Source organism: Pseudomonas sp. NPDC089569 (assembly GCF_050280625.1).
Classification (GTDB): Bacteria; Pseudomonadota; Gammaproteobacteria; order Pseudomonadales; family Pseudomonadaceae; genus Aquipseudomonas.
In genome coordinates this window covers 1-112,944 of sequence record NZ_JBNNVQ010000001.1, presented here as the reverse complement: position 1 = coordinate 112,944, position 112,944 = coordinate 1, and the positions used below count along the sequence as shown (strand labels likewise).

At 58.9% G+C, this 112,944-nt stretch carries 101 protein-coding genes and 5 pseudogenes (1 of these 106 only partly in view); 49 read left to right on the top strand and 57 right to left on the bottom strand.

All coding sequences use genetic code 11. The annotated features are described in order from the left end of the window. The 6 genes from ACQKP2_RS00530 to feaR form a co-directional block, all read left to right on the top strand. Window positions 1–1,100, top strand: partial view of an amidase gene (locus ACQKP2_RS00530; RefSeq protein ID WP_427573509.1) — the 3' portion only. Its footprint begins 49 nt before the window's first position; the window shows 1,100 of its 1,149 coding nt (coding positions 50–1,149); its start codon lies beyond the left edge, outside the window; the stop codon is at window positions 1,098–1,100. Window positions 1,101–1,123: 23 nt separating this feature from the next. After that, a complete protein-coding gene (locus tag ACQKP2_RS00525; protein WP_427573506.1) occupies window positions 1,124–2,407 on the top strand; it encodes an aromatic ring-hydroxylating oxygenase subunit alpha in 1,284 nt (427 codons plus the stop codon). Next, window positions 2,404–2,904 carry an aromatic-ring-hydroxylating dioxygenase subunit beta gene (locus ACQKP2_RS00520; RefSeq protein ID WP_427573504.1) on the top strand — a complete coding sequence of 167 codons (501 nt, stop codon included), beginning with the start codon at window positions 2,404–2,406 and terminating at the stop codon, window positions 2,902–2,904. The genes ACQKP2_RS00525 and ACQKP2_RS00520 overlap by 4 nt, the downstream gene beginning before the upstream one ends. 10 nt (window positions 2,905–2,914) lie before the next feature. Continuing rightward, entirely contained in the window at window positions 2,915–3,655 is a 741-nt protein-coding gene (locus tag ACQKP2_RS00515) for an SDR family NAD(P)-dependent oxidoreductase (protein ID WP_427573502.1), read from the top strand. A 187-nt stretch (window positions 3,656–3,842) separates the two neighbouring features. Beyond that, window positions 3,843–4,793, top strand: a complete 951-nt coding sequence (locus tag ACQKP2_RS00510; protein WP_427573499.1) for a PDR/VanB family oxidoreductase — start codon at window positions 3,843–3,845, stop codon at window positions 4,791–4,793. A 157-nt stretch (window positions 4,794–4,950) separates the two neighbouring features. Next, entirely contained in the window at window positions 4,951–5,871 is a 921-nt protein-coding gene (gene feaR, locus ACQKP2_RS00505; protein ID WP_427573496.1) for a transcriptional regulator FeaR, read from the top strand. A 123-nt stretch (window positions 5,872–5,994) separates the two neighbouring features. Here the strand turns inward: feaR and ACQKP2_RS00500 are convergent, their stop codons facing one another. Then, the gene (locus tag ACQKP2_RS00500; RefSeq protein WP_427573494.1) at window positions 5,995–6,624 is read right to left on the bottom strand and encodes a response regulator transcription factor; all 630 of its coding nucleotides are present in this window, start codon (window positions 6,622–6,624) and stop codon (window positions 5,995–5,997) included. Between the two features lie 261 nt (window positions 6,625–6,885). On the opposite strand from ACQKP2_RS00500, the gene hpaC reads away from it, so the two are divergent. Further along, window positions 6,886–7,398, top strand: coding sequence for a 4-hydroxyphenylacetate 3-monooxygenase, reductase component (hpaC, locus tag ACQKP2_RS00495; protein ID WP_427573491.1), 513 nt, complete (start codon window positions 6,886–6,888; stop codon window positions 7,396–7,398). A gap of 310 nt (window positions 7,399–7,708) precedes the next feature. On the opposite strand, the gene ACQKP2_RS00490 is transcribed toward hpaC, so the two are convergent. From ACQKP2_RS00490 to ACQKP2_RS00465, 6 genes and pseudogenes are all read right to left on the bottom strand, one after another. Beyond that, on the bottom strand, window positions 7,709–8,722 hold the full coding sequence (locus ACQKP2_RS00490; RefSeq protein WP_427573488.1) for a phosphotransferase enzyme family protein: 1,014 nt from the start codon (window positions 8,720–8,722) through the stop codon (window positions 7,709–7,711). Window positions 8,723–8,732: 10 nt separating this feature from the next. Beyond that, on the bottom strand, window positions 8,733–10,013 hold the full coding sequence (locus ACQKP2_RS00485) for an aspartate aminotransferase family protein (protein WP_427573485.1): 1,281 nt from the start codon (window positions 10,011–10,013) through the stop codon (window positions 8,733–8,735). Then, complete coding sequence (locus ACQKP2_RS00480; protein ID WP_427573483.1) at window positions 10,006–11,328, bottom strand: amino acid permease; 1,323 nt, start codon at window positions 11,326–11,328, stop codon at window positions 10,006–10,008. The genes ACQKP2_RS00485 and ACQKP2_RS00480 overlap by 8 nt, the downstream gene beginning before the upstream one ends. Window positions 11,329–11,696: 368 nt before the next feature. Then, window positions 11,697–12,296, bottom strand: a pseudogene (locus ACQKP2_RS00475) (methyl-accepting chemotaxis protein); the annotation flags it as partial. Between the two features lie 255 nt (window positions 12,297–12,551). Beyond that, window positions 12,552–13,604: pseudogene (locus ACQKP2_RS00470) on the bottom strand (HAMP domain-containing protein); the annotation flags it as partial. 367 nt (window positions 13,605–13,971) lie between these two features. Then, window positions 13,972–15,294 (bottom strand): hypothetical protein, encoded by a 1,323-nt coding sequence (locus ACQKP2_RS00465; protein WP_427573481.1) that lies wholly within the window; start codon window positions 15,292–15,294, stop codon window positions 13,972–13,974. 476 nt (window positions 15,295–15,770) lie between these two features. Between ACQKP2_RS00465 and ACQKP2_RS00460 the strand changes: the two genes are divergently transcribed. Then, a complete protein-coding gene (locus tag ACQKP2_RS00460) occupies window positions 15,771–16,160 on the top strand; it encodes a c-type cytochrome (RefSeq protein WP_427573478.1) in 390 nt (129 codons plus the stop codon). Between the two features lie 45 nt (window positions 16,161–16,205). Continuing rightward, window positions 16,206–17,696: an aldehyde dehydrogenase family protein gene (locus tag ACQKP2_RS00455; RefSeq protein WP_427573474.1), complete on the top strand. Its 1,491-nt coding sequence runs from the start codon at window positions 16,206–16,208 to the stop codon at window positions 17,694–17,696. 30 nt (window positions 17,697–17,726) lie between these two features. Here the strand turns inward: ACQKP2_RS00455 and ACQKP2_RS00450 are convergent, their stop codons facing one another. Beyond that, window positions 17,727–20,123, bottom strand: coding sequence for a DUF3772 domain-containing protein (locus tag ACQKP2_RS00450; RefSeq protein ID WP_427573472.1), 2,397 nt, complete (start codon window positions 20,121–20,123; stop codon window positions 17,727–17,729). 112 nt (window positions 20,124–20,235) lie between these two features. Further along, on the bottom strand, window positions 20,236–21,135 hold the full coding sequence (locus tag ACQKP2_RS00445) for a LysR substrate-binding domain-containing protein (protein ID WP_427573469.1): 900 nt from the start codon (window positions 21,133–21,135) through the stop codon (window positions 20,236–20,238). Window positions 21,136–21,277: 142 nt separating this feature from the next. On the opposite strand from ACQKP2_RS00445, the gene ACQKP2_RS00440 reads away from it, so the two are divergent. Next, window positions 21,278–22,579, top strand: coding sequence for an NAD(P)/FAD-dependent oxidoreductase (locus tag ACQKP2_RS00440; RefSeq protein ID WP_427573466.1), 1,302 nt, complete (start codon window positions 21,278–21,280; stop codon window positions 22,577–22,579). A 46-nt stretch (window positions 22,580–22,625) separates the two neighbouring features. Continuing rightward, window positions 22,626–23,714: a polyamine ABC transporter substrate-binding protein gene (locus ACQKP2_RS00435; RefSeq protein WP_427573464.1), complete on the top strand. Its 1,089-nt coding sequence runs from the start codon at window positions 22,626–22,628 to the stop codon at window positions 23,712–23,714. A gap of 539 nt (window positions 23,715–24,253) precedes the next feature. Here ACQKP2_RS00435 and grxC read toward each other — a convergent pair. Both grxC and ACQKP2_RS00425 read right to left on the bottom strand, forming a co-directional pair. Further along, on the bottom strand, window positions 24,254–24,505 hold the full coding sequence (gene grxC / locus ACQKP2_RS00430) for a glutaredoxin 3 (protein ID WP_427573462.1): 252 nt from the start codon (window positions 24,503–24,505) through the stop codon (window positions 24,254–24,256). A 27-nt stretch (window positions 24,506–24,532) separates the two neighbouring features. Beyond that, window positions 24,533–25,051, bottom strand: a complete 519-nt coding sequence (locus tag ACQKP2_RS00425; protein WP_427573459.1) for a carboxymuconolactone decarboxylase family protein — start codon at window positions 25,049–25,051, stop codon at window positions 24,533–24,535. Window positions 25,052–25,185: 134 nt separating this feature from the next. Between ACQKP2_RS00425 and ACQKP2_RS00420 the strand changes: the two genes are divergently transcribed. Continuing rightward, complete coding sequence (locus tag ACQKP2_RS00420; RefSeq protein ID WP_427573456.1) at window positions 25,186–26,004, top strand: cupin domain-containing protein; 819 nt, start codon at window positions 25,186–25,188, stop codon at window positions 26,002–26,004. Then, complete coding sequence (locus tag ACQKP2_RS00415; RefSeq protein ID WP_427573453.1) at window positions 26,001–26,399, top strand: DUF488 domain-containing protein; 399 nt, start codon at window positions 26,001–26,003, stop codon at window positions 26,397–26,399. Before ACQKP2_RS00420 ends, ACQKP2_RS00415 begins: the two co-directional genes overlap by 4 nt. Before the next feature lie 124 nt (window positions 26,400–26,523). Here ACQKP2_RS00415 and ACQKP2_RS00410 read toward each other — a convergent pair whose 3' ends face one another. The 7 genes from ACQKP2_RS00410 to napE form a co-directional block, all read right to left on the bottom strand. Next, on the bottom strand, window positions 26,524–27,270 hold the full coding sequence (locus tag ACQKP2_RS00410; protein ID WP_427573451.1) for a hypothetical protein: 747 nt from the start codon (window positions 27,268–27,270) through the stop codon (window positions 26,524–26,526). A gap of 334 nt (window positions 27,271–27,604) precedes the next feature. Further along, window positions 27,605–28,177, bottom strand: a complete 573-nt coding sequence (locus ACQKP2_RS00405; protein ID WP_427573449.1) for a dihydrofolate reductase family protein — start codon at window positions 28,175–28,177, stop codon at window positions 27,605–27,607. Window positions 28,178–28,275: 98 nt separating this feature from the next. Then, window positions 28,276–28,872, bottom strand: coding sequence for a cytochrome c3 family protein (locus tag ACQKP2_RS00400; RefSeq protein WP_427573446.1), 597 nt, complete (start codon window positions 28,870–28,872; stop codon window positions 28,276–28,278). Between the two features lie 9 nt (window positions 28,873–28,881). Then, a complete protein-coding gene (locus ACQKP2_RS00395; protein ID WP_427573443.1) occupies window positions 28,882–29,370 on the bottom strand; it encodes a nitrate reductase cytochrome c-type subunit in 489 nt (162 codons plus the stop codon). A gap of 11 nt (window positions 29,371–29,381) precedes the next feature. After that, window positions 29,382–31,886: a nitrate reductase catalytic subunit NapA gene (gene napA, locus ACQKP2_RS00390; RefSeq protein WP_427573441.1), complete on the bottom strand. Its 2,505-nt coding sequence runs from the start codon at window positions 31,884–31,886 to the stop codon at window positions 29,382–29,384. Then, window positions 31,883–32,143 carry a chaperone NapD gene (locus ACQKP2_RS00385; RefSeq protein WP_427573439.1) on the bottom strand — a complete coding sequence of 87 codons (261 nt, stop codon included), beginning with the start codon at window positions 32,141–32,143 and terminating at the stop codon, window positions 31,883–31,885. Before ACQKP2_RS00385 ends, napA begins: the two co-directional genes overlap by 4 nt. A 37-nt stretch (window positions 32,144–32,180) precedes the next feature. Next, a complete protein-coding gene (gene napE, locus ACQKP2_RS00380) occupies window positions 32,181–32,348 on the bottom strand; it encodes a periplasmic nitrate reductase, NapE protein (protein WP_427573436.1) in 168 nt (55 codons plus the stop codon). 258 nt (window positions 32,349–32,606) lie between these two features. Between napE and ACQKP2_RS00375 the strand changes: the two genes are divergently transcribed. Then, window positions 32,607–34,076, top strand: coding sequence for a DUF1254 domain-containing protein (locus ACQKP2_RS00375; RefSeq protein ID WP_427573433.1), 1,470 nt, complete (start codon window positions 32,607–32,609; stop codon window positions 34,074–34,076). A 165-nt stretch (window positions 34,077–34,241) separates the two neighbouring features. Here ACQKP2_RS00375 and ACQKP2_RS00370 read toward each other — a convergent pair whose 3' ends face one another. The 5 genes from ACQKP2_RS00370 to ACQKP2_RS00350 all read right to left on the bottom strand — a co-directional run bounded on the left by ACQKP2_RS00370 (window position 34,242) and on the right by ACQKP2_RS00350 (window position 39,466). Then, on the bottom strand, window positions 34,242–35,030 hold the full coding sequence (locus ACQKP2_RS00370) for an SDR family oxidoreductase (RefSeq protein WP_427573430.1): 789 nt from the start codon (window positions 35,028–35,030) through the stop codon (window positions 34,242–34,244). Window positions 35,031–35,076: 46 nt separating this feature from the next. Beyond that, complete coding sequence (locus ACQKP2_RS00365) at window positions 35,077–36,624, bottom strand: amino acid ABC transporter permease/ATP-binding protein (RefSeq protein WP_427573428.1); 1,548 nt, start codon at window positions 36,622–36,624, stop codon at window positions 35,077–35,079. Between the two features lie 64 nt (window positions 36,625–36,688). Beyond that, a complete protein-coding gene (locus ACQKP2_RS00360) occupies window positions 36,689–37,483 on the bottom strand; it encodes an ABC transporter substrate-binding protein (RefSeq protein WP_427573426.1) in 795 nt (264 codons plus the stop codon). A gap of 46 nt (window positions 37,484–37,529) precedes the next feature. Then, window positions 37,530–38,600 carry an isopenicillin N synthase family dioxygenase gene (locus ACQKP2_RS00355; protein WP_427573424.1) on the bottom strand — a complete coding sequence of 357 codons (1,071 nt, stop codon included), beginning with the start codon at window positions 38,598–38,600 and terminating at the stop codon, window positions 37,530–37,532. 14 nt (window positions 38,601–38,614) lie between these two features. Further along, window positions 38,615–39,466, bottom strand: coding sequence for a sugar phosphate isomerase/epimerase family protein (locus ACQKP2_RS00350; RefSeq protein ID WP_427573421.1), 852 nt, complete (start codon window positions 39,464–39,466; stop codon window positions 38,615–38,617). Window positions 39,467–39,899: 433 nt separating this feature from the next. On the opposite strand from ACQKP2_RS00350, the gene alr reads away from it, so the two are divergent. Beyond that, complete coding sequence (alr, locus tag ACQKP2_RS00345) at window positions 39,900–41,129, top strand: alanine racemase (RefSeq protein WP_427573419.1); 1,230 nt, start codon at window positions 39,900–39,902, stop codon at window positions 41,127–41,129. A 107-nt stretch (window positions 41,130–41,236) separates the two neighbouring features. Here alr and ACQKP2_RS00340 read toward each other — a convergent pair whose 3' ends face one another. Both ACQKP2_RS00340 and ACQKP2_RS00335 read right to left on the bottom strand, forming a co-directional pair. Further along, a complete protein-coding gene (locus ACQKP2_RS00340; RefSeq protein WP_427573416.1) occupies window positions 41,237–43,948 on the bottom strand; it encodes an AAA domain-containing protein in 2,712 nt (903 codons plus the stop codon). Between the two features lie 286 nt (window positions 43,949–44,234). Next, on the bottom strand, window positions 44,235–45,446 hold the full coding sequence (locus ACQKP2_RS00335) for a transporter substrate-binding domain-containing protein (protein ID WP_427573414.1): 1,212 nt from the start codon (window positions 45,444–45,446) through the stop codon (window positions 44,235–44,237). Between the two features lie 398 nt (window positions 45,447–45,844). On the opposite strand from ACQKP2_RS00335, the gene ACQKP2_RS00330 reads away from it, so the two are divergent. Beyond that, window positions 45,845–46,198, top strand: a complete 354-nt coding sequence (locus tag ACQKP2_RS00330; RefSeq protein ID WP_427573411.1) for a DUF6124 family protein — start codon at window positions 45,845–45,847, stop codon at window positions 46,196–46,198. Between the two features lie 102 nt (window positions 46,199–46,300). Continuing rightward, the gene (locus ACQKP2_RS00325; RefSeq protein WP_427573408.1) at window positions 46,301–46,882 is read left to right on the top strand and encodes a hypothetical protein; all 582 of its coding nucleotides are present in this window, start codon (window positions 46,301–46,303) and stop codon (window positions 46,880–46,882) included. Window positions 46,883–46,928: 46 nt separating this feature from the next. Here ACQKP2_RS00325 and ACQKP2_RS00320 read toward each other — a convergent pair. Both ACQKP2_RS00320 and ACQKP2_RS00315 read right to left on the bottom strand, forming a co-directional pair. After that, window positions 46,929–47,075: pseudogene (locus ACQKP2_RS00320) on the bottom strand (SDR family oxidoreductase); the annotation flags it as partial. Between the two features lie 15 nt (window positions 47,076–47,090). Then, window positions 47,091–48,074 (bottom strand): aldo/keto reductase, encoded by a 984-nt coding sequence (locus tag ACQKP2_RS00315; RefSeq protein WP_427573406.1) that lies wholly within the window; start codon window positions 48,072–48,074, stop codon window positions 47,091–47,093. Between the two features lie 97 nt (window positions 48,075–48,171). Here ACQKP2_RS00315 and ACQKP2_RS00310 point away from each other — a divergent pair, with 97 nt between their 5' ends. Continuing rightward, window positions 48,172–49,092 carry a LysR family transcriptional regulator gene (locus tag ACQKP2_RS00310; RefSeq protein WP_427573404.1) on the top strand — a complete coding sequence of 307 codons (921 nt, stop codon included), beginning with the start codon at window positions 48,172–48,174 and terminating at the stop codon, window positions 49,090–49,092. 28 nt (window positions 49,093–49,120) lie between these two features. On the opposite strand, the gene ACQKP2_RS00305 is transcribed toward ACQKP2_RS00310, so the two are convergent. Together ACQKP2_RS00305 and ACQKP2_RS00300 are read right to left on the bottom strand one after the other, a co-directional pair. Next, entirely contained in the window at window positions 49,121–50,104 is a 984-nt protein-coding gene (locus ACQKP2_RS00305) for a bifunctional helix-turn-helix transcriptional regulator/GNAT family N-acetyltransferase (RefSeq protein WP_427573402.1), read from the bottom strand. A 147-nt stretch (window positions 50,105–50,251) separates the two neighbouring features. Further along, window positions 50,252–50,590 (bottom strand): winged helix-turn-helix transcriptional regulator, encoded by a 339-nt coding sequence (locus tag ACQKP2_RS00300; protein ID WP_427573400.1) that lies wholly within the window; start codon window positions 50,588–50,590, stop codon window positions 50,252–50,254. Window positions 50,591–50,678: 88 nt separating this feature from the next. Here ACQKP2_RS00300 and gstA point away from each other — a divergent pair, with 88 nt between their 5' ends. Beyond that, on the top strand, window positions 50,679–51,368 hold the full coding sequence (gene gstA / locus ACQKP2_RS00295; RefSeq protein WP_427573398.1) for a glutathione transferase GstA: 690 nt from the start codon (window positions 50,679–50,681) through the stop codon (window positions 51,366–51,368). Between the two features lie 8 nt (window positions 51,369–51,376). Here the strand turns inward: gstA and ACQKP2_RS00290 are convergent, their stop codons facing one another. The 3 genes from ACQKP2_RS00290 to ACQKP2_RS00280 form a co-directional block, all read right to left on the bottom strand. Then, window positions 51,377–51,823 (bottom strand): NUDIX hydrolase, encoded by a 447-nt coding sequence (locus ACQKP2_RS00290; RefSeq protein WP_427573395.1) that lies wholly within the window; start codon window positions 51,821–51,823, stop codon window positions 51,377–51,379. A gap of 60 nt (window positions 51,824–51,883) precedes the next feature. Then, a complete protein-coding gene (locus ACQKP2_RS00285; RefSeq protein ID WP_427573392.1) occupies window positions 51,884–52,918 on the bottom strand; it encodes a sensor domain-containing diguanylate cyclase in 1,035 nt (344 codons plus the stop codon). 123 nt (window positions 52,919–53,041) lie between these two features. Beyond that, window positions 53,042–53,377, bottom strand: a complete 336-nt coding sequence (locus tag ACQKP2_RS00280) for a hypothetical protein (protein WP_427573390.1) — start codon at window positions 53,375–53,377, stop codon at window positions 53,042–53,044. A 435-nt stretch (window positions 53,378–53,812) separates the two neighbouring features. Here ACQKP2_RS00280 and ACQKP2_RS00275 point away from each other — a divergent pair, with 435 nt between their 5' ends. Next, window positions 53,813–55,546: an NACHT domain-containing protein gene (locus ACQKP2_RS00275; RefSeq protein ID WP_427573388.1), complete on the top strand. Its 1,734-nt coding sequence runs from the start codon at window positions 53,813–53,815 to the stop codon at window positions 55,544–55,546. A gap of 521 nt (window positions 55,547–56,067) precedes the next feature. Here the strand turns inward: ACQKP2_RS00275 and ACQKP2_RS00270 are convergent. The 4 genes from ACQKP2_RS00270 to ACQKP2_RS00255 form a co-directional block, all read right to left on the bottom strand. Next, complete coding sequence (locus tag ACQKP2_RS00270; RefSeq protein ID WP_427573386.1) at window positions 56,068–56,823, bottom strand: hypothetical protein; 756 nt, start codon at window positions 56,821–56,823, stop codon at window positions 56,068–56,070. A 618-nt stretch (window positions 56,824–57,441) separates the two neighbouring features. Continuing rightward, window positions 57,442–58,077 (bottom strand): papain-like cysteine protease family protein, encoded by a 636-nt coding sequence (locus ACQKP2_RS00265; RefSeq protein ID WP_427573384.1) that lies wholly within the window; start codon window positions 58,075–58,077, stop codon window positions 57,442–57,444. 16 nt (window positions 58,078–58,093) lie between these two features. After that, window positions 58,094–58,786, bottom strand: a complete 693-nt coding sequence (locus ACQKP2_RS00260; RefSeq protein WP_427573381.1) for a DUF4019 domain-containing protein — start codon at window positions 58,784–58,786, stop codon at window positions 58,094–58,096. Between the two features lie 227 nt (window positions 58,787–59,013). Next, complete coding sequence (locus ACQKP2_RS00255) at window positions 59,014–59,409, bottom strand: hypothetical protein (RefSeq protein ID WP_427573380.1); 396 nt, start codon at window positions 59,407–59,409, stop codon at window positions 59,014–59,016. Between the two features lie 1,837 nt (window positions 59,410–61,246). Here ACQKP2_RS00255 and ACQKP2_RS00250 point away from each other — a divergent pair. The 3 genes from ACQKP2_RS00250 to ACQKP2_RS00240 all read left to right on the top strand — a co-directional run bounded on the left by ACQKP2_RS00250 (window position 61,247) and on the right by ACQKP2_RS00240 (window position 65,905). After that, on the top strand, window positions 61,247–61,954 hold the full coding sequence (locus tag ACQKP2_RS00250) for a neprosin family prolyl endopeptidase (RefSeq protein WP_427573377.1): 708 nt from the start codon (window positions 61,247–61,249) through the stop codon (window positions 61,952–61,954). A gap of 469 nt (window positions 61,955–62,423) precedes the next feature. Beyond that, complete coding sequence (locus ACQKP2_RS00245) at window positions 62,424–64,832, top strand: trypsin-like serine protease (RefSeq protein ID WP_427573374.1); 2,409 nt, start codon at window positions 62,424–62,426, stop codon at window positions 64,830–64,832. A gap of 353 nt (window positions 64,833–65,185) precedes the next feature. After that, complete coding sequence (locus ACQKP2_RS00240) at window positions 65,186–65,905, top strand: glycoside hydrolase family 25 protein (protein ID WP_427573372.1); 720 nt, start codon at window positions 65,186–65,188, stop codon at window positions 65,903–65,905. Window positions 65,906–66,037: 132 nt separating this feature from the next. Here the strand turns inward: ACQKP2_RS00240 and ACQKP2_RS00235 are convergent, their stop codons facing one another. Beyond that, window positions 66,038–66,445: a hypothetical protein gene (locus ACQKP2_RS00235; RefSeq protein WP_427573369.1), complete on the bottom strand. Its 408-nt coding sequence runs from the start codon at window positions 66,443–66,445 to the stop codon at window positions 66,038–66,040. Window positions 66,446–66,798: 353 nt separating this feature from the next. Between ACQKP2_RS00235 and ACQKP2_RS00230 the strand changes: the two genes are divergently transcribed. Then, entirely contained in the window at window positions 66,799–67,995 is a 1,197-nt protein-coding gene (locus ACQKP2_RS00230) for a patatin-like phospholipase family protein (protein WP_427573367.1), read from the top strand. A gap of 13 nt (window positions 67,996–68,008) precedes the next feature. Here the strand turns inward: ACQKP2_RS00230 and dapF are convergent, their stop codons facing one another. Together dapF and ACQKP2_RS00220 are read right to left on the bottom strand one after the other, a co-directional pair. After that, a complete protein-coding gene (gene dapF, locus ACQKP2_RS00225; protein WP_427573365.1) occupies window positions 68,009–68,827 on the bottom strand; it encodes a diaminopimelate epimerase in 819 nt (272 codons plus the stop codon). A 362-nt stretch (window positions 68,828–69,189) separates the two neighbouring features. Further along, a complete protein-coding gene (locus ACQKP2_RS00220) occupies window positions 69,190–70,125 on the bottom strand; it encodes a hypothetical protein (RefSeq protein WP_427573362.1) in 936 nt (311 codons plus the stop codon). A 536-nt stretch (window positions 70,126–70,661) separates the two neighbouring features. Here ACQKP2_RS00220 and ACQKP2_RS00215 point away from each other — a divergent pair. Beyond that, window positions 70,662–71,297 (top strand): hypothetical protein, encoded by a 636-nt coding sequence (locus ACQKP2_RS00215; RefSeq protein WP_427573359.1) that lies wholly within the window; start codon window positions 70,662–70,664, stop codon window positions 71,295–71,297. Between the two features lie 35 nt (window positions 71,298–71,332). On the opposite strand, the gene ACQKP2_RS00210 is transcribed toward ACQKP2_RS00215, so the two are convergent. Next, window positions 71,333–71,878 carry a hypothetical protein gene (locus ACQKP2_RS00210; RefSeq protein WP_427573357.1) on the bottom strand — a complete coding sequence of 182 codons (546 nt, stop codon included), beginning with the start codon at window positions 71,876–71,878 and terminating at the stop codon, window positions 71,333–71,335. Between the two features lie 206 nt (window positions 71,879–72,084). Then, entirely contained in the window at window positions 72,085–73,083 is a 999-nt protein-coding gene (locus ACQKP2_RS00205) for a zinc-dependent alcohol dehydrogenase family protein (protein ID WP_427573354.1), read from the bottom strand. 124 nt (window positions 73,084–73,207) lie between these two features. On the opposite strand from ACQKP2_RS00205, the gene ACQKP2_RS00200 reads away from it, so the two are divergent. The 4 genes from ACQKP2_RS00200 (at window position 73,208) to ACQKP2_RS00185 (ending at window position 77,241) form a co-directional block, all read left to right on the top strand. Next, the gene (locus ACQKP2_RS00200) at window positions 73,208–73,603 is read left to right on the top strand and encodes a winged helix-turn-helix transcriptional regulator (protein WP_427573351.1); all 396 of its coding nucleotides are present in this window, start codon (window positions 73,208–73,210) and stop codon (window positions 73,601–73,603) included. 300 nt (window positions 73,604–73,903) lie between these two features. Beyond that, the gene (locus ACQKP2_RS00195; protein ID WP_427573348.1) at window positions 73,904–75,529 is read left to right on the top strand and encodes a flavin-containing monooxygenase; all 1,626 of its coding nucleotides are present in this window, start codon (window positions 73,904–73,906) and stop codon (window positions 75,527–75,529) included. Between the two features lie 5 nt (window positions 75,530–75,534). Further along, window positions 75,535–76,461, top strand: a complete 927-nt coding sequence (locus ACQKP2_RS00190; protein WP_427573345.1) for an alpha/beta hydrolase — start codon at window positions 75,535–75,537, stop codon at window positions 76,459–76,461. Between the two features lie 33 nt (window positions 76,462–76,494). Continuing rightward, entirely contained in the window at window positions 76,495–77,241 is a 747-nt protein-coding gene (locus ACQKP2_RS00185; protein ID WP_427573343.1) for an SDR family NAD(P)-dependent oxidoreductase, read from the top strand. Between the two features lie 6 nt (window positions 77,242–77,247). Here ACQKP2_RS00185 and ACQKP2_RS00180 read toward each other — a convergent pair whose 3' ends face one another. The 3 genes from ACQKP2_RS00180 to ACQKP2_RS00170 form a co-directional block, all read right to left on the bottom strand. Then, entirely contained in the window at window positions 77,248–78,201 is a 954-nt protein-coding gene (locus ACQKP2_RS00180; protein ID WP_427573341.1) for a LysR family transcriptional regulator, read from the bottom strand. A 181-nt stretch (window positions 78,202–78,382) separates the two neighbouring features. Beyond that, complete coding sequence (locus ACQKP2_RS00175) at window positions 78,383–79,186, bottom strand: enoyl-CoA hydratase/isomerase family protein (RefSeq protein WP_427573339.1); 804 nt, start codon at window positions 79,184–79,186, stop codon at window positions 78,383–78,385. A gap of 31 nt (window positions 79,187–79,217) precedes the next feature. Further along, a complete protein-coding gene (locus ACQKP2_RS00170; RefSeq protein ID WP_427573336.1) occupies window positions 79,218–80,189 on the bottom strand; it encodes an NAD(P)H-dependent flavin oxidoreductase in 972 nt (323 codons plus the stop codon). A 352-nt stretch (window positions 80,190–80,541) separates the two neighbouring features. On the opposite strand from ACQKP2_RS00170, the gene ACQKP2_RS00165 reads away from it, so the two are divergent. Both ACQKP2_RS00165 and ACQKP2_RS00160 read left to right on the top strand, forming a co-directional pair. Continuing rightward, window positions 80,542–81,330 (top strand): hypothetical protein, encoded by a 789-nt coding sequence (locus ACQKP2_RS00165; RefSeq protein WP_427573333.1) that lies wholly within the window; start codon window positions 80,542–80,544, stop codon window positions 81,328–81,330. Between the two features lie 68 nt (window positions 81,331–81,398). Then, a complete protein-coding gene (locus ACQKP2_RS00160; RefSeq protein WP_427573331.1) occupies window positions 81,399–81,812 on the top strand; it encodes a VOC family protein in 414 nt (137 codons plus the stop codon). Between the two features lies 1 nt (window position 81,813). Here ACQKP2_RS00160 and ACQKP2_RS00155 read toward each other — a convergent pair whose 3' ends face one another. Then, complete coding sequence (locus ACQKP2_RS00155) at window positions 81,814–82,749, bottom strand: LysR family transcriptional regulator (RefSeq protein ID WP_427573328.1); 936 nt, start codon at window positions 82,747–82,749, stop codon at window positions 81,814–81,816. Window positions 82,750–83,022: 273 nt separating this feature from the next. Next, window positions 83,023–83,601 carry a DMT family transporter gene (locus ACQKP2_RS00150; protein WP_427573325.1) on the bottom strand — a complete coding sequence of 193 codons (579 nt, stop codon included), beginning with the start codon at window positions 83,599–83,601 and terminating at the stop codon, window positions 83,023–83,025. A 560-nt stretch (window positions 83,602–84,161) separates the two neighbouring features. On the opposite strand from ACQKP2_RS00150, the gene ACQKP2_RS00145 reads away from it, so the two are divergent. Both ACQKP2_RS00145 and ACQKP2_RS00140 read left to right on the top strand, forming a co-directional pair. Further along, on the top strand, window positions 84,162–84,515 hold the full coding sequence (locus ACQKP2_RS00145) for a DUF6124 family protein (RefSeq protein ID WP_427573323.1): 354 nt from the start codon (window positions 84,162–84,164) through the stop codon (window positions 84,513–84,515). A 132-nt stretch (window positions 84,516–84,647) separates the two neighbouring features. Beyond that, window positions 84,648–85,571, top strand: a complete 924-nt coding sequence (locus ACQKP2_RS00140; RefSeq protein ID WP_427573320.1) for an alkaline phosphatase family protein — start codon at window positions 84,648–84,650, stop codon at window positions 85,569–85,571. A 97-nt stretch (window positions 85,572–85,668) separates the two neighbouring features. On the opposite strand, the gene ACQKP2_RS00135 is transcribed toward ACQKP2_RS00140, so the two are convergent. After that, a complete protein-coding gene (locus ACQKP2_RS00135; RefSeq protein WP_427573318.1) occupies window positions 85,669–86,802 on the bottom strand; it encodes an alanine--glyoxylate aminotransferase family protein in 1,134 nt (377 codons plus the stop codon). A gap of 133 nt (window positions 86,803–86,935) precedes the next feature. Here ACQKP2_RS00135 and ACQKP2_RS00130 point away from each other — a divergent pair. Then, a pseudogene (locus tag ACQKP2_RS00130) lies at window positions 86,936–87,067 on the top strand (DUF6124 family protein); the annotation flags it as partial. Between the two features lie 37 nt (window positions 87,068–87,104). Here the strand turns inward: ACQKP2_RS00130 and ACQKP2_RS00125 are convergent. Further along, complete coding sequence (locus ACQKP2_RS00125) at window positions 87,105–88,061, bottom strand: GlxA family transcriptional regulator (protein ID WP_427573315.1); 957 nt, start codon at window positions 88,059–88,061, stop codon at window positions 87,105–87,107. A 115-nt stretch (window positions 88,062–88,176) separates the two neighbouring features. Between ACQKP2_RS00125 and ACQKP2_RS00120 the strand changes: the two genes are divergently transcribed. Together ACQKP2_RS00120 and ACQKP2_RS00115 are read left to right on the top strand one after the other, a co-directional pair. Next, on the top strand, window positions 88,177–89,178 hold the full coding sequence (locus ACQKP2_RS00120; RefSeq protein ID WP_427573313.1) for an SLAC1 anion channel family protein: 1,002 nt from the start codon (window positions 88,177–88,179) through the stop codon (window positions 89,176–89,178). 65 nt (window positions 89,179–89,243) lie between these two features. After that, window positions 89,244–89,570: a DMT family transporter gene (locus ACQKP2_RS00115; protein WP_427573310.1), complete on the top strand. Its 327-nt coding sequence runs from the start codon at window positions 89,244–89,246 to the stop codon at window positions 89,568–89,570. 198 nt (window positions 89,571–89,768) lie between these two features. Here ACQKP2_RS00115 and ACQKP2_RS00110 read toward each other — a convergent pair whose 3' ends face one another. Further along, entirely contained in the window at window positions 89,769–90,533 is a 765-nt protein-coding gene (locus ACQKP2_RS00110) for a tetratricopeptide repeat protein (protein WP_427573307.1), read from the bottom strand. 258 nt (window positions 90,534–90,791) lie between these two features. Between ACQKP2_RS00110 and ACQKP2_RS00105 the strand changes: the two genes are divergently transcribed. Next, window positions 90,792–91,187, top strand: a complete 396-nt coding sequence (locus ACQKP2_RS00105; RefSeq protein WP_427573304.1) for a hypothetical protein — start codon at window positions 90,792–90,794, stop codon at window positions 91,185–91,187. Window positions 91,188–91,428: 241 nt separating this feature from the next. Here the strand turns inward: ACQKP2_RS00105 and katG are convergent, their stop codons facing one another. Next, window positions 91,429–93,684, bottom strand: coding sequence for a catalase/peroxidase HPI (gene katG, locus ACQKP2_RS00100; protein WP_427573301.1), 2,256 nt, complete (start codon window positions 93,682–93,684; stop codon window positions 91,429–91,431). A gap of 544 nt (window positions 93,685–94,228) precedes the next feature. On the opposite strand from katG, the gene ACQKP2_RS00095 reads away from it, so the two are divergent. Continuing rightward, window positions 94,229–95,356 carry a diguanylate cyclase gene (locus ACQKP2_RS00095; protein ID WP_427573298.1) on the top strand — a complete coding sequence of 376 codons (1,128 nt, stop codon included), beginning with the start codon at window positions 94,229–94,231 and terminating at the stop codon, window positions 95,354–95,356. A 26-nt stretch (window positions 95,357–95,382) separates the two neighbouring features. Here the strand turns inward: ACQKP2_RS00095 and ACQKP2_RS00090 are convergent, their stop codons facing one another. Then, on the bottom strand, window positions 95,383–96,666 hold the full coding sequence (locus ACQKP2_RS00090) for a nucleotide disphospho-sugar-binding domain-containing protein (protein ID WP_427573295.1): 1,284 nt from the start codon (window positions 96,664–96,666) through the stop codon (window positions 95,383–95,385). Between the two features lie 98 nt (window positions 96,667–96,764). Then, the gene (locus tag ACQKP2_RS00085) at window positions 96,765–97,697 is read right to left on the bottom strand and encodes a GntR family transcriptional regulator (RefSeq protein WP_427573292.1); all 933 of its coding nucleotides are present in this window, start codon (window positions 97,695–97,697) and stop codon (window positions 96,765–96,767) included. 194 nt (window positions 97,698–97,891) lie between these two features. Here ACQKP2_RS00085 and ACQKP2_RS00080 point away from each other — a divergent pair, with 194 nt between their 5' ends. The 10 genes from ACQKP2_RS00080 (at window position 97,892) to ACQKP2_RS00035 (ending at window position 107,363) form a co-directional block, all read left to right on the top strand. After that, on the top strand, window positions 97,892–98,947 hold the full coding sequence (locus tag ACQKP2_RS00080; protein WP_427573289.1) for a polyamine ABC transporter substrate-binding protein: 1,056 nt from the start codon (window positions 97,892–97,894) through the stop codon (window positions 98,945–98,947). A gap of 80 nt (window positions 98,948–99,027) precedes the next feature. Further along, window positions 99,028–99,888 carry an ABC transporter permease gene (locus ACQKP2_RS00075; protein WP_427573286.1) on the top strand — a complete coding sequence of 287 codons (861 nt, stop codon included), beginning with the start codon at window positions 99,028–99,030 and terminating at the stop codon, window positions 99,886–99,888. Then, window positions 99,885–100,691, top strand: coding sequence for an ABC transporter permease (locus ACQKP2_RS00070; RefSeq protein ID WP_427573283.1), 807 nt, complete (start codon window positions 99,885–99,887; stop codon window positions 100,689–100,691). The genes ACQKP2_RS00075 and ACQKP2_RS00070 overlap by 4 nt, the downstream gene beginning before the upstream one ends. After that, window positions 100,684–101,763, top strand: a complete 1,080-nt coding sequence (locus ACQKP2_RS00065; RefSeq protein ID WP_427573280.1) for an ABC transporter ATP-binding protein — start codon at window positions 100,684–100,686, stop codon at window positions 101,761–101,763. The genes ACQKP2_RS00070 and ACQKP2_RS00065 overlap by 8 nt, the downstream gene beginning before the upstream one ends. Window positions 101,764–101,793: 30 nt before the next feature. Beyond that, window positions 101,794–103,077: a nucleotide disphospho-sugar-binding domain-containing protein gene (locus ACQKP2_RS00060; RefSeq protein WP_427573278.1), complete on the top strand. Its 1,284-nt coding sequence runs from the start codon at window positions 101,794–101,796 to the stop codon at window positions 103,075–103,077. Then, on the top strand, window positions 103,070–103,438 hold the full coding sequence (locus ACQKP2_RS00055; protein WP_427573275.1) for a cupin domain-containing protein: 369 nt from the start codon (window positions 103,070–103,072) through the stop codon (window positions 103,436–103,438). Before ACQKP2_RS00060 ends, ACQKP2_RS00055 begins: the two co-directional genes overlap by 8 nt. A 25-nt stretch (window positions 103,439–103,463) precedes the next feature. After that, entirely contained in the window at window positions 103,464–103,808 is a 345-nt protein-coding gene (locus tag ACQKP2_RS00050) for a cupin domain-containing protein (RefSeq protein WP_427573273.1), read from the top strand. A gap of 5 nt (window positions 103,809–103,813) precedes the next feature. Then, complete coding sequence (locus tag ACQKP2_RS00045; protein WP_427573271.1) at window positions 103,814–104,884, top strand: aminoglycoside phosphotransferase family protein; 1,071 nt, start codon at window positions 103,814–103,816, stop codon at window positions 104,882–104,884. Further along, a complete protein-coding gene (locus ACQKP2_RS00040; protein WP_427573268.1) occupies window positions 104,868–106,373 on the top strand; it encodes an aldehyde dehydrogenase family protein in 1,506 nt (501 codons plus the stop codon). The genes ACQKP2_RS00045 and ACQKP2_RS00040 overlap by 17 nt, the downstream gene beginning before the upstream one ends. A gap of 27 nt (window positions 106,374–106,400) precedes the next feature. Then, on the top strand, window positions 106,401–107,363 hold the full coding sequence (locus ACQKP2_RS00035; RefSeq protein ID WP_427573266.1) for an NTP transferase domain-containing protein: 963 nt from the start codon (window positions 106,401–106,403) through the stop codon (window positions 107,361–107,363). 2 nt (window positions 107,364–107,365) lie between these two features. Here the strand turns inward: ACQKP2_RS00035 and phnE are convergent, their stop codons facing one another. The 4 genes from phnE to ACQKP2_RS00015 are packed head-to-tail and all read right to left on the bottom strand — an operon-like array spanning window position 107,366 to window position 110,596. After that, complete coding sequence (phnE, locus tag ACQKP2_RS00030) at window positions 107,366–108,133, bottom strand: phosphonate ABC transporter, permease protein PhnE (RefSeq protein WP_427573263.1); 768 nt, start codon at window positions 108,131–108,133, stop codon at window positions 107,366–107,368. Next, window positions 108,130–108,957 (bottom strand): PhnE/PtxC family ABC transporter permease, encoded by an 828-nt coding sequence (locus tag ACQKP2_RS00025; RefSeq protein WP_427573260.1) that lies wholly within the window; start codon window positions 108,955–108,957, stop codon window positions 108,130–108,132. The genes phnE and ACQKP2_RS00025 overlap by 4 nt, the downstream gene beginning before the upstream one ends. Further along, a complete protein-coding gene (locus ACQKP2_RS00020) occupies window positions 108,951–109,748 on the bottom strand; it encodes a phosphonate ABC transporter ATP-binding protein (RefSeq protein ID WP_427573257.1) in 798 nt (265 codons plus the stop codon). Before ACQKP2_RS00020 ends, ACQKP2_RS00025 begins: the two co-directional genes overlap by 7 nt. After that, entirely contained in the window at window positions 109,745–110,596 is an 852-nt protein-coding gene (locus tag ACQKP2_RS00015; protein ID WP_427573255.1) for a putative selenate ABC transporter substrate-binding protein, read from the bottom strand. Before ACQKP2_RS00015 ends, ACQKP2_RS00020 begins: the two co-directional genes overlap by 4 nt. Window positions 110,597–111,048: 452 nt before the next feature. Between ACQKP2_RS00015 and ACQKP2_RS00010 the strand changes: the two genes are divergently transcribed. Continuing rightward, window positions 111,049–112,659: a mechanosensitive ion channel family protein gene (locus ACQKP2_RS00010; protein ID WP_427573253.1), complete on the top strand. Its 1,611-nt coding sequence runs from the start codon at window positions 111,049–111,051 to the stop codon at window positions 112,657–112,659. A gap of 116 nt (window positions 112,660–112,775) precedes the next feature. Here the strand turns inward: ACQKP2_RS00010 and ACQKP2_RS00005 are convergent. Beyond that, window positions 112,776–112,944, bottom strand: a pseudogene (locus ACQKP2_RS00005) (amino acid permease); the annotation flags it as partial.

Here is a 112,944-nt window from a genome sequence, read left to right as displayed (position 1 = left end):
TTGCCATCAAGGATTCCATCGACATCGCCGGCTATCCGACCCGTTCCGGCAGCCGCGCTTTCGCGGACGCCCCGGCGGCGGCGAAAAACGCCGAAGTCGTGGACGCAATTCTTGAAGCCGGCTGGCAGATCGTCGGCAAGACCAACCTGCACGAACTGGCCTTCGGTGTCACCGGCATCAATGACTGGACCGGCACGCCGGTCAATCCCCAGGCACCGGACCGCGTGCCCGGTGGCTCTTCCAGCGGCTCGGCATCCGCCGTCGCGGCGGGGCTGGCGGACATCGCCATCGGCACCGACACCGGTGGCTCGGTGCGCGTACCGGCGGCGTGCTGCGGGATTGCCGGGCTCAAGCCAACCTATGGTCGTGTCAGCCGGGTCGGCGCCCATCCGCTGGAGTCGAGCCTCGATTGCGTCGGGCCATTCGCCCGCACCATGGACGACCTGATCGCCGCCATGCAGGTGATTTGCCCGGGCTTTGCCGTGCAGGACCTGCCGGGTGATGGCGCCAGGGTCGGCTTTCTCGAAGTGGCGTGCGAACCGCATCTGCAAGCCAGCCTGGGGGCTGCCGCCGACCGTGCCGGATGGCATCGCAGCAGCCTGCACCTGAGCGAATTCGAAGCGGCGTTCGCTGCCGGTTTGACCGTGATCAATTTCGAGAACTGGGCCGCCTTCGGCCACCTCACCGGTAAAGGCCTGCTCGGCGTCGACGTGGAAACCCGTCTGTTGGCGGCCAGCCGTACGACACGTGAAGAACTCGCAGAGGCCGAAGCCGTGCGCACCCGTTTCACCCAACAGGTGGACGCCGCGCTGCAAGACTTTTCCGTATTGCTGCTGCCGACCTTGCCGAGCCTGCCGCCGACCCTGAGCGAGGCACGTGCCGGCAGCAAGGCCGTGGCGGGTATGACCCCACTGGTGCGGCCATTCAACTTGAGCGGCCACCCGGCACTGACCGTACCGGTGGAGCTTGACTGCGGCGGGCTGAAAGTCGGCCTGCAAATCGTCGGTGCAAAAGGTCAGGACGAGCTGGTCTGCGCCTTTGGTGCGCAGTTGCAGCAACGCATGGCCAGTGAGCGCCCGGCGTCGAAAACCAAATCATAAAAAGAAGCCATGAGGAGAACCGCATGAGCACTCATGAATACCGGCTGATCGCGACGTCGAAAAGCCCGCAGGACCTGGTCCAGCACGACCGCGTCGATGTCTCGCTGTACAACGACCCGGCACTGTTCGAAGCCGAGCTGGAAAAGATTTTCTACCGCACCTGGGTGTGGGTCGCCCACGAAAGCGAAGTGCGCAACAGCGGCGACTTCAAGACCGCCACCATCGGCCGTCGCCCGGTCATCGTCGTGCGCGACAAGAAGAACAACATCAACGTGCTGGAAAACCGTTGCCGGCACCGTGGCGCCACCGTGTGCGAGAAGCACAAGGGCAACGCCACCGGTTTCACCTGCCCGTACCACAGCTGGTCCTATGGCCTGGACGGCAAGCTGCGTGCACTGCCGTACCCGGATGGTTACGAAGGCATTCTGGAAAAGTCCGAGCTGCCGCTGACCAGCCTGCGGGTCGAGAGCTACGCCGGCATGATCTTCGCCAGCTACAACGACGAGATCGAACCGCTGGAAGACTTCCTCGGCGGTGCCAAGCACTGGATGGACCTGTTCATGAAGCAGGGCGCCGGTTACCCGATCAAGACCCAGGGCGAACACAAGTTCAGCTTCAAGGGCAACTGGAAGATCCAGCTGGAAAACACCACCGACGGCTATCACTTCCCGATCGTGCACAAGTCGTTCATGTCGTCGGTGGATGAAGAAACCTCGGAAATGCTCTCGTTCATGACCGACGAACAAGCCGTGACCCACTCGTTGGGCAACGGCCACAGCGTGATGGTGATGGTGCCGGAGCACGTCGACCTGGATCACGACGACGGCACCGAGCAGTTGCAGGAGCGCTTCGCCCACGTCACTGAAGAACTGTCGAAAACCATGCCGCCCGAGCAAGTGCGTCGCATCGTGCGCTCGCTGCACGGCGCTGGGTTCAACCTGAACCTGTTCCCCAACATCGCGATGTCGATGTCGTTCTTCCGCGTGCTGCGCCCGGTGTCGGTGACCGAAACGGAAATCCGCCACGTCGCCCTCGGCATGGACGGTGGCCCGGAAATCGCCAACCGCGAGCGCATGCGTATTCACGAACACTTCCAGGGCCCGTTCGGTTTCGGCAGCCCTGACGATGCCGAGGCCTGGGACCGCGTGCAGCGCGGCTCGTATGCCGGCGTCGATGCGCCAATCCTGGTCAACCGCGGCCTCAATCGCGAAATCACCGCTGAAAACGGCGACAAGGTCTCCCACGCCACCGACGAAGGCGGTATGCGCGGTGCCTACGACATGTGGAAAAGGATGATGAGCCAATGAGCAATCAAGACACCCTGAACGGTTTTGCCGGCCCCTTGGCCCAGGCCATCGAATTCATCTGGCGCGAAGCCGAACTGCTCGACCACAAGAACTACGCCGAGTGGGCGACCCTGTGGAGCGAAAGCGGCAAGTACATCGTGCCGATCGACCCGGACACCGAAGATTTCGAGGCGACCCTCAACTACGCCTACGACGATGCGCGCATGCGTGACCTGCGCATCGAACGCCTGACCGCCGGCTACTCGCCGTCGGCGGTGGACGCGGCGAAAACCATTCGCACCGTCTCGCGCTTTCGCCTGGTGGAAGCGGCCGGCGACATCGTTGAAGTCAACTCGGCGCAAATCCTGTACGCCTACAAGCGTGGCGTGCACACCCCGTTCGTGGCTGACCTGAACCACCGCATTCGTTTCACCGACGGCGTGCCGAGCCTGGAACGCAAGGTCGTGCGCCTGATCAACTCCACCGACAGCCTGAGCGCATTGGGCTTCCTTCTGTGAGGGCAACATCATGAGTCGAGTAGCCCTGGTAACGGGCGCCTCGCGCGGACTGGGCGAGTGCATCGCCCGCCGTCTGCACGCGGCGGGTTATCGCGTCGGCCTGGCCGACGTGCAGATCGAAGGTGTGCAGCGTCTGGCACAGGAACTCGACGGGAGTGGCGAGAGTGCCGTGGCCATCGAGCTGGATGTGCGCAGCAAGGCCGATTTTCAGCGTGCCCGCGACCTGCTCGGCGAGCGCTGGGGTGGCACCGATATTCTGGTGAACAACGCCGGTGTGTCGAAAGTCGCGGCGTTGATGGACATCACGCCTGAGGAATTCGACGAGTCGATGGCGATCAACCTGCGCGGCACCTTCGTGGCCTGCCAGGTATTCGGCGCGCACTTTGCCGAGCGGGGCTTCGGTCGCATCGTCAACATTGCCTCCCTGGCCGGGCAAAACGGCGGCACCGCCACCGGTGCGCACTACGCCGCGGCCAAGGGTGGTGTGGCGACGCTGACCAAAGTCTTCGCCCGTGAACTGGCGCCGCGCGGTGTGACGGTCAACAGCATTTCGCCAGGTCCGCTGGACTTGCCGGTGGTACGCGAAACCGTGGCCCCGGAGCGCCTGGAACAGATTCTGAAAATGATCCCGGCCGGCGAACTGGGTGATCCGGCGTTCATCGCCGACAGCGTCCTGCTGCTGATCGCTGACCACGCCACCTCGGTAACCGGTGCGTGCCTGGACATCAACGGCGGCTTGTTCATGCGTTAAGCGATTTCATGGCTGAACAAAACACTGTGGGAGCTGGCTTGCCAGCGAAGGCGTCCACATTGGCGATACATGACTCAAGACCGCCATCGCTGGCAAGCCAGCTCCCACAGTGTGTCATTCGCCAAGTTAAGAACAGGGTGCTCTCGGGTGCCGTGATAACGAAAAACAAGATGATTCAGGTGATGCAATGATGAAGGTGAAGATCGAAAGGATCGTCGACGAAGCGCTGGATATCCGTTCCTTTCGCCTCGTGCGCAGTGACGGCCAGCCGCTCGACGCCTATGAACCGGGGGCACACGTCGACCTCACGGGGCCGACCGGTGTGACCCGCCAGTATTCGCTGTGCAGCCCGCCCGAGGATCGCCGCGCCTATCTGGTGGCGGTCAAGAAAGAGCCGCAATCGCGCGGTGGCTCGCAAGCGCTGCATGAGCAGGTGCAAGAGGGTATGGAGCTGGAAATGGGGGCCCCGCGCAACCTGTTCCGCCTCGACCCGACGGCCACCGAACACCTGTTGTTCGCCGCCGGCATCGGTGTCACGCCGCTGCTGAGCATGGCCTATCGGTTGGTGGAAAGCGGCCAGCCGTATCGCCTGCATTACTTCGCCCGCTCGGCGCAGTACGCCGCGTTCGCCGACCTGCTGGCGACGGAGTTTGCCGGACAGGTGGAGTTCCATTACGGCGTCGAGCCAGGCGACCTGGACGCGGAGCTGAGCGAGTGCCTGGCGCGTGCCGGCAGCGATGCCCACGTCTACACCTGCGGCCCGGCTCCGTTCATGAACAAGGTGGTGGAAGTGGCCGCGCGCAGCCGTGCGGACGACGCCATCCACCTGGAGCACTTTGCGGCGGATCCTGCGGCCAACAGCGCCCCGGCCGGCAGCTTCGAAGTGGAGTTGGCCAGTTCCGGTGTGGTGCTGCAGGTGCCCGCCGACAGCAGCCTGGTGGATGTGTTGCAGGCCCATGGCTGCGACATCGACACCGAGTGTCGCGAAGGCATCTGCGGCACCTGCATCGTCGAAGTGCTGGACGGGGTGCCGGAGCACCGTGACAACTGCCTGTCCAACAAGGAAAAGGCTTCCAACAAGCAGATTTGCGCCTGTGTTTCCCGGGCACTTTCCGCTCGTCTGGTATTGGACATCTAAGCGCTTTCTTCACTGGAAAGCCGACGCCGGAGCCTGTTGAATGGGCGCCCGGCGGCCGTCGAGGGAGGAGACGGTCAACCTGCAACAGATATTTTTAGCGAACCGCTCGACGAAGCGGTCGAAAAATAACAACAAAAACACGTGAGGCTTTGCGGACATGACTACAGCATCGGCAGTGCGCAACGAGGCGTTCGAAAGTTGGCTGAGCCAGGTTAACCAGGCTTGCGGGCGTTTCGATGCCCGTGCACTGGATGCCGATTTCTATGGCGAGTTGGCGGAGTTTCGCAGCGGCGCGATCAAGCTCAGCGTGGTCGATATGGCGCACGTGCATCTGTATCGCTCCAGCAAGGACGTCAGCATCAGCAGCGACGGCCATTACTATGCGGTGTTCCAGATGCGCGGCAGCTCGCAGCTGGAGCAGGGCGACAGCCGTGCGCTGCTGGGCTGTGGCGACATCGCCCTGATCGATGCCAGCCGTCCGAGCGACATGACCTACAACGACGACTCCCGGCAACTGTCGCTGATCCTGCCGCGTCAGGTGGTCGAGCGTGGTTCACACTTCACGGCGGTCAATTGCGCCACGCGCATTGCAGCCAACAGCCCCTTGGCGGCGATGGCCAACAAGTTGGTCCTGGAGACCCGCCAGCAGGAAGGGCTGGACATGCAGGAAAGCGAAGCGGTGCTCGATGCGCTGGTCAGCCTGCTATTGCCGGGGGTCAGCGCCCGCGACAATGGCGGCGATGCCCACGAGCGGCAGTTTCGCAAGATCATTGCCTTCATCGACGAACACCTGAGCAACGAAGAACTGTGCCCCGAGCTGATCGCCCGTGAGGTGGGAGTATCGGTGCGCGGCCTGTACCGGATGTTCTCCAAGCGTGGCCTGGTGGTGGCGCAGTACATCAAGCACCGGCGGCTGGACTTCTGCGCGGAAAACCTGCGCCGCTCGGATGTCGAGCAGAAACTCTCGGCCTTGTGCTACGCCTGGGGTTTTTCCGATTCGAGCTACTTTTCATCGGCATTCAAATCGCGGTTTGGCGTGTCGCCGGGGGCTTACCGCAAGCGCTATAGCCACAATTGATGTTGATTGTGCCGGCCTCATCGCGAGCAGGCTCGCTCCCACAGTAAATCGGTGCGAACACAGGGTTTGTGTGCGCAGCGAATCATTGTGGGAGCGAGCCTGCTCGCGATGAGGCCCGAATGATCAATGCCTTGCCGGCTCCTCCACCGGCAAATGCAACACCTCGCGCACCAGCATGGCAATGCTGGTCACGCCCATCTTTTCCTTGATCTTGGTGCGGTGCACATCGACGGTTTTCACGCTGATGTTCAACTCCCGCGCAATCACCTTGCTGGCCTTGCCATCGATCACCAGCATCAGCACCTCGCGCTCGCGGCTGGTCAACAGCGCCAGCTTGCCTTGCAGGTTCTGGCGCTGCTGCTGGTCGGCCTGGGCGTGCACGGCGGTCTTGAGCGCGGCCTGGATGCGGTCGATCATCTGCTGCGGGTTGTAGGGCTTCTCGACGAAGTCCAGGGCGCCGTTCTTCATCGCCGTCACCGACATCGGAATGTCGCCATGGGCCGAGACGAAAATGGTCGGCAAGGTGCTGCCGCGCTGGTTGAGGATTTCCTGCAACTGGAAACCGCTGGTTTCCGGCATGCGCACATCCAGCACCAGGCAAGCCGGTTGCCTGGGGTCGTACTGGCTGAGGAATTCTTCGGCGCCGGCAAAGCACTGCGCCTGCACGCTGACCGACTCCAGCAGCCACGCCAGTGAAGTGCGCAGGTCCTTGTCGTCGTCAACGATGTAAACAATCGGTTTGCGGGTTTCCATCAGGGATTGCCACGAAATTTCTAATTATTGTTTTCGCTCGCGTGCACGCGCGGCGGACATCGGCTCATCTTTTTCGGAGCCAGTTAGCAGAATACCCACTGTGACCTGCCCTGACGATAAAGAAACCACCTAGTCGACTAGCGGAAAGCCACCCCCGTGATGGGGATCGTGTGAATGGTTGTGCGCAGCGCAGGACCTTACTCTAGTTCCATCACCTACGGGCTGCGCAAGAGCGGCCCTCCTGAAGGAAGGGGCATCGACATGGCCGACCTGAGCCAGCAGCAAATCGACTTTCGCAACGCCATGGCGCAGCTGCCAGCGGCGGTGAACATCATCACCACCAATGGCCCTGGCGGTCGTTGCGGCATCACCGCCAGCGCCGTGTGCTCGGTGACCGATTCGCCGCCCACGGTGCTGGTATGCGTGAACCGCAACAGCGCTACCCATGATGTGTTCCGCACCAACGGCCGTCTGTGCGTCAACGTGCTGTGCGGTGAGCAGGAAGAACTGGCCCGGCACTTCGCCGGCATGACCAAAGTGCCGATGGACGAACGTTTCGCCTGGGATCTGTGGGACGACGGCGCCGCCGAAGTGCCGGTGCTGCGCGACGCGCTGGTGCAGCTGGAAGGGCGGATCAGCGAGTGCAAGGAAGTGGGCTCGCACTCGGTGATGTTCGTGGAACTGGAAAAAGTCGGCGTACGCGAACCACGCGACAGCCTGGTGTACTTCAACCGCCTGTTCCATCGCCTGGAACATGCCGGGGCGCATTGCTGACTTGTGGGAGCGAGCCTGCTCGCGATGGCGGAGTGTCAGGCGACATTGAAGTTGGATGTGCCGGTCTCATCGCGAGCAGGCTCGCTCCCACAATGGATCTGTTGTGAACATAAAGTTTGTGTACGACCAGAATCCCACGTGCCGATCGTTCCCACGCTCTGCGTGGGAACGCCTCCTCGGACGCTCCGCGTTCGGCTTTGGATCGTGGGACGCAAAGCGTCCCGGGCTGCATTCCCACGCAGAGCGTGGGAACGATCCATCTGACGGCCTCTTCGCGGGCAAGCCTCGCTCCTACAGCGAAGGCGGTGTATCAGACCTGCAGATACTCCCGCGCCAGCAGACACGCCCGCTCGATCAGCATCGGTGCCATTTCAATTGCGGTCTGTGTGCCCTGGCGGGTGTGAATCCAGCCCAGGTAGGTGGTGCCGCGCAGCATCAGAAACAGCGCCAATGCCTGGCGATCCGCCGCAGTCAGCGGCTTGACCGCGTGATAACCCTCAAGCAGCGCCGCCTTGATCTGCTCGTAGCGCGGGTCGTCAATGCAGAAGTACAGGGCGGTAGCCAGTTCGAACATGTGCCAGCCGAAACCGGCGTCGTCGAAATCGATCAGGCGCAGGCGCGGGCCTTCGATCAGCAGGTTCTCCGGCACCAGGTCGGCGTGGATCATGCCGAAGTTGCCAAGGTGCCGGCCATATTGACGCAAGTCCCTGCGCGCGCTGCGCCGAGCCTGTTGCAGCAGTTCACGTTGTTCATCGCTGAGCTGTTCCAGCTCCCAGAAACGCCCCCAGAACGGGTTGGCACCGATCAAGCCGTCTTCATCCCAGGCATGCCGGACGAACTCGTCGGGTTGTTGCCACTGCGCCGAATGCAGGTGGATACGTGCGGCAATCGCCCCGGCTTCGCTAAACAGAAAGTCGATTTCGGTACCGGCCTGCACCCCGTCCTCGGAGGTGCCCGCCGTCGCGCCGGGTAACCAGGCAAGCATGTCGACATGCCGCTCGCCCAGTTCGTGATGGCTGACTTCGACCAGGTGGCGTTGGTCTTGCGTACGAATGATCTGCGGCACGGTGATGCCGGCAGCGGCCAGCGCCTCCATCCATTGCAGTTCGGAACGCAGCGCGGCTTCGCAGTGATAGCCGTTGCGATGAATGCGCAGGGCCACCCGCTGGCCATCCTGGCGCCAGGCGGAGAACACCGCGTTTTCACGGAATTTCACCAGTTCGATGTCGGCAAAATCGCCGTCCCAGTGTTGCAGGGCATGGCGCGCCAGATCGTGCAGACGGGCGATTTGCTGGTCGTGGTTCAGGGTATGGAGTTCAGTCATGGCAGGGGCCTCAAATCGCACTCAGGGCGTGGTCCAGGGTGTCGACGAACAGATCGGCGTGTTCGCGGTTGAATACCAGTGGCGGACGCAGTTTGAGAATGTTGTCGCCGGCGCCGATCTTGCTGATCAGCACACCGTTGTCGCGCATGTCGTTGACCACCTTGCGCGCCTCCAGCCCGGCGGGTTCCTTGCTGGCCTGGTCGCGCACCAGTTCCATGGCGAAGAACAGACCCTTGCCGCGCACATCGCCGATGATCGAGTGCTTGCTCGCCAGCACCTGCAGGCGCTGCTGCACGTAGGCACCGACGCTTTGCGCGTTGTCGAGCAATTGCCGCTGCTCGATTTCATCGAGCACCGCCATGCCCACCGCCGCCGCCACGGGCGAGCCGCCGAAGGTGTTGAAGTACATGGCGTTGCGGCCGAACGACTCCACCAGCGACTTGTGGGTGATCAGGCCGGCCAGGGGATAGCCGTTACCCATGGGTTTGCCGAGGGTGACGATGTCCGGCACCACGCCGTGGGCCGAATGCCCCCACAAATGATCGCCGGTGCGAGCGAAACCGGACTGCACTTCATCGGCGATGAACAATCCGCCGGCGGCGCGAATCAGCGCTGCCGCCTTGCCGACGAAGCTGGCCGGCACCCGTGGCAAGCCTTCATTGGCGAACAGCGTGTCGATCAACAGTGCCGCCGGGCGAATGCCCTGGGCCTGCATCGAGGCAATCGCGGCGGCAATGTTGGAGGCATACTGCTCGGCCAGTTGCGCCTCGGTGGTGCCGGCCGGTGCGTGGTACAGGCAGGGAATCGGCACGGCGCGGGCGTGGGCGGCGAAGGGTTCCGGCGAGGGCAGGGCGGTGGTGACTTCGGCCAGCGACGCGGAGTTGCCGTGGTAGTTGTAGTCACTGACGATGATGCCCGTGCCGCCGCTGGCGTAGCGCGCCAGGCGCAGTGCCAGTTCATTGGCTTCGGTGCCGGTGCAGGTGAACATGGCGGTGTCCAGCGGCTGGGCGAACGTCGCGGTCAGGCGCTCGGCGTAACGCACCACTTGCTCATCCAGGTAACGGGTGTGGATGTTCAGCGTGCTCGCCTGACGGTGCATGGCCTCGACCACGCGGGGGTTGCAGTGCCCGACACAGGGCACGTTGTTGTACACGTCCAGATAGCGACGGCCGTCGACATCGAACAGCCAGACGCCTTCACCGCGCACCAGGTGCAGGGGCTTGTCGTAGAACAACGGCGAGGCGCTGCCCAGTACGCGATGGCGGCGTTGCAGCAGGGTGGCTTCAGGCATGGTCGGGGGTCTCCAGTGACGTGGTCGGGGCTGGCAGGCGCGAGCGCAGCAGGTAGTTGAAAATGCACAGGGCGAAGGTTGCAGCGAGGGCCATCAGCATCTTCACATCCAGCTGGAAGCAGGCGGCGATCACCCCCAGGGTCAGGGCCAGGCCGAGCCAGGCGACGATTTTGCCGCCCGCCAGGCGGAAAGGACGCGGCAGATCCGGCTGACTGTGCTTGATGCGCAGGTAGGCGGCGAAGATGAACAGGTAGCAAACGTTGAGCAGCAGCACCACGGCGAGCATCACGGTGGCCGGGTCGACGGTCGACAACGGCAGGCCGATGGCACCGATCAGCAGCAGCGCCGGGTACGGCGTACCGCGTTTGCCGGTCGTGCCCAGCCACTGTGGGAACAGCCCATCGCGCGCCATGGCGAACAACTGCCGGGACGCGGCGTAGACCAATGAGAAGAAAGTGGCGATCAGGCCGAACACGCCGCCGCAGCCAATCACCTTGGCCAGCCAGGAGCCTTCACCAAAGGCGCTGCCGCTGGACATCGCCGCGTACAGCGGGTCGCCCGCCGAACCCACAAGCTCCACACCGCCGGCGCCGGGTGCACACACCAGCACCACCAATGCGGTGACCAGCAGCGTGCCGATGGCCGCGAGAATGCCGCGTGGCATGCTGCGGCCGGGGTTGTCGGCTTCTTCTGCCGCCGATCCGGTCTGCTCGACGGTGATGAACAACCAGATCGCGAACGGTACGCAGGCGAAGATGCCGCCGAGGCTGACCGGGGCTGCCACGTTGGCCGGCAATGTCAGCAGGTTGGCCAGGTCGACATGGGGCGCCATGGCCACGCCGAAGGTCAGCAGGGCAGCGACGGCGATCACGCCGGCGATGAACGTCAGGCCCATGGCCTCACCCACGCCGCGCAAGTGAATGCCGACGATCACGGCGAACAGCGCGATCTTCACCGGCCAGCCGCCGAAGCCGAACATCGACTCGGTATAGGCGCAGATAAAGGTCGCCGCCGCGCCGGTGCCGATAGTCAGGGCCAGCGCGCACGCCACACCGACCAGATAGCCCACGAACGGTCCGAAGGCACTTTGCGCATACACGAACACACCACCGGCACTGGGCAGCGCCGTGGACAGTTCTGCCACGCACAAGGCCAGGCCACCGCACAGCAGCGCCATCAGCAGCGTGGCGATCAGCATGTTCAGCCAACCGCCGGCCATCAAGCCGAAGTTCCAGCCGGAAAACTGCCCGGCCACCACCAACGCAATTCCGAGGCCGGCGATCTTTGGCCAGCCCAACGCACTTTTCTTAAGCACAGACGTCTCCCGCGACCCGAGGGTCGATTTATTGTTTTTAGTGAGAATTGGAGGGGTTCAGCGTTGCTTCGCGCCCACTGGATGGGGCTGGTCTCGATACTACGCGCGGGGTCCGAGGCGGCATGTTTGCGTGCATGCCATGTGGTTGATTGTGGGTGCCAGATTTGAACAGCGAGCAAGGGCAGCTGTAGGAGCGAGGCTTGCCCGCGAAAGCGTCAGGTCGGTCAGCAATGATGTTGAATGTACCGGCCCCATCGCGGGCAAGCCCGCTCCCACAGGTTTATCGTCGAACACAAAATCTGTGTGCTCAGGAGATCCCTGTGGGAGCGGGCTTGCCCGCGATGGCGGCCGGGCAGGCGACAGCAATCTTAAATCCTGAAACTCCCCACCAACTGATTCAACCGCGCCGCCTGCTGCTCCAGCTCGGTACAGGCGCGCAATGTCGATTGCAGGTTTTCCACGCCTTGCTGGTTGAGGGTGTTGATTTGGTTGATGTCGACGTTCAGGGCTTCGACCACGGCGGTCTGTTCTTCGGTGGCGGCGGCGACGGACTGGTTGACGTTGTCGATCTCGCCGATGCGTTGGGTGACGCTGCCCAGGCGCGTGCCGGCGAGGTTGGCGATGCTGACGCTCTGCTCGCTGTGCTGCTGGCTTTCGGTCATGGTCGTCACCGAGTCCCGCGCGCCCACTTGCAGCTCCTCGATCATCTGCTGGATTTCCAGCGCCGAGGCCTGGGTGCGCCCGGCGAGGCTGCGCACTTCGTCGGCCACCACGGCAAAACCGCGACCCGCTTCACCGGCCCGTGCCGCTTCGATGGCGGCGTTGAGCGCCAGCAGGTTGGTCTGCTGGGAGATGCCCTTGATCACTTCGAGGATCTGCCCGATGTTCACCGTCTTGTCGTTGAGCACTTCGATGTTGGCGCAGGACTCACTGATCTTGCCCGACAGTTCGTTCATCACCTCGATGGTGCGTTGCACCACCTGGCGGCCATCCTCGGCCTGTTGCCGGGCGTCGGAGGCCTGATGTGAAGCATCGCTGGCGTTGTGGGCGATTTCCTGGGCGGCGGCACCCAATTGGTTGATCGCCGCCGCCACACTGTTGGTGCGACTGGATTGATCGTCGAAATTGCTCATCGACGAATTGGAGGCCTCCAGCACGCGGCGGGCGCCTTCGTTGACACCCAGCGCCGCCGACGACACCTCGCGAATCGATTGATGAATGCGCTCGACAAACCGGTTGAAGGCGGTGGCCAACTGGCCGATTTCGTCCTTTGACTGCACCTGCAGGCGCCGGGTCAGGTCGCCTTCACCCAGGGAGATGTCCTCCATGACCCGGGTCAGCATTTGCAGTGGCCGGGTGATGCGTTGGGCGGTGTACCAGATCAGCAGCAGGCCGAGCAGGGCCGAGCCGCCACCGAGCAGCAATTCCAGAGCGGTGCTTTGCTCGCCATGGGCGTCCAGCTCCTGTTGCAACGTGGCGACCGGTGCCAGCAGCACGTCCTGTGGCACACCCACCAACACGCCCCAGGGCGCCGCGCCGGCAATCGGTGCCAGGGGTTCGAGGACCTTGATCTGTTGCGGGTCGACAAACACCTTCGGCTGGCCCTGATGCAAGGCGTCCATGACCTCGGTGTTGCTCATCGGCTGGCCCAGGCGGCTGACGTCCTGGCTGTCGGCGGAGATCACGCCACGGGGGCTGATGATGCTGATCTGGCCGTGGCCGTCGAACAGCTGTGAGGCACTGGTTTCACTGTTCTTTTGAAGCGCGGCGAGGTTGATGTCCAGGCCGACCACGGCAATGACCTTGCCGTTTTCCAGCAGCGGGAAGGCGACGCTGGTCACCAGCTTGCGACTGCCGGACGCTTCGTCGAAGTAGGGCTCCAGCACACAGGCCTGACGGGTGTCGCGGGCGCAGGTGTAGAAGGCGTTGTAGGGCGCGCCGCTAGGACCTGGCTCGGTGTTGGCCAACAGGCCTTCGTCACCGATCACCGCTTGCAGCTCGCCGGGTTTGCTCTGTACCCAGTACAGGGAGAAGCGTCCGGTTTCGTTGCTGCCCAGGTCCGCATTGCCGGCGAAATCCTTGTCGGCGCCGTCCAGCGCACCGGGTTCAAAAATGACGTAAAGCCCGAGCAGGTCGGGCTTGTCGATCAGGGCCTGATGAAGCTGGCTACTCAGCTCCTGGCGCAATTGTTGGCGGGGCAGTGTCCCCTGATGCTCAAGTTGCCTCAGGTAGAGCAGGGTGCGGGATAACCCCTGGCCGAACTCGTGGGTCTGCATGAAGGTGCGTTGCACCTGCATGGCTTGCACCTTGCCCAGGGCCTGCATGTGATCCCTGGCCGCATTGGCGAGCATGTCGCTGCTGGCCTGGGCCACTTGCTGGCTGCTTTGATGAGTCTGGTACAGCGACAAACCCATCAACAAACCGACCACCAGCAACAGGCAGAGGCCGGCGAGCAGGGCGATCTTGCTCTGGATCGTCAGACTGGTTCTTTTCATTGGAATACCTTTTCCCATGAACACTTGATCCCCTGTAGGAGCGAGCAAGCTCGCGATGGTCGACAGAGCAACGCGGGGTGTCAGGTTGCCAGCGTTATCGTTGACGACCATCGCGAGCGTGCTCGCTCCTACGGGGATCGGGGCGGGTTTAGAAAGTGGTGGCGAAAATCACCTGGCTATAGACGTTCTTGTCGTTGTTGCCCAGTTGAGTGCCGCCGTCTGCAGCGCTCTTGTCCGGCTGGAAGATGCCCACCAGCGGCATCACGGTCAGGTGATCGTTGACGTGCCATTCGGCGTACAGATCCGTTTCATGGCCATCGTTGTTGCCCAGGTTGCGGTCGATGGTGTCGAAGTTGAAGTACATCGCGCCTACCGTCAGGTTCTCCAATGGCGAGACCGTGAACTTGACCTGCTGGATACGCGAGTTGGTGTTGAACGGACCGGCATAGTTGCCGGCCACTTCACCCTGGAACCAGGTGCCGAAGCCGCGGCTGAAACCGTAGAACAGCGTGTCGTAGCCTTCCGAGAAACGGCTGTAGCGATAGCTGGCATAGGGCGTCCAGAGCGCGTCGGAAAAGGTCCAGCCGGCTTCCAGGTACCAGGCGTCCTCGTTGTCGGCGTGGGGCTTGTCCTGCTTGGCGTATTCACCGGACAGGAACAGGTCCTTGACCCCGGCATTGCCGGTGGCGCGCAGGCTGTAGGTCTTCATGCCATCGCGTTCAAGCTGGGCAGGGGAGGCGTATTGTTCGTCAATGTCGGTGGTCTTGATGTAAGTCAGCCCGACCGTGCCTTCGGCGGCCACGTGCTCCAGGGTGCCGACGTACATTTCGGTCTTGGCCTGTGCGCGGTTGTCGGACTTGAGCCACATCAGATCGCTGCGCCAGCCTTCCTTGCCACCCAGGCGCAACACGGCAGTTTCATCGAACGCCTTGCGCGCGGCCAGCCAGTAGGCACCGCCACGGTTGAACTCGCCGTCGGCCAGGCCTTTACCGATGTTCAGCGCATCGCCGTCAATCAGGAAACCGTCGCCGACCACAATGTTCTGGCGGCCGAAGGACAGGTCCACGCCATCCTCGCCCAAGGCCTGGAACAGCTTGCCCGAGCGCCAGCCGAGGTAGGCGTCTTCGAACTTGGTGGTGCGCTCCGTGCCGTCGCTGAAACCGGCGGCATCACCGTCGCCCCAGGTGCCGGAGCTGAGCAGGTTGGCTGCGCCGTAGGTGGTGCCGACACCGCCCAGGCCCTTGTCGAAGGCCAGGCCGTACTTGATGTAACCCTCGCGCCACGAGGACGAACCCTCATCGAGACGACCCGACAGGGCATAGTTTTCCTGGCTGTGGAAAATGCCGAAAACCGCTTCCAGCGTGGCATTCAGGTGACTGTCGTCATTGGCGTAGAGTTCATAGGCTCCGGCCTGCCCGGCACTGATCATCAGCGCGAGCGTGGAGAGTCGAAGCAAGGGGGACTTGAGCATGGCGTGACATCCGTTCTTGTTCTTGAGACGCAGGTTTGCGGTCTTTTTAGATACTAAGGAACGGTTGTGCTTTGGCCTTTTGCCTGTTTGCCAATTAGTTGGTTGTGCATGCCAGATTGCATGGCACCGTGACAGCACCCACGCCGACCAATGAAATGTGGCGAACCCTGTGGGAGCGAGCCTGCTCGCGATGGACGTGAACGAAAACGCTGGCATTCTGAATGCCCGCGTAATCGTTGATGCCCATCGCGAGCAGGCTCGCTCCCACAGGGTTTGCATCAACGTATGGAACAAAGCATGGCCCGACATCTCGTGATCTGGCAGAAGCACCAACACAACTGGCACGCAGGGCAATACCTGCGAATTGGCGACCACCGACAATCCTGATCAACCCTGCCGGAGCTCCGTGGCCCCGGCACTTATCAGTGTTGGCGTTCGTCTGCTGACGGGCGCGTGGATTTTCAAGGTCGTTTCTTATGTTTACCGCGCTGCGTTTACCTCTTGCTGGTTTGTTGTCCTTCACCCTGGCCCAGGCTGTTTCGGCCGCCGATTGCGTGCCGGATCAGGGCCATGGCGCGCAGGTGTTCGCCAATGAATGCGGGGTGTGCCACTCGGTGACCAAGGGCGCGACCGGCATGATGGGGCCGAACCTGGCGGGTGTGGTGGGGCGCAAGTCCGGTTCGCTGGAAGGTTTCAACTACTCCCAGGCCATGCGCACCAAGAACATCGACTGGCAGGCCGAGAACATCGAGCAACTGATCACCCAGCCCCAGGCCTATGTGCCCGGCACCTATATGCCGTACATGGGCCTGGCTTCGGCCGACGATCGTCACTCGGTCGCCTGCTACCTCAAGGAACAACACTAAGCGGCCGGTTCACGGCTGACCCCTCGTTTGAACGAAAGGTGATTTATGAGCAACGTTGAAATCCTGCCGCAGGTGTCTGCATTCATCGAGCGCCGTCACGGCTGCTTTATCGACGGCCAGTGGGTGCATGCCGAAGGCCAGAGCATTGCCGTGGTCAACCCGGCCACCGGGCAAACCCTGTGCGAAACCCTCGACGCGCCGCTGCACATCGTCGAGCAAGCCGTGCAGTCGTCGCACAAGGCCTTCAAATCCCGCGTCTGGTCGGGCCTGCGTCCGGCGGATCGCGAGCGCATCCTGCTCAACTTCACCCGTCTGGTGGCAGAACACGCCGAAGAGCTGGCGCAACTGGAAACCCTGAGCCAGGGCAAGTCGATCAACATGGCCCGCGCGCTGGATTTGAACGCGACCGTTGAGTTCATGCGCTACATGTCCGGTTGGGCGACCAAGATCGAAGGGCAGACCTTCGATGTGTCGATTCCGCTGCCACCGGGCGCCAAGTTCACCGCGTACACCAAGCGTGAGCCAGTGGGCGTGGTGGTCGGCATCGTGCCGTGGAACTTCCCGCTGCTGATCGCGACCTGGAAGCTGATGCCGGCGCTGGTGACCGGTTGCACGGTGATCATCAAGCCGGCGATGGAAACCCCGCTGACCGCCATGCGCCTGGCCGAACTGGCATTGGAAGCGGGCATTCCGGCCGGTGTGTTCAACGTGGTCACCGGTGGCGGCGCCTCGGTGGGCGGCGTGCTGACTTCGCATCCGCTGGTGAGCAAGGTGTCGTTCACCGGCTCCACCGCCGTGGGCAAGAGTGTCGGCGTGGCGTGCATGGAAAACATGACGCGCTTCTCCCTGGAGCTGGGCGGCAAGAACCCGATGATCGTGCTCGCCGATGCCGACATCGAAAAAGCCGTGCAGGGTGCCATTCTCGGTGGCTTGCTCAACAACGGCCAGGTGTGTGCCGCCGCGTCGCGCTTCTACGTGCATCGCTCGATCCACGACAAGTTCGTCGAAGCACTGGCGGCTGCCGTCTCGGCCATGCCGATTGGCGCGGGCATGGATGGCAACGCGGCAATCAACCCGCTGGTGTCGCGCAAGCAGCAACAAGCCGTGCTCAAGCACATCGAACTGGCCCGTCAGGAAGGCGCGCGAGTGGTGGCAGGTGGCGAACTGGTGCAAGGCGACGGTTTCTTCGTGCAGCCGACGATCCTTGCCGATATCGACCACGACATGACCGTGGCCCGTGAAGAGGTATTCGGCCCGGTACTGGGCGTGATGCCGTTTGACGATGAAGATGCCGTGATCGAACTGGCCAACGACAACCGCTATGGCCTGGCCGCCAGCCTGTGGACCAATGACCTGGGCAAGGCGATGAACCTGGTGCCACGCATCGAGGCCGGTACCGTGTGGGTCAACGCCCACGTGCTGCTCGATCCGGCAATGCCGTTCGGTGGCGTCAAGCAATCGGGCATGGGCCGCGAGTTCGGCCGCGCGGTGGTGGAGGCTTACACCGAGCTCAAGTCGGTGTGCATCGCGCATTGATGCAATGTCCGCTGACGACGTGCGCGGCTGTCACGTCGTCAGCGGTTTCGCCAGCTCTATCCCGGCGGCGCTCAGCCGCTTGAGAATTTCAAACAGCAGCTCGCTCTTGATCGAACTGACGGTCCGCGGGCTGCCGACGTAACCGGTGATGGTCAGGGTGATGCCTTCGGGTTTCAGCTGACTGAAACGCACGAACGGCGCCGGTTTTTCCAGAATCGACTCGTGCTCGACGTACACATCGTTGAGCAGGTTGCGCACCTGTTCCGGGTCGATGTCCAGCGGGAACATGAGTTCGAGAATTGCCACACCCTGGGCACTACCGCCGAGGGTCACGTTGCGCAGGTTCTGCGAAATCAGTTGCGAGTTGGGCACGATGACGACGGAACGGTCGGCCAGTTGTATTTCCGTGGCCCGCACGTTGATCCGGCGAATGTCGCCTTCGACTCCGCTGATGCTGATCAGGTCGCCGACTTTCACCGGGCGTTCGGTCAGCAGGATCAGGCCGGAGACGAAGTTCTTGACGATCTCCTGCAAGCCGAAACCGATCCCCACCGACAGGGCGCTGACGATCCACGCCAGGTTGGTCCACTTCACGCCCAGCGACGACAGCGTCATCAGAATCACCAGGGCGTAGCCGATGTTGGAGAACAAGGTGCTCAGGGAGGCACACATGCCGGGGTCCATTTGCGTCTTCGGCAGGAATTCGTTGTCCAGCCAGCGACTCAACGAACGCACCAGATAGACGCCGATGATCAGGGCAAGTACCGCATGCAACAGATTGCCCGGCACGATGTTCAGTTTGCGCAGGCCATCGCCACCGAGGATGGCCAGAATATTGGTGGCCAGTTGTGCGAGCGTCGAGCCGACGCCACCGACCACCAGCATGATGAGCGCAATCAGCAGCAGCGTGGCGCGCCCGGCACCGGACAGCACGGTCGACACCTGTTCCAGCCGAGGGTCGCCAATGCCCAACAACTGTTTGAGGGTTTTGCCGGTGGTGTGCCGGGGCGAAAACAGGTGTTCGCAGCCATCCTTGAACAGCTGGGTCAGTAGATAGAAACCGGAAAAGATGATGAAAAACCACACCAGCTCGTAGGTGATGAAGCGCGACAAGGACACGTAGCCGGTCAGCAAGGCCAGCAGCGACACCACCACCGCCACAATGGCAAACGCATAAATCATGCCTGGCAGTGTGCGGCCGGCGTCCGGCGCCGAACCGGCCGCGACCATGGCGCGGCGAGCCTTGCTGACGCGCAACAGCAGCGTGCAGATCAGCACCGTGATGACCAGCGCGACGAGCGCTCTGACACAGATCACCACCTGTGCGCCCATGCCCGTGGCGTTGGTGATCTGCCCCATCGATACAAATATCAGCAGTGCGCCGGCCAAGCGATTGGGGAAGGGCTTGATCGCCAGGACCACCGGCTCGGCAATCGGCGGCAGTCGCCACGAAGGGTGTTTGGTGGACAACAGCGCACGGCTCAGGCCGATGATCAACACGCTGGTATAGACGATTTTTTCGAAGTCTTCGGAAAAGCCCGCCAGTTGTGGCGTCAGCGGATAGCCGCGGGTGAGGGCGAAAAACAACAGGTGCAATGCGCACCAGCCCGCCAGGATGGTGGCGACGACCGAAGCCAGTGCCAGTGCGCTGCGGCGCAGACGACCTTCCGGCACCCGGTGAATGCACACCCAGGTCAGCCCGCGCTCGGCCAGCCGGCGCCCGACGATCCAGAGCAGCAGTGCCAGCACCAGCAGCGTGAAGGTGGTGAAACGCTCGCCCGTTTGCCAGGTGGCGTCAAGGGCAGTGCCGACCTGTTGAAGAAAGGACACCAGCTTCTGCCGGTCGTCCGGGGGCGGGTTGAACAGCGGTTCCCAGAACCAGGGATTGAGGATGCTTTTGTTCTGCTGGGTCACTTCGGTTTCCAGCAGGCTGCGGCGGATGGCCGCGATTTGGCTGAGCAGTTCGGATGCGCTGGCCTTGAGCATTTCAAGGGTTTTGAGCTTGGTGTCTATGCGGTTTTTCTGCTCGTTCAGGGCCGCCCGTTGTTGAGCGATATCGGGTTTTTCCAGCGAGGCCTCACCCAGTGGCGCAGGTCCCAGCACCGCCAGTTGCGCCTGCAACTGAGCCTGTTCCGGCAACAGCAATGCCGACAGGCGAGCGACATCCTGTATCAGTGCCTGAACCATGTCCTGCGGTTCGGCCAACTGGCTGTAGTTGACGGCCTGGGAGACCTGTTGCTTGAGGCTGCCCAGTTCGCTGAGCAATGAGTTCAGCTCGCTGTCGGGAACGGTGGCGGGCGCAGGGGTGGTGGCGGTGTCGAGGGTGGGGGAAGGGGGCTCGGCAGACTGCGCCGCCGTGAGCAGCCCGGCGGCAGGTCCCAACAGCGTCAAAGCGATGAAAACCATGGATCTCAATGCATGGCGCATAGGCAGGCCCGACTGATTGTTTGTCATTCAGCCTATGAGGTTAGGTCATGAGTCGCACAATCGGGGGCGTTTGGTCGGATCTGCCCGCCAGGGCTGCGATTTTGATGGCTTTTTACTGCTCGGGGGCTGCTCGGCAATCGACTCCCTGGGCCTGTCGGGCGATCCATTGCACGATCAGCGCGCACGCCGGATGCGCGGTCGCCGACGGTTGCAGGCGCAACGAGTAGATTCCGCGGGTTTTCAACGGCTGGCCGAAGGGAACGACCAGCACGCCGCGTTCGATCGACTCGCCGGCCAGGGTCATGTCGGTCATCGCTACGCCCAGTCCCCGCGCGGCGGCGTCCAGTGCCAGTTCGTCGAGGTTGAAGGGCAGGTGCCGAAAGTCTTCAAGTGGCTTGCCGCCGTTGGCAGACAGCCAGCGCCGCCAGTCATTCCTGTCTGTCGAGCGATGCAGCAACGAATAGCCTGCAAGGTCATCCAGCGACTTCAACGCAAGGCCCGGTGCGCACACCGGCACCAGAGCTTCTTCGAACAGGGTCAGGGATTCGTCGGTATCGCCGGGTTCAGGCAGGTACAGGATGTAGGCATCGCTATCGCTGGCCGGTTCTACCACTTCCGTGGCCACGGTTTCGATGGCCAGGGAAACGTCCGGATGATGGCGATAGAAGTCGCTCAGCCTGGGCAGCAGCCAGCGCACCGCCAGCGACACGTGCATGCGGATGCGGAACGGGCGCTTCTGCGGGGCGATGCGTTCTTGCAGGGTCTTGAGCTGATCCAGGATCAGGCGTGCGCTGGCCAGCACCTGTTCGCCCTCCGGGGTCAGGTGAAGGCTGCGGCTGCTGCGCACGAACATCGGCACGCCGAAATGAGTTTCCAGCTGCTGAATCTGGCGACTCACCGCGCTCTGGGTCAGGCACAGCGTTTGTGCGGCCTGGGTGAAGCTGCCGGAACCTGCGACTTCGACCAGTGCCTGCAAGCCTTGCATCGAGGGGACGTGGCGGATTTTATCCATGCGTTTTCGGAATACCTGAATGATTTTATAACGTTGGTTACAGGCTCAAAGACCCCTTAGATTCTAGCTGTGGCCACCGTCATCTCAAACCATTCATGCGATGAGTGCATGGAGCCACGCAATGAATGTCGAGAGGTGATGCATGCAAAACACATGTGGCTGGATTGCACTGGCCGGGGAAAGCCCGTTGCGCGATTCGCTAAAGGGTACGCAACAGGCCGATTGGCTGATCATCGGTGCCGGGATCACGGGCCTGAGTGCCGCGCATTCACTGGCTGAAATGCACCCGCAGGCGCGCATCGTCATTGTCGACCGGCAACGTGCCGCCCAAGGGGCTTCGGCGCGCAATTCCGGGTTCGTCGTGGGTCACGAACATCCGGTCACGGCCGAACTTCAGGGCAACGAGGGATTTGCCGGTTATCAGGTCGATACCTCGATTTCCCGCGTCGCCAGCGATGAAGTGCGCAAGCGCATCGCTCGCCATGGCATTGAATGCGATTTTCGTGAGTCAGGTTACTTCTTCGCGGTCAGCGACCCGCGCAAGCTGACCGATGTCGAGGCCAAGCTGCAGACGCTGCGCGCCGTGGGGGCTGCCGCGCAGTTTCTGCAAGGTGAACAGCTGTTCCAGAAGCTGGGTACACGGCATTACCAGGCGGGCATCTGGTGCGGCAATGGCAATGCGCTGCTGCAACCGGCGAAATACGTGAAGGGTTTGCTCGACGCCTTGCCGCAGAAGGTGACGCTGTTCGAAAACACCGAGATCACCGGCCTTGAGCGCCGGTCTGACGGCCGCATTCGTGCCAATGCCCGCAATGGCCGTATTGAAGCGCCCCGTGTGCTGGTCTGTCTGAATGCCTTCATTCCCCGCGCCGGCATCAGCGACAGCGGTACGTTTCCGATGGAGCTCAGTGCCAGTCTGACGCGCCCGCTCAGCGACGAAGAATTCGAGGCCATCGGCGCCCCGCAGCCCTGGGGTGTGCTGTCGACCCGACCGCTGGGCGCCACGGTGCGCCTGACGCCGGATCGGCGGGTGATGATCCGCAACACCGCAGAATACCGCGCCAACGACTTGTCCCTCGCCGAGCTGGCGGTGCGGCGCCAGCACCATGTGCTGGGTTTGCAGCGGCGTTTTCCCATGCTGGGCGAGCAGGACATCCAGTACACCTGGACGGGCCATCTCAGTGCTTCGCGCTCAGGCCAGCCGTATTTCGCCAAGGTCGAGGAGGGCGTTTTTGCCGTGGCCGGCTGCAACGGTTCCGGTGTGGCACGCGGCACGCTGTGGGGCCGGTTGCTGGCGGAACTGGCCAGTGGTGCCGATTCGCCCATTTTGCAATCGGTCATCGAACGGGCCCAGCCTGGTTGGCTACCGCCCAAGCCGTTCCTCGATATCGGTGCCATGCTGCGTATGCGCGTGGAGGCCGCCCGAGCCAAATCAGAAGTCTAAAGCCAACAACCACAATAAAAACACTTCATATCGAAGGTGATCGAACATGCGCGTCAATTCTCTTTCCCTGGTGGCACTGCTTTGTACCGGTTGTGCCGCCGCTTACGCCGACGAAACCGTCAATATCTCCAACTGGAACAGTTACATCGCCGACGACACCCTGGCCAATTTCACTCGGCAAACCGGGATCAAGGCCACCTATGACATCCACGACAGCAATGAAGTGCTGGAGTCGAAGTTGATGACGGGCAATACCGGTTATGACGTGGTCAGTCCGTCGAACCACTTCCTGTCGCGCCTGATCAAGGCCGGGGCGATCCAGAAGCTCGACAGGAGCCAGTTGCCGAACTGGAAGAACCTGGACCCTGCGTTGATGAAGAAGCTGGAGGTCAACGACCCCGGCAACCAGTACGGTTACCCCTACATGTGGGGCACGGCGGGCATCGGCTACAACGTCGAAAAGATCAAGGCGATCTTCGGCAACACCGATGTCACCCAGTCCTGGAGCCTGTTTTTCGACGAGGCCAACATCAAGAAACTCAGCGAATGCGGCGTGGCGATCATCGACAACCCGACCCAGGTCCTGCCGATCACCCTCAACTACCTGGGGCTGGCGCCCCATAGCCATGAGCCTGCCGATTACAAGAAGGCCGAGCAGGCGCTGCTGAAAATCCGTCCGTACGTGCAGTACTTCCACGCGTCCAAGTACATCAGCGACCTGGCCAACGGCAACGTCTGCGCGGTCATCGGCTTCAATGGCGACATCGTGCAGGCCGCCGCCAGTGCCAGGGAAGCGAAAAACGGCATCGACATTGCCTATTCGATCCCCAATGAAGGTTCAACGCTGTGGTTTGACATGGTGGTGATGCCCAAGGGCGCGCCCCACGAGAAGAACGGCTACGCCTACATGAACTACCTGCTGCAGCCGCAAGTGATCGCCGACATCAGCAACAACATCCACTACGCCAATCCCAACGCCGCGGCGGACGCCTATCTGGTGCCGGCGGTGAAACAGGACCTGGCGATCTACCCGCCGAAAAACGTCATGGACCGGTTGTTCACCGTAGAGGAATTGCCGGCGTCCATTGCACGGTTGACCACCCGCCTGTGGACCAAGCTGAAAACCAATACCTGAAAATGTGGGAGCGAGCCTGCTCGCGATGGTCGTCAACGATAACGCGTGCGGTCTGGATGCATGCGTTGTCTGGGCGTCCATCGCGGGCAAGCCGCGCTCCCACAGGTTTTTGTATGGATTGCAGGATTTGTGATCGACATAAACCCTGTAGGAGCGAGCACGCTCGCGATGGTCGTCAACGATAACGCGTGCGGTCTGGATGCATGCGTTGCCCTGGCGTCCATCGCGGGCAAGCCACGCTCCCACAGGTTTTTGTATGGATTGCAGGATTTGTGATCGACATAAATCCTGTAGGAGCGAGCAAGCTCGCGATGGTCGTCAACGATAACGCGTGCGGTCTGGATGCATGCGTTGCCCTGGCGTCCATCGCGAGCGTGCTCGCTCCCACAAGGACAGGGTGTTCACGAGTACTGCGGTGGGTACAAAACCTGTAGGAGCGAGCAAGCTCGCGATGGTCGTCAACGATAACGCGTGCAGTCTGGATGCATGCGTTGTCCTGGTGACCATCGCGAGCATGCTCGCTCCTACAGGTTTTTGGTTCAGGCCAGCATCGACATCAAGCCACCCTGGCGATCCAGCTTGGCCAGGTCATCGAAGCCGCCGATGTGCGTGTCGCCGATGAAAATCTGCGGCACGGTGCGGCGGCCGCTGCGTTCGAGCATTTCCTCAAGCTTGCCCACTTCGCGCTGGATGTTGATTTCCTGCATCGCGATGCCTTTGCCGGCCAGCAGTGCCTTGGCGCTGCGGCAGTACGGGCAGGTTTCAGTGGTGTACAGGGTCACGGTGGTCATGGGGTCGATCCTCTTCAACAGGGTTGATCAGGCGTCGATGGCCGGGAAGTCGATATCGGTCAGGGCGACGTTGTTCAGGTAGTTGGTCAGTGTTATCGAGGCCACGTGGGCGATCACTTCGATGATCTTCGCGTCATTGATCCCTGCCGCGCGGGCCGCGGCAATCTGTTCACTGTCCAGGTTTCCACGGGTCTCGGTGACTTGTCGGGCGAGCAGGGCAAAGGCGTCGAGACGGCCTTCACGGGCGCTGAGAATCTCTTGCTTCGAGAGCCCGGCCTTGCCGGCGAACAGTGTGTGCGCGGTGAGGCAATAGTCGCATCCGTTGACCTGGGAAGTGGCAAGGTAGATCGCTTCCTTCTCCTTGGCACTCAGGGATGTCTTGCTCAGCGCTCCGGCGTTCTGCAGGTAGGCGCCAAGTACGGCGGGGGCGTGGGCCAGCACACGGAACACGTTAGGCAGGAAGCCGATCTGCTTCTGTACACCTTCGAGCAATGGGCGGGCGGCTTCGGTGGCGTTTTCCAGGGCTACAGGGACAATGCGGGTCATGGTGATTCTCCAGGGATCCCGGCGCGTCAGGCGTCGGGTATGGAGCTCATACTAGTGATGAGGGCTGGTTAATTGGGTGCAAATCGTCGACGATATGCGACAGATCGTCCAAAACTGCCTCGGGGAGTTTCCCTATGGATCGTTTATCCACCTTGCTCACCCATTTCGGCGTCAACGCCGGCACCTTTCACAGCGGCACCTTCTGCGGCACTTCCGCCTACGACGGCAGCCAGGCGTACGGCCATCTGCATTTGCTGCAAGCCGGCGAGGTCAACCTGAAGCTCGCCGACGAACGCGAACTGCACCTGTGCGAGCCGACGCTGATTTTCTTTCCCCGGCCCTATCGCCATCGTTTGTTCGCCTCGCAAGAATTCGGCACCCAATTGGTGTGCGCCTCGCTGAACTTCGATGGCGGTGCAGGCAATGCCCTGGCGGCGGCGTTGCCGGAGTATCTGGTACTCAAGCTCGACGAAATCCCGACCCTGGCCAGTACCCTGCAATGGCTGTTCGATGAGGCATTCGAGGGTGCCTGTGGCCGCGAAGCGGTGATGGACCGGTTGTTCGAACTGCTGGTCATCCTGCTGCTGCGGCACATCCTGAGCACTCGCAATCAGCAACCGGGCATGATGGCCGGCCTGGCGGACCCGCGCCTGGCCAAGCCCCTGAGCCTGATGCATGAAGCACCGGGCAAGGCCTGGAGTGTGGCCGAGCTGTCGGCGCTGGCCAACATGTCGCGGGCCAGTTTCGCCGAGCACTTCAAGCGCGTGGTCGGCCAGGCGCCGGTGGATTATCTGGTGAGCTGGCGCATCAGCCTGGCACAAAAGCGCCTGCGCGAAGGCAGGCCCATCGCCCTGATCGCCGAAGAAGTGGGTTATGAAAGCCCTTCGGCGCTGGCCCGGGCATTTCGCCGCAAAACCGGGCTCAGCCCGCGAGAGTGGAGGGGTGAGCCATGATCCAGTGCAAACCTGTCAGCGACCCGCCTACGCCCGAAGACGGACGGCGCATCCTTGTGGACCGCCAGTGCCCGCACGACCTGACTCAAGCGCAATTGGACGACTGGCTACCCGACGTCGCGCCTTCATCCGAGCTGCTGGAAGCGTTCGATAGCGGAGCGCTGGATTTTGCCCGGTTCACCACGGCCTATCGCGAGGAGCTGAGTGCAAGGCCGGAGCATTGGTGGGGGTTGCTGCAGTATGGACAAATGCAGAGGCTGACATTGGTGTTCAGCGCGCCCGACCCGCTGCAAAACCACGCGGTCGTACTCGCGCAATGGCTGGAGGATGAGCTCGATCGGTATCAAGGCTCCAGCTCGCCGGTGTGCTATCGGGACGAGTTTCCAGGGTATTGAGCGGCCGTGCTCAACGCCTTTTGCCGATAGTCATGGCAACGCAGACGTACTTGACCCCAACAGGTCTGTCAGAAGTACGTGCACGGCTTCTATTTTTCCTGATCGCCGAGGATTGTTCTTCGCGTTAAAAGACAACGCCGAATTTGACGCCATACTCATCCCTGGTTTGTTTGTCGAAGTCGGTCAACGCAAACTGACCGTCCAGGTCATATTTGAAGTGGTTGTAGTACAGCGATGCTGTCAGCGGAAGCGATCCTTGCTGATTGAAGAGCAGGGTCAGTTCGGCAAACGGGTTGGTGCTGTCTTTCAAATCCACATCTTCGCTGTCGATTCCATGGATTTTCAGCCGCGAATCACCGTTCATTGTCTTTCGAATTCCCGCTTCAAAACGCAGGGTCGCCGAGCTGAATTGATGGTTGTAGCCAGCGGAAACTTTGGCAAACGGGGTGCGGTTAGTGAGATCGATGTCGTACTTTTTTGAGTCCGGTTCAAATCGATTCCATTTGTAGCCGCCGCCCAACATCACGTCTATAAAGTTGCGCTCATCCAGGGCAACTCTCCAGCCAAGGTCCAGATCAGCTTGGCCATCCTTGACTTTCTGGTTCTGTTTTTCAGAGTACTGCCCACTGAATTCTGTATGAAAAACAAGGCCTTCACGCGCTGTCATCTTATTGCCGTAGGTGAGAAAAAATCCGCCTTCGGGCATGTGTTCAGTGCTCGTGCCTTTGCGTCCTGTGAATTCGAGGACGCTGTAGCTTCCCAGCAAGCCAACTGCAAAGACCGGATCGGTAGGAGGTGCGGCGCTGGAAACAGTGGGTACGGTTCCAGCGAGGAGGGTCGTGACGACAGCGGCAAGATTGGTCCTTTTCATAAGAACTCCATCGGTACGCTACGGGTCCAGACTGGACCGGTCACTTTCAACGATAGCCGCTTTTTTCAGTGTTGGACGAACAAATGAAAAAGCAGGCTGTTCGGCATAAAAAAACGTCCTTGGGCAGATCAGCCGGCTGTTTTCCCAGGTGTGCAGCACGCCACCTGTCATGAGAATTCATGGAGATTTTTTTCACACGTTGCTCAAGCAAGTCTTTGACTGTCGCAAACGCTGAAGAAATTCCCGGCCGGAATGTGGCGGGTGGGAAGCTCACCAGGCCTGGCGTTTGCGACCTTCAAACTTGAAACGTACGTCACAGGCCCTGTCAGTTTCTTCAGGTATCGGCTTGTGCGGGGGTATTGAGGGGCGAGGGTTCAGCCAGTCGATAGGTGGATTGAACCAGGCCCGAAGCAAAGCTGCGGCTGGATTCGAGTTTCCAATCAATGTCCTGCTCAAGCGTTCCGAACAAGGGCCTTCCCGAGCCGATCAGCACGGGTACCGTGGTAATCACCATGTCGGCGACCAGACCCTCGCGCAGGAACGATTGCACCAACTGCCCGCCATCGACATAGACCCGATGTACGCCTTGCCTTGCCAGTTCCTCCATCAGCGCTGCAGGTGCGAGCCTGGAAAAACGCAGCTTGCCCTCAAGCGCCTCGGGCACCGGCGAGTCGGCCAGTTGTTGCGACAGCACCACGACAGGGCGGTCGTAGAACCAGGTGTCGAACGTCGACACTTTCTCGTAGGTTCCTCGCCCCATCACGATCACATCCTTGTCGGCAATGAAGGCCGGATAACCATGATCCTCGGACGGATCGTCGCGCTGCAAAAGCCAGTCGATGTCGCCATCGGGGCGGGCGATGAAGCCATCCAGGCTGATGGCAATGAAAACATGAGCGGTGGCCATAGGATTGTCCTTGTCCTGGCGAACGATAGGGGTATGCAAAGGGGGCGATTATAAAGATCCTCCCCATTGGGCAATAGCGTCCTCACGCAATGACGAACTTACCAGCCAGGCACGCCACTCATGTCAGGCAATTTATGCGCGATGCCCTTGTGGCAATCGATGCAGGTGGCCTCGCCCTTGGCCAGCGACGTGGAATGCATGGCCGCCGCGCGCTTGCTCTGACGGGTGAAGTCCATGAATTCGAAGTTGTGGCAGTTGCGGCATTCGCGTGAATCGTTGGCTTTGAGCCTGGCCCATTCGTGTTCCGCCAGTTCGCGGCGCATGTCGAGAAATTTGTCGCGGGTGTCGATGGTGCCGAACACCTTGCCCCAGACTTCTTTGGACGCCTGCATCTTGCGGGCGATCTTGTGGGTCCATTCATGGGGCACGTGGCAGTCCGGGCAACTGGCGCGCACGCCGGACCGGTTGGTGTAGTGAATGGTGTCCTTGAGTTCGACGAACACGTTGTCGCGCATTTCATGGCAGGAGGTGCAGAACTTCTCGGTGTTGGTCAGCTCCAGCGCGGTATTGAAACCACCCCAGAAAATAATCCCGGCGATAAAACCGCCCAGCGTCAGAAACCCGAGGCTGTAATACACGCTCGGTCGACGCAGGATGCCCCAGTAATCCTTGAGCAGCGCGAACAGTGCTTTCATGGCGCCTCCTCAAGGTTTCTGCGCGGCCTTGGCGTCGTCTTGCAGAATTTTGTCGATGGTCTCGAAGCTGTTGCCCACCAGCGGCTGCACGTCTTTTTGCGCGACGTGGCACTGGTTGCAGAAATAGCGACGCGGTGAAACGGCCGCCAACGGCTGGCCATCGCGATCCATGTAATGCGTGATGCTGATGGCCGTCGCCTGGCTGCGCGCGCTGTTGGCCCGGCTATGGCAGGACAGGCACTTGTTGCCGTTCTTGTCGATCTGATAACCGCGAATGCTGTGGGGAATGGTCGGTGGCTGGTCGGGGTAATTGCGCTCGCGCTTGATGTCCTTGTTTTCATCGTTGGCAATCGGTGGCGCGGGCAGGCTCTGGGTGATCGTACCGCCAGGCCGGCGCCCGTCAGGGGCGGGTGCATCCAGCGGGTAGTTGACCTCGGCGGCAATCACGCCACCCATCAGCACCGCGAGCAACAGCAATGGCAGTGTTCGAAAAGGCATGACGATTCTCCTCAAGCCGCGCTGATCAACTCGATGCGGATCGCACATTTCTTGTAGTCGGTCTGTTTGGAGATCGGGTCGGTGGCATCGAGCGTGACCTTGTTGATCAGCTTGTTGGCATCGAAAAACGGCACGAACACCAGGCCCCGGGGCGGTTTGTTGCGCCCGCGGGTTTCAATGCGTGCGCGGATTTCACCGCGTCGGCTGATCAGCTTCACTTCACTGCCGCGCCGGGCATTCATGGCCTTGGCATCCTCGGGATGCATGTACACCAGCGCGTCCGGCACCGCCTTGTACAACTCCTCCACCCGTTGGGTCATGGTGCCCGTATGCCAGTGCTCGAGGACGCGGCCGGTGCTTAACCAGAACGGATAATCGGCATCCGGCGCTTCGGCCGGCGGTTCGTAGGGCAGGGCGAAGATGATCGCCTTCTTGTCCGGGTAGCCGTAAAACTGTACGTCGCTGCCGGCCTCCACGTAGGGGTCCAGCCCCTCGCGGTAACGCCAGCGGGTTTCCTTGCCATCGACCACCGGCCAGCGCAGGCCGCGTTCATGGTGGTAGAGGTCGAAGGGGGCCAGGTCATGGCCGTGGCCGCGCCCGAACTGGGCGTACTCTTCGAACAGGCCTTTTTGCGGATAGAAACCAAAGGCATGGGCTTCGTCGTTTTTGAAGCCGGCCTCGATTTGCTCGACGGGAAACTGGTCGACCTGCCCGTTCCGGTACAACAGCTCGAACAGGGTCTTGCCTTTGTATTGGGGAGCCTTGGCCAGCAACTCGGCGGGCCAGACTTCATCCACGGTGAAGCGCTTGGAAAACTCCATCAACTGCCACAAATCCGATTTGGCGTCCCCCGGTGCGCTCACCAACTGATGCCAGAACTGCGTGCGGCGTTCGGCGTTGCCATAGGCCCCTTCCTTTTCCACCCACATGGCACTGGGCAGGATCAGGTCGGCGGCCTGGGCGGAGACGGTGGGGTAGACGTCCGAGACGATCACGAAGTTTTCCGGGTTGCGCCAGCCGGGCAAGACTTCCTGCATGATATTCGGCCCGGCCTGCATGTTATTGCTGGCCTGGGTCCAGTAGACGTTGATTACGCCGTCCTTGAGCATGCGGCTCTGTTGTACCGCGTGGAAACCGACTTTCTCCTGGATGGTGCCATCAGGCAGTTTCCAGATTTTTTCCGCATGGGCACGGTGTTCGGCATTGGTCACCACCAGGTCGGCGGGCAGTCGATGGGAGAAGGTGCCAACCTCCCGCGCGGTGCCACAGGCTGACGGCTGGCCGGTCAGGGAGAAGGGGCTGTTACCCGGTTCACTGATCTTGCCGGTGAGCAAATGGATGTTGTAGATCAGGTTGTTGGCCCACACCCCGCGGGTGTGCTGGTTGAAGCCCATGGTCCAAAAGGACACGACCTTGACCTTGGGGTCGGCATACAACTCGGCCAGGCGCTTGAGGCGCTCGGCCGGGACACCCGTTTCCTTGGCGGTGCGCTCCAGGGTGAAGGGTTTGACGAACGCCGCGAACTGCTCGTAGGACATGTCGGTCCAGGTGTTGGCCTTGTCGGCGTTTTTCGCCTTCTGCTCCCGTGGATCGTCCGGGCGCAAGCCGTAGCCGATATCTTCGGCGCCCTTGGCGAAGCGCGTGTGTTTGCCGATGAAATTCTTATCGACCGCGCCGCTTTCGATAATGTGGTTGGCGATGTAGTTGAGGATCAGCAGGTCGGTTTGCGGCTTGAACACCATGGGAATGTCGGCCAGCTCGAAACTGCGGTGCTCGAAGGTCGACAGCACCGCGACTGTGACATGGGGCTGGCTCAGGCGTCTGTCAGTGACCCGGGTCCACAGGATCGGATGCATCTCGGCCATGTTCGAGCCCCAGAGTACGAAGGCGTCGGTCGCTTCGATGTCGTCGTAGCAACCCATTGGCTCATCCATGCCGAAGGTGCGCATGAAACCCATCACCGCCGAGGCCATGCAATGACGGGCGTTGGGGTCGATGTTGTTGCTGCGAAAGCCGGCCTTCATCAACTTGTTGGCGGCGTAGCCTTCCCACACTGTCCACTGCCCGGAACCAAACATCGCCACGGATTCGGGGCCTTTGGCTTTCAGGGCCTGTTTGAATTTCTCCTCCATGATGTCGAAGGCTTTTTCCCAACTGATCGGCTGGAACTCGCCCTGCTTGTCGAACTGGCCGTCTTTCATTCGCAGCAATGGCTGGGTCAGGCGGTCGACGCCGTACATGATCTTGGAGAGGAAGTAGCCCTTCACACAGTTCAACCCGCGATTCACTTCAGCCTTGATGTCGCCATGGGTGGCGACCACCCGATTGTCCCGCGTCGCCACCATCACGCTGCAGCCGGTGCCGCAAAAGCGGCAGGGTGCCTTGTTCCAGTCCAGGGTGACCAGGTCCGCTTCCGTCACCAGATTGCTGGCCGTGGTGATAATCGGCAGGCCTGCTGCGGAGGCGGCAATGGCAGCGGCCTGGGCCTTGACGAATTCTCGGCGCGACATGCTCATTGGCTGTCTCCTGCGGGATCGAGGATTTCGTGATAGATCAGCGCGGCGTTGAGTACGCCCGGCAAGTTGTTGATCTGGTGGATACGTTGCAGGATCTGGTCTTCATGGACGGCTTCAAGTACGACCACCAGTTTTCCGGCGGCACTTTCCTGATGCAGTTCCAGGCCTTCGAGTAAACGCAAGTTGGCTTTTACCGCACCGAACAATTCAGGTCGGGCAAGTACGACCAGGCTGGCAATGTGCAAGGCTTCGTCCATGCGCGGGCTCCGATTTGGACTGGCACCGGAAAGTCATTCAGTGAGGTGGTCCGGGAGGGCCATAAATCATCTGGAAAAACCAGACAATGAATCCGTAGCCACCCACGATAGCGACTGACAGTAAGGGAAACAGGCAGACGACCAGAAACAGGAACAACAGGGTTTCCTTGCGGCGCCTGGTTTTTTGTTCTTCAACCAACAACATGGAATGAACTCCCGCCGAATGTTCAAACAGACTAGGCCAGCAAACTTTTCATGTTTCCCGGTAATAAGTTTTGTCGACCGACGGTGATACAACGCCTGGTTGGCAGTGGAAAAAGTTATAAATCGGCCAGGCATTACAGCGTGGAGTTACAACGGATTTATTCTTGTTTAATAATTAACCTCGATCATGGGCGCAATTCCTTGTTTGACTATAGTGTTCATCGTTTGCCGGCCAATCATGGATTTATGGGGAGTCGAGATGATGCACAAAGTTCGGACACTGACTGCTCTTGCGCTGGCCCTGACAGTGCTTGCCCATACTCAGGCAGGTCTTGCGAAAGAGGGTACCGAAACCCAGGGAGGGCAACCGCCACCTGGCTCACAGAGCTCTGTCGCGGACTTCGACTACCAGATCAAGTACCAGCGAGCATTCGAAGCGGTGCTGTGGAACATGCCGGCGATTGCCATTTACAGTTTCCGGCGCGCGGCATTTGAACAACTAGGCGCCAAGGACAACGACTTCATTGCCTACTCGGCGCCGGCAACCCCCAAACTGGAAGCCATTACCGCCAACAGCATCACGCCCTACATCGCCGCCTTCACCGATTTGCGCAAGGGGCCGGTTGTTCTGGAGGTGCCACCGGCGAGTGCGCAGGGCAGCGTTTATGGCCAGGTTGTAGACGCCTGGCAGTTCACCATTGCCGATGTCGGCCCATCCGGCCTGGACAAGGGCAAGGGTGGCAAGTTGCTGTTCACCCCTCCCGGCTTCAAGGGCAGCGTCCCGCCTGGCTATATTCACGTCGCTTCACCCAACTACCGGATCGCACTGGCCTTCCGCTCCGTGCGCGCGCCCGGCAAATCAGCGGACGATGCCTACCAGTACGCCAGGAAACTGCGCATGTATTACCTGGCCGACGCGAAAAATCCGCCGCAACAGCGCTTTATCGACCCGATCAACGAGGTCTATCCGACCCTGCCTTACTACGACGAAAGGCATTTCGTGGATATGCACGCCGTGATGAGCGTCGAACCGCCACGGCCACAGGACAAGGTGATGTACGGCATGTTGCGCTCACTGGGCATCGAGCGAGGCAAGCCCTTTGCGCCTGACGAGACCACCCGCAAAGCCATGCGCCAGGCGGCCATCGATGCGTGGTTTTATTTGCAGCACTGGTTCGACAATATTCCGAAAGACAAACTCTACTGGCCGGATCGTCACTACGCTTCGCTGTTGATGACCGATGAAAACAAGCGCTTCACCTTCGAATACGAAGACAACATCGATCTCATTGGGCGGGCTGCCGAATACTTCTGGTGCACCTTCATGCCCAAGCAGCTCAGCGATTCACCGGCCACTCAGTACCTGATGGCCATGGCGGACAAAAACGGCAAATCACTGGAAGCCGGCAAGCTCTATAAACTCGATGTGCCTGCGCAGATGCCGGTCAAGCAGTTCTGGGCATTCACGGTCTATAACCGTGACAACAACGCATTCATCTACAGCGACAGTGGTCGCACGACTTTGTCTTCGTATGATCTGGATTCGATGAAGAAGAATGCTGACGGCGGTGTCACGATTTACTTTGGCCCTGAGGCGCCTGCCGGGTTGGATCACAACTGGATTCCCACAGCGGGAAAACGGCCGTTGCCTGCCATGCGCTTCTATGGGGGGACCGAGGCCTTGAATAACAAGACCTTCAAGCTGCCGGATGTCGAATTGGCGCAGTGAAGAGCCTGCAGCAGCGACGTTTCCCGGATGTCTGCTACGGGTCGATAGCTGTGTGCAGTAGCAGGAAGATTGCAGGGTAAGAAAGGTGTGCAGGGGACTGTGCCGGCAAGTACGGGGCGGATGGCTGAAGTACCCGTGCCATCCACCCTGTCGTGCCTGCCGCCCTTATTGGCTGGAGCGGACGGCGCCGCCATCGATCAACAGGTTCTGCCCGGTCAGGTAACCCGCATGGCTGCTGCAAACGAAGGCGCATAGCGCACCGAACTCATCGGGTGTGCCGAAGCGCTTGGCCGGAATTTCGCGGCGGCATTCGTCAAGGAATGCCTCGCTGTCCAGCCCCGACTCGTGGGCCGCTTCAATCAGGTTGTCGCGCAGTCGGTCGGTATCGAAGGAGCCCGGTTGCAGGTTGTTGATCGTCACGTTGCGTTGGGCGATGTTGTCCTGCCGGGCCAGGCCTGCGACGAAGCCCGTCAGGCCACTGCGCGCGCCATTGGACAGGCCCAGGCTTTCGATCGGGGACTTCACGGCACTGGAGGTGATGTTGACGATGCGGCCGAATCCACGAGCCGCCATGCCGTCCACCGTGGCCTTGATCAGCTCGATGGGGGTCAGCATGTTGGCATCCAGGGCCTTGAGCCAGGCGTCGCGATTCCACTGGCGAAAATCCCCCGCAGGAGGGCCGCCGGCGTTGTTGATCAGGATATCGAAATGCTCGTGGGCCCCGAGCGCAGCCGCCCGGCCTTCGGGCGTCGAAATGTCTCCGGCCACGGCAATGACCGTCACTTCGGGATTGATCGCGCGCAGCTGTCGGGCCGTTTCATTGAGCGTCTGTTCGCCGCGAGCGGTGATCACCACGTTCACGCCTTCCTGGACAAGCGCCTGTGCGCAAGCTTTACCCAGTCCTTTGCTGGCGGCACACACCAGCGCCCAGCGTCCTGCAATTCCAAGATTCATGGGTGTTTACCTGAAAGAAAAAAGCTCAAGGAAAGTGATTGCCTGTTCATGCAGGGTCCACCGTAGCAGACAGGTTCGGCGAGCGGGCGGCGATGCCCATGAAGCGTCGTACGCGTTCGCCTTCCATACTGCAAAGTATGGTTTCAGGCGCGGCATCGAGTTGAACATTGCCGTTCTCCATGAAAATCACCCGATCGGAAATCGACATGGCAAAGTCCATTTCGTGGGTCACGATCAGCATGGTCATGCCTTCTTTGGCCAGATCGCGGATCACGTTGAGCACGTCGTTGACCAGTTCGGGGTCCAGCGCCGAGGTCGGCTCGTCGAACAGCATGATCTGCGGCTCCATCGCCAGGGCCCGAGCGATGGCCACGCGCTGTTGCTGCCCGCCGGACAGCTGGTGCGGGTACTTGTGGGCATGGGCCAGCAGGCCGACCTTGTCCAGCAGCGCATAGGCACGGTGCTCGCTCAGCTCGCCTGGCTGGCCGTGGAAGCGCGGTGCCAGCGTGACGTTGTCGAGGATGGTGCGGTGCGGGAACAGGTTGAAGTTCTGGAACACCATGCCGATGTGCCGCACGCCCTTGCGCAGGCGCGGGCTGTTCGGTTTGTCCGAGGCCTCGATGAACGGCTCGCCGAACAACAGAATGTCGCCGGTATCGATGCTTTCCAGGCCGTTGACCGTACGGATCAGCGACGTCTTGCCGGAACCGGATGGCCCGATGATCGAGACCACCTGGCCCTGGTCGACGTTCAGGTCGATACCCAGCAGCACTTTGTGGGTGCCGTAGCTCTTCTGGATGTTCTTGAGCTGCAGGATGGGCGTCGTGTTGTTGCCAGCCGCTTTGCGTGCCGTGTCGGGCAAGGCTTCGGCACTGGCCTTGAATTTTGCAATAGTGGCGGCATCGAGTGTGTGCGGCTTGCGGAAGTTCAGGTCCAGGTAGCGTTCCAGGCGCTGCAGGAAATAGCCGAACACGGTGACGATGAGCACGTAGTACACCGCTACGGCGCCCAGGGTTTCCATGACCAGAAAGTTGGTGGCATAGAGGCGTTGGCCCACGGTGAGGATTTCGGTCAGGGAGATGACCGAGACCAGTGACGTCAGCTTGACCACCGTGATGTATTCATTGATCAGGGTGGGCAGCGAAATACGGAAAGCCTGGGGGATCACGATCAGGCGCTGCATGCCGAACAGGCCGATGCCCAGCGCGCGACCCGCTTCCCTCTGGCCCTTGGCCACGGAAATCAGACCACCGCGATGGATTTCCGCCATGTACGCCGCCTCGGTGACCACCAGGGCCAGCAAGCCGGAGTAGAAGGGGTTGGACAGAATCGGGCCGCTGCCGGGAAACAGTTGCGGCAGGTTGTAGACGAACACCACCAGCACCAGCAACGGGATGCTGCGGAAGAACCAGATATAGACCGCTGCGGGAATGCGCAGCAAGGGCGATTGGGACAGCTTGGCCGTGGCCAGCAGGAAGCCCAGCAGCATGCCGATGAACCAGGCCAGGGCGCTGAGCTGGATCACCGTGACACAGGCGTGCCAGAAGTCGGGCAGGGAGAACAGGGAGAAAAAATACGACCAATCGAATTGCATGGGGCACCTCAATCCGCCACCCCCGCGCAGGGGTGGCGGATAACCGGACTACAAGGACACGTTGTTAGTTGGCAGTCGGTTCTTCCAGACCATACTTCTTCAGGATTGCAGCGTATTCTCCGCTCTTTTTGGTTTCCTCGAAGGCCTTTTGCACGGCCTGGAAGGTTTCGTCATTACCTTTCTTGACGAAGATGCCCAGGGTTTGCTGGTAGATCGGGTGTTCGGTGGTGATCACCACACGACCGTTGGTCTTTTCCGCGATCATTTTGGCGGCGCCGGCGATCTCGACCTGGGCCTGAATGTTCTTGGACAACAACGCCTGGGTCACTTCCGGCGCCGAGGGGTATTCGCTGACGGTGATGGCGCCCTTGTTGTTCGGCACGCAGTATTCATCCGACAGCTTCCTGAATTCCTTGACCCAGGTGGTGCCCTGTTCCAGGCCCAGCTTCAGGCCGCACAGGTCTTCAGGTTTCTTCGCGTTGATCGTGCTGCCCTGGGGTACCATGACCGAGGCGCCGGTGTTGGCGTAGGCGATGGTCTGGGCCTGAGTCTGGCGATCCGGCGTGATGTACATGCCGGAGATGACCGCGTCGTATTTGCCGGAGTTCAAGCCCAGGATCAGGCTCGGGAACTTGGTGTCGACGAACTCCACCTTGGCGTTCATGTGCTTGGCCAGTGCCGCCGACAGCTCGGGGTCGGAGCCGACCACGTTCTTGTCCTTGTCATAGGACTCGAACGGAGGGTAAGTGATTTCCATGCCGACCTTGAACGTGTCGGATGCAGCCATGCTCATCGAGGCACCCAGCATGCCGGCTGCCAAAACAGCCAGGCTCAACAGGTTTTTTTTATAGTTTTTCATTGGTTACTGACTCCGGCGTAGGTAAGGGTGTAGCTGAAAACTTCAATCAGGACGGTTGCGCCTGATTTTTCAAATGTCCGAAACTGGCGGGCTTGCGTGCCTTGCCTGGCAGTTGAACGTCCCCGTTGGCCACTCTCTGGCGCAGATACTGATAGGTCTGCAGCGCCTGGCCATACATGTGTTCGCCGATCGTGATTTCTTCGTAATCGTTGCTTGCCTGGGCAAACCCCGGCAACGGCTTAATCTGGGTGTGAAAGTCGCAGGCATAGAACAGCGGGAAGGAATAGCGCTCCTCCTTCACGCTGCGCACCCGGTGCGCGGTGGCGACGAATGCGCCGGCCGTCATCACTTCCAGCATGTCACCGATGTTGACGACAAAGGCGTTGGGAATCGGTGGTGCATCGATCCATTGGCCAAGATTGTTCATCACCTCAAGGCCCGGTTTGTCGGCCAGCAGGATGGTGAAACACTCGTAGTCAGTATGGGCGCCCAGACCCGGTGCGTCATGGGCGGCACCGTCGTAGGGGTAGTGGATCAGGCGCAGCTTGGACGGTGGACGGGTGACCAGGCTGTCGAAGTAGTTTTCTTCCAGGCCCAGGGTCAGGGCGAAGCCGCCGAACAGGCGTCGCCCCAAGGCGAAGATCGCTTCATAGTAGGCCTGCACCGACGCCTTGAAACCTTCCAGCTGCGGCCAGTCGTTGGGCCCCAGCAACGGCGTGTTGGCCAGCACCAACGGGTCATCGGCAGGGACTTCGAAGCCGACGTCGAAGGCTTCCTTGTGGTCCGGCTTGCCTTTGGAATAGACCTCTTCGCCTTCGGGCACAAAGCCTTTGTGCGATTGCGAGGTGCCGATGTAGTGCCGCATCTTGGTATCGAAGGGTTGGTCGAAAAAGTCCTTGGCCGCCTTGCGCAGATTGGCGATCAGTTGCGGGTCGATACCGTGATCGGTGATGTAGAGGAACCCGACGTCGCTGGCGGCGCGCCCCAATTGTTCGGCCACGGCCAGGCGGTGTTCCAGTTCAAAGCTGAACAGTCCGGCGATATTGACCACCGGGATGCTGTTGAAGTTGGCTTTGTGTGTGTCAGTGCTTGCGCTGTTATTTTTGTTGTCAGGCATGACGCATCGGCTCCCTAAGAATGACTTGAGTGGCGGAATCGCTCGAAGTGTTCGCGTTCGGTCTGGCCCATCCACACGTTCAACGACCACAGGTCGGCGACCGGGACATTGGTGAAGGGCAAATGATGCAGGTAGCCGTCGGCGCCGAACTCCGGGGTCAGGGTAGTGACCTGATAACCGCGGGCTTGCTGCGAGCGCCAGATGCTTTCCCAGTGCTGCTGGTGGAAGGCCAGCTCCTTGGCATATTCAGGCGCCGCCGGGTGCGGAACCTGCGGACCCTGGTCGTAACCGACCCGGGCCTGGACATGGTGAACCCGCTCGATGAAAGCACTCAGGTCATCGGCCGGGTCATTGAGCAGACGCTCGCAGGTCACGATCCAATGGCTGATGTCACTGGTGAACAACAGGTCGGGCAGTTGCCGGATCAACTCCAGGGTCACCCAGGGATTGAACAGCGAGCGCGCGCGGTGAGTTTCGAAACTGCAGACCTGGCCGTGCTTGCGCGCCAGCTCCAGCGCCTGGCCGAAAAACTCCACCTGTTGCGGCAAGGACCAGCGGTCGTTGCCCGCCAGCACATTGACGAAACGCGGGCCGAGTTCGGCGGCCCAGGCCAGTTTGCGGTCCAGGTCATCGAGGTGCACGGCGGGCGATGCCGACTGATCCGGCAGCACGTCATAGGCGGTGAAGACGGTGCTGATATAGCCCACGCGATTGGCCTTCAGAAAGGCGCCGAATTCCGCCCGTTGATGGGCGTCCAGTGGCAGGCGTGCTTCCATGCCGTCAAAGCCCGCTTGCAGCAACTCTTCGAGTGCCTGGGCCTTGCTGGCGGTGTAACCCCACAGCGTGCGAAAGATGTCCAGCTTCATCGGTGATCCTCAAAAGTCCCGGGGCCGGCTGCAACAGCACGGCGTGCGCTGATTCTGCTGAGCGATACCGAAGCGGGTTCGCTGTGGCGCCGATGTTAGGCACAGGCTGAGCGGCGAAAGAATCTGATATTTCAAATCGATACTTCAGACTTTTATCAACCAATAGCTGGCTATTTATAAGGCTGATTGGCGGTTTTTTTTGCGGTGAGAACCTTTCTACGTTGGGTGTTAGCGAGGGGTGCCTTCAAAGCGACATCATTTTGAAGAGTCCCAAGCGATATCGGGTGGGGGAGGGGGGTTGCGCTGGCCTTTGCAACGCGCTTGACGAAAATGGACAAATAATTCCAATATGGAATTAATTTGCAGGTATTTCTGTAGAGAGGGCGTCATCCAGTTGCCCGTGTGGCCTCAAACAATAAAAAGGAACTTGCCCATGCCATTTACTCGCACGCTTCTCGCCCTGTCCCTGGGGCTGGTCTTCTTGCAGGGCCAGGTACAGGCCGCACCGCCGCTGACCCTGAATAACGGCCTCAACGCCTCGACGATCCAGAACAGCAATGCCTGGGTCGAAATCAACAAGGCCGCCCTGGAACACAACATCCAGGCCCTGCAGGCGACCCTCGACGGCAAATCGAAGCTGTGTGCGGTGCTCAAGGCTGACGCGTATGGGCATGGCATCGGCCTGGTCATGCCCTCGATGATCAAGCTGCAGGTGCCTTGTATTGCGGTGGCCAGCAACGAGGAAATGCGCGTGGTGCGCCAGAGTGGCTTCAAGGGGCAACTGGTGCGGGTGCGCACGGCTTCGCTGAGCGAGCTGGAAGATGCACTGCAATTCAATGCCGAAGAACTGGTGGGCAACCTGGACTTCGCGCGCCAGGCCGCTGAGCTGGCTGCAAAGCACGGACGCAAACTGCAGGTGCACATCGCCCTGAACTCCAGCGGCATGAGCCGCAATGGCCTGGAGATGCACACTGAACAGGGCAGGAGCGATGCCGTCGCCATCACCAAATTGCCGAACCTTGAAGTGGTCGCGATCATGACCCACTTCGCCGTCGAAGATAAGGACGACGTCCGCAAGGGCCTGGCAGCCTTCAATGAGCAAGCCGCCTGGCTGATGGACGTGGCACAACTGGACCGCAAGAACATCACCCTGCATGCGGCCAACTCCTTCGCCACCCTGGAAGTGCCCGAATCGCACCTGGACATGGTGCGCCCCGGCGGCGCCCTGTTCGGTGACACGGTGCCTTCGCACACCGAATACCAACGGGTGATGCAGTTCAAATCCCACGTTGCCTCCGTCAACAGCTACCCGGCCGGCAACACGGTCGGCTACGACCGCACCTATACCTTGAGCCGTGATTCGAAGCTGGCCAACATCACGGTTGGCTACTCCGATGGCTATCGTCGCGTGTTCACCAACAAGGGCGTGGTGCTGATCAACGGCCATCGCGTGCCGGTGGTGGGCAAGGTGTCGATGAACACCCTGATGGTGGACGTCACCGACGCCCCGGACGTGAAGGCCGGCGACGAGGTCGTGCTGTTCGGCAAACAGGGCGAGGGCGAAATCAGCCAGGCCGAGATCGAAGAAATCAACGGCGCGCTGCTCGCCGACCTCTATACCGTGTGGGGCAACTCCAATCCCAAGATATTGGTGGAGCAGTGATCGCTGACGATTGATTTGGCGGATTGCCTCGGCCCGGGGGGCCCGGGTTGGGGCGCGGGTTTGCTTGTGGGAGACCGCGGGCCTGACCCGGACGGGGCTGCTCCGCCTTATACACCGGACGTCGGGCTGGCCCACTGGGCAATGAAGTCGCCGATTCTTTCCACGTTGCGGCTCTCGACCGTGCGCAGGCGCAGAATGGGAATGCCGCTTTTTGCTAAGACGCCATTCTTTAAAGCGTCCCGCGCCATCTGGTCGGGCCGGTCGTGAGAGCCGCCATCGACCTCGATGACCCCTACCGGGATCTTGCCCACCTTGAAATAGATCACGAAATCGCAACTGGCGCGCGCCATGAAGGCCCGCTCGTGGTCGGTCCAATCGTGGTTACTTGGCGATGCGATCTGATCCAGCATGATCTGCGTGTGGAACATCAATAACTGGCACGCCGGAGCGGCCAACGCCTCGCGCAGCAGTTGCGCCACGATCTGCTCGGACTTGTAGCGTGAGTCTTCAGGTCGCAGGCGAGCGTCCAGGTGTGCCAGAGAAAGATCAAACTCCTGATACAGCAAGTCGAAGGCCGATACCACGGGGGCGCGCACTATCTGCTCCTCATGCGCGTAATAGGCGACGTAGCGCATCAGCGCCGCTATGTGGCCGTTGTTGCTGGTGAACACGTCGTCGCCCGTCACCAGGGTGAAACGGTGCTTGGCCCGCGACACCGCCACGTTGATCATGCGTGGGTCATCGACGAAATCCAGGCGTTTACGCTCTTGGTTGCAGCGTTTTTTGTCCAGCACGGTGGAGAAAACGATCTCGTCGCACTCTCGGCCCTGAAACTTGTGCACGGTGTCCCTGACGAAATCCGGTGGCAGGTGCGTGCCGGAGAGGTTGACCTGTGCCCGGAACGGCGCGATGAAACCGCGGCCATCGCCGTCCAGCCCGACCGGCTCTCCCTCGTTCTCGAGCAGCTTGAGTAGAGATTCCAGCTCGCGCAGGTTGACGTTCTGACGGGTGTGATTGCCCTTGGCGGTCACCACCAGGCGCAGTGGCTCTTCGCCCTTGTCCTCGGTCATCGGCACCAGCATGTTGTTATAGAACTGCTGGTTGCAGAACTGAATGATCCTGGGGTGACAGCGGTAATGCTCTTTGAGCAGGGTTCTGGGAAGCGCCTCCTTGAACACGCCAATGCACGAATCGAGCAGGCTAAAGCGCTCGCAATCGTAGGCCTGGACGGGCGCTTGCAGGCCCAGTTCCACGGGAATGTGCGCCAATTGGCGGCTGTCGCCGACGACGACCAGATTCCTCGCGCAGCCCAGCGCTAGAATGCCTGGCACGATGTCCTGCAGCGAGGCTTCGTCGATGATCACGTAGTCGAGAATTGCCCCCGGCGCGATCGAATTGACGATGGAGTGCGTACCGCTGCCCAGGATCGGGAAGCGCTTTTGGAAGGCATCGAACTGTTGACGGTACGTCTTGGCATCAAAGTTTTGCGACGGTGGAGCCTGGCGTTGCAATTGCTGCTTCAGATGACGCATCGATGCCGTTTTCAGTTCATCCAGCAAGGCCGTGAAGTTTCCGTGTACCAGCGATTCGCGGCATGCCTGCAGCTCCGCTTCCGTGTCCTGCAATGCCTTGTCGTAATAGTGCATCTGCAGGGCACGAAAGACAGATAAGCGCGCATCGCCCTGAGCGAATGGCTTGGCGCGGAAAATCCTGAAGTTGAACAGCAGCTTGACGCGATCCTTGAGGCGGATGCGCTGCTCACCGAGACGGGCCAGGTAGGCCATCAGGTCTGCTGTCTTGCGCGGCGACAGTCTGTACTTATCCAGCGAGTTGGCAGCCTGCATGCCGCTGTCGGTTTGCCACTGGTGCAGATGGCGTCGCTCGATAGTCAGCTCATCGAGCTTGACCTGCAGTTGCGCCGCCCGATTGTGGCCGTGCAAATGCTGCTTCAAGCGGGCCAGCAAGACTTGAATCTCGTCCAGCGTCGGCGCGGGCTCGGGTTCGCTCGATGGCCAAGGCGGCAGATCAGCGAAGAAGTCCTGGCGGTTGCCCTGGTTGCCGAGTTTGGCGATCAGGTGGTCCAGACCGCATTTCTCCAGCTTCTCGTAGACGTTTTCCACCGCCGCATTGTTGTTGGACAGCACGGCGACCGTCTGTCCGCGCAACAGGATATTGGCAAGGATGTTGAGGATGGTCTGGGTCTTGCCGGTCCCCGGTGGGCCCTCGATCACGCTGACTTGCGCGCGGAAGGCTTGCTCGACCGCCGCAAGCTGACTCTCGTTTAGTCCGAATGGATAGATCAGCCCTTGGCCCGGCGTCAGTGTGCCGTTGCGCCCCGTGCAATAGGCCTGCAAGGCGGTGTCGGCACGGGGACGCAGCTTTTCCAGTTGGCGCACGACATTGGCTGCGATCTCTCGGTCGGTCTTCGACTCGGCGCGATCCTGCCGGGCATTCGCTACAGCTGAGAAATAGCGAAAGACCGGCTCGTCCTTCATTGCCGTCGGCTCGGCAAAGCCAATGCCGTCAATCTTGTAGACATAGGGCTTGTCGGCGTTCGGATAGTACACGACAGCATATCGCTCGCCGTAGACCGTAGCCTTGGCAATGGGCTTGACGATCGAGCTGCCGGACTTGGTCAGCAACATCTCCCCCAACTCGCGGGTGGGAGAAACACGACAGTCACTGAGTGGGCGCGTGTAAGTTTTCCCGGAGGGGTAGTGACAAGTCAGTTGAATGGCTTGGTACTTCTCGCTCCAGTGAATCGACCAGTCGCTAATCTTCCTGGTCTTGTCCTCACCATCCACCTGAATCGAAACCATAAATCCCATTTTTTGTATGTGCATGGCATCCGGCTGCGCCTCACGACGGACAGCGGATGTCGTTGATTCTCCAATAATGGTCATCTTGCCACCATTACGCGTAGGGCCGATAGCAGGCTCATACAGGAGCTTGTAAATCGCGAGGAACCTGAAGCTATAAGTGAACACCAGGGTTATCCAACCGCTGATCCAGATTGAAGCAATGGCGTCGCGGGGAGGGAGGTCGGCGATACGCAGGCAAAGGCCAGCCGATTTACCGGACCTTCGCCAAGGGCTTCTCAAGCCCCTATCTATTGGATGAAAACCACTTGGCGTAGATCAGCTCGTAAGTCCCGTCCTCGTACAAGGCCAGCAGTGCCTCGTTGATGGATTTGCGCAGCGGGCTGCCATTGGGCACGGCGATTCCGTATTTTTGCGGCCTGAACAGCGGCCCGACGACGATCAGGGCGCCATTGCCACGCTTGGCGGACCAGTACTGAAGGGTCGGCGCGTCATAAACGATGGCCTGCACCTCGCCCTTTGTCAGCATCCGGATGCCATCGTCGGCGGTGTAGACGTTGACGAATGGCAGACCGTGTTGCGTGAGGTAGTCCGCGGCGACCGTCCCCGGTACCGTTGCGATCGATTTGCCGGGCAGGTCATCGGGGCCACGGATGTTCGACTGCAGGCGCGCGATGGTCTGTGATGAGGTCACGGTCGCTGTCAGCTGGGCAACGAGCACCACACCGATCAACCACATCGCGGGCACGAGTATGCGCCTCCAGCGATTGGCGGCGTTGCGTTCGCCGTGCTCGCCGGTGGCGATGATCAGCATGGTCACCCACAAACCTTCACCAATGGCACGCAGATAGGGTTTCTGGAAATCGGGATTGTGCTTGCGCTCTGTCAGCCAGATCAGGTTGGCCAGGACAAGGACGATGACCACCGATACGCCCACGAGCTGACTGATGGCCAGCCAGGGGACTGCCCAGAACCCTTCCATGAAGGTGTCATGGTTCTGGGCGCGCACCATGATCTGCAGGCCGGAGTCGAAATAGGGCAAGGAGAAGTCCAAGGCCCTTTCCCTTTCGGGCGTCATGGTAACCGCGGCGATTGCAGCGTCCGCTTCGCCACGCTCCATGGCCGGCAGCAAATCAGACCGTGCCTGTATCTTGATCCAGGAGAATTCAACCTGCATGCGCCGTGCGAGTTCATTCCACAGATCGATACTGAAGCCCTCGGGAGTCGCTGTTTGTGGCAGTACGAAGGGCGCGACATCGGCGATGGCGATCCGCAAAGGCGGTTTTGCGGCGGGCGTTTTGCTTTCGATTTCCTGCGTTTGGGAGGCCTGTGCGGCGGGGACGATCAGGATCGTCGAAAGCGTCAGGCAAATGAGAGAGATCAACCAGCGAGCCGGTTTATTCATTGCATCTCCCGAGGGCGGGGTGGATCGATTGCGGCGTGAAGGGATGGGCCGGTTACAGTTAAATGAGTCTAGCTGCAGTGAAGCCGCAGGCATGAAATCCGTCAGGGAATGAATACTGCCTGATCTGCCTTTTAAACATCTCTGCATTGACGCTGTTTAACCGCCTCCGAGCTCACTTCCTGAAAGCTACAAATCCTTGCGTCGCTGCCTACGGGTACGCCAGAATCCGCCGGCTTGTGCGCCTTGGGGGCCATCGGTAACTTGATTCGTGTCACTGATTGTCAGTGATCGGGTTTAGCAGCCCGTGGTTAACGGAAGCGCATTTGCAGCCTTTCAGTCAGGTCATTTCATGCCTGCACTTCATGGTAGCCGTGCGCAGGGCGCCCTCGGGCGCGCCGGTTTCGTTCTCCCCGGTCTGCTAACCTGCGTACAGCTGCCACCTTCGTTTAGCAGCGATTCGGTGATGGCTCCACATTGCTGGAGAACTGAATATGTTCAAAGTCACACCCAACCCGCCTGACCCCGCATCCCCCTACGAACCCGATTCCAAAAAACTCAACGAAGCCGCCGAACGCGCCCTCGATTTTCATTTCCCTTCGACGGCCGACATCAAGGCCACGCCCCATACCCCCAGCACCTTGTTTTCCGTAAACCCGGAGGCCACGACCGAAAGCCTGATGGTGTATCTGGTCGAGACACTGGCCTCGGTGGACGTGATGGTCCATCAGTTGGTGGATCACCTGGACGGTGGGTCGCGCAATGCGTTGTTGGGCATTTCCAACAGCGTGATGCTGGCGGAGATCACAGCCAACCGCGTGCTGGATCAGATCGATCCGCCGGAATAGGCGAGGCGGGAAGGGCGGCAGCGTGCCGCCCTTGCTCAATGATTGGGTCACTTTTCCACTGCTATGCTCAAAACACCTGTTTCTTCACTTGAGACGAGCAGCATGGCCGCACAAGGGAAGCATTTCCCGTTCACGTTCATGGTTATGGCCTGCTCGGTTGGGGTTTTCCTTGTCGCCTGGGCTGTCATGAAGCTGCTCGACACTTGCTTCAACCTGACGTTGTTGGCCGATACCACAGGCTGGCTGCCAGGTTTTTGGGATTGGCTTTGGCTGGATACGCCAATGCCCAATTGGTCGCTGCTGGTGATGATTGCGATTTTAATCAGCGCGCTGTCAGTTGCGATTTACTGCACCCGCAACACCGAAGGAACTTACGGTGAGTTACACGAGCTAGAGCGAAAAATATACAAAAAGAACAATCCACAGTTTCCACAGTTGACAGATGACCAAACGCTACTAATGGAAGTTTTAGCCTATCATGCGAACTTCAGAAAAGTTGCGAACTTAAACTCAATCTGCAAACTGCTCTCACTCAGTACGTCAGAAGTTGAAGCCGGTCTTAAGCAACTTCAGGCTAAACGTCTTGTGAAGCAAAAAGTGACACGTGGCACCTTCGGCACCACCACTTTTGAACTTACCTTGGCCGGCAAGGATTATGCGTTAGAGCGATTTGAACTAACGTAGTACGGACGCGCGTATGCAAATAAGCTCTGGACGCAGGTACGGGGCTTCACTCGGGCGCCAAATCGCCATACCAATAAGCCGCAGTGACGCCGTCCAGCAGGAAATCGCTACCGGTGATGAAGGTGCCTTCAGGGCCCATGAGGAACGCGCCCAGGGCCCGCACCTCATCGGGCGTACCACCGCGTCCGGCAGCCGGTAACGCAGGGGATCAGCGGTCGACCCGTTGTTGCAGGTGCGCCGGATAGCGGTCGCCGACAATCTGGATCTGCATCAGGGCTGACTCGATGGCGGCGAGATCTTGTGAGGTCAGCTCGATGGACGCCGCGCCGAGGTTTTCTTCAAGACGGTGCAGTTTGGTCGTGCCCGGAATCGGCACGATCCAGGGCTTGCGCGCCAACAGCCAGGCAATGGCGATCTGGGCACGGGTAGCGTTCCGGTCATCGGCGATGTGACCGAGCACCTCGACCAATTGTGCGTTGGCGCGGCGGTTCTCTTCATTGAAGCGCGGCACAATGCTGCGGAAGTCGTCCGAGCCGAATGTTGTGGCGGCGTCGATAGCGCCGGTAAGAAAACCCTTGCCCAACGGGCTGAAAGGTACGAAGCCGATACCCAGTTCCTCAAGCACCGGCAGGATTTCGTTTTCAGGCTCGCGCCACCACAGTGAGTACTCGCTTTGCAGCGCGGCGACGGGTTGTACCGCGTGGGCACGACGTATCGATTGCACGCCGGCTTCGGACAGGCCGAAGTGTTTGACTTTACCTTCGCTGATCAACTGTTTGACGGTGCCGGCGACGTCCTCGATCGGCACATCGGGATCGACGCGATGCTGGTACAGAAGATCGATGCGATCAGTCTTCAAGCGCTTGAGTGAAGCTTCTGCCATCGCCCGAATACTCTCTGGACGGCTGTCGAGGCCTTGGGCGACATCGCCGTTCTTGAAACCGAATTTGGTGGCTATCACAACCCGATCACGAAAGGGTGCCAACGCCTCACCCAGCAGTGACTCGTTGGTGAACGGGCCATACGCTTCGGCGGAATCGAAGAACGTCACACCACGCTCGAATGCGCTACGGATCAGTTGGATGCCTGCTGCGTTGTCCATCGCCGGGCCATAGCCGTGGCTGATGCCCATGCAACCCAGACCAATTGTGGACACTTCAAGGCCGCTATTACCTAAAAACCGCGTTTGCATTGTTCGTCTCCTCTCGTAGGGTTTCACCACCTTATATTGCTGTTGAGTGCTCAACAATATAGCCTTGGCTTCATGGCTTGTTGAGGAAAATTCATTAATGATGCGCGCCGATTTGCCAGGGCTTACCGCGTTTATCGCCATTGCCGAACAGCGCAGTTTTAGCGGTGCGGCTCGCGTCTTGGGCGTGTCCGCTTCTGCGCTCAGTCACTCGATGCGTAACCTTGAAGCGCGGCTGGAGATGCGGTTGTTCAACCGCACGACGCGCTCGGTGTCACTGACGGAGGCGGGAGAACAGTTGCTCAGCGGTGTTCGTCCGCTGATCAATGATCTGGCGGCCGTGGTGAATGAGGTCACGTCTGCCCGGATCACCCCTTCGGGCTCAATCCGCATCAGTGCTTCGGAGTTATCGATTCAGCCACTGATCCGCCATGTGGTGCCCGATTTCGTCGCCCGTTACCCGAACATCCACATTGAATTCGTGGTCGACAGCAAGCTGCAGGACATTGTCGGTGATGGCTTTGACGCCGGCATCCGGCTGTTCGATGACGTGCCGCGCGACATGATCGCCATACGGTTCGGGCCGGATGTGCGCTTCACGGCTGTCGCTTCGCCCGACTATCTTGAGCACCATCCTGCACCCCAGACGCCACAAGACTTGAAAGACCACCGCTGCATCCGTTTTCGCTTTACCAGTGGCGGGCTGTTTCGTTGGGATTTCAAGCACGCAGAGCAAAGTGTCAGCCTGGATATCGAAGGGCAGATCACCATGGACAACGTCAACCTCATGGTCGAGGCCGCGCTGGCGGGGGTGGGTATCGCGTGGGTGCCAGAGACAGTGGTTGCCGAACCTTTGCGCGAAGGCAAGCTGATCAACCTGCTACCACTATGGAGCCCGAGTTACTCAGGGCTTTGCCTGTATTACCCGGCCAACCGCCATCCACCGATTGCACTGCGTTTGTTCGCCCAGGCCGTCCGGGACTGGTCGAGTCAATCCCGGTTGTCAGGGGCAGAGGGCTAGCGTTGCGCGGCCCTTGGGCAATGCGCTTTCAAATGTTGTGTGCTGCACAAGGCGTGGCCAACGGGTTTCTTCGGCGGGTGAACTGTTGTTCGGTGACCGCCGTGCCCCACTGGTTGCCTTGCTCCTCATGAACCAGCTCGAACCCCAGTGACTCATAGAGCCGGCGTGCTGCGTCCAGCCCTTTGAAGGTCCAGAGCTGTATGGCGTCGAAGCCTTGCCGGTCACAGAACGCCACGGCTTCTTCCAGCAACCGGCGCCCGACGCCACCACCGCGGCACCCGTCATCGAGGATGAACCAGCGCAGGTGCGCTTCATTGTTACCCAGGTCCTGCCCATCGATGGCGACAGAGCCAACGATCCGCTCATGGTGGGTGGCAAGCCAAAGACTGTTGCAGGGTTCATCCAGGCGACCGGCAAACTCTGCGAGCCCTGTCGCCACCTGACGCTCGAAGAACTGCCCGAAGCCGGAGTGCCTTGAGTAAAACGTCGCATGCATTTCGGTCACTCGGCCTATCACGCCCGGACGATAACCTTCACTGACTTGAATTTGGCCGGGAGCGCTTTGCATTGCGCCTGACCGATAAGCCTGGAGGGCCTCGGCATAAGCGCTCAGGCCCTGGGCAACAGTTTGCTGCCGGGACAGGTTCAGCGGCGCCAGTGCAGCGGTCACCTGCATCTGACCGTAGCGATGGATTTCACTGACCGTGCGTTTTCCTTGCTCCGTCAGGATCAGCTGTTTGGTGCGCCCGTCCTCACCGTCGCTGGACTCTTCAAGCTCTCCGGCTTCGATGAGCCTGGCGATCATCCGGCTGACACTGGACTTTTCCAGGCCCAGCACCTGCACGAGCCGGGCGGCGGTCATTACGCCCTGCACGCTGACTTCAAGCAGGGTATGCACCGCCGACGGCGAGTAATCGGTGCCGGCCAGCGTCGCTTGCATGAAACCGAGCTCCCGAACCATGGTGCGCGATGCGGAGCGGATTTGTTCAACCAGGAAGGGGTCGATGTTCATTGGCGAAGGTCTGTTCGAAATATGGTTGTATTATACAACCATATCTTGTTTTGGCTGTAAACGCTCACTTTGGCTCTTTGGCCGTTCGTGGGTATTCCTGCTTCGCGGTTGGCGAATACCGGTCGCACAGAGGGAGCCTGGCATTTATCAATCCAACGGCACCGGGATTTTCCCGCTTTCCTTGAGCCACAAACCAAAGTCGCGCATGACGCTGACGACGGGCCTCAGTCGATTGCCTTCTTCGGTCAGCTCGTATTCCACTTTCACGGGAACCGTGGGGTATACCGTGCGCTTCACCAGGCCGACTTCTTCCAGTGCCCGCAGATCAAGGGTCAGCATCCGTTGCGAGATGCCCGGGACATCTCGGCGCAACTCGTTGAAACGCTTGGGTCCGTCGAGCAGATAGGACACCAGCAGCAGGCGCCAGCGGCCGCCCAGCAGGCGCATGGCTTCCTCGACTGAACAGCCTGTCACATTCCTTTTCATGGCGTTATCCGTAGAGTAGGGCAGGTATATTTTTTGTACCTAGATGATAAAAAAGTGCCTTCTTCCATTTATATACCGGATCCCTAAGATGGTCATGCATCGCTTCCCGGATGGAAGTGACGTCACAGACTTGATCAGGAGATCGCGCGTGAAGCTCTATTACATCCCCGGCAGTTGCTCCCTTTCCCCTCACATCGTGATCAATGAGCTGGGTCTCGATGTCACGCTGCTCAAGGTCGACCACCGCAAGCACACGGTGGGCGAGAGCGTCGACTACTTCGATATCAATCCGCTCGGCTATGTGCCGATTCTTGAACTGGCCGATGGGACCCGGCTTCGGGAAGGCCCGGCGATCGTGCAGTATCTGGCCGACCAGAAACCTGAATCGCAGTTGGCGCCACCCAACGGCACCCTGCAGCGGTATCGGCTTCAGGAATGGCTCGGCTTCTTGTCATCGGAGATCCACAAGGGCTTCATTCCACTGCTGTATGCGGGGCTTGCGGGCAAGTATGTCGATACCGTCAGGCCCAAGCTGGCGGCACGCTTTGCGTGGATCGATACACAACTGGCTGACCGCCGGTTCCTGCTGGGCGACACGTTCACGGTGGCCGACGCCTACCTGTTCGCCCTGACGGGATGGGGGCAGGCGCAGTGGCTGACGTCCGTCTACAAGGCCGGTATTCATTTCGACGACCTGAAAAATCTCCAGGCCTGGTACGCCAGGGTCCGCCAACGCCCTGCGGTCGAAAAGGCACTGCAGGCAGAGGGGCTGGCTTGAACGGTGGGTTATGCCAGCAGCGAGAGTGACTTGAGCAGCTCGTGAAGGCCTTCAGGTACCAGCGGGGAGACGGGGCTGAAGTCTGAGCTGTCGCACCACTGGGTGTGCAGGCGTGCCCCGTCGGTTTCGAAGCCTTCTATCTGCGTTCTCTCGTAGACACCAGCGTCGTCGAAGGTGGCGTCATAGACCTGGACGATCTCGTGCCCCGGCTTACCGGCATAGGTGAAAATGCTTTCCAGGGTGCCCAGCAGGCGAACGTCATGAATCGACAAGCCCAGTTCTTCCTGCACCTCCCTGACAATGGCATCGGCGCTTCTCTCGCCAAACTCGATGCCGCCCCCGATGGGGCGGTAGAGTGTCAGTTGCTTTTGGTCATCGAAGAACTTATTGACCAGGATCTTTCCACGGTGGTGAAAGATGCAGAGTGCGAGAGGGCGGATGCGTTGTTCGGACACCAGTGAAGCTCCCTGGATGAAACGGTTTGTGGTGAATCCATTCTTGTGAGCAACGGCTTGCTACAGTCGTTGACGGTTTCGCTGCTGTTTGACCTTGTACATCTCGCGGTCTGCCAGCTTAGTGGCCTCGTCCACCGTCATGCTGCCCGGTTTCACGGCCACTACCCCGACACTCGCACCGGTGTATTGAATATCACCCAAGCCGTCGCCCAGCTCATAACGCCCAATCGTCGCTTTGGACAGGCGCTCCTGAAGCAGTTCGGCGGCATGTCGCCTGTCTTTTTCCGGGTCCGGGTGCTCCGAGGGCGTGCCCAGGGCGATCACGATGAACTCATCACCGCCGGTACGCCCGATGATATCGCTGGTTCTAAGGGCATGCTGGAGTTGAGCGGCCACGCCGCGCAGCAGCTGGTCGCCTGCCAGGTGGCCGTGGGTATCGTTGATGGTCTTGAACCCGTCCAGATCGACGACACCCATCAGGATGTACTTGTCCTCCCGCTGGGCCAGGGCGAACAGGCGCGCGGCATCGTTGAGAATGGCGCGTCGGTTGGACAGGCCGGTGAGCGGGTCTGTCAGGGCCAGTTTGGTCAACTCGGCGTTGGCGGCCTGGAGTCGCTCGACAAGGCGCCCGCGTTCAAGGGAATACCCCAGCAACCCCGACAGCAGCATCAGCAGGGGTTCCACTTCAGCCGAGCGCGCCACCTGATCGGAGCTGGCGGCACAGACCGTCCCCAGCACTTGGCCATCCTGGGATCTGATCGGCGCGCTCACGTATGTTCTGATGCCCAGGGCCGCGGCAGCCTCCGAATCCCCCCAACATTCGGTAACGTTGTCCGAGTACATGCGATTCTCATCGAGTGCCCGCTTGCACAGCGTATCTGTCCAGGGCACCACCAGCCCTTCAGGAATCACCATGTCACCGATGTTGCGGGCGAACTCGATACGCTGGACACCCTCGTCGGTATCAATGGTCGTCAGGTAGGTCGACTCCATGCCCGTTACCCGGCTGAGCAGAGCCAGCAAGGGGCGCGTAAGCTGCTCCAGGGTTTGGGCTTTGGGAATGGTATCGGAGAGAAGAGATAGGATCTGATCCATTTGGGCGCGCCGAAAGCTGAGTGGTAATTCAGTTATCGACTAATCGGCAAATTACTGAATGTTGCAGGGTCTCATCCAACGGAATGAGATTGCCTGCACGTTCGCTCATTCAGGCGGTTTTTCCTATGACGCGTGGTTCAAATTCTTACGGAGTTCGTCCTCCAGCGTTCGACAAGCGTCTGCGATAACGCTTTTTCCGGCTGCCGGGCCGGAGTAGCTGTTTACTTCCTCACGGCACCGTTCAACGGCCTCTCGGGCCTGCGTGCTTGCTTCGTCTTGCGGCTCGTTGCCGGCATAAAAACCGACAGCCAGGTACAGGGTGATAGCGGCAATGACGCCGGTGACGATCTTGCCGACCAGACAGGTTTTCCTGTCTGACGGCAGTGGCCACGCGGTTGGGGTAGGTACTTTGAGTCGAAGGTCAGATTGGCAGTGTTTGCATAAAATGGCTTCAGCCATGATGACTTCTGCGCAATAGGGGCAATGCTTTTTTCCAGGCTCCACCGATGAAACTCCTTTTTCAAAACGAAATTCTATCACCGGGTCTGAGGGGCTAGGGAGGGCGCGCTGTTTTCCACAGAAAATCTTCCGGGGTGGTGATGTTTTGCCAATCTGAATTGCCTTCGGCAGGTCCGGTTTGAAAAAAAACGGGATTGAATGAGTGTCACTGGTGGAGTTCTTCCTTTCACTACAGGTAGAGATCGGCCAGAAGCGGACGGTCGCGAATGATAATTTCTAAGTGGCAGGCATCGAAAAAAAACGGGGGGCTACCATAAAAACCCAAGCTATATTAGAAAGTGACGATATTCTGCTTGTTTATCGAGATTAGATATTATCTTACCCGCGATTTGATCAATACAAACCTGTTCAGTGATGGTCTAGAAAGGAATTCTCATGCCGGAATTAACCATTGCCGCCGTAAAATCCGTTGCCGGTTTACTTGCACCGGTTTTAAATAGTGTGTACGGGGCTGCGAAAGGCTCAGTTAAGAGCCGGTTGCAGAGCTGGAAGGCGGGCGAGAATCTTGAAAAAATCTCTGAGTATTACGTTCGCTTGGCCAGTGTTAAAACTATCTTTTCTCGCGATGAGGCAATACCCATTGCTTCATTCTACTTTCCATCACGCATATCATTTAAAAGTCGATGCAAGCCAGTAAATGGTTTAAAGGATCTGCCCGACGGATGCATTGTCGTAGAAGGGGTGGTAGGGCAAGGCAAATCTATTTTTATGCGGTACTTAGCAACATCCATACTTTCTGAAGGCACAGAGAATCAAATACCAATATTTATTGAGCTTAGAAATGTCAGTATTAAAAATTCCTTAAAGGATTTAATTTGGCAGGCATTGAAAGCGCTAGGTGTCGACGCAGATGACGAGGTTTTTAAATACCTTGTGAAAAATCAGAAGCTAGTGCTTATTCTGGATGGATTTGATGAGGTTTTAGAGGAGCTAACTAATGATGTGCTTGTGGAAATCAATAATTTAAAAAATATTAACTCCGGCTTGAGGGTTATTGTGTCTTCGCGCCCTCAAAATGCAATTCAAAACGTTGCAGATTTTAAGGTGGTAGCATTAGAACCACTTAAAGCGGCTGATCACGACTCGTTCCTGAGAAAACTAGTAGTTGATTACCAACGGAGAGCTGAGCTAGTAGCTGCAATTAAAGATAGCCCGATGGATATTCAGGACGCTATCAGTACGCCGTTGATGATGTCTATCGTGGTGCTGGTATATGAAAGCGTCAAACAAATACCGCCTTACTTGTCGGATTTTTTTAGCGCACTGTTTCATGTTGTATTCACACAGCATGACAGCTTAAAAGAAGCATTTCGGCGCAAGCACCATACGGGGCTGTCGGAAGACAGGTTACAGCATCTTTTTGAAGCATTTTGCTTCGTTGTTATGCAAAAGTCTTACGGGCGCACCCTTAGTTTATCTAGGTTTAATGAGTGTTTTGACAAAGCACAGAAATATGTACCGGACGCTAAATGCTCTGCAGATAGTTTCAGAGCTGACATCATAGGCGTGGCATGTTTGATGCTTGAGGAGGGAGTCGGCGAGGTAACATTTTTACACAAAAGTATATTAGATTACTTTGCAGCGGCTTTTGCCGCCCGCCTCGATAAGCTTTCTGAGAAGTTTTACACCTCTATTGCATCTTCGTATAAGAACTGGAAAGTCACCTTGCAGTTTTTATGGAAAATTGATACCCATCGATATCTAAAGTATTATTTCCTTGTTGTGGTTTGCAATGAGTTGGAAAAACTAACGGCGCTCCTTAAAAATGATGATGACGGCGAAATTGAAGCTTATGTTACTGGTTTGTTTAGTGCAAGCAAGGCGGAAGTTAGATTTGGTAGTAATATCGTGGAGTATATGCTGCAACCTAGCTCTAGAAACGAATTGGCTGAGCATGCAGCTGGCGCTTGTCGAGAAGTAATACTTGGATTTCAAATGCATGTGAGAACAATAAACGACTTTAAAGATTTTGCCTTGCACAGTCAAAAACATGTAAATATTATTAACGATAGAGCGGTATTTGGTTTGGATGTTGTTTTTGAGATTTATGGGTTGGATTTGATACGTGGAGCCTTAAGAGAGGTGGAAAATGATTTTTTTGCCGGGTAGAATTGGCAAAAAAGCAGTTGAAAGAGTTAGATAGTAGAGACTCTGAAATTGATATGAGTTTTGATTTTTAAATTCGAAGCATTGGATTTTAGGAATGCTTTAATTGGCAGTCTGGACTTTAAAAAGGCTTGAATTGATTTCTTGAGGGGCTTCTAATATATGCTCACAGTTAATTAATCAGAGTTAGAAAAAGCTGACGAATTCACTTCTGAAAAAATAAGTCTGTCATCTATAAGTAAACTTCTTTACGCACCTTTACGCAGTGCGCAACGTATGCACCGCAGAGCGGCCAGCGTATTACCTTTCCGGGTTACGCGTCCTACAGGACTAACGATGGTTGCAATAGCGTTCGGTCAAGGACTGCACACGCCTGATGCAGGATCACACGTCGGAGTAGGCGCGCTCGACCACTATGAGGAATAGAGCGGATTTATTTGCAGCGCAGTGAATAAATCCGCCCATTATTCGTAATTATATTTTGTCCTCTGGCTTGACCGCTTGAGGCGCGGTGACCAAACGCTCTAATTTTCGTTCAATTCGCTCTTGGGTATCGCTTCGGACACTTTGCTTTCGATAGGGTGTGTTTTTAATCTAATTTCTCCAGTCACCTTTGCTAGCCTGAGGGCAATTGCCACAATCAGCGAAAGCGTTGAAAGGATCTTAAGGAAAAGGAGATAATTTTTATATGTGTTGGTAATAATTCTAATATCATGAATTGATTGTGCCTGATTTTCATATTCAGTAAATGTCAGTTTAAAATTATTCACTTTTGCAGCAAGAGCCTGGCTTTTTATTTTTTCAGCATCTATGTTTGCTATTTCAAAATGCATAAAAATTTTTGGATCTACTACAGCGCTTCTGGGTTTGGCAGGGCGAATTATTTGAAACTGTTTGCAAGCATCTGCTAGCTCGGCAGCTAGACTATCGGAATCTTCATCATTGTTCGCGGGAGATTTTTGCAGGCAAATTGACGAATCGCTTAGCTCCGACGCGGCAATGTTTAGATTTTGAGCATCAAGTCGACCGAAGTTTTCTTCCATGCTTAAGCTAGCCATTTTAGAATCCAAGCCTATCTGAATGAACTGGAGCATTAGTCCCATCGAACCTATAGCTATCCAGATATAGTCGACTTTTTTCCACCCAATATCATCCAGTCGCCTTAGATACGGACGGCTTCCAGAAACGTATAGCCAGCAAAACAAGATATAAAGGCAAAATATGCCTAATATTGCGAAAAGTGTATAACCAATCATCTCGCAAACTAACGAAAAATCCATATCACATCTTTTCCTATAGAAGTAAACGGTCTTTTTCGGTCGCGATATCAATAACTTGAACTCAACAAGTCCTTCGCACTGAAAATACAATCGAGCTGTGCATTTTGACGTGGTTCTCACCGAGCAATAGGCTTGCGGTGGACCTGCCCTGACATGGGGGGCGGGGACGGCTGCCGATCAATTGCTGGCACGATAAGTAGACCTCCTTTGGTACAAAGCAGCTATTGTCGCAGCGCATGGTCAGTTGAGAATGCTAGGTGGTACAGAAATGGTACGGGATAAATGAGATGTTGCTGTAAGCCTTGGTTTTAAAGACTCTTGTCTTTAATCGTCCCCATCCATCATGAGGGCGATGGAAAAACGGCGGGAGAGCGGGGCGGGTGTGGCGGTGGTTACGGGCATGGGGATTCGGATTCGGTGTGGCTGGGAGGTGGGGAGTTTATCAAGATTGGGTTGGTGGGGCTTGGGTGTGTCAGAGGGCAAGCCATTACCGGAACTTGATGCTGAAGTAGGTATAAGCCTATGCCAGGACTAGAGAATAAATACCAGCGTGCACGCAAAAAAATAAATCTTCTTTTTGCCATTTTCCGATCCATCCCACACACAGATGTAGCATATCTATGCAGGAGTAACTATAGGAAGGGCAAGATATCGTAGATGACCACCCAGGTGCATGGGCCGTAGTTCTAGTGGATCGATTAAGCCGCGTATTCCATTTCCTGGCCATGGGTCCATAAAACCAAGATTGAATATTTGAGGGCCCATAGGGGTGTTTTGAAAGGCGGCCGCTGTCAATACCATTGCATGAGAAAGGTTTCCAAATACTAATGGTCGTTCTTGTGCAAGACTTTGCAAGATGAGTTGATTGTTTATCGCGTAAACACCTGCATCTGCGTCATATGCTGCAAGCAATCTGACATCAAATTGTCTCCCATTTTGATCGATCCAGCGTCGTGTCAACGCCTGAGAGATAACGGCTCCTGACAACGCAGGAAGGTTGTTTATGGTTCCGTAAGCCTGAAGAACAATGTCCGGTTGACTTACGTTGTAACCGTAGTAAGCGAATATCATTTGTATAGATGCAGCCCAGCACCACTGAGACATGTATTGATTTGCGTAAGTCTGCTGAAGCCTATTCATTGAAATTCCGACTTCACAAACACCGGAATTGTTGCACCGTTGATATGCAAATATTTTAAGAGGTAGACCGCTGGCTGCAATTGTCAAAAAAGCAAGTAGTTGTCGGCGGTTCATGACTATTCCTTTGGTTCTACGCGCATGGGATAAGGGATGGGGAAATGGTATAGCTGAACACTTTCCACGTTAGATCTTGAGTCGCGCGTACTACAACCTGCTCCATTCTACAAGTTCCATCATTAGAGAAGTGGGTTCGATATACAAGTGCTCTATACAAGCCGAGGGGGTATCCTTGAGGCGACTGAACTGAATTCATCCCCGTAAGTTCGCGTGAGACTACCGTTCCGAGTGGTCGACGAAATGTGTTGAATATTTGTGTTAGTGACTCAAGGCTGTCAAATGTATATCCTTTGCTTTCTGGGTCCATGAGCCTCCATATGTTATCAGTTTGAGAATTATCTACGGTTTGCAGATATTCCAAGGCGATTGGCTCGGCAGATTGAGCCGGCTCAATAAATTTAATAACTTTCTCTTTGATTTCTGGTTGGAAATAAAGAACAAGTATGACAAGCCCAATTGCCCCGCCTGCCCTTAAAAAGTTTTTATGTTCTATTACGAGGCTTCCGGGGATTATTGCTCCAAAGCCACCGGCGGCTAGTGCTAGGGTTGTTGTGAATACTTTAAGTTGAAAATCATTTGGATTCGGGTAGAGGACGGCCATGACAATCATGACGGACAGAAATGCAACTCCAAGTACGCATGCCAATAGAATATTTACATCGAATTTTCCATCTAGGTACCTATGTGCTTCACCGGAATCCCTCATGGTGCATGCCTCTTAGTTATACATGGCTATTGATACCGGTATAGATGGCGCATTGACTCCATGCAAATACCAGTCATCGTCTTTTTTTGGGGGGGTTAAGCGGAAAAGGGGGCAGAGTTATTTTTTGACGGAAGCGTCCGCATAGGAAAATAGATCTGTCCCCATTTTTCGCAGACTAACTCCCGACCTGAAGCGTCAATGGCCTGCTGAACGAACGATTTGAGCCGCTAGTTAGTGGGAGTTCGTGACTGAACGATGGCTGCATGGAGGCACACAACAAAGAGCGGAACCACAAAGAAAACGACTAATGGCCAAGTGTCAGCGATGAACCAAAGATAGGCAGCAACTATAGTTCCCAAAATAACGGCCAGCCAAAACGCAACGCCGAACTCAAATGTACGACCTTTGATGCTCGCTATAACAAGACGCACCAGAACCCACAGGGCGTAGATACCCGCGATAATGACTGCAAGGAGTGGAATCGTTTTCGCTGCCGATGCCGACCCTTCTAAGGTTGCAAGCACGATCTCGGGTACTGACGCGAGCGCCAACAGCAGAACCAAGAACGCGGGCAAGAAAAAGATTACCGCCTCGATCGCGAAAAATTTAGCTGCTAGTTTCATATCGCACCTAATAAGCTTCGAGGTGAGCGCACACTACTGGGTGACGGCAAGCTTCAGCGTAGCAGGGTGCTACCTATTTGCTGTCACCGCGCCCACCGACTGCTTGTGGCCGTTTTCTGTATGTCGTGACCGGCTTATAACGATCCAAAGCGGACGTCAGACTTTCTAACTATGTGGTGGTACTGAGCAGCTCCAGAATGCCGCCTTGCCTGGACCTGCTTCCCTCATTTGCTTGAGTTAGCTAAAAGCGCTTCCGGCTGAAGTGGCTGCAAGGCAGTTGCAGGTTGTGATGGCGCTGGATTTGCGCAACGCGCAAAAGCGAGCAGCAACAGCTCGATAAATCTCATGGCTTCGCCCCGCTAGCGGAGGACGAGACAGTCGCGAAAAGCTACGCTCTGAGCGCGCTCGGTAGCCGGATTCACACTCGATCGGGTGGGATCTCCGAGTATCGCGCCTTGAGATCCAGCGTACTGAGTTTATGGATGGCTGAATGACTCGCCAAGGACGATGATCAGATCGCGGACATCATTTGATTCAGCGGCAAGGCACAATATTTCGGATGATTCTGCCAAATGACTCGCGACCGGCGTTAAAAAACCACCCGTGACGTGAGTCGGACAAATCAAAACTCTAAACGGAGAGCCCATTCGCCCTTTCGTATCTCAAATGATGGCGAGATGGGCTGGTGCCAATTTAATTAGTACTGTTATCACCTATCCGTCAAATTCTGATTTAACGCCCCCCCCCTTTCTCCACCAAGAGCGAATTAGAAACGTTGAGTGAAGGTTATCCGTATATAGTATCGCTTATTTCTAAAGGCACCATAAAGCCGATAACTAATTTCAAATTTTTTTAAGCCAAGTATTATTCCAGCTTCTCGCGATATGTTGATTGCTAACGGCACTAATGAAAATCTCCAATTTGTCTAGTGTCTCGCTCGTGATATTCTAGACTTTGGAATTGGTTTAGAAGGAAGCTGGCATTAGGTCTGATCGCCAATAAAAATTATTATCTAGTAGGTGAGTTACCCTCAAGGTAATGCAGAGCCTATGCAGATCGAACTATACAGCACTACAAAGTCTCGAATACCAGCAGTACATAGAACCCAATTAGACGTTAAGTGACAGTACTTCAAAACCATGGCCTCTGGTGCCTCAATGAGGACCTCCATTGGTTAAATCCGAAGAAAAGCTAAATGGCGATCATTTTTTGCAGTTCGGAGCCTTGATGAGGGCACTAATAACAACCCAGCAAACGAATAAGGCTGTAGTGATCTACAGCCATAACGAAGGGACTAAAAATGGACGATCATTCGATTAGGACCCGCGAGTCGCGGCGCGAGAACGTAGAGCGTTTACCGCGAAAGCTTGAAGCTCGCTACATAGATGAACACCGACACGAGGAGGAAATTCGTCGTTACTACGAAAATCGGCAAGCTAGATTAAATGTCATCTGCACGACACGAACTCCGCACGGACAGATAATCGATTGGATCCCTCGCGAGTCTCAACTGCGCCGAGGTGATCGATTAGCTGAGCCGCCGCCACATTGCCACGAAGCGCATTTGGTCAGTGCTGAGCGACCTGATAGACGCGTGCGCTTCGAACTTGAGAGCCCGAAAGTCGATCGTGGCCCCGAGGGTACAGTGCCTATTCTTCGCAAGAACCTGGAAGCTATACGGTTCAGCCAGCCATTGCGTAAACTCTTGGGAAAATACCCTTATGCGGACGTTGTTTTACCGCACAGTGGCCATCTTTCCCTTTCACCAAGTGTCGATGGACCCCATCGGTACGCGTTTACGGACCAGCGTACAACTTGCTTCGGGGGGGACGGAGTGTTGAGTGCGTTCGATCCATACTGCGAGAACGCCGATGACTTCTCGCTGATGCAAATTGCGATCAGTAACAGCGACACTGGAAGGCTGCAAACGGTTGAAGCAGGTTGGCAGCAGCGTAAAGATAGCTATGGCGACTGGGTGCCACACCTCTTCACTTACTACACAACGAACGGCTACAGTGATGACGATGACAATGTCGGAGGCTACAACCAGGACGTAGATGGTTGGGTGCAGCACGACGGTTCAATACATCCCGGCGCGATATCCAGTCCGAACAGTACGCGTGGCGGCGATCAATATGTAATGCAAATCAAGTATCAGCTATGGCAAGGCAACTGGTGGTTGATGTGCAATGGTCGTTGGCTTGGTTACTATCCGGCTCGTCTCTTCATGGGTAATCGAAGTGTATTTTCTACTCTTGGAGATCATGGCGACCGCATAAGTTTCTACGGCGAGATATACGACTCTAACGAAAGCCCTGGGAAAACTCATAGCGACATGGGAAGCGGCTATTGGCCAGAGTACGGCTGGCAGTGGGCAGCGTACCAACGAAATTTACTCGTCCAGACCGATCGGGGAGGATCGCTCACTGATTATAACGGTATTGCTTGGGCATCTGATCCAGACATGTACGACATTGAAGCTCACATGAGAAGCGGCAGTAGTTGGGGAAGCTACTTCTGGATGGGTGGTCCGGGCGCTGTATAATCCGGCGTACCCTGCACCTCAAATATTGGGAAAAGGGGACAGATTTATTTTTTGACGGAAGCGTCCGCATAGGAAAATAGATTTGTCCCCATTTTTCCTTGTCCCCATTTTTCCTGGGCAGGGTATCTGTCAGCGCGATGGCTGAAAGACCGCCTCTTTTGCTCAAAGCGTAGACCGGGGATGTCTATCGTACCGGAGGTAGTCCATTTCTACGCAACCATCATCCCGCACAAGGAGGTCGCCGGGACGGCTGTCGGTGATTGGCACCTCATAATCGATACTGCTGCCTCAGCACTACCACTGTGTTTTTCGAACAAGGCATCCAGCACGAAGTCCTGCCCCTTTACCATTGCAGCTTTGATTCGAAGAGCAGGGATTACTCTGCTGAGCAAGTGCCTGGGCCTCGTCTAACCTTCAGATACTCATCGACGCCAAAAACCGATCCAGCACGGAAGAGAGGATGCGAGTCATGCTCCTTTTCATGATCGAATTGTGCAGCCGGGCTGTTGTCACGAAAATCAGCATCCTCGCGCTCGTCCTCGCGCTCTTTGGTCATGATGCAATAGCAGGTGTGAGCACCGCTTCCGAGCGCCATTTTGAAGGCGTGCGCTATCTGACGCTACGTAACCTCGAAGTCCATCAGCAACCTTCCTCAGATGCCTATATCGTGGCCGACATTCCGCGCTGGCGAATGATCTACGCAACCTCTGTGGAAAAAGACGGTTGGCTAAGCATAACAGGAGCAGGTTCTCGCCCCTATCCAGACACTTACACGGGCAACCAGGGCGAGGAAGTGGGCATAAAAAATGGCAAATTCGACTTCAAGGAAGATCGGCTTGATCGCGATGATTATTATCCATTAACAGGCTTTGTTTCATCGACAGACCTCGCCACCCTGGACCAGTCGTCACCCTTGCCACTGGATCGGACAAGCCTGGAATACCTGCCAAACACTTGGGAGACATTGGGCGTCAAGGAACGACGATTTGTGCCCAGGACACCCACGGACTACCCCTTCATTTCTGCTCCACTGGTTCTAATAAAGTCTAAAGGGCGCAACTACCGATGCAGCGGCTTCGTCATCCTCAAACCTGACCTGGTAGGCACTTCCGGCCACTGCTTTGACAGCCCGCGTGACGAGGTCTATGTCAAGTTCGCAGATGCAGGCCCCGCCGTGAAAGGGCACATCGTGGGAATGAACTATGACAAATCCGACAAGGGACCGACCCTTCAGGATTGGGCCTTGATCAAACTTGATAGCCTCCCACGCCTTCCTGTTCGTCCACTGAAACTGCCCTCTACGGGCAGTTGGCTAACGAAGGGGCGGGTTGATGTTCTGACGCTGGGGTTCGGTGGGGATTTAATCGATCTCAAAAAAACACTGTACGGCGAGCGGGGAGAGTGGAGTGTTCATGGTGACCAGTGCAGCCTTCCCTTGTCCTTGTTGTATGCCTCGTTCTACAAAGGAAAAACCTCCCTTTCCACAGTGAGTACAACCTCCGACTGCATTTTGATGCAAGGTGATTCCGGAGGCCCGATGCTGATTTGGAACGACGACACTCAGGAGTATGAAGTCATTGGCATCCACTCCTACGGCGAATTTCATTTTTCCGACGTGCGCATGAAATTTGACAAGGAGGCCCGCGCTGCTTACGACAGAACGGTCAAACAGCTCACCAAACAATGGCATGCCTCACCTGGTTTCCCACCGCCTGGTATGTATGCCATCGCACGAAAAGTCGCAGATAACATCGGGTACTACTATGCCGTCTCCGGTAGCGTACTGAATGCGGCGTTCATCGATCTGGTACTCAAGACGGCGGGCCAACACGACGCCACGCAAGATCCTCTTTCGTTCCTGAACAACGACGGTATCGCCCCTCGAAGCCATGCAAACGACCCACCGGCCTACGCGAACCAAACCATCGCGTCCTCGCTGGATAACAATGACATCTACCGCTACCGAAGCAAACTCTACAACCAGGCATATCCTCTAGCGATTCTGGACAAGCAGTATCAACAAAAACAGACGTCAGGGCAGACGCTGGACCTCGCCATGCTGAGTCAAGGCAACATCCCCTTCGCTACCTACGTGTACGTCAAAGCCTTCTGGCCAGCTGTTTTTTTACGTCCGCTCTACTTTCTGGTAGACGAAAGCAGCTTCAAGAAAGACAGCATGATCAAATGGGCAGCGCGCATGAAGTTGCCCAAGGAGAGCATTGACGACATGGCGCAGCACACTGACCGCGCCAGAGTTGTGATTGTCGGAGGCGATGCGTTCTTCATCGAAAAATCCACCGGTCGTATTTTTGATATTGAACGCAATTTCCTCTCCTTCACTGACAACGAACTCCAGTCCATGCGAGTCGGGCGTCGATACCCCTATGATCTCGAAGATCCCTCCAATGATCGCGTCAAGGACCTGCAAAGCGACGTCGCCGAAACGTCCAGCCTTCGCCTGTCAGAATTTGGCGCACCGACACCCCTCAGCGTACCGGGTGGCCATCGAATCGAAATTTCCGTGGTATGGCGCAGCATTCTGGCGGGCCTGAACGACCCCCAACAGAAACCCCTGATCGTTTCAGCAATTGAAAACGCTACCGGTGTGCCCACTGCGATCAACTTGAGCTTCGCTAATGCAGGTGGTGATTTCAGTGATAACACGCAATCGAAGTTGCGCGACATCATGCGCACTTTAGAACCCGATACATCACGCAAGATCATCGTTTACTGCCACCATAGCGAATGCTGGCTCGCTTACAACACGGCACTTCGCCTGATTGCACTAGGCTATAAAGACGTCAACTGGATGCGTGATGGCATTGATGGATGGATCGAGGCGGGTTTACCGCTAATGTCCGTAAAGGCTGCTCAATAGCCAGCTCGGCTGTCCCGACTGGGTTGGTGCTGAATAAGCAACGCCCTACTGCCAATTAGCACTTGGGATTCAGATGTACTGTCATCCACTACTCAAGGATGCTTGGCAGCGTATTGCAGGACGTCGCCAGAAATAGTCGCCAACAGATGAGAGAGAACTGCTCCTGTACCCTATCCCGTCTGAGTGCAAAATGCTGCGGCAGCATCGAAGTACCTGTGGGGAGGATGGTGCTATTCGTCTACCCCAATGTCCGCTATGGGAAGCGGTCATTCGCGACCGGCCACTTTCGACTGTAGATTCAACCGGTCGATGCAACACAACTAAATTCTGTGTAAGCAGAGGGAGTGTTTCATATGCGCATCGTAACAATACTTTTTGCTGCAGGCTGGGCCACATGGACCTCGGCAGGCGAATTCAACGCACCCTGGAAAGATCAATCCGTCCCGCTCATTATCGACCCGTATTACGCGAATAGCATCAACTGGGACAAGCTTGCTACTGAACGGCGTGTCGTTGCGATCATTCACAAAGCGACGATTGGAACCTCTGAGCTTGATCCGCAATACATCAAGCGCAAAGAGGAGGCGTTGAAGCGTGGCTACTTATGGGGGTCCTACCACTGGGGGGTTACCGGAAGCCCTGAAAAGCAGGCAGACTTTTACATCGATACGGTAAAACCCGCTTCCGACGAACTCATCGCCCTCGATCTTGAGGACGCGCTGTCGGAAAAGCTCATGAATGTTGATGAAGCAATACTGTTCATTAAACGTATCAAAGCAAAGACTGGTCGGTACCCGGTACTCTATACAAACCACTCAAGTGCGAAGCTAATCTCCACAAAGTACAAAGATAGTATTTTCGTCAAAACACCTCTCTGGTACGCAAGGTTCAAATCCAATGTCACGGATTTTCCTGTCGGGGTTTGGCCTAGCTACACACTGTGGCAGTTCTCCAGTGAGCAGCTTGTACAGCTTCCCGTTTCAGGTACAAAACCGGACATGGATATCAATATCTTCAACGGCACTAAAGAACAATTGAAAGCGGCGTGGCCGCTCACAAAAGTTGAACCTTGACCGTAATAGAATGGGGGCGATTAGTAAAAAATCGAAAAAATTGGGACCGAAAAATGTAAAAAATGAGCGGAAAAGGGGACACCCATTAGCCGGTCTCTGAATCGCCCCAGGTTTCGTAGACACCTCCATGCCTTAAAATAGCCTGGTGATTTCATTCAAGACCCGATCCTGGGTTTGAGTACTTGGCCTATGGCGATAAGCCACTGCGAAAAAAGCAACTCCTTCGTAGTCGCAGCGAATCGAAAAAGTCATACCTTCACGATAACCAAAGACTGAGATATCGCCTGGTTCAACAAAATATCTCGCTTTTGCAAGAGCCGCTCTGGCGTGCTCCAGACAACCAGTTTGGCTGAGTGAGTGTTGTAACCAACTAGTAGTGACTCGCACGGACGAAGTCTCGCTGTCATCGATAGGTGGCCGAGTGATTTCCTTAGTAGGTGCAGTAATGTTCTCGTTGCTGCTGCAAGCGGTCAGCCCCACTAAAATAACACCAAGTAAAAAATCAAAACGAACTCTCGAATACTTAAATGGATTTCGCATGATGGGGCGTACCTGTGACGATCTGCAATGAGTGAAGTGGCTATTACTAACGTAATAGCGGATTTCTGATTTTTTGCTCTATATGTTCGGTGATTACGACGAGAAGCGGCAGGATAGGCCGTCTACTCATGGGGCTCGATGTTGGGGTCGAGTCCGCTTCTGGCCGAAAGCTGACGCTTGGTGCGTGCGCAAAAAGCGGTATGTCACTACCCTCAACAACAGCACCTGTCAGGCCCGGTTACCATGGCCCAAACTATCCGCCACGCCTAGTCAGATTCGGGCAATCCAGGTGAAGACTTTCTCGTTCACGACAACTGCATTTGCGGTCGACCGGCGAAGTCGGAGGAGGCGTCTTGAAACCATTCCCGCTCAGGCCCGGTGCCTCACTGGACATGTTTCTTCAAGCGTGCCTGCCGCGCCGTGATGCCGTTCCGGCACACCTGACGGACACAGCGATCATTCCGGGCATTCCCAATGCTCGCTACCGACTGGACCACGACCATACACTTTTTATTGAAGATGCGGTTCAGTCCAATAAACGTGAAGGCCAGGCTCTCGCCGAGGCAGGGATTGCCAATAAAACCCTCCCATTGGCACACATGCTGGCAGTTTCCGGTGGCGGCGACGCAGGCGCATTCGCAGCGGGGCTGATTGCCGGATGGACGACCCATGGAAGCCGTCCCGTGTTCAAGGTCGTCACGGGTATTAGCGCCGGTGCCCTGGTCGCCCCGTTTGCTTATCTGGGGTCTGAGTACGATGGCGTGATTCGCTATGTGTCCAACGCCATCGGACCCAAAGACATTTTTCATTCGCGAAACGTACTGACCCGCTTTGCCAGCGACGGTCTGGCGGACAGCAAGCCACTGTCGCGGCTCATTGCAACCTACGTCACGACGGAGATTCTTGCGGCGATCGCCTTGCAATACGCCAAGGGGCGGATTTTGCTGATTGGTACAACCGACCTGGATTCAGGGCGACCCGTCACCTGGAACATGGGCGCTATCGCTGCCAGCCAGGCACCGGGTGCGCTCGACCTGTTTCGCAAGATCATGCTCGCCTCGATGAGCATTCCCGGTGCCGTCTCGCCCGTCATGATCGATGTGGACGTTGACGGCAAACCGTTTCAGGAAATGCACGTGGACGGAGGGGTGATCACTCAAGTGTTTCTCTACCCGCCCAGCACCGTGATGGCGCTGAGCAAAGCCGCCGGAGCCCCTTTGCGACTCGACCGACAGTTCTATGTCATTCGTAATGGAACACTGGAACCGCAATGGTCCGGGACCAAGCGGCGTACCTTGAGCATCGGCGGCCGAGCCATCAGTGCCTTGATCCAGACTCAGGGGATCAGTGACCTGGAGCGAATCTACCGCATGGCGCAGCAGGATGGAGCGGATTTCAACCTTGCCTACATCGGCTCCGACTTTGACTTTGCGCACAGTCGCAAATTCGATGGCGAGTACATGAAGCGCTTGTTCGATTACGCCTTTCAACTCAGCGCCAAGGGCTATCCGTGGCATAAGTCGCCCTACCTGGAAAACCCCAGGCGATGAGGCACCTGCGCAACTACAACGCTTGTAGCAGGTTGCCTGGGATGGTTCCCGAGAACACCGTCTCTACCGGCCCGATGAGCACCACCGGTCCCGCACCGTCCCACTCAACCGTTACGGTTCCGCCATCACATTCCACTTCAACGCAGGGGTCCAGCAGGCCACGGCGAATCCCGTTGACTACGGCACCGCAGCAGCAGGAGCCGGAACCCAGTGGAATGCCACCCCAGCGCTCCCAAATGCGCAGGCGGATGTGCGCCCGGTCGATGATCTGGACGAAATGCACATTCGTTCGGCGGGGAAACAGGGGGTTGGTTTCAATGGTCGGTCCGATGGTTGCCACATCGACAGCCGCCAGGTCCTCCACAAAGTAAGTGCAGTGCGGATTGCCCATACTGCACGCTGCCGGATCACCCGCCAGTGGCAGAACCGCAGTATCCAGTTCTCGCGCCAGGGGTACATCCGACCAACCCAAAAGCGGCGCCCCCATGCTGACGGAAATAGCCCCGGTGGACCTTCGTTCGCAAGTTAAAAGCCCGCGGTTGGTTCGTAACGCAATCGACGTCGTGTTCGACTCGCGCATCAACCTGTCTGCAATCCCCCGCGTCGCGCTGCCACAGACATCCAGTGCAGAACCGTCGGCATTCCAGAACATCAGGTGCGCATCGGCATCGTCGCAATCGAGCACTACTGCAAGTTGATTGAACCCGATGCCCCGGTTGCGATCACCCATTCGCCGAGCGAGTGCGCCTGTTACCGGATTGGCCATCTTTCGTGAGTCGACAATGACGAAGTCATCGCCATTTGCGTGCATTTTGTGAAAAGGCAGTGGCATGGATGAGTCCTGACGATGCGGCATTGGATGAAGGATATTTAACGAGGGGCAGGCTTGATGGGAAGCATTTTTTCAAGTGGGGTGGGACTTGTCTGATAGCGGTTTGCAGAACCGGGGGAGGGGGGATGTTCTGTGTGGTTGCGAGTGATGAATGCCGAGTCGATTCAGTTGCAGCGCCGGGCCGACTTTTGCCCTTCACGGCAGGCTGAAATTGGCCAGGAGCGGCCATGGATTAGTTGCTGAATTCTCTAATGCGCCAAAAACATGTCGTTGTTTCGACCTACTTAATTCCGTGTTTTGTCCGACCCATGCAAACCTAGAACCCCGCCTTTTTAAGTCGGCGGGGTTTATCGCTTAGTACGCTATTCGCATTCAATCCGCCCAAAGCCATCACAGCCTGGATCTCTACAAGTTTGGTGATTAGAAATAATGGCAGTCTCTCCGATGTCCAATTCGGGCATGAAGTGTGCGGCGTGGCGGTGACCTTGCAGAATGCAGAATGCATCCGCAGCGGGTTGACCGCATTCACTGGCCCAGCTCCTGCAAAGATCAAGACGCTTGTTCAGTCCTGCTCCAATATCAATGCGCGGTGTCTCATAAATCGCATGCGATGTCATCACGGGCAGGGTGGTCTGTATTTTTTTATTTCCCGTATTGGTGGTTCCTAATGGTGGCTTCGTATGAGGTAGTTGCGTGTATACATCAAGTTTACTTGGGTAATAAAGGCTAACTTTTTTAAGAACAAACTCCCCTGGATCAATCTGGCTATCAATGCCGCCGGGATATCGGATCACCAGCTTCAGTTTTGAATGATCATAAAACTTGAGCGGTACATCGCCAAAATCAAACGCTTTACCTTCCGAATCGGCAAGGAAGTCTCCTTTCAGCCCGAGTTCTACCTTATTCCCATCGGGCAAGATGATCCTCAGCAGAGTAGGTCCGCCAGGGCTAGTGCGGAAATGCAATTCCAAACGCGTGGCATTGCGTTCGGCCACTTTGGCAGTAGGTGGATTGAGCTCTCCGACCAACGTCACATCCGAAAAGGCTTTACCCTTGACTCGTCGACCATCGGGGACATCGTCGATCGCCGCCTTGCCGGATATCGCCGTGAACGCGGAACCGGGTGTATCTATCCGCATAGTCCTCGGCGCAGCGGCGTTTGGAGACGCTAAGCAGATCGCTGCCAAAAGGAGGATCAGAAATTGAGTGAAAGGATTCCGAGTCATCTTTTCTTCTCCTATAAAGCGTTCAAAGAACGCGACATGGAGTAGCCACCGGATTGTCAGTTTCTGGATCAAGTTCGACACCCTTACAGGTCGCAGGGATATCGTACTGTCGTCATTGTCTACTGCTCGGGAGTTAGTAGCGATTCTTGTAGAGTTGTGTTCGCTGATTTTTTTAAAATTCGTTTTGAATGTTAAGTTTATCAATTAACGATGATTGAATTATATCTATTTGAAGTTTGTAAGATTCTGAAAGGTTACAAACCTGCTAGTCGTACAACTTCCTGCTTACTTCAGAGCGAAGGGGGCTGTGAAAAAGGAGACAAAACGTATTTTCTTTGAAGTAAGTCCGTCCTCTTTGCCGTCTGGCTGACCGTTCGATTCTGGTGGCGGCGGCTCGGGCGAATGTCCGCTCCTGACCATTTCTGTCTGTCACAACCGGTAGAAAAACGACCTACAGCAAACGATCAGGCCATGAGAATGAATCAACCTTTTTCCTGATTTTCAGTGATTTATTTCGGGTATGGCCTTTTGCAATCATCGTGCACTCTCTAGAATCCGCCCAGCACTCCGGCCATGGAGGCGCTATGCCATCAATTAAGGGAGCCATCATGCAAATTGGAAAAATTCTGGGGTTGGCCCTGGTGCTAGGGCTGAGCGGTTGTGCCAGCTTCACCAAGGATGAAGTGGCTCCGGTGAATTTGCCGTCGATGTCGAGCTATTCGAACAAGCCGAATGTGTATGTCGATTTCGATTTCTACCAAGGCGCTCCAAAAAGCGCTTCAGCCGTTGAAGTGCCGCAAGCTCGCGACATGCTCAAGCCTGAACTTCAAAAAGTGCTGAACGATTCCGGGCTCTTTGGTCGCGTCACGCTGGATGAATTCCAGAAGCAGCCTGGCGACTACAACCTGCGCCTGAAGGTTTACAACCACCCGCCGGGGGGTGGTCAGATGGTCATGGCCTTTATCAGCGGGCTCACGATGACCCTCATTCCTGCGATGGCCACTGATCAATACACCATGAGTCTCGAAGCGCTGGACCAGCAAGGGTTGGCAATCAGCAATACCAGTAACCATGACTCGATCAATACCTGGATGGGGATCTGGTTTGTGCCTTTGATGGGTAATACCCCGAAGGCGGCGATCAACGATACCTTCAGCCGCCAGGTCAATGCGTTGCTCAAGCAAATGGTCGAGAGCAAGAGCCTGAAATACTCGGCACTCGATACCGGCGTGTCACGCATCTGAAAAAAAGAGCCGCAATTGCGGCTCTTTTTTTACCCTCATTTCAGGGCTTGTATGAACTGCGGGTCGCTGTACAAGGTTTTCAGCAAATCACGCACCATCGGGTTGTAGGCGTTGGCGGCGTTCGGGATCGCAATGGCTCCGAAAAAACTGCTGTCCCACTGGCGGCTCACGTCCTTGGTTGCGTCGTAAACCACTTCATTGCCCTTGAGCAAAGTGAAGCGGGCAGCGAGCTCGCCAGTACCGGTACCCATGCCTGCAGTCAGCTCATTCTTGACCAGCAATACATCCAGGTGCCGCTGGGCCTGCGGATCCAGCAGGCCTGCGCGGCGCAGTTCTTCGTTGATGGCCTCCTGAATATGCAGAGGGATGCTGCCGCTCGGCGAACTGATCGGATTAGCCCGGACACTCAGCGAGCCCTGGCCAGAGTCCGCCTTCACTTGTGCATTGCTGATCGATTGCAGTGCTGGGGTTTGCTTGAGCTGCTGGACGTTCTCGTAACTGGGTTCATAACGCGTCATGGTTACACCACAACCTTGCAGCAACAGGGCGAGTAGCGGGACGAGCAGGAGGGACTTTTTCACAGCATTTCCTTGCATGAGTGTTAGGGGCGAGATTATTGCAGAAATGGCACTTGGCCATCACTCATGTTTCTTTTTTTGCTGAGAAACGGTGCAAATCTGTTTTGCCTTCTTGAGCCCGGGTGGTCGCTCCTGGCCGATTGCTGCCTGCCGCCGCCCTTGCTCAATGATGGGGTCACTGCGACCGGGACAATTGCGAAGCGACCCACTCAGGCCACGTCAATCACAACCTTGCCCAGGGCGCTACCCTGTTCAACGGCATCGTGGGCCTGTCGGGCCTCATTCAGAGTGAAGTGCCGAGGGTCCACCAGCGGCTTGACCTTGCCTTGTTCGATCAGTCGGGTTGCCTCGGTCAGGATGTCACGATGATGAGCGCGGCCATTGCCGGTCAGCATCGGCAGCAGCACAAAAATGCCGGACAGCGTTGCGCCGCGAAGCGAGCCCGTGGCCAGGTTGTGGGTGCCAAATGCTGCGCAGCTTGCGATATGACCGTAGTGGCGAACAGCAGCAAAGGAATCGTCCAGACTTTGCCCGCCCACGGTGTCGTAGATGACATCGAAACCTTCATCGTTCGTGTATTGCTTCACATACTGCTCGACCGACACATTGCGGTAGTCAATGGCCGTGGCACCGTACCCTTCGACGATAGAACGCTTGTTGTTGGAAACGGTTGCGTAAACATCGGCACCCAAGGCGCGTGCAATCTGCACGGCGATATGGCCGACACCTCCTGCGCCCCCATGCACCAGCACTTTTTGACCGGCCTTGACCTGGGCGCAATCCACCAGACCTTCCCACGCCGTGAGGAAAACCAGAGGAATGGCCGCCGCTTCCCGCAAGCTCAGGTTTTTCGGCTTGAGCGCCAGCAGATCGGTATCGACCGCCACGTACTCGGCCAGGGATCCTTGCAAGCCGCGCACACCACCGACCAGGCCATACACTTCATCGCCCACCGACAGGTGCTTGACGTTGGCGCCGACGGCTTCGACCACGCCGGCCATGTCGGTGCCCAGGACTGCCGGCAGTTCCGGCATGGCATAGGGGGCTTTGCCGGTGCGAATCTTGTAGTCGATAGGGTTCACGCCACTGGCGATGATACGAACCAGCACCTGATTGGCTGCAGGCTCAGGACGCACGATTTGCGCTTCACGAAAGGAGTTGTTCGCGTAGTCGTCGAGCATCAATGCACGGAACGTTGGCTGACTCATCACAGGGCCTCACTGCTATTTGATTGAATAAAGTGCAATATTGGAAGCAAGGGTCTTGATTGTCGATTAGGTACTTTTTCGTCACGTAGGCACTTTTTTGTAACCCAGTTACTTCGGAGTAACCATGAGCTCGTTGATTGTCGAGGAAGGCTGTCCACCCCGGCGCATTCACAAATTGCTGACACCCAAATGGACCTCCATGGTGCTCTACATCCTGCACCATGGCCCGCTTCGCACCGGGCAATTGCAGCGCAGCATGCCCGGAGTGTCGAAGAAAATGCTTACGCAAACCTTGCGCGAGCTGGAGGGCGACGGGCTGGTCCATCGCGAGGTGTTTCAGGTCGTACCGCCCATGGTCGAATATTCGCTGACTGCGCTGGGCGAGCGCTTTGTTCAACCGTTGTTGGCCTTGTACGACTGGGCGGAAGACAACGCCGCCTTGCTGGATGAACTGGAGTTCAATCGGGAACAGGCGAACCAGCAGGAGGCACGCTCGGGCGTCGCGGATGAACCCGACTAAAAACACCTGCGGTGAGTCGACAAGCCCGCGCGGCCAAAACCGCCCCTTCAATTGAAACGGCCATTGCCGCGCAAAGCGCGGCGTTAACCGCAATGATATGAGCCCAAGGAATAGCGCGGATAAATTTGAATTAGACACCCGCCCCGTATAAGTGAAAAGTTACAGGCGTTGCTCCTCACCATTCTCAAAATAACTGACGAACTTCCTGGTTTCGATTGCCTGGATGACTTGATTCACGCTGCTCTCGAATGAGAGTTGCGCCATGTTGTTCGTCTATTTTTCCAATAAGAGAATTTTTCAATGTTTTGTGAAAAGTATGACGCCGTTGTAATCGGGGCCGGATTTTCCGGGCTGTATATGCTCTATCGTCTTCGCCAGGCCGGCCTGTCAACGCAGGTGTACGAGGCCGGCGGTGATGTTGGCGGAGTCTGGTACTGGAACCGTTATCCAGGCGCCAAGTGTGATATCGAAAGTATCTATTACAATTATACGTTTTCCGAAGAGCTATATCGGGAGTGGACCTGGACATCCCGTTATCCGGATCAACCCTCCATTCTTCGTTATATCAATCATGTCGCGGACAAGTTCGATCTGCGCCGCGATATCCAGTTCAATACCCGGGTGCTCAGTGCGCAATGGGATGAAACGCAAGCGCGTTGGCTGATCACGACCGATGACGGTCGCAACGTATCGGCCAAGTACTTCATTTCCGGTATGGGCTGCTTGTCCGCCTCCAATACGCCTGACTTCAAGGGACTGGAGCGCTTCCAGGGGCAGCAGTTCCACACGGGTACCTGGCCGCACGAGCCGGTTGACTTCACTGGGTTGCGAGTCGGCGTGATCGGTACCGGCTCAAGCGGGGTTCAAGCGATCCCGGTGATCGCCGAGCAGGCCGGTCACCTGCATGTGTTCCAGCGCACGCCGCAATACACCACGCCGGCGGTCAACCATGCCTATCACCCCGACTACCTGAATCAGGTACGGGACAATCTTGCCCAGGTGCGGGCGCAGATGCAGCGCTCCACACTTGGATTCCCTCGATCCGTGCCGCAGCACTCGGCGTTGCAGGTGTCAGCGCAGGAACGCGAGGCGACCTATGAAGCCAATTGGCAGCGCGGTGGCTGGATGACGGGCTGTTTCAATGATCTGGTCACCAACCCGGCGGCGAATGAAACGGTCGGCGAGTTCATTCGCGGCAAGATCGGCCAGATCGTTCGTGATCCTGACGTCGCCCGCAAGTTGATGCCCAGCTACTACTACTACGGCGGCAAGCGACCGGTACTGGATACCCACTACTTCGAAACCTACAACCGCGACAACGTCACCCTGGTCGACGTGAAAAGCGCGCCGATCGTTGAAATCACTGAGCGAGGCCTGCGTACCCGTGAACAGGAGTACGAGCTTGACGCGTTGGTGTTTGCCACGGGCTACGACGCCATCACCGGCCCGCTGTTGCGTATCGATATTCGCGGGCGGGGCGGTGTCAGCCTGAAAGAGAAATGGGGCGAGGGCGGCGATATCCAGACCTATCTCGGGCTCGCCACGGCAGGCTTCCCGAATTTCTTCACCATCACCGGGCCGCAAAGCCCCTCGGTGCTGACCAACATGGTGCTGTCGATTGAGCAGCATGTGGACTGGATCTCGGACTGCCTGGCGTTCATGCAGGCCGGTGGTTTCAATGTGGTGGAGGCCTCCAGCCAGGCCGAGCAGGACTGGTCGCGCCGCTGCAAGGCGGTGGCCGACCTGACGCTGATGCCGCGCGTGGAATCCTGGTACACCGGAGCGAACGTGGAGGGCAAGCCGAAGGGCTTCCCGATTTTCGTCGGCGGTGCCAACACCTATCGCGAGATCTGCGACAAGGTGGCCGAAGAGGGTTACGAAGGTTTCACCTTCGCCACCGTCACTGTCGCGACAATGGAGGTTTGAGTCCCATGGCACTCGACCCCAAGGCTCGCTACGTACTGGACCTGATGGCTGCGGCCAACCGGCCGCCGCTGCATACCTTGTCACCGCAGGCGGCGCGGGTTGCGCTGGACCTGAGCGCGCTGGCCGGGCCCGCGCACACCGTGGCCCGCGTGGAGGCACGCAACATTCCCGGCGCCAGCGCAGACCTGCCGGCCCGTTTCTACATCCCGGACGTCGAGGGACCGCTGGGCGTGCTGGTGTATTTCCATGGCGGTGGCTGGGTGGTGGGCGACCTCGATGCCGTTGATGTGCCTTGTCGGCACCTGGCCAATCGAGCCCGTTGCCTGGTGGTTTCGGTGGACTACCGTCTTGCGCCTGAGCATCGATTTCCTTGCGCAGTGCAGGACGCCTATGCCGCGGTGCGCTGGGTGCACGGGCAGGCCGCCAACTTGAATGTCGACCCGACGCGCATCGCAGTGGGCGGCGACAGCGCCGGCGGCAACCTGGCGGCCGTGGTGGCGCTGATGGCGCGCGAGCGCGGTGAATTTTCCCTGTGTCACCAACTGCTGTTCTACCCGGTGACCGACCATGACTTCGACACCGGCTCCTATCGGGACAACGCCGAAGGCTACTTCCTGAGCCGCGAAACGATGATGTGGTTCTGGGACCAGTACGCCGATCCGCAGCAGCGTTGTCACCCCCATGCCTCGCCGTTGCGCGCAGAAAATCTCACCGGCTTGCCGCCTGCATTGGTGATCACGGCGCAGTACGACCCGCTTCGTGACGAAGGCGAAGCCTATGCCAGGCGTCTTGCGGCGGCCGGAGTGCCGGTGACGCTCAGCCGTTACGACGGAATGATCCACGGTTTTTGCTGGATGCCTGGCGTGCTCGAACAGGGCGGTCGTGCCCTGGACGAAGCGGCGCAAGCCCTGGCGGCGGCCTTCTACCCATAGCGCTGGCTGAATCATTCAACAGGAGAAACCCATATGAGACTTGACGGTAAGGTGGCCATTGTCACCGGTGGCGCCAGTGGCATCGGCGAGGCGACTGTCCGACGGTTCGTCGCCGAAGGCGCGCGCGTGGTGGTGGCCGACAGGACGGAGCAAGGCGCGGCGCTGGTCGAAGAACTCAACGGGGCAGGGCATCAATGCCTGTTTCAGCGAGTCGACGTGACGCAGGAAGCGGACATGCGCGCCTTGATCGAGGCGACGGTAAAGTCATTCGCGCAGCTGGACATCATGGTCGCCAACGCCGGTATCGGCGACCTGTCGGTGCCTTCCGAGAAGGTCACTTTGGAAAACTGGCGACGGATGATCGACATCAACCTGACAGGGGTGTTCCTGAGCAACCAGTACGCGATTGCCCGGATGCTGGAGCAGGGCACAGGCGGTGCGCTGGTCAACACGGCCTCGATCATGGGCTTTATCGGTCGCCCCGGCGTAGCGGCCTATAACGCGGCGAAGGGCGGTGTGGTCAACCTGACTCGTGCGCTGGGCGTGGAGTACGCGGCCCGGGGGATCCGGGTGAATGCCGTGTGTCCCGGTTTCGTTGAAACGCCGTTGCTTGCCGCCGCCCCCGAGGCCCAGCGCAACGCGCTCGCCAGCCTGCACCCTGTGGGGCGTCTGGCGCAGCCGCAGGAGGTGGCCAACGCCATTCTGTTTCTTGCCAGTGACGAAGCTTCCTTCGTGGTCGGTGCCAATCTGCTGGTGGATGGTGGATACACCGCGCAATAAGCCTTGTCAGCGGTCAGCGAAAAGCATCGCCTCGTGAGTCGAGACCCGACTTTCGTTGTCGCTGCGCGTCCCTTCAGGACCGTGCGCATCCTGCAATGCGCCAATCATCGCCAATGCACTGGGCTTGGGTTCCCATTGGCCTCGAATGGCACTGCAGATGCGCAAGGGCGGTATCAGGTCGAAACCGGACAACGGCGCGAAATGTGCCCGAAAATAATCGGTTTGCATGAACGAGCTGTCCACCAGGCCGATCGCGTTGGTGCTCTTCACGATTTGGCAGGCCAGGGAAAAGTTCTCGACCCTGTGCAACCAGTCGGAGCGTTCGACGCCGTAGATGGCGGCCAGGCGGTGGGTGGCGGATTCGTGCCAGATGGACAATGGCAGCACCATGTCGAAGGAGGCGATGTCGCTGTCGCTCAGGGTCGACAGCCCGAGCAGTGGGTGTTCCTGCCTGACGAACGCGCTACCGGTCAGGGTGGTGATGTGCTCGCACTGGAACTGCGCGTGGCTCGACAGCGCTGCCTCGAAACCGATGGCGAGGTCGATGTCGCCCCGTTCGAGCAGTTCCATGCCTTTGTCGGTGGCGCCCGCCTGGATGTGCAGCTTGATGCGCGGATGGCGCTTGAGCAGAAGGTCGATCGGGGCGGCCAGCAACCATTCGAGCATGGCCGGGTAGACGCCGATACGCAGGTTACCTTCATAGCGCGACACCGGCCGGGTGTTGCCGAACAGCTCGGCAGTGTCCGCGAGCAGCCGTGCCGCGCGTTCGAGGAAGACGCTGCCTTGCTCGGTGGGGATCGCCCCCCGGGAGGTGCGCTGGAACAGCGGGAAGCCGATCTGTCGCTCCAGGTCGGCGACGCTCTTGGTGACGGCAGACTGTGTAACGCCGATGACATCCGCTGCCTTGGAGAAGGAGCGAAACTTGCCGACCGCTACGGCATGTTTCAGACGTGGATCCATGAAGTCCCCTGGCTCTGCGAATTCTTGAGCGAGCGATTATATCAATCTTCGCGGTGGCGACCTGTTGCTGACACCACTCGGTTCATTCCCCTCGTGAATCGGACGCGTCTGCTGGCAGGCACTGCGTCCGCGTCGATCGTCAGCACACAGACATCCTGCCCGGTACGGGTCGCGCCTGGCCTCACTCACGGCCTGGGAATGCCGGCTCGCGTTTTTCGAAGAACGCCGTCAGACCTTCGTCCATGGTCGGAAGGTCAAGTAGTTCGCTCTGGCGTTGCGCCTCGTACTCCAACTGCTCATGCAGGTCATTGCGTTGCGCCGCGGCGAACGCCGCACGGGCTTCGATCACGCCATGGGCTGGCAGGCGAGCCAGCTTCTGCGCCAGGCGCATGGCCTCATCCTGCAGTGAAGCGTCATCGACACACGCGTGGATCAATCCCCACTGGGCGGCTTTTTCCGCAGACAGGCGCTCGTCCATAAGGGTCAGCGCCAGGGCCCGACTGCTGCCAATGCGGCGCTGCAGGAACCAGCTGGCACCGAGGTCTGGCACCAGCCCGAGTTTTGGCGTGAATGGCAGGTAGAAGTAGGCCGAGCGTGCCGCGACGATAAGGTCGCCACTCAGCGCCAGGCCTACGGCGCCCCCGACGACCGGGCCGTTGAGGGCGACCACCACCGGTACGGGCAGTTGTTGCATTTCGGCGATCATCCGATTGCCGCGGCTGCGCATCCCTTCAGCGACAACCTGGCCGCGGCTACCGTCCGATGAGCTGATCGAGCTCTGGCTCAGATCGGCGCCGGAGCTGAACAATCGTCCATTGGCGGTCAATACCAGCGCCCGCACGGTTTTGTCATTGGAAACCCTCGCCAGGGCGTCGCGTATCTCGGCCCCCAGGACAGGGCTGAGCGCATTGAGCGTGTGTGGCTCGTTCAGGGTGATGACGGCGACAGCCCCTTCACGGCTGTAGAGAATCGACTGGTAGTCCATGGGCGTGTCCGCTTTTTGTTATTGAATGAGTTCAGACGAAGGCGCCCAGCGATCTATCCAGCGCTGCGCGGCAGTCAGCCACGATGCGTTCGACCAGCTCGGCGCAAGTGGGCAGATCATCGATCAGGCCGATGACCTGGCTGGCGCAGATCAGCCCGGCGTCAGTCTCGCCGGAAAGCATTGCGGCGCGGCCGCGGTTACCCGATAGCAAGTCTTTGAGGTCTTCGTAAGTAGCTCCGCCGGGACGCCTTTCGAGGTCGACAATTTCCTGGGAGATTGCATTGGTGAAGAAGCGCGCAGTGTGCTTGAGTGTGCGCTTGATCAGCGTGGTTTCCCGTTCGGAAGCCAAGAGCAGGCGCTGCTTCACGTTCTCGTGGATCGCCGACTCCTTACTCAGCATGAAGCGCGTGCCCATGTTCACCCCGTCGGCGCCCAGCACCAGCGCGGCGGCCAGAGCGCGACCATCGGCAATGCCGCCGGAAGCGATCACCGGCACCTTCACCGAGCGCAGTACGGCAGGCAGCAGGACCAGTAGCGCAATGTCGTCTTCACCGGGATGGCCGGCGGCCTCGAAACCATCGATGGAAATAACATCGGCCCCGTAACGCTCCGCTGACAATGCATGGCGCACTGACGTGCATTTATGGATGACCTTGATGCCATGCTCCTTCAGCCGGCCGATCACCGGGGCCGGGTTGTTACCGGCGGTTTCAACAACCTGCACGTCGCTGTCGATGATCGCATCGACCCAGCCACTGTAGTCCATGCCCTTGACTGCGACGGACAGGGTCAGGTTGACGCCGAACGGTTTGTCGGTGAGCTCGCGAGTACGGGCGATTTCGGCGCGCAAGTCATCCGGGGTAGGCAACGTGCGCGCGGTCACCATGCCGAAGGCGCCGGCATTGGAAACCGCAGCGGCCAATTCGGCGCGACCTACCCACTGCATGCCACCTTCGACTATGGGGTACTGAACGCCCAGCAATTCGGTGATTCGGGTCTTCATCATGAGTCTCTGTCGGAAGTGGTTGCCGAAGGCCCGGCCTGACCATCAGGTGGCAAATATGTACGGACAGAGCAAGCGTGCCGACAGCCACTGCGTTAGCCGCCACCTGAGTCAGGTGGGTAGAAATCGGTGTGGAAGAAGAGGGGGAAAAGGGGACGGAATTATTTTATTTGCTCTGATTTAGTCAGTTCGACTTTCACCAGGCACCCAGCCCAACGATTCGAATCATGAGCTGTAGACGAACATTATTCGCCCGGCGAATCAGGCTCGTGACTATTGACGATTTCACAAGCCACTTCCATTACGCGAACCTGATGACGAACCAAGTTAATCATCGTCAGAGGGTTTGAATATGAAAGGTAAAGATATCCTGGCCTCCGCCACGCTCGCCGCTTCACTTGTAACCTCCGCAGGCGCAATGGCAGGTGACGTCGTTTCCTTGAAGTTCAGCGATGGCCGCCCAGACGCCGTCGGTGTGAATCAGGTGAACGCAGCGCTGAAAGAAATCGGCGTGCACGTCGTGACGGTAGACGCGCCGAAATCTGCCACTCCGATTCTGGCTGCCTCCTATGAGCGAGCGCTGACCGAAGAGGAAAAGCGAAGCTTGATCAAGGACTTTGGACTCAGCATTGCGCAGTTGCTCGACTACGTAAAAATGGCCGGTCGGAAACCGGCTGTAGCTGATGGAGGCGTGTACACCGAGGAAACAGGAACCGGCCCCTATCCCAAGGTGTACGACATGAAGGCCCTGGACAAGCCGACTCATAGGTCTGTACTTGAGAAGTACGCCCGCATGCACGTCAACTCCGCCGACGATGGCACCGACGTCGATGAAGTCATGACGGCCGTTTCCGGTGGCCCTTTCCGCTGGGCGTTCACCATGAAGGATGGCTCGACCGTTCGCTTCCAGATTGAAAGGCTGAACCTGGGTGACAAAGCGGTTCGTGTCAGCTACCACGGCTTGGGCATGCACGCAGGCATCATGGACCCTGAACAGGGCCTGATCGTAGCTTACGGCCATGGCCCGAAAGCGTTCACCATGCGCTATGAGGCTGATGTACCTCACGCGAATCTGCTGGGCACAAATCCCTGGATGGATTTCAAAGGCGAAATGCCTCAGGTACTGGACAAAGCTCAGTAACCGTCCAAGACATGCAGATAACAGATCAGTAGGAGCCGCCTGGGCCCTTATTGGGTAGAGGAGACCCTATGATTCCTTTCCAATTGAAGCATCTGGATCACGTCGTCTTGCGTGTTCAAGACATGGATCGCAGCCTGGCCTTCTACACCGAGACGCTCGGTTGCGAAGTGAAAAAGCGTCGTCATGACTTGGGCATGATCCACTTGCGTGCGGGAACCTCGATGATCGACCTGGTGGATGTTGCCGGCCCCCTGGGGCAACAAGCCGGAGGCCCCGCAGATCCACAGCATCGTAACGTTGACCATTTCTGCCTGCGGATCACACCGTTTAACGAGGCAGACATTCTTTCCCACTTGCACAGCCAAGGCGTACGAGCCGACAAGGCGTTGAAGCGATATGGTGCAGAGGGTGATGGCCCGTCGATCTACTGCTTTGACCCCGACGGTAACCAGGTGGAGCTCAAAGGGCCGCCTGAAGCATGAATCAGTGAGCCACGTCCGTCCCTGCATCAACCACGATTGGCGGGTAGGCTTCGACAAAGCACTGTCGAAGCCACCCCAGGGCAGGGTCACCCGCTTTCCTCGCATGCCAGGCTTGCTGGTAGGCGATTTTTGGCAACGCCAAGGGCGGTTCAAAGCATCGAAGGGTCGCAAACCGCTCCATGCCTCCAAGCGCTTTCTCGGCAATCGTGAGTATGAGATCAGTGCCTTCGATCAATTCCACTGCTGCAGTCCAATGAGGAAGGGCGAGCACAATATGTCTGCGCAGTCCCATGGCGCTGAGTGTCCTTTCGATCTCATCGTTTGCATCTGGCCGTAATGCCAACATCACATGCGGTCGATGCAACCACTCCTCAAGCGACAGCATCCCATCCGCCGGCAAGGCAGATTGATCCGCCACACTGACGAACCGATCAGGGAATAGATCTTCAACCAGGATGTCTACCGCTGGTTCTGGAAATATCCCCAATGCCAGATCCAATTCACCATCGACCAGTTGGGCCTGCATCGTCTCTCGGCTGGCCTGGCTCACAGCCAGTTCGATGCCAGGTGCTTGCGCCCTGACCCTGCGAACAACCGATGGGAACACAGTTTTCGCGGCGTAATCGGACAGTGATAAGCGGAGCCTGGCTCTCGCTGTTGCAGGATCAAAGTCAGCTTCGGCGAGCAGGCTGTTGAGCCCCATCAACGACGACTCCAAGGGGCCCATAAGGCTTTGCGCTTTAGCGGTCAGCGCCATATAGCCATCACGTCGAATAAGCAGCTTATCGTTGAAGTGAACACGCAGTTGGGCCAGCGAGTGACTGACTGCCGGCTGACTTTTATGCAGTCGCACCGCCGCTCGGGTTACGTGTCGCTCTGTCAGCAGTGCGTGCAAGGTCAACAGCAGGTTCAGGTCAATTCGACGAAGCTCATCCATAGTGCTTTCCATTAAGGCGTGGTAGCTGGCTCGGGTCTGATCCGTAACGCCGAACCCTTGAGGTACATCTGCGACAGTGGTCCAAGGCCATCGAAGGAAGCGATGGGGCGGGGAGCAGGGAGCGCTTGCAGAGTATTGGCCACACGATATCGAGAATAGCCGAATGGGACCATCGGGCTGGAGTATGGACGGCGGTCTTCGGATAGATCAGGTGGGAGAGCCGAAAGGGGCTGGCTATGTGGGACAACAATCAAACCAATGTCGAGCCTTGGTCTACCTGACCTTTGTCTCGGCTGTTGGACTCTTGAACGCCACGCCGATGTTGACCGGTGCCTTGTTTGAGCCTGCTTGAACCACAAACAGTCCGAAGAGAATGATCAGCACTCCTGTGACTCGAACCAGATTGATTGGCTTGGCAGTCAGGCCGAGCAGGCCAAAGTGATCGAAAAGCATTGCTGCGATGACCTGCCCGACCATCACGAACAGGATGTAGTTCGAAGCACCGAGCCTTGGAGGGAGGAAGGTAGCCATCGCGACATAGAAGGCCCCGCTGAATCCACCGATCCAAAGCCACCAGGGCCCCTGCAACGCGCCGACGATGTTCGGCTGTGGGACGCGAAGAACGGTAATGGTCGCTATCAGCACAACCGAGCTGACGATCAGTGAGGTTAGCGCCGCCCAGAGTGGATGCCCAAGCTCACGACCCAAGGCGCCATTGCTGGAAGCCTGGAGAGGAATCAGGGCGCCGGCTAATAGAGCCAAGCCCATTGGAACACTGGCGAGAATCGATATTTTCCCAAACATGACCGTAACCTCGGGTGTCTCGGTGTCGATGGGGAAAGACTGATTCATTCTTGATTTGAATGGAAATTACATATTCATACATTGAAAATTCGCAACATGAATAATGCTGTCAGGGGCGGGTTGGTGTCATTGAATAAGGAATGCGTTATGTAGAGATGCAGTGGTGAGGCCGGTGCCACAGGTCGAAAGCAATATGTCTGGTTTGTTCGAGGTTTCACTGCCTGGAGGACGTGACAGCACGCTTCTTAAACACCGTTGCAGCGCGCATGTTTAAACGCCCGCAGACTTACTTCCCGAAAGCTACAAATCCTTGCGTCGCTGCCTACGGGTACGCCAGAATCCGCCGGCTTGTGCGCCTTGGACCCCGTCGGTAACTTGATTCGCGTCACTGATTGTCAGTGATCGGGTTTAGTCGCCCGGGGTATCACGAAGCGTATTTGCCTCCATACAGTCAGGTCATTTCATGCCTGCACTTCATGGTAGTTGTGCGCAGGGCGCCTTCGGGCGCGCCGGTTTCGTGACTCCCCCGGTCGACTAACCTGCGTACAGCTGCCACCACTCGTTTAGTCGCGAGTCGATGACAGCTCCACTTTTATGGAGCACGAATTATGTTCAAGGTCACACCCAACCCGCCTGACCCCGCATCCCCCTACGAACCCGACTCGAAAAAACTCAACGAAGCCGCCGAACGTGCCCTCGATTTTCATTTCCCCTCGACGGCCGACATCAAGGCCACGCCCCACACCCCCAGCACGCTGTTTTCCGTAAACCCGGAGGCCACGACCGAGAGCCTGATGGTGTATCTGGTCGAGACACTGGCCTCGGTGGACGTGATGGTCCATCAGTTGGTGGATCATCTGGACGGTGGGTCGCGCAATGCGTTGTTGGGCATTTCCAACAGTGTGATGCTGGCGGAGATCACGGCCAATCGTGTGCTGGATCAGATCGATCCGCCACAATAGGTAAAAGAGCAGGGCGGCATTGCGCCGCCCTTGTGGGTTGGATCATTGAGACTGTCCCGGTTTCGCTGCCTTGATCATTTGCCGGGACTTCGATGAATCCCATTCCTTTATTTCGTGGGTGATATTTTACAGATGCTATTCAACACTCGGTCTTTCACGCTGTGCTCGGGGCTAAAGCTGTTGGTCGTGCTGTGCGCGACAAGCCTGTTCGGCTGTTCACGCAGCGACGAGGCAGGGCAATGCAATGCCGCGCCGCAAGCGCCCTTGCGGCAGGTCGTCATCATCGGTATCGACGGCCTGCGTGCCGACGCGGTCAGCCCGGCATTGACCCCGTTCCTGTTCCAGTTGGCTGAGTCTCATGGGGTGGCTTGGGGGAAAGTGGATGTCAGCAACGGTCGAACGCAACAGACTTATTCCGCACCCGGCTGGATCAGTGTGCTGACCGCAAGTTGGGCGAGCGCACATGGCATTGTTGATAACAACAGCAAAGGTCCAGTCAAGGTCGAAACCGTGTTTGAGCGCCTTCATGACGCCAAGGCCGATAGTCGCAGCGTTCTGATGACCTCCTGGCGGCCGCTGTATGACCTGGTCCAGGGGCGTTTGCGGGCTTTGCCGCAGATACACCATGCAGCGTATTTGCGTCAGGACGATGCAGCGGTCGAGCAGGAAGTATTGACCACCTGGCGAGCATGCCAGCCAGATCTGGCCTTCATTCATTTGGATGCTGTCGATGACGCGGGCCATGACGCTGCTTTCGACCCGTCTGATCCGCGCTACGCTGGCGCCGTGCGAGAAACAGACTCGCGCATTCGTCGTCTTTGGGAAAAGGCCTTCGGGGCACCCTCGGCCGATGGTGCAACGCCTCAGCGTCTGGTCATTTTTGCAAGCGATCATGGCGGTGTCGGCAATCGTCACGGCCGCTATTCAGATGCCGAGCGCTGGGCGCCGCTGCTGGCAATTTCGCCGCCCGGTTACCCTGCGGTGAACATCGGCAGCCTGGTTGATATCGGTCAGGCTTCGCTGGACTTCGTGACCGAAAAGCGGGACACCCATTAGCCGGTCTCAAATCAAGGCTGATGGGTGTCGCTTTTGTTCTTCGGGATACCTTCCAGCCATTCACACGTTCGGTCTGTACCGTGGGCCAGATGAGGTCTTAGTCAACCATCATCTCGTTCAGTGTCTGCTCAAGAATGCTGACCGTGCGCTCGATATTGTGCAGTTTTTCGAGGCCGAACAGACCGATGCGGAAGGTCTGGAAGTCGGCCGGCTCGTCGCACTGCAACGGCACTCCGGCGGCGATCTGCAGGCCGTGGTCGGCAAATTTCCTGCCGTTCTTGATGTCGGCATCATCGGTGTAGCTCACCACGACGCCAGGGGCCTGAAAGCCGGCTGCGGCCACGCTTTTGATCCCTTTGCCGGTCAGCATGGCGCGCACCCGATCGCCCAGAGCCTGTTGGTCTTCGCGGATCTTGTCGAAACCGTAGGCTTGCGTCTCCTTCATCACTTCGTTGAACCGCGCGAGGGAATCGCTGGGCATGGTCGCGTGGTAGGCATGTCCGCCCTGTTCGTAGGCCTGCATGATCTGCAGCCACTTTTTCAGGTCGCAGGCGAAGCTGCTGCTTTGCGTCTGCTCGATGCGTTCCAGGGCCAGGGAACTGAGCATCACCAGGGCGCAGCAAGGGGAGGCGCTCCAGCCTTTCTGCGGTGCGCTGATCAGCAGGTCGACAGCGCATTTGTGCATATCAACCCAAATCGTGCCCGAGGCGATGCAGTCCAGCACGAACAGGCCACCCACCGCATGCACGGCGTCGCCGACGGCCCGCAGGTAGTCGTCGGGCAGGATAATCCCTGATGAGGTTTCAACGTGTGGGGCGAAGACAATCTGCGGCTTCTGCGCCTTGATGGCGGCCAGTACTTCCTCCAGAGGGGCTGGGGCGTAGGCAGCCTGGCGACCGGTGTCGACCGGTCGGGCCTTGAGCACCGTAGTGGCCGCCGGGATGTTGCCCATCTCAAGGATCTGGCTCCAGCGATAACTGAACCAACCGTTGCGTATCACCAGGCATTGCCGGTCGGTGGCAAACTGCCGCGCCACCGCTTCCATGCCGAACGTACCGCTGCCCGGGACCACCGCGACGGCCTGGGCGTTGTAGACCTGTTTCAGGGTCATGGAAATGTTCTTCATCACACCTTGAAACGACTGCGACATGTGGTTGAGCGAGCGGTCGGTGTAGACCACTGAGTACTCGACCAGCCCCTCAGGATCGATACCGGGATATAGCTTCGACATAGTGTGACTCCTTTGGCAGAGATGTCAGTGGTATCGACCCTGCACCAAGCCTTGGTAAATGACAAGATTGCTCGGGATTGAATGGCGACTTCTTTCGGGTGGCTGGCATCACCTGTGGGCGATGATCGAAAGCCTGATGGTCCATCAATGGGTGGATCACCTGGACGGTGGGTCGCGCAATGCGTTGTTGGGCATTTCCAACAGCGTGATGCTGGCGGAGATCACGGCCAATCGGGTGCTGGATCAGATCGATCCGCCGGAATAGGTGATGCACAAGGGCGGCATGGCGCCGCCCTTGTGCATCACACCGATGAAAAGCGCTTTCGATAATCACTCGGACCCACCCCAAGACGCCGCATGAAGGCTCTCCTGAACCCGTCCGTGTTGGCATAGCCGACCAAGTCGGCCAGGCGTTTGAGCGATACGTCCGAGTCTTCGATCAGCCGTCTGGCCGCATCGATGCGCGCCAGTTCCACGAATTCGGCCGGGGTCGAACCGGCCTCGGTCTTGAAGGTACGGGCGAAGTTGCGCTCGCTCATGCCAGCGCGGGCGGCCAGGACAGGTACGCTCAAGTCGGCCTTGAGGTGCTCTACAACGTAGTCCTGTACCTCTCGGATTACGCTGCGTTCGGCGGTCTGTGCCGCCAATTGTGCGCTGAACTGCGATTGCCCACCGGGTCGCTTGAAGAACATCACCATCTCGCGGGCAACGCTGAGCGCAAGTTCCCGGCCGTGGTCTTCTTCGACCAGTGCCAATGCCAGGTCCATGCCGGCGGTCACGCCCGCCGAGGTGTAGATGTTGCCATCCTTGATAAAGATGCTGTCCTGATCGACGTGGGTTTGCGGATGCTCCTTGGCCAGTTTGGCGCTGGAATTCCAGTGAGTGGTCACGCGACGACCGTCCAGCAGGCCGGCGGCGGCCAGCAGAAAGGCACCGCTGCAGACCGAGCCGATGCGACGCACCGTTTTCGCCTGCCGGCACAGCCAATCCTGCAGCGCCGGGTCATGGGCAATTTCGTCGATGTGCGGGCTGCCGGCCACGAGCAGGGTGTCGATCTTTCCCTTGTAGGTTTCGAAGGTTTCGTCGATGCCCAGCCGCAGGCCGCTGGAGCCCTTGATCATGCCCTTGCTGGTACCGATGACTTCGACCCGATAGGCGCGTGGATTGCCCAGTTGTTTGGCTGCTTCGGCAAAGACGTCGGCCGGTCCGACGACGTCCAGCAGCTGCACACGGGGGAATGCCAGGAGGGTAATGCGCATGATGTCTGTCCTCGTCGAGCAATTGGCTGAATAGGTCGTTTCAAGACTATTTCAGCCAACGATTGTTTGGCTGAAAATAGCTCCAACAGCAAATTCAGTCAAACGGGAGACCGCCATGAACACTGCACTTACCCACGCCGTCGCTGCTGCTCAACCAGCAACCGCCAGCACGACGTCAATCAGGAACCTGCCCATCAATTTGTTCGGTTCAGTCATGGGGTTGGCCGGCCTGGGACTGGCCTGGCGCTTGAGTGCTCAGTACTTCGGCGTTGGCGGCATGTTGGGTGAAGCCATCGGCGCGCTGGCCGGCCTGGTGTTTGTGTTGCTGACATTGGGCTACCTGACCAAATGGGTAAAACACCCGGAGGCGGTAAAAGCAGAATTCAACCATCCGGTCGCGAGCAATTTTTTCGGTACCGTGACCATCGCATTGCTGTTGCTCTCCGCCGTCGCGGCGCCCCACAGCGAATGGCTTGGACAGGCGCTCTGGATAATTGGCAGCGCATTGACGGTTTGGCTGGCAGGCGTGGTGGTTTCCCGTCTGTTGTCGGGCGACCAGGCGTCGCTGAACGCCGTACCGGCCTGGCTGATTCCAGGTGTCGCCACCCTCGACATCGCGGTGACCGGAGCGCACATGCCGATGATCTGGGCGCCGGAGTTCAACCTGTTTGCTCTGGCCGTGGGAGCGGTGCTGGCGCTGGTGTTCTTCACCCGGATCTTTTCGCGACTGGTGCATGAGGCACCCCTGGCCAAAGGCATGGTGCCCTCGCTGATGGTCCTGATTGCACCCTTTGAAGTGGGCTTCCTGGCTTACACCAATGTGTTCGGCGAGATCGACCGGTTTGCCAGTGTGTTGTTTTACTTCGGCCTGTTCCTGTTCGTGGTGTTGAGCTTCAAGGTGTTCCGTCGCGATGTGCCTTTTGCCCCTTCGTGGTGGGCCATCAGCTTTCCCATCGCGGCCCTGAGCAATGCGGCACTCAAATATGCGCACGCCCAGAACAACACTCTGCTGATGGTCATCGCTGCTGTGATTCTGCTGTTCCTCACCGTGGCACTGACCGTGCTGCTGGTGAAAACACTGATCAGCCTGTTCAGCGGCAAACTGCTGGCCAACTGACTTTTTACCTCCCTTTGGCGAGCCTTCATCGGCTCGCTTTTTTTTGCCTGAACAGGTGCTATCCAATGACTTACAACACATCGTGGTTACTGCTGATCGTTGCCGGATTCCTGGAGATTTTCTTCGCGATCGGCTTGAAATCTGCAAACGGTTTGGAACGGCCCTGGCTGCTGCTCGGCACGGTCGTGGTGTTGGCCGGCAGCCTGGGCTTGCTGACGATGGCGTTGCGGGTGCTGCCCGTCGGCACCGCCTATGCCGTCTGGACCGGGATCGGCGCCGCCGGCACCGCCATCGTCGGGATGTACTGGATGGGGGACAGCGTATCGTTATGGAAGATTGTGTGGATTGGCTTGATCCTGGTGAGTGTCGCCGGGCTGCGTTGGGCAACCTGAGCAACCCTCTGGTTGGAACCTCGACCCGCCTGAAAAGCGAAAGGAGAAGGGCGGCATTGCGCCGCCCTCGAAAAACACTGAACTACGAAACGCCCGCTGAACGATTCAGCCAATCTGTTGCATCGGCCGGTTGAGACCTCAGCCGACCCCAGCCAGCCTTCACTGGCAAAGAGCGGCCAGAAGTGGACGCTCGGAAACTCAACCGCGCACCAGGTAGGCCCCCGAAGGAACCCGATATCGCAGCTTCTTGCATTTTCCGGATGCAGGTTGATGCCCTGGCGGACGATCTGGAAACCAGATTCGGCATTTACCCGGAGGTGGCATATGGCCGCGGGGAATTTCAAGCTCAGCGTACGCTCGCTCTGGCTGGGCATTCACCATTTGCACGTTTCCTTCGGCCCCGGGTCGGCCAGCCGTCGGTACATCCGAAAACCGATCTGCCCCTGAGCTGGCGAAGTTGCCAGCGTCACGCCCAGTGTCCGCAGAGGATGGCTGAACAACCGCCATCTGCGCTTCGCGGCGCCTTTGGGTCTGTTCTTCCAGCCCCTTCTGCACGGCAACCTGGTCCGCTTTGCCAATGGGAGGGGTACCCGAGGATTGGGCCTGCTGCGCCGCCTGGATCAATTGGAAGTTACGGTTGCGCAACTGGACGTTGCGACCAACCTTCATGTTCGAACGCGTCGCCAGGGTTTCAGCCTGCTGGTACTGCCCCTGCTGAAGACGCAACACACCGAGGTAATGCAGTGTCGCGGGATTGTTCGGCTGGATATGCAGGGCACGCTCCAGAGTGGCAGCGGCCTGGTCCAACTGGCCATTTTCATACTGCCGTGAGGCGGTTTCGATCAGTGTGGTTGACGCGCTATTACTTCGCGCGGGCGCACTTCGCTCGGCAGCAATCGGGCAAATCGACGCAACGCTGCAGAAAACCAGGATGAGGCCCGGCAGAAAACTCTTGGCTGGCATCGGGGGAGCGTACTCGACAGGACTCGGACGGCTCTGCCGAAGAGCAGACCACAGCGCTGCTCGGCAGGCCGCTATTGACCTGGCCAATACCCTGAAGTTCCTGCTGCAACGGTGACTATTTAAGCCATGGTTGCCTAGAACTTTTCCCTGTTTATCGGTCTATGTGGATAGCACATCCGCCAGGTAAGCATGCTCCCACAGGCTTCTCACAGCCAGACCGCCACACATCCAATTGTCCATCAGAGGTTGCCTTCGCTCATGAATTTCCATGTCCCACGGATGCTGCTCGTCGGTCTGTTCGCGTTCGCGGCAGTGAGCTCGGCATCAGCCACACAGATGAAAACCTCAACCCCTGTTTTTGCCTCTGAAGTCACAGCCGTTCAAGCACCTGTCCGAGCTGCCGACAACCCTTGGCCGACCCTGGCCAGTATGACCGGCAAGCCGCCAGGGCCGTTGCTCGCGCATGACGATCGATACTGGCATGACGGCCGTTGGCACGATCGTAGAGACGATTGGCGCCGGGATGAATGGCGCAGAGAGAATTGGCGTAGAGAGCAAGCCCGCCGAGAGGCTGAACGTCGTGATTGGGAGCGCCACCGGGATTGGGCCATGCGGCACCGATACGAGGACGATCACGGTCACTATCGTCGCTAGTGCGAAACCATGGAATGACCTGCGCAGGGGACTTGCAAGTTCTCTGCTGGGGTAAGTCTTTGGTGGTCACCCTGGCGAAAGTTCCCGCTCAATTCGCGGCCTGTCTGAGAGCTATGTGGGGTGTCAGGTTTGCAGCGTTATCGTTGACGACCATCGCGAGCTTGCTCGCTCCTACAGAGAGTATCTGGGTTGGATGTGGCCACTGCGGCAGGTTCGCTGCCGAAGTGGCCCGTTGGCTATTTCACTTCAGGTCGAACCGATCCAGATTCATGACTTTGGTCCATGCCGCCACAAAGTCCTTCACCAGTTTTTCCTGCCCGCCAGCGCTGGCATACACCTCGGCCAGTGCCCGCAGTTGCGAGTTGGAACCGAACACCAGGTCCACGCGGGTGGCGGTCCATTTCTGTTGGCCGGATTTGCGGTCGCGCCCGGTGAATTCTTCAGCGGCCTCGGACACGGGTTTCCATTCCACGCCCATGTCCAGAAGGTTGGTGAAGAAGTCGTTGGTCAGCGCGCCCTTGCGGGTGGTGAACACGCCGTGGGCGGTTTGGCCGACGTTGGTGTCGAGCACGCGCAGGCCGCCGATCAGCGCGGTCATTTGCGGTGCGGTGAGGGTCAGCAGTTGTGCCTTGTCGACCAGCAGTTGTTCGGCCGATACGGTGTAGCGGGTCTTGAGGTAGTTGCGGAAGCCGTCGGCAATCGGTTCCAGGAAGCCGAACGAATCGACGTCGGTCTGCTCTTGCGAAGCATCCATGCGTCCTGGCGAGAACGGCACCGTGACGGTGTGGCCGGCGTTTTTCGCCGCCTGTTCGACACCGGCGCAGCCGCCGAGGACGATCAGGTCCGCCAGGGAGATTTTCTTGCCACCGGCATTGAACTCTTTCTGGATGGCTTCGAGTTTGCCCAGCACGTTGCCCAGTTGATCGGGCTGGTTGGCTTTCCAGGATTTTTGCGGTTCCAGACGCAGGCGACCACCGTTGGCGCCGCCGCGTTTGTCCGAGCCGCGGAAGGTGGAGGCCGCAGCCCAGGCCGTTGACACCAGCTGCGACACCGTCAGGCCCGAGGCCAGCAGTTTGCCCTTGAGCGCGGCGACGTCACTGTCGTTGACCAGGGCGTGGTCGACTTTCGGGATCGGGTCTTGCCACAGCAGCACTTCGTTGGGCATTTCCGGGCCGAGGTAGCGCGACAGCGGCCCCATGTCGCGGTGGATCAGTTTGTACCAGGCACGGGCGAAGGCGTCGGCCAGTTGATCCGGGTTTTGCAGGAAGCGCCGGGAAATCGGCTCGTAGATCGGGTCGAAGCGCAGCGCCAGGTCCGTGGTGAGCATGGTCGGGTTACGACGCTTGGACGGGTCGTGGGCATCGGGAATGATCCCAGCCCCGGCGTTGTTTTTCGGTATCCACTGGTTTGCACCCGCCGGGCTCTTGCTCAGTTCCCATTCGAAACCGAAGACGTTCTCCAGGAAGTTGTTGCTCCACTTGGTCGGCGTCGTGGTCCAGGTCACTTCCAGGCCGCTGGTGATGGTGTCGGCGCCTTTACCGGTGCCGAACTTGTTGCGCCAGCCCAGGCCTTGTTCCTCCAGGCCGGCGGCCTCGGGCTCCGGCCCGACATTGTCCGCAGGCCCGGCGCCGTGGGTCTTGCCGAAGGCGTGGCCACCGGCGATCAGGGCGACGGTTTCTTCATCGTTCATGGCCATGCGGCCGAAGGTTTCGCGAATGTCGATGCCGGCGGCGACCGGGTCGGGAACGCCTTCCGGGCCTTCGGGGTTCACATAGATGAGGCCCATTTGCACGGCGGCCAGCGGGTTTTCCAGATTGCGGCCCTGGCTGGTGCGGCTGTCCTCGTTTTTGCCGGGCTCGGCCGACAGGGGAACGTCGCCGGGCGCCTGTACGGCTTTTTGCGCCTTGTCGTAACGCACGTCACCGCCCAGCCATTTGTTTTCCGAGCCCCAGTAGACATCTTCATCCGGCTCCCAGACGTCCGGGCGACCACCGGAGAAACCGAAAGTCTTGAAGCCCATGGACTCCAGCGCGACGTTGCCGGTGAGCACGATCAGGTCGGCCCAGGAAATGTTGTCGCCATATTTTTGCTTGATTGGCCACAGCAGCCGGCGTGCCTTGTCCAGGCTGACGTTGTCGGGCCAGCTATTGAGCGGTGCGAAACGTTGCTGGCCGGAGCCGGCGCCGCCGCGCCCGTCACCGGTGCGATAGGTGCCGGCAGCGTGCCAGGCCATGCGCACGAACAGTGGACCATAGTGGCCGAAGTCCGCAGGCCACCAGTCTTGCGAGTCGGTCATCAGCGCCGTCAGGTCGCGCTTGAGCGCGGCGAAGTCCAGCTTCTTGAACGCTTCTGCATACTTGAAGCCCGCCTCGGTGGGGGAGGACAGGGACGAGTGCTGATGCAGAATTCTCAGATTCAGTTGATTCGGCCACCAGTCGCGGTTCGTCGTGCCACCGCCGGCGGCGTGGTTGAAGGGGCATTTCGATTCATTTGCCATGTGAGAGCTACCTTTGGTCGAGTTCATTCAGCGGTTCGGCCCGGTGCGGGCTCGGGACAACGGTGAGTGAGATCCATGACACAGGCTGCGGGACCCGCTTGTGATCAAACGATCGCGGCGGTCGCGTGGGTATTCTTGACAGTGGCAGGCGAATTGCCAGCACGAGGACTCACGGTTTGCCCAGTCAGTTTCCGACTCATTCTTATCTCCTTCTCAGGTCTGAGCCGGCCAGAAAGCGCCGGCGCCTGATAAGGCTAGACCCCTATCGGGAAGTCGGCTAATAGCGTCAGTGTTTGTTGTCGATAGGCGAAATCTTTCAGCGCGATGCAGGGAATTGCGGCGGCCTGCGGGCTATGTGCCACAATGGTTATCGACATTGGATCCGCGTTCGTTCGTTGTTGTTGTTGTTGTTGTAGGAGCCAGGCTTGCCGGCGAAGGCGATTTCAAAGACGCCACACGACATCAGGACGCTTTCGCCGGCGAGCCTGGCTCCTACCGGCGAAATTGGTATTGAGTGTTACCACAGGATTATCAGGCGAACTCTATGGATGGCCTTGGATTTCGGCACGAGCAGGAAAGCTTTATCGCCCGGCAGGTGCGCACGGACCGTTTGCACCAGCTGTTTCGTCAATCGGTCACGGCGGTTTTCGGCAGCTTTCTGGCGCTGATCATGCTGTGCTGGCTGTGCTGGGAGCGCTTCGATCACGACGTCGTCGGCTGGTGGGTGACGCTGCTGACGGCCTCGACCCTGCTGCGCATCATGATGTTCGTGATCTATTTCCGCAGCCCGGCAGAGGCGCGCACCCCGCAGCGCTGGGAGCGCATCTACCTGGTCACCCTGGCGCTGTCCGCCGGGATCTGGGGTGGCGGGGCGCTGGCGGTGATGCCGGCTGACGATCTGTTGGCCCAGGCGCTGGTCATGCTGTTCACCGTGGGCATGTCGGTCAGCGCGGTGTCCTGCTACTCGGCCTATCGCTACATGACCGTGGTGTCGATCGCGCTGGTGCTGTTGCCCTGTACCTTCTGGCTGCTGTTTCAGCCATCCTCCCTGCAGGTCGGCATGGCGGTGGCGGTCCTGGTGTTCGCCTCCTTTGTGTGCAGCGCCACGCGCAAGCTTTCCGATGCCCTGGAGACAGGCTTTCGCCTGACCCGCGAGATGGAGCTGGCGCACAGTATTTCCACCCGCGCCGCGCAAACCGATGAACTGACCGGCCTGAAAAACCGCCGGGCGTTCTTCGAACATGCGCAAAGGCTGTACAACCATTGCCAGAACTATCAACTGCCGTTGTGCGCGGTGATGCTGGACATGGACCACTTCAAACACATCAACGACACCTACGGGCATCAGGTGGGCGACCAGGTGCTGCGGCAAATGGGCATTGTCATCTGCCGGTCATTTCGCGACACCGACGTTTACGGTCGGCTGGGCGGCGAGGAGTTCGCCGTCCTGCTGCCGGACACGTCCCTTGAAACGGCGCAGAACATCGCCGAACAGCTGGTCCACTCCATCCCCGGGCTGATGACCGGTCCCGTGCACTGCATCACCGCCAGCGTTGGCGTCGCCTCCATGGACGCCAGTGACAAGGACCTGCACAGCCTGATGAGCAACGCCGACAAGGCGCTGTACCGGGCCAAGGCCCGGGGGCGTAATCAGGTGGTGGTTTCCGAGTAAATCATCCGGCGCCTGCGCTTGATCGATCAGGCACCTGCCAGCGCTACGATGGCGCGTGCCGCGACATCGGTGCCTCGGGTTGCCTGCATGCCCTGGCTGAACGCCTTGAGCCGCTGTTTCATCGCCTGATCGCCCAGCAACTGTTCCAGCGCCGCCGGCAACGCCGCCAGCGGCTCGGCAAAGCGTGGCAGATAACGGCCGACGCCCACTTCCTCGGCGCGGGCGGCGTTGTCGTGGCCGTCCCAGCAGTAGGGAATGATCAACGACGGCAATCCGAAGTACAGCGCCTCGCAGAAACTGTTGTTGCCGCCGTGATGGATGAACAGATCGCATTCCTTGAGCACCGCAGGCTGGGCAAACCAGCTGTCCAGGTACACGTTGTCCGGGACGGTGGTGTACGTGTCGCGATAGGCGCCGACGTTGATCAGGAAGCGGTAGGGCAGGTGTTCGATGGTGCCGATCAGGCGCTTGATCATGTCGGTGTCGGCGGCGCCGAGGCTGCCGAAGCTGACGTAGATCAGCGGTGCATCGTTGTGCCGCGGGAAGTCGGGAACGATGTAGGGCGCCTCGCGGCGTACGCAGCCATCGAGGTAGACATAGCGCTGCGGGTCCAGTGGCTGGCTGCGTTCATAGCGCACCGGGGTCGGCGACAGCAGCAAGTTGAGCCACGGCGAATCGATGAGGAACTGGCCGGGCGGGCAGGGCGCCGTGCCGTTGTTGGCCAGAAACTGCGAGAAGCGTTCATGGGCCGGTGCGACGGCTTTCAGATAGTGCTCGCAAAAACGGTCGCGGGCCCGGGCGTCATCGGCCAGGCATCCGGACAGGTAAGGCGGCACGGCGGCGTCCGGCAGTTCGGTTTCCGCACAGGACACCATCCGCACCCAAGGGCAGCCGGCATTGGCGATGGCCGGGAACATGACCACGTTGTCCAGGACGATGACATCCGGTTTCAGGCGCCCGAGCAACTGCTGCAACGGTTTTTCCGCTTCGATGGCGGTGTCGATGATGGCGTCCCAGGCGGGTACGACATAGCTGTCGATCTGCGCAAGCGGTGTCTGGTCAAAATACGGGATGTTGCGCTCGATGAAGCGCTCCCAGTAATGCTGGTGTTCGGCGGCCGACAGGGGATGGGGCTGCGCAATCGGGTATTCATCGAAACCGTATTCGGCAAACAGGCCCTGAAAGTGCTCATGGCAGATGAAAACGGGCCGGGCGCCCTGTTCACGCAATGCCTGGGCGATACCGATGCAGTTCAGGGCCGCGCCGAAACTGGCTTCCGGAAACAGGGCGATCAGTTTGTTTGTGTGCATGGCGATGCCGAATCCAAGGCGGGAAAGCCCCGCCGTTCCTGAAGATGATTGGATGCTGTCTTATTTTTAAAAAAAAATCATCATGTTTTTGAGAGGAGTCAGCGACGCCCGAGCGGCTGGCTCAGCGGGATGCCACGGTTGGCGGTTTGCGGGCGCTGAGCCGCGCTCAGGCGCAGGTGCAGGCGCAACAGGTCGGCGGCGATGTCCATCTGCCCGCGCTCGATCTGGGCAATGATTTGCAGGTGCTCGCGCAAGGCTTCCTGCAAGCGGTGCACGCTGACCGACGGCAGCAGGTTCGGCAGGCGCCGCAGGCTCTGGTGTTGCAGCAGGGCATCGCCGATGAAGCGGTTGCCGCAACTCTGCGCCAGCAGTTCGTGGAAGCTGATGTCCAGCTCGCGGAACTGCTGGATATCGAAGTTTTCCACCCGGCTTGAAAGCAGGGTTTGCATGGCGCTGCGCAGCAGTGCCAGACGTTGCGGGTCGGCGTTGAATTGCGGGCTGAGCAGCGCTTCCGGTTCCAGGATCAAGCGGAACTTGAGGCTTTCCTCCAGCGCTGCAAGGCTGTTGAGCGACGGCCGAAACAGCCAGGACTGGCCCGGGCCGCGTTCGATGGCCTGGTTTTCGCTCAGTTGCTGCAAGGCCTTCTGTGCCGCCGGCCGGCCGATGTCGTAGCGGCGCATCAGCTCGCTGATGCTGATGCTGTCGCCCAGGCGTCCGGCCATGCGGTCGCGCAGCACCGAGGTGGCCAGTTCTTCTTCTTCGGCTTGTGGCAGGGCGGCGTTGAAGGCGTGGTCGGCGGGCGCGGCGATCAGGCGATAACCCTTGCCGGCTTCGTGGCTGAGCAGGTTTTCCTCGAGCAGCACATTGAGTGCGCCCCGAATCAGCGTGCGCGAGACCTGGAACGTCCGCGCCAGCGCCTGTTCGGCGACCGGGTCGCCCGCTGTCAGGCCGGACTCCCGGGTGTGCTCCAGGATTCGCCGGGCGAGTTCCAGGTGGTTGGTGCGCGGTTTTTTCTCGGCTGTTGTACTCAAGCGTCTTGTCTCGGTTCGGTCGCTTTGGGTTCTGGCGCTCATCTTATGCCATGCGCTGGCGAATCGTCAGGCGCAAAAAAACCGTTGACATAATTTTTTACTGGTCCTAATTTCTAAAAAAAAACACATGTAGTCGTTTCTCGTTTTGCCGTACTGCCTTCGAAAAAACAATAAACAATCGTCGGGTGAGTATCATGAGAAAGCTGAAAGACGTGCTGTGCGTGGGGTTGGCTGTTTCCCTGGCGATTGCCGCACAGGCAGCAAGCGCGAAAGACATGGTGATTTCCATCTGGGACGGCTACATGGCCCCCGATGCGCTGGACAAGTTCACCGCGGCCAGTGGCGTCAGCGTCGACAAGGCCCTGCACGCGACCAACGAAGAAATCATGGGCAAGCTGATGGCGTCCGGTGGTGAAGGCTACGATGTGGTCTTCGTTTCCTCACCGTTCGCCGAGGTCCTGCACAAGCAGGGTCTTCTGGCCGACATCGATCCGGTCAAGGTGCCCAACCTCAAAAACCTCTACCCCGAAGCCACTCGCCTGGCCTACGACCCCGGCAACCATTTCTCGGTGCCTTACACCTGGGGCACGACGGGCATCTGCTATCGCACCGACAAGGTGACACCGGCACCGCAAAGCTGGAACGAATTGCTCAACCCCAGCGATGCCCTCAAAGGCAAGGTCACGATGCTGGCCACCGACCGCTGGATGCTGGGTGCCGGTTTCCTTGCCAAAGGCTGGTCGGTCAATGACAGCGACCCGGCGCAAATCGCAGCGGTACGCGACCAGCTGATCGCCACCAAGAAACGCATCCTGGCGTTCGACGACACCACCTTCTATTCCAAGCTGGCCTCCGGCGAATCGCTGATGGCGCATGCCTGGGATGGCTGGTGCAACTACGGCACCCAGGCCAACGCGGCGATCAAATTTGTCGTGCCCAAGGAAGGCTCCGACCTGTGGGTAGACACCATGGTCGTGCTCAAGAGCTCCAGGCATCAGGACGAGGCGTTCAAGTTCGTCAACTTCATGCTGGCCAAGGAGAACCACGTCTGGGTCACTGAAAACATCCTCTACAAAGTGCCGAACGAAGCCGCAATGGCTGGCGTTTCCCCCGACCTGCTCAAGCAATACCCCAACCTGACCATCGCTCCGGCTGAACTGGTGAAGATGGAGCAGTTGCGCGACCTGGGCGGCACCACGCAAAAAGCCTACACCCGCGCTGTCACCGAGATCATGGCTGCACAGAACTGATCGCACACCACCGAGGCATGCCTGGCATGCCTCGCCACGCTGGCAAGCCGCCTCAGTCCTGAGGCGGGAGGATACGGTTAATGAGTGCTTTGCATGCTGACAGGCGTCTGTCGGCCTGGCTTCTTGCGCCCGGCTTCGGCTGGCTGCTGACTTTTCTGGTGATGCCCTGTGTGCTGGTGCTGGTCTACAGCTTCGTCGAGCGCGGTGCCTATGGCGGTATCGATTGGTTGTTCACCTGGGAAAACTACCAGCGTGCATTCGATCCGCTGTACCTGGGCATCCTGCTCAAGTCGGCCAGGATTGCCGGGCTGGCGACGGTCTTCGCCGTACTGATCGGCTACCCCGCAGCCTATGCGATTGCCCGGGCGCCACGGCGCCGGCAGGCGGTGTTTCTGTTCCTGGTGATGCTGCCGTTCTGGAGCAATTACCTGATCCGTACCTACGCCTGGATCGTCCTGCTCAATCGCGAGGGCCTGATCAACCGCCTGCTGCAACTGTTGGGCTACAGCGGTGACCCGGTCAACCTGCTCTACACCGAAGCGTCGGTGGTGCTGGGGCTGGTCTACAACTACATCCCGTTCGTGGTCCTGGCGATTTTCTCGTCGCTGTCGCGCATCAACAACGAACTCTGGGACGCCTCGCGGGACCTGGGCGCTTCGGGCTGGATGACCTTTCGCCGGATCATCCTGCCGCTGAGCGTGCCGGGGGTGGCGGCCGGTGCGGTGTTTGTCTTCGTGCTGAGCATCGGCAACTTCATCACCGCCGACCTGTTGGGCGGCAAGCAGGTGCAGATGGTCGGCAACCTGATCTACGCGCAATTCCTGACCGCGCGGGACTGGCCGTTCGGCGCGGCGCTGAGTTTCTTCCTGATCGCGATCATGCTGGTTCTGCTGTTCATTCAGGCATTGCTTGCCCGTCGTGCAGAAGGGGGCCGTCCATGAGCCAGCCACGTTCTGCCGGCGGCACTGTACTGAATGCGCACCTGGGCCTGGTGTATGCCTTCCTCTATGTGCCGATCCTGGTATTGATCCTCCTGTCGTTCAACAAGTCGGGCCTGCCGACCGCCTGGGGCGGGATGTCGCTCAAGTGGTACGCGGCGCTGGCGCATAACTCGGCGGTCCTGTCGGCGGCCCTCAACACACTGATCGTGGCGTTGTCGGCCACCTTCATTGCCTGCGTGCTGGGCACACTCCTGGCACTGGGCATCGAGATGCGCCGCAAGGGCGATGAAAAAGGGCAGGTGGTCGACACCTTGCTGATGGCGCCGATGATCATTCCCGACATCGTGCTGGCGATTGCGCTCCTGAGCTTTTTCAACCTGCTCAAGGTGGGCCTGGGCCTGCACTCGATCATCATCAGCCACGCGGTATTCAACATTGCATTCGTCTGCGCCGTGGTGCGCACACGGCTCAAGCATTTCGACTACGCGATTCTCGAAGCCTCGATCGACCTCGGCGCGAGCTGGTTCACCACGTTTCGCCGGGTGCTGTTGCCGGCGATTTTCCCAGGTGTGCTGGCCGGTGGCTTGCTGGCGTTCACCCTCTCGGTGGACGAATTCATCATCGCCTTTTTCAACTCAGGCTCCGGCCAGGCTTCCACCACCTTGCCGATGCAGATCTACGCCATGATCCGTTTTGGCGTCACCCCGGAAATCAACGCCCTGGCGACGCTGGTGATGCTGGTCAGCATCACCGCGCTGCTGGCTTCGCAGCGTCTCAACAAGGCACCTCGCACCCATGAATAACTCATCTGCGGTACTGATCCTGGACAAGGTCAGCAAGTCTTATGGCAATGGTCTGGCGGTCGATGAGGTGTCGCTCAACATCCGCGAAAACGAATTCTTCGCCCTGCTCGGGCCGTCCGGCTGCGGCAAGACCACGCTGCTGCGCATGCTCGCAGGCTTCGAGACGCCCAGCGCCGGTTGCATCTATCTGGACGGCAAGGACATCTCGCCGCTGCCGGCCAACAAGCGGCCGTTGAACCTGATGTTCCAGTCCTATGCGCTGTTTCCCAACATGACCGTGCGCAAGAACATTGCCTACGGGCTGGAGATGGAGCGCTTGCCCGACATGGAAATCCGTCGCCGGGTCGATGAGGTGCTCCACACCGCGCAACTCGCCGCGCTGGCCGACCGCAAGCCCGATCAGCTCTCCGGCGGTCAGCGCCAGCGGGTCGCCCTGGCGCGGGCACTGGTCAAGCGTCCGCGGGTGCTGCTGCTCGATGAGCCGCTGGGCGCGCTGGATAAAAAGCTGCGGGAAAAAATGCAGCTGGAACTCAAGCGCCTGCAACTGGAAAGCGGCATCACCTTCATCATCGTCACCCACGACCAGGAAGAAGCGCTGGTCATGTCCGACCGCATGGCGGTGCTCGACGGCGGCAAGGTCTGTCAGTGCGGCAGCCCGAGCGAACTCTACGAAAACCCCAACAGCCGGTTTGTCGCCAACTTCATCGGCGTCAGCAATCTGCTGGAGGGTGTGCGTTCAGGCGAGCGCTCGGTGCGGGTCAACGGCCAGGAACTGACCGTCGACACCGACGCACCGCTGGTTCCCGGGCAGTCGGTGGCCCTGGTCGTACGCCCCGAACGCCTGCAGGTTCTGGGCGGGCAGGGCAACGATTGCATCAATCAGGTCGAGGGACGGATCGTCGAGATCGCCTACCACGGCCTCGACACCAACCTGCATGTGCAGACCCCGCTGTGCGACAAGCCCTTGATCGTGCGGGTGCCGTCGTCGCAGTGCGAATTCGCTGATTTCTCCATTGGCAAGACCATCCGGCTGGGCTGGCAACCGCGCCACGCCCGGGTATTGACGCGCTGAACAATAAAAAGACCAGGCAGGAGCAACTCGATGAAACAGAAAGTGATCGCCTTCTTCCCGGAAGCCGCCTACGGCCCGGCATTGAACTCAGTCGGTATCGCCCAGGCGTGTGAAGCGCTGGGACACAAAGCGGTGTTTCTGACGGACCCCGGCATGAGCGGCGTGTATGCCGGCTACGGGTTCGAAGAGCACGTGGTCAATATGTCGGCGCCGATGCCGGCAGAGGAAATGGCCCGTTACTGGGTCGACTTCATCAACGGCCACATTCCCAACTTTCGCAAGTCGCCACTCGATCAGATCGATAACTATGTGAAGGAATGCTGGGCCGCCATCGTCGAGACCGCCAAGTGGGCGCAGAAGGATTTGCCGGCCGTGCTGGACAAGGTCAAGCCCGACATGGTCTGCGTGGACAACGTGATCCTGTTTCCGGCGATCAAGCAGTATGGCAAGCCATGGGTGCGGATCATCTCCTGCTCGGAGAACGAAATCGAAGACCCGGATATCCCGCCGCACCTGTCGGGCATGAGCATCGACGACAAGGCCGGCCATGCACAGTTTCGCCAGCGCTTCGAAGAGGTGGTCGGGCCGATTCACGAGGACTTCAACCAGTTCCTGCAAGCCCACGGCGAGCAGCCTTACCCGCTGGGTACGTTCTTCGAAGCCTCGCCTTACATGAACCTGTTGTTGTACCCGGATGCGGTCAAGTTCGAGCGCCGCCATCCATTGCCGGCCGAGCGCTTTCACTACCTGCAAGGCTGTGTGCGCCACGATACCCATTACGACATTCCGGCTTTCGCTGCCCACAACGACAAACCCTTGTTGTACATCAGCTTCGGCAGCCTGGGCTCCGGCGATGTCGAGCTGCTCAAGCGCCTGATAGCCGCTATCGGCAAGTTGCCGTACCGGGCCCTGTTCAATGTCGGCGAGCACGTCGACAAGTACCAGGATTTGCCCGAAAACGTGCAGATTTCCAACTGGTTCCCGCAGCCCTCGGTGATTGCCCAGGTCGATGCGGTGATTCACCACGGCGGCAACAACAGCTTCACCGAATGCCTGTTCTTCGGCAAACCGGCCATCGTCATGTCCTACGTTTGGGACGGCCACGACAACGCCATGCGCGCCGAAGAAAGCGGCCACGGTTTCAAGCTCGACCGCTATGACTGGAGCGAGGCGCAACTGGCAGAAAAACTGTCGGCATGCCTGGGCGATCAAGCGATGCAACAACGCCTGCAGCGCACCAGCGCGCAGATGCAATCACGCAAGGGCCCGGCAGACGCGGCCGCCATCCTCGACAAGGTGCTCAACGATGCCTGATCAATCCACCACGGCGGGTTTCACGCCGTACCTCGAAGACGTCAGCCATCGCACCGACCTGGTGGACTGGGGCGTGCAGAGCGACGCCGTCGAAGGTGTCTCGCAGTCCAGCGGGCGTTTGCTGTTCAAGGGGCCGAACAACAGCCCGGAAAGCGGTTTGTGGGTGTGCACGCCGGGGCGCTGGCGGCTGTCGATCCCCCGCGATGAGCTGTGCCATTTCCTGGCCGGCGATGCCACGTACCGTCATGACAATGGCGAAGTGATCGAAATTCGCGCCAATACCCTGGTGCTGTTCCCGGCCGGCTGGAGCGGTGAATGCCACGTGCGGCAAACCCTGCGCAACGTTTACATGCTGGCTTGAAGCTTATTTTTACTGGAGAAGAACAATGACAACCCCGTTTCTGTATGACCCGCTGAACATCACTGAAGTCAAGGATTGGGGCGTGATCCCGACCATGCTCGAAGGCCAGTCCCGTGTCTCTGGCGTGGTGCTGCACAAGGGCCCTGATGGCCAGTCCGAATGCGGCATGTGGATCTGCACGCCGGGCAAATGGTTCTGTCACGTCACCAGCGACGAGTTCTGCCACTTCCTCGAAGGCCGCTGCACCTATGTGCATGAGTCCGGCGAAGTGATCGAGATCAAGCCCGACACGGCCGCTTTCTTCCGCAAGGACTGGAAGGGCGTGTGCACCGTCCACGAGACCGTGAAAAAGGTCTACATGATCCGGTGATCGCCATGACAGAGGCTCTTGCGTCACTGCCGGCCCGCGAAGCCCGGCGCGCGGCATTTCTGGCGCGTGCCGGGCATGCCGCCGCGTCGCTGGTTGCGTTGCCGGCGGATGCGTCGACCCGGCGCTATTTTCGCCTGGACGGCGCCGGTCTGTTGCTGATGGATTCGCCGCCGCACAGCGAGCCGATCGGCCCTTTCGTGCGGGTGGCCCGGCAATTGCGGCAGCTGGGTTTGTCGGCGCCGGCCCTGTTCGAGGTCGACGAGGAGGCCGGCCTTGCGTTGATCGAGGATTTCGGCCACGACACCTACACCCGGTTGCTGGCCGCCGGGCATCCGGAGGGTGAGTTGTATCGCCTGGCGATCGATGCTCTGGTGACCCTGCACCGCGCGGCGCCGGACGCCGGGCAAGGTGTCTACGATGCCCTGCAACTGAGTGACGAATATGCTCTGTTCATCGACTGGTACGCGCCACTGCTGATTGGCCAGGAGGCTGCGCTGGCACTGCGTGAGTCGTATCTGGCGCTGTTTGCAGAGGTCTGTGCCGATGTCGCGCAGCGACGCGAAACCCTGGTGCTGCGTGATTTTCACGTCGACAACCTGATGCTGTTGCAGGGGCGTGAAGGCGTCGCTGCCTGCGGGTTGCTGGACTTTCAGGACGCGCTGGTGGGTGCTGCGGCGTATGACGTGATGTCGCTGCTCGAAGACGCCCGGCGTGACGTCTCCGAAGCCCGGCGCGTGGCACTGCTGCTGCACTACTTGAAGCAGCGTCCGGAACTGGACGCACCGCGCTTTCTCGAGGACTACCGACGGCTGGCCGCCCAGCGTCACGCCAAGGTGCTGGGCATCTTCGTGCGCCTGGCCGGGCGCGATGGCAAGCACGGTTATCTGGCCCACCTGCCGCGCACCCTGGGGCTGTTTGTCCAGGCGCTGGAGGCCCAGGCCCTGGGGCCGCTTCGCGATTGGCTGGACCGCCATATGCCGGCATGGCGTGAGCCATTGCCACCGGCAACCCTGCAGGCATTGCGCCAAACCCCTTATCGACTGGTTCAAGGATCATCCCATGACCTTCACCCCTGACACTGCCTTATGTTTCCTCAACGCCACGTACCTGCCAATCGACACCGCACGGGTGCGTACGGTGCTGGACCCGGCAACCCTGCAACCGGTGGGACAGGTCGGGGTGTGCGATGAAGCCGACGTACAGGCCGCCATCGAAGCGGCGACCGCCGCGCAAAAACAGTGGCGACTGGTCGACGCGAAAAGCCGCGCGGCCTGCCTGCATCGGCTGGCCAACGCCATCGAGCAGAACGATGTCTGCAACCGTGAAGTCGCGCGCTTGATGACCCTGGAAATGGGCAAGCCGTTTCCCGAGGCCATGGGCGAACTGGCAAACGCCGCGCCGATCTTTCGCTACTACGCGGAAATGGCCCGGGACGATGCGGGCAAGGTGGCCGGCACCACGCAAATCGGCTCTTTCCAACATGTACGCCATGAGCCCTATGGCGTCAGCGTGCACATCATGCCGTTCAACTTTCCGATTCTGCTGATGTGCTGGACGGTCGCCGCATCCCTGGCGGCGGGTAATGCCTGCATCGTCAAACCGGCAGAAGCCACGACGCTGTGCACCCTCAAATTCATGGAGCACTTCACCACGCTGGCGGCGGGGCTGGTGGCCTGCGTGCCGGGGGATGCGCTGACCGCGCAATCGCTGGTCAAGTCCCCCGGCACCCATGCCGTGGCCTTTACCGGCAGCGTGGCGGCAGGCCAGGCCGTGGCGATGGCCTGTGCCGGACAAATGAAACCCTGCGTGATCGAGGCCGGGGGCAGTGACCCGATGATCATCTCCCGGCATGCGCCGCTGGAGGTCGCCGCTGCGGGCGCGGTCACCGCCGCGTTTCACTTGAGTGGGCAGATCTGCACCTCGGCCGAGCGCTTCTATGTGGTCGACCAGATCCATGACGAGTTTGTCGCCCGCTTCGCCGAGCGCACCCGTGCCCTGCGTATCGGCCATGGCCTGGAACGCTCGGAAATCGGGCCGATGGTCAGCGAGGCCGCGCGCAACAAGGTCATGCGCCTGGTCGACGATGCGCTGGCCAAGGGCGCGACGCTGGTTTGTGGCGGGCGCATTCCGCCGCAGCACACGGTGGGCTGGTTCTATGAGCCGACCATCCTCACGGATGTCACGGCGGACATGGCGATCCTTCAGGAAGAGTGTTTCGGCCCGGTGGCGGCGATTTGCCGTGTCAGCGATTTCGACGAAGCGGTACGGCTGGCCAACGATTCGCCGTTTGGCTTGGGCGCATCGCTGTTCTCTACCGATCTTGCCGAAGCCATGGAGGCTGCCGACCGACTCGAGGCAGGGATGGTCTGGGTCAACAACCCGTTGATCGACAACGATGCACTGCCGTTCGGCGGCTGGAAGATGTCCGGTCTGGGCCGGGAACTGGGGCGTCAGGGCCTGGATGCCTTCCGGCGCTCGAAAATGGTCATCATCGATCACCAGCCCAAAATCCATGACTGGTGGTATCCGTACGCCGATGACGTGTTCTATCGCGACCCGGCTTGAAGCATTGGCGCATACAGGGGATTGGCAATGAGCGACAAGGTTCTGTGGCCGACCCTGGCGGTGATTCTCGCTGCCGGGCAGGGCACGCGCATGCGTTCGCAGGTGCCCAAAGTCTTGCACCCGGTGGGTAATCGTCCGTTGCTCGGCCACGTGCTGGCGGCGGTCGAGGCCGCCGGTGTCGAGCAAGTGGCCGTGGTGGTGGGGGCGGGTGGTCAAGCGGTCGCGCAGTATCTGGAACAGGCGGCGCCGGCCGCGCGGGTGTTTACCCAGCACCGGCAACTCGGTACGGCCCATGCGCTGCTCGCCGCCCGCGAGGCGTTGCAGGCGCACACGCAAGGTTGCGTACTGGTGCTGTTTGGCGACTCGCCATTGATAGGTGCGCAGACGCTTGAGCGCTTGCGCCGGGCGCTGATCGAGGGGGCCGCGGTGGCCGTGGCGGGGTTTCGCAGCGAAACCCCAGGACCCTATGGGCGATTGCTGGTGCAGGATGGCCATTTGCGGGCGATTCGCGAGGCCCGGGATGCCAGCGCGCAGGAGTTGCTGGTGGACTTCTGCAACGGCGGGGTCATGGGTTTGCGTGCCGACAACTGTCTGTGGTTGCTCGAGCGCATTGGCAACCGCAATGCCCAGAACGAGTTTTATCTCACCGATGCGGTGGTCGTGGCCAACGGCGCCGGTCTGCCCGTCACGGCGGTCGAAGTGGAGGAGGACGATGTGCTCGGGGTCAACGACCGCGAGCAATTGCACGCCGCCGAGCGGATTTTCCAGCAGCGCCGACGCCGTGCCGCCATGCTCTCGGGCGTCAGTCTGGTGGCGGCGGACACGGTGTTTTTCAGTGCCGACACCCAGTTGGCGGCTGACGTTTGCATCGAACCGTGCGTGGTGTTCGGCCCCGGTGTGAGCGTGGCCGGTGGCGTGCGGGTCGAGGCGTTCAGCCGACTGGAAAATACCCGGCTTGAGCCGGCATCAACCCACAGCGTAGCGGATTGAAGTCATGCCTTGACCCAACGCTGGCGGCTCCAGCTGCTCAAGGAGTCCACCGCCAGGACCAGGAGCAGCATGGCCAGGATGACCGTGCTGGCCTGGGCTTCCTGGAACAGGCTGAGGCTGACGTAGAGCATCTGGCCCAGGCCACCGGCGCCGACGAACCCCAGCACGCTGGCCATGCGGATGTTGTTTTCCCAGCGATACAGGATGTAGGCCAGCAACTGCGGCAGCAGGTTGGGCAGGGTGCCATAGCAGAAGGCCCACACGGCATTGGCACCTTGCAGGCGAATGGCTTCGGAGGGTTGTGGCGGCGTGTTTTCCAGCGCTTCGGCGAACAGCCGGCCAAGTACGCCGGTGGTGTGCAGGGCCAGGGCCAGGGTGCCGGCGTTCGGGCCGAGCCCGGCGGCCAGGACCATCAGCGCGGCCCACACCAGCTCGGGGATGGCGCGCAGGGCGTTGAGCAGCAGGCGCGACACACTCTTGAACGGCCAGCCGAAGCGACCGGCCGCCGGCAGCGCCAGGATCAGGCCCAACACCGCGGCGAGCAGGGTGCCGAGGGCGGACATGGCGAGGGTTTCCAGGGCGCCATGGCCGATGGCTTGCAAATGCGCCGTGCTCAAGTCCGGGCTGAGAAAGCGCCGGGCATAGAGGCCCATCTGCCTGAGGTTGTCGCCGGCGCCCAGCGCACCGAGGTCGATGCCCAGGTAGCTGAACGAAGCGATCACCGCAGCGCCGATGCACAGCAGCAGGGCCAGGTTGATCAGGCGATTCATGTCAGCCTCCAGCGCAGCAGGCGGCTGAGTTGGTCGGCGAGCAGCACCAGGACCAGAAAGGTCAGCAACAGACTGGCCACTTCACCGCCGGCGAACATGCGCAACGACAGGTCCATTTGCTGGCCCAGGCCACCGGCGCCGACAAAACCCATCACCACCGAGGCGCGGATGGCGCATTCCCAGCGGTACACGGTGTACGACAGCAGTTCCGCCGCGACATTGGGCAGAACTCCATAAGCGAACGCCGCGAGCCTGCCGCTACCGGCTTGTAGCAGTGAATGGACCGGACGCTGGTCGACCGATTCGAAAATTTCCGCGTAGACCTTGCCGAGCATGCCGCTGTAAGTGATGGCGATCGCCAGCACCCCGGCGGTCGGGCCCAGGCCGACGGCGCGCACGAACAGCAAGGCCCAGACGATTTCCGGCACGCTGCGCAGGAAAATCAGCAAGCCACGCACCGGCCAGCGCAGCAGTCGGCCCCATGTGCCGGGGCGCCCCGCACGAGAGGCGGCCGACAGTGATAGCGCGCGGCTGGCCAGCAGGCTGGCGGGCACGGCCAGCAGCAAGGCCAGGGCCATGCCGGCCGTGGCGATGGCCAGGGTTTGCAAGGTGGCTTGCCACAGCAGCTGGAGAAATTCGTCGCCATGGGCGGGAGGCCAGAAGGTCGCGACGAAACGGCCCATTTCGCTATGACTGCTGGACGCCACCAGCACACCCAGATCCAGCTCGCTCAGGTGGATACCCGGCCACAACAGGGCAATGGCCAGCAGGCCGAGCAGCAGGCGCGGCCATGCTGCCGGGTCTCGGGAGTCGCGGGTCAGCATCGGGGAATCTGCACACTCAGGGGCGCGGGTGGCGCCGGGGGGGATTGCAATTGTTCATTGGCGTAAAGCGTGTCGAGCCGTTCGTGATCCACGTCTGCGGCCGGCAAGTCGAACAGAATCCGCCCGTCACGCAGGCCGATGATGCGTGGAAAATGCGTGAGCGCCAGTTCCACCGCATGCAGGCTGGCCACGAGCGTGACGTTGTGCTCCCGGGCGTGGCGGCACAGCACCGACAGCGTGTGCCCGGCCAGCACCGGGTCCATCGCCGACACCGGCTCGTCGGCCAACAACACCTGTGGCGCCTGATACAGCACACGGGCAATGCCGACGCGCTGCAACTGGCCACCGGACAGTTGCTGGCACTGGGCGAACAGCTTGTCGCTCAGGTCCAGTCGGGCCAATGCCGCGCGCGCCCCCGGAACATCCACCGGATGCAAAAGATTGAGCAGGCTTCTGCCCAACCCCCACTGGCCGAGCTTGCCGGCCAGCACGGCGGTGATGACCCGTTGGCGCGGCGGCAGGGGCGGCGATTGATGCACCAGGCCAATGCGTGCGCGCAGGCGCTGACGCTGGTGCGCCGACAATCGCCAGGGTTGATGACCCAGCACCTGCAATTCGCCACGGTCCGGGCGAAGGGCAGTGGCGAGCACATTGAGCAGGCTCGACTTGCCCGCGCCGGACGGGCCGATGATGGCGACCTGTTCACCGGCGCCGATGCGCAGGTCGACATCACACAAGGCGTGGACGCCGTTGCTGTGAGTCAGGCTGGCGCCGGTCAGATGCAGTGTCATTTGAGCAGGTCGGCGGCGCGTGCGGCCTCTTCGATGCCCTTGTAGTTCTCGGGGCTGGTTTCAATGAAACGGCTGGCGGCCTGCAGGTCGAGAATTTCCTTGTCCTGCGGCTTGGCCGGATCGAGGGCCAGGAAGGCAGCCTTGATCTTTGCCGCGAGCGCGGGGTCGAGAGTACCGCGCACGGTCCAGTTGTAATCGAAGTAGGCCGGGGTGGTGGCAAAGACCTTGACCTTGCTGGTGTCGACCTTGCCGGCGGCGACCAGTTTTTCCCACACACTGGCATTGAGTACCCCGGCGTCGACCTTGCCGGCCTGGACCCAGGCGGCGGTGGCGTCGTGGGCACCGGAGTAGCCGACGCGGCTGAAGTAGGTTTCCGGCTTGATGCCGTCCTTGAGCATGAAATAGCGCGGCATCAGGCTGCCGGACGTCGAAGACACCGAGCCGAAGGCGAAGGTCTTGCCCTTGAGGTCGGCGAGGGATTTCACGGCAGGGTCGGCGGTGATGAATTTGCTGGTGAATTGCGCGTCCTGTTCACGCTGTACCAGTGGAATGGCGTTGCCGGTCTTGAGGCGCGCCTGCACGAAGGTGAAACCGCCGAGCCAGGCCAGGTCGATCCGGTCGGTGGCCAGCGCCTCGACCACGGCCGGGTAATCGCTCACCGGTACGAACTCGACCTTCATGCCCAGTTGCTGCTCAAGGTAAGCCCCCAGTGGCTTGAACTTGCGCAGCAGCTCGGTCGGGGCTTCATCGGGAATGGCGCTGACCTTCAGGGTGTCGGCAGCCTGGGTGAGCAGGGAACAGACCGACAGGGTCAAACCGATGGCCATTGCCAGGGTACGTTTGAGCATGGACGTTCTCCATTTCATTTGCGCAAGAGGTTCTTTGGGCCGGGGGGCGAGCCGATTGCTGCCCGGTGCACTGTGAGAGGGTAGTCGAAGTGCGGTGATCCGACTGATCGTTCCCACGCTCTGCGTGGGAACGATCTGAGCGAAAGCGGCCTCACGTCATGCGGCGTCCCTGAAAACGCCTTTGCCCCGTAGGAGCGAGGCTTGCCCGCGAAGGCGGCATTACGTCATGCGGCGTCCTTGAAAACGCCTTCGCCGGCAAGCCTGGCTCCTACAGCGAAGAAGGCCACGCGTCATGCGCCGTCCACGAAAACGCCTTCACCGGCATCGTCCGTGAAATCCCGGTGGTGTTGCATCTGCGCGAATCTGACAACCACTCATCGTTCAACTACGCTGCGATACATTCCGGGTCTTCGACTTCAACGCCCTGAACCCAAGGCATAAGGAGTGAATCGATGCGAAGCAGGGTGCTTGCAATGGTTGCAGCCAGCCTTTTGCTGCTTGGGTCCGTTCTGGCTCGGGCAGTCGAGGTGACCAGCGTCGCCGAGACACCCGCCGAGCTGAAAGTCGCCAACCGCAGCATCATGGTGTTTCGCGCCACATTGCTGGGGGAAGCACCGGAATCGCGGATGAAACGGGCGAAAACCGTGATCAGTGAAGCACTCGATGAAGAGCAGGAACTGACCGTCACCGTCGATCCGATCCAGAGCAGTTACATGGTGCTGTTGGGCGCCAAGCGTGCGTTCATTGTTTCCCCCGGTGATCTGGATGCCGCCGAATACGCCTCGGTGCGGGACATGGCCGAAGATTGCGCACGGAAATTGCGCCAGGTGGTGGCTGAAACCGGCGAAGCGCGCTCGATGCATTTCATGCTCAGGGCCCTGGCCGCCGTCGCCTTGGCGACCGTCATTTACTTCGCGTTGCTGCGAGGCCTGGCGCATTTGCGTCTCAAGCTGCACCGCCGGTTGCCCGAGCTGATGCAGCGGCACACACAGGCACTGAAAGTCGGGCGCACCCAGGTGTTCGATGCCAACTATCTTTACTCGCTGGTCAGCCGTGTGTTCTGGCTGCTGCGCTGGATCGTGATATTGCTGCTCACCTACGAATGGCTGGGCTTTGTCCTTTCGCGTTTTCCCTATACCCGGCCCTGGGGAGAAAGCCTCAACAGTTACTTGCTCAACATCGCGCGCGAAGTGCTTGACGGCATTATCGGCGCCATACCCGGACTTGGCGTCGCGCTGGCCATCTTTTTCATCGCCCGTGGCGCCACAGCCTTCAGCCGTCGTCTGCTCAAGCGGCTGGCGACCCCCGGTACGTTCAGCTGGCTGAACTACGAAACCCTGCAACCGACCACGCGGTTGACGTCGCTGGCGATCTGGCTGTTCGCCCTGGCCATGGCTTACCCCTATCTACCCGGTGCGGACACCGATGCGTTCAAGGGGCTGTCGGTACTGATCGGCCTGATGATTTCGCTGGGGGCCACGAGCGTGGTCGGGCAGGCCGCCGCCGGGTTGATCCTGACCTACACCCGGACCTTGCGGCCGGGAGAATTCGTGCGCATTGGTGAATACGAGGGCACGGTCACTGAACTCGGCATGTTCACCACGCGTATCCGCACCGGCCTGGGGGAGGTCCTGACGCTGCCGAACTCGCTGATCACCGGCACGGTCACCAAGAACTACTCACGCACGGTGCAAGGCCCCGGCTACGTGGTCGACACGGTCGTCACCATCGGCTACGACACTCCGTGGCGACAGGTCGAAGCCATGCTGCTGGAGGCGGCCAGGCGAACGTCGGGCATTCTGGCCGAACCTTCGCCGCTGGTGTTCCAGACAGCGCTCTCGGACTTTTACCCGGAGTACCGCCTGGTGGCCCAGGCCATCCCCAGCCAGCCGCGGCCACGGGCCGTATTGCTCAGCGAACTGCATGGCAACATTCAGGATGTGTTCAATGAGTACGGCGTGCAGATCATGTCACCCCATTACTTCGGCGATCCGCGCCAGGAAAAATGGGTACCCAGGGACAAATGGTTCGCCGCGCCCGCTGAAGAACCCAGGGAGCCATGAGCCGCAAAGTCAGGCCAGGGCCATAACGGCACGCCTTGTTGTTGCCTTGCCCGATAAAAAATCCGATGCCCCTTCAGGCATCGGATTTTGTTTTCTACCGTTCGTGCGCGCGGTTATCAGTTCCCGGACTGCTTGTTGAACACCGCTTCGGCCGCCGCGATTTCCGCCTGGCGCTTGAGGATCACATCGCCCACCGGCGGCCCCTGGAAGCGCCGGGCTTCGAAGCCGAACCAGACGATGGCCGTCAACACCAGGAAACCAATGGTGATGTACAGCGCCCAGTCG

Bases quoted from the DNA above. Each gene is read 5' to 3' on its own strand.
- ACQKP2_RS00170 (WP_427573336.1), bottom strand. From the start codon at position 80,189: ATGAAGACCCGAATCACCGAATTGCTGGGCGTTCAGTACCCCATAGTC.
- ACQKP2_RS00415 (WP_427573453.1), top strand. From the start codon at position 26,001: ATGATCCAGTGCAAACCTGTCAGCGACCCGCCTACGCCCGAAGACGGA.
- ACQKP2_RS00300 (WP_427573400.1), bottom strand. From the start codon at position 50,590: ATGAAAAGGAATGTGACAGGCTGTTCAGTCGAGGAAGCCATGCGCCTG.
- ACQKP2_RS00165 (WP_427573333.1), top strand. From the start codon at position 80,542: ATGAAAGGTAAAGATATCCTGGCCTCCGCCACGCTCGCCGCTTCACTT.
- ACQKP2_RS00235 (WP_427573369.1), bottom strand. From the start codon at position 66,445: ATGCGAAATCCATTTAAGTATTCGAGAGTTCGTTTTGATTTTTTACTT.
- ACQKP2_RS00490 (WP_427573488.1), bottom strand. From the start codon at position 8,722: ATGACTGAACTCCATACCCTGAACCACGACCAGCAAATCGCCCGTCTG.
- ACQKP2_RS00395 (WP_427573443.1), bottom strand. From the start codon at position 29,370: ATGCCTTTTCGAACACTGCCATTGCTGTTGCTCGCGGTGCTGATGGGT.
- hpaC (WP_427573491.1), top strand. From the start codon at position 6,886: ATGGCCGACCTGAGCCAGCAGCAAATCGACTTTCGCAACGCCATGGCG.
- dapF (WP_427573365.1), bottom strand. From the start codon at position 68,827: ATGCCACTGCCTTTTCACAAAATGCACGCAAATGGCGATGACTTCGTC.
- ACQKP2_RS00180 (WP_427573341.1), bottom strand. From the start codon at position 78,201: ATGGATCCACGTCTGAAACATGCCGTAGCGGTCGGCAAGTTTCGCTCC.
- ACQKP2_RS00275 (WP_427573388.1), top strand. From the start codon at position 53,813: ATGCCGGAATTAACCATTGCCGCCGTAAAATCCGTTGCCGGTTTACTT.
- katG (WP_427573301.1), bottom strand. From the start codon at position 93,684: ATGGCAAATGAATCGAAATGCCCCTTCAACCACGCCGCCGGCGGTGGC.
- ACQKP2_RS00400 (WP_427573446.1), bottom strand. From the start codon at position 28,872: ATGAAAGCACTGTTCGCGCTGCTCAAGGATTACTGGGGCATCCTGCGT.
- ACQKP2_RS00120 (WP_427573313.1), top strand. From the start codon at position 88,177: ATGAACACTGCACTTACCCACGCCGTCGCTGCTGCTCAACCAGCAACC.
- phnE (WP_427573263.1), bottom strand. From the start codon at position 108,133: ATGAATCGCCTGATCAACCTGGCCCTGCTGCTGTGCATCGGCGCTGCG.
- ACQKP2_RS00335 (WP_427573414.1), bottom strand. From the start codon at position 45,446: ATGCCTGCGGCTTCACTGCAGCTAGACTCATTTAACTGTAACCGGCCC.
- alr (WP_427573419.1), top strand. From the start codon at position 39,900: ATGCCATTTACTCGCACGCTTCTCGCCCTGTCCCTGGGGCTGGTCTTC.
- ACQKP2_RS00280 (WP_427573390.1), bottom strand. From the start codon at position 53,377: ATGGCTGAAGCCATTTTATGCAAACACTGCCAATCTGACCTTCGACTC.
- ACQKP2_RS00155 (WP_427573328.1), bottom strand. From the start codon at position 82,749: ATGGATGAGCTTCGTCGAATTGACCTGAACCTGCTGTTGACCTTGCAC.
- ACQKP2_RS00385 (WP_427573439.1), bottom strand. From the start codon at position 32,143: ATGGACGAAGCCTTGCACATTGCCAGCCTGGTCGTACTTGCCCGACCT.
- ACQKP2_RS00370 (WP_427573430.1), bottom strand. From the start codon at position 35,030: ATGAATCTTGGAATTGCAGGACGCTGGGCGCTGGTGTGTGCCGCCAGC.
- ACQKP2_RS00465 (WP_427573481.1), bottom strand. From the start codon at position 15,294: ATGCTCAAGTCCCCCTTGCTTCGACTCTCCACGCTCGCGCTGATGATC.
- ACQKP2_RS00450 (WP_427573472.1), bottom strand. From the start codon at position 20,123: ATGCGCCATGCATTGAGATCCATGGTTTTCATCGCTTTGACGCTGTTG.
- ACQKP2_RS00270 (WP_427573386.1), bottom strand. From the start codon at position 56,823: ATGGATTTTTCGTTAGTTTGCGAGATGATTGGTTATACACTTTTCGCA.
- ACQKP2_RS00070 (WP_427573283.1), top strand. From the start codon at position 99,885: ATGAGCCAGCCACGTTCTGCCGGCGGCACTGTACTGAATGCGCACCTG.
- ACQKP2_RS00435 (WP_427573464.1), top strand. From the start codon at position 22,626: ATGCGCGTCAATTCTCTTTCCCTGGTGGCACTGCTTTGTACCGGTTGT.
- ACQKP2_RS00060 (WP_427573278.1), top strand. From the start codon at position 101,794: ATGAAACAGAAAGTGATCGCCTTCTTCCCGGAAGCCGCCTACGGCCCG.
- ACQKP2_RS00195 (WP_427573348.1), top strand. From the start codon at position 73,904: ATGTTTTGTGAAAAGTATGACGCCGTTGTAATCGGGGCCGGATTTTCC.
- ACQKP2_RS00245 (WP_427573374.1), top strand. From the start codon at position 62,424: ATGCTCCTTTTCATGATCGAATTGTGCAGCCGGGCTGTTGTCACGAAA.
- ACQKP2_RS00105 (WP_427573304.1), top strand. From the start codon at position 90,792: ATGAATTTCCATGTCCCACGGATGCTGCTCGTCGGTCTGTTCGCGTTC.
- ACQKP2_RS00355 (WP_427573424.1), bottom strand. From the start codon at position 38,600: ATGCCTGACAACAAAAATAACAGCGCAAGCACTGACACACACAAAGCC.
- ACQKP2_RS00145 (WP_427573323.1), top strand. From the start codon at position 84,162: ATGTTCAAGGTCACACCCAACCCGCCTGACCCCGCATCCCCCTACGAA.
- gstA (WP_427573398.1), top strand. From the start codon at position 50,679: ATGGTCATGCATCGCTTCCCGGATGGAAGTGACGTCACAGACTTGATC.
- feaR (WP_427573496.1), top strand. From the start codon at position 4,951: ATGACTACAGCATCGGCAGTGCGCAACGAGGCGTTCGAAAGTTGGCTG.
- ACQKP2_RS00500 (WP_427573494.1), bottom strand. From the start codon at position 6,624: ATGGAAACCCGCAAACCGATTGTTTACATCGTTGACGACGACAAGGAC.
- ACQKP2_RS00175 (WP_427573339.1), bottom strand. From the start codon at position 79,186: ATGGACTACCAGTCGATTCTCTACAGCCGTGAAGGGGCTGTCGCCGTC.
- ACQKP2_RS00095 (WP_427573298.1), top strand. From the start codon at position 94,229: ATGGATGGCCTTGGATTTCGGCACGAGCAGGAAAGCTTTATCGCCCGG.
- ACQKP2_RS00065 (WP_427573280.1), top strand. From the start codon at position 100,684: ATGAATAACTCATCTGCGGTACTGATCCTGGACAAGGTCAGCAAGTCT.
- ACQKP2_RS00440 (WP_427573466.1), top strand. From the start codon at position 21,278: ATGCAAAACACATGTGGCTGGATTGCACTGGCCGGGGAAAGCCCGTTG.
- ACQKP2_RS00405 (WP_427573449.1), bottom strand. From the start codon at position 28,177: ATGGCCACCGCTCATGTTTTCATTGCCATCAGCCTGGATGGCTTCATC.
- ACQKP2_RS00160 (WP_427573331.1), top strand. From the start codon at position 81,399: ATGATTCCTTTCCAATTGAAGCATCTGGATCACGTCGTCTTGCGTGTT.
- ACQKP2_RS00310 (WP_427573404.1), top strand. From the start codon at position 48,172: ATGATGCGCGCCGATTTGCCAGGGCTTACCGCGTTTATCGCCATTGCC.
- ACQKP2_RS00365 (WP_427573428.1), bottom strand. From the start codon at position 36,624: ATGCAATTCGATTGGTCGTATTTTTTCTCCCTGTTCTCCCTGCCCGAC.
- ACQKP2_RS00305 (WP_427573402.1), bottom strand. From the start codon at position 50,104: ATGAACATCGACCCCTTCCTGGTTGAACAAATCCGCTCCGCATCGCGC.
- ACQKP2_RS00325 (WP_427573408.1), top strand. From the start codon at position 46,301: ATGGCCGCACAAGGGAAGCATTTCCCGTTCACGTTCATGGTTATGGCC.
- ACQKP2_RS00410 (WP_427573451.1), bottom strand. From the start codon at position 27,270: ATGAAAAGGACCAATCTTGCCGCTGTCGTCACGACCCTCCTCGCTGGA.
- ACQKP2_RS00265 (WP_427573384.1), bottom strand. From the start codon at position 58,077: ATGAACCGCCGACAACTACTTGCTTTTTTGACAATTGCAGCCAGCGGT.
- ACQKP2_RS00080 (WP_427573289.1), top strand. From the start codon at position 97,892: ATGAGAAAGCTGAAAGACGTGCTGTGCGTGGGGTTGGCTGTTTCCCTG.
- ACQKP2_RS00350 (WP_427573421.1), bottom strand. From the start codon at position 39,466: ATGAAGCTGGACATCTTTCGCACGCTGTGGGGTTACACCGCCAGCAAG.
- ACQKP2_RS00515 (WP_427573502.1), top strand. From the start codon at position 2,915: ATGAGTCGAGTAGCCCTGGTAACGGGCGCCTCGCGCGGACTGGGCGAG.
- ACQKP2_RS00135 (WP_427573318.1), bottom strand. From the start codon at position 86,802: ATGTCGAAGCTATATCCCGGTATCGATCCTGAGGGGCTGGTCGAGTAC.
- ACQKP2_RS00285 (WP_427573392.1), bottom strand. From the start codon at position 52,918: ATGGATCAGATCCTATCTCTTCTCTCCGATACCATTCCCAAAGCCCAA.
- ACQKP2_RS00020 (WP_427573257.1), bottom strand. From the start codon at position 109,748: ATGACACTGCATCTGACCGGCGCCAGCCTGACTCACAGCAACGGCGTC.
- ACQKP2_RS00090 (WP_427573295.1), bottom strand. From the start codon at position 96,666: ATGCACACAAACAAACTGATCGCCCTGTTTCCGGAAGCCAGTTTCGGC.
- ACQKP2_RS00510 (WP_427573499.1), top strand. From the start codon at position 3,843: ATGATGAAGGTGAAGATCGAAAGGATCGTCGACGAAGCGCTGGATATC.
- grxC (WP_427573462.1), bottom strand. From the start codon at position 24,505: ATGACCACCGTGACCCTGTACACCACTGAAACCTGCCCGTACTGCCGC.
- ACQKP2_RS00315 (WP_427573406.1), bottom strand. From the start codon at position 48,074: ATGCAAACGCGGTTTTTAGGTAATAGCGGCCTTGAAGTGTCCACAATT.
- ACQKP2_RS00115 (WP_427573310.1), top strand. From the start codon at position 89,244: ATGACTTACAACACATCGTGGTTACTGCTGATCGTTGCCGGATTCCTG.
- ACQKP2_RS00260 (WP_427573381.1), bottom strand. From the start codon at position 58,786: ATGAGGGATTCCGGTGAAGCACATAGGTACCTAGATGGAAAATTCGAT.
- ACQKP2_RS00330 (WP_427573411.1), top strand. From the start codon at position 45,845: ATGTTCAAAGTCACACCCAACCCGCCTGACCCCGCATCCCCCTACGAA.
- ACQKP2_RS00140 (WP_427573320.1), top strand. From the start codon at position 84,648: ATGCTATTCAACACTCGGTCTTTCACGCTGTGCTCGGGGCTAAAGCTG.
- ACQKP2_RS00520 (WP_427573504.1), top strand. From the start codon at position 2,404: ATGAGCAATCAAGACACCCTGAACGGTTTTGCCGGCCCCTTGGCCCAG.
- ACQKP2_RS00125 (WP_427573315.1), bottom strand. From the start codon at position 88,061: ATGCGCATTACCCTCCTGGCATTCCCCCGTGTGCAGCTGCTGGACGTC.
- ACQKP2_RS00045 (WP_427573271.1), top strand. From the start codon at position 103,814: ATGACAGAGGCTCTTGCGTCACTGCCGGCCCGCGAAGCCCGGCGCGCG.
- ACQKP2_RS00025 (WP_427573260.1), bottom strand. From the start codon at position 108,957: ATGCTGACCCGCGACTCCCGAGACCCGGCAGCATGGCCGCGCCTGCTG.
- napA (WP_427573441.1), bottom strand. From the start codon at position 31,886: ATGAGCATGTCGCGCCGAGAATTCGTCAAGGCCCAGGCCGCTGCCATT.
- ACQKP2_RS00255 (WP_427573380.1), bottom strand. From the start codon at position 59,409: ATGAAACTAGCAGCTAAATTTTTCGCGATCGAGGCGGTAATCTTTTTC.
- ACQKP2_RS00110 (WP_427573307.1), bottom strand. From the start codon at position 90,533: ATGCCAGCCAAGAGTTTTCTGCCGGGCCTCATCCTGGTTTTCTGCAGC.
- ACQKP2_RS00485 (WP_427573485.1), bottom strand. From the start codon at position 10,013: ATGCCTGAAGCCACCCTGCTGCAACGCCGCCATCGCGTACTGGGCAGC.
- ACQKP2_RS00340 (WP_427573416.1), bottom strand. From the start codon at position 43,948: ATGGTTTCGATTCAGGTGGATGGTGAGGACAAGACCAGGAAGATTAGC.
- ACQKP2_RS00375 (WP_427573433.1), top strand. From the start codon at position 32,607: ATGATGCACAAAGTTCGGACACTGACTGCTCTTGCGCTGGCCCTGACA.
- ACQKP2_RS00040 (WP_427573268.1), top strand. From the start codon at position 104,868: ATGACCTTCACCCCTGACACTGCCTTATGTTTCCTCAACGCCACGTAC.
- ACQKP2_RS00075 (WP_427573286.1), top strand. From the start codon at position 99,028: ATGAGTGCTTTGCATGCTGACAGGCGTCTGTCGGCCTGGCTTCTTGCG.
- napE (WP_427573436.1), bottom strand. From the start codon at position 32,348: ATGTTGTTGGTTGAAGAACAAAAAACCAGGCGCCGCAAGGAAACCCTG.
- ACQKP2_RS00205 (WP_427573354.1), bottom strand. From the start codon at position 73,083: ATGAGTCAGCCAACGTTCCGTGCATTGATGCTCGACGACTACGCGAAC.
- ACQKP2_RS00525 (WP_427573506.1), top strand. From the start codon at position 1,124: ATGAGCACTCATGAATACCGGCTGATCGCGACGTCGAAAAGCCCGCAG.
- ACQKP2_RS00190 (WP_427573345.1), top strand. From the start codon at position 75,535: ATGGCACTCGACCCCAAGGCTCGCTACGTACTGGACCTGATGGCTGCG.
- ACQKP2_RS00050 (WP_427573273.1), top strand. From the start codon at position 103,464: ATGACAACCCCGTTTCTGTATGACCCGCTGAACATCACTGAAGTCAAG.
- ACQKP2_RS00055 (WP_427573275.1), top strand. From the start codon at position 103,070: ATGCCTGATCAATCCACCACGGCGGGTTTCACGCCGTACCTCGAAGAC.
- ACQKP2_RS00425 (WP_427573459.1), bottom strand. From the start codon at position 25,051: ATGACCCGCATTGTCCCTGTAGCCCTGGAAAACGCCACCGAAGCCGCC.
- ACQKP2_RS00185 (WP_427573343.1), top strand. From the start codon at position 76,495: ATGAGACTTGACGGTAAGGTGGCCATTGTCACCGGTGGCGCCAGTGGC.
- ACQKP2_RS00035 (WP_427573266.1), top strand. From the start codon at position 106,401: ATGAGCGACAAGGTTCTGTGGCCGACCCTGGCGGTGATTCTCGCTGCC.
- ACQKP2_RS00460 (WP_427573478.1), top strand. From the start codon at position 15,771: ATGTTTACCGCGCTGCGTTTACCTCTTGCTGGTTTGTTGTCCTTCACC.
- ACQKP2_RS00200 (WP_427573351.1), top strand. From the start codon at position 73,208: ATGAGCTCGTTGATTGTCGAGGAAGGCTGTCCACCCCGGCGCATTCAC.
- ACQKP2_RS00150 (WP_427573325.1), bottom strand. From the start codon at position 83,601: ATGAATCAGTCTTTCCCCATCGACACCGAGACACCCGAGGTTACGGTC.
- ACQKP2_RS00240 (WP_427573372.1), top strand. From the start codon at position 65,186: ATGCGCATCGTAACAATACTTTTTGCTGCAGGCTGGGCCACATGGACC.
- ACQKP2_RS00420 (WP_427573456.1), top strand. From the start codon at position 25,186: ATGGATCGTTTATCCACCTTGCTCACCCATTTCGGCGTCAACGCCGGC.
- ACQKP2_RS00445 (WP_427573469.1), bottom strand. From the start codon at position 21,135: ATGGATAAAATCCGCCACGTCCCCTCGATGCAAGGCTTGCAGGCACTG.
- ACQKP2_RS00015 (WP_427573255.1), bottom strand. From the start codon at position 110,596: ATGCTCAAACGTACCCTGGCAATGGCCATCGGTTTGACCCTGTCGGTC.
- ACQKP2_RS00010 (WP_427573253.1), top strand. From the start codon at position 111,049: ATGCGAAGCAGGGTGCTTGCAATGGTTGCAGCCAGCCTTTTGCTGCTT.
- ACQKP2_RS00360 (WP_427573426.1), bottom strand. From the start codon at position 37,483: ATGAAAAACTATAAAAAAAACCTGTTGAGCCTGGCTGTTTTGGCAGCC.
- ACQKP2_RS00215 (WP_427573359.1), top strand. From the start codon at position 70,662: ATGCAAATTGGAAAAATTCTGGGGTTGGCCCTGGTGCTAGGGCTGAGC.
- ACQKP2_RS00455 (WP_427573474.1), top strand. From the start codon at position 16,206: ATGAGCAACGTTGAAATCCTGCCGCAGGTGTCTGCATTCATCGAGCGC.